The sequence below is a fragment of the Escherichia sp. MOD1-EC6021 genome, assembly GCF_002965245.1.
GTDB classification, from domain to species: domain Bacteria; phylum Pseudomonadota; class Gammaproteobacteria; order Enterobacterales; family Enterobacteriaceae; genus Escherichia; species Escherichia coli_F.
Genome location: NZ_PTRU01000006.1, coordinates 1 through 115343, shown reverse-complemented (window position 1 = coordinate 115343; position 115343 = coordinate 1). Strand labels below are relative to the sequence as shown.

The 115343-nt window shown below is 51.1% G+C and carries 106 protein-coding genes, 1 other RNA gene, 2 pseudogenes and 1 other annotated feature; of the genes and pseudogenes, 42 read left to right on the top strand and 67 right to left on the bottom strand.

The window, feature by feature from the left end; all coding sequences use genetic code 11:
* Positions 1–133 precede the first annotated feature (133 nt).
* Positions 134–1810: a YbaL family putative K(+) efflux transporter gene (gene ybaL / locus BEB54_RS09270; protein ID WP_000546224.1), complete on the top strand. Its 1677-nt coding sequence runs from the start codon at positions 134–136 to the stop codon at positions 1808–1810.
* 208 nt (positions 1811–2018) lie between these two features.
* Here ybaL and gsk read toward each other — a convergent pair whose 3' ends face one another.
* Positions 2019–3323, bottom strand: coding sequence for an inosine/guanosine kinase (gsk, locus tag BEB54_RS09265; RefSeq protein WP_000671574.1), 1305 nt, complete (start codon positions 3321–3323; stop codon positions 2019–2021).
* 151 nt (positions 3324–3474) lie between these two features.
* Here gsk and aes point away from each other — a divergent pair, with 151 nt between their 5' ends.
* Entirely contained in the window at positions 3475–4434 is a 960-nt protein-coding gene (gene aes, locus BEB54_RS09260) for an acetyl esterase (protein ID WP_105277208.1), read from the top strand.
* Here aes and hemH read toward each other — a convergent pair.
* The 8 genes from hemH to BEB54_RS09210 form a co-directional block, all read right to left on the bottom strand.
* The gene (gene hemH, locus BEB54_RS09255; protein ID WP_001250117.1) at positions 4431–5393 is read right to left on the bottom strand and encodes a ferrochelatase; all 963 of its coding nucleotides are present in this window, start codon (positions 5391–5393) and stop codon (positions 4431–4433) included. The genes aes and hemH overlap by 4 nt on opposite strands.
* A gap of 131 nt (positions 5394–5524) precedes the next feature.
* Positions 5525–6169, bottom strand: coding sequence for an adenylate kinase (gene adk, locus BEB54_RS09250; RefSeq protein WP_001220233.1), 645 nt, complete (start codon positions 6167–6169; stop codon positions 5525–5527).
* A gap of 180 nt (positions 6170–6349) precedes the next feature.
* The gene (gene htpG / locus BEB54_RS09240; RefSeq protein ID WP_000678208.1) at positions 6350–8224 is read right to left on the bottom strand and encodes a molecular chaperone HtpG; all 1875 of its coding nucleotides are present in this window, start codon (positions 8222–8224) and stop codon (positions 6350–6352) included.
* 109 nt (positions 8225–8333) lie between these two features.
* Positions 8334–8939: a recombination mediator RecR gene (recR, locus tag BEB54_RS09235; RefSeq protein WP_001195025.1), complete on the bottom strand. Its 606-nt coding sequence runs from the start codon at positions 8937–8939 to the stop codon at positions 8334–8336.
* The gene (locus tag BEB54_RS09230; protein WP_000467098.1) at positions 8939–9268 is read right to left on the bottom strand and encodes a YbaB/EbfC family nucleoid-associated protein; all 330 of its coding nucleotides are present in this window, start codon (positions 9266–9268) and stop codon (positions 8939–8941) included. The genes recR and BEB54_RS09230 overlap by 1 nt, the downstream gene beginning before the upstream one ends.
* Before the next feature lie 52 nt (positions 9269–9320).
* The gene (dnaX, locus tag BEB54_RS09225) at positions 9321–11252 is read right to left on the bottom strand and encodes a DNA polymerase III subunit gamma/tau (RefSeq protein ID WP_032183490.1); all 1932 of its coding nucleotides are present in this window, start codon (positions 11250–11252) and stop codon (positions 9321–9323) included.
* Positions 9924–9988 (bottom strand) — a sequence feature (DnaX frameshifting element). It overlaps the preceding gene by 65 nt.
* Before the next feature lie 128 nt (positions 11253–11380).
* Positions 11381–11932, bottom strand: a complete 552-nt coding sequence (apt, locus tag BEB54_RS09220; RefSeq protein WP_000127356.1) for an adenine phosphoribosyltransferase — start codon at positions 11930–11932, stop codon at positions 11381–11383.
* A 152-nt stretch (positions 11933–12084) separates the two neighbouring features.
* A complete protein-coding gene (locus BEB54_RS09210; RefSeq protein ID WP_001188905.1) occupies positions 12085–12462 on the bottom strand; it encodes a DUF454 family protein in 378 nt (125 codons plus the stop codon).
* A 69-nt stretch (positions 12463–12531) separates the two neighbouring features.
* Here BEB54_RS09210 and priC point away from each other — a divergent pair, with 69 nt between their 5' ends.
* Positions 12532–13059 (top strand): primosomal replication protein N'', encoded by a 528-nt coding sequence (gene priC / locus BEB54_RS09205; RefSeq protein ID WP_088541926.1) that lies wholly within the window; start codon positions 12532–12534, stop codon positions 13057–13059.
* Between the two features lie 13 nt (positions 13060–13072).
* Positions 13073–13234, top strand: coding sequence for a pleiotropic regulatory protein RsmS (gene rsmS / locus BEB54_RS09200; RefSeq protein WP_000051146.1), 162 nt, complete (start codon positions 13073–13075; stop codon positions 13232–13234).
* Positions 13235–13445: 211 nt separating this feature from the next.
* Here rsmS and mscK read toward each other — a convergent pair whose 3' ends face one another.
* Complete coding sequence (mscK, locus tag BEB54_RS09195; RefSeq protein WP_105277207.1) at positions 13446–16808, bottom strand: mechanosensitive channel MscK; 3363 nt, start codon at positions 16806–16808, stop codon at positions 13446–13448.
* Positions 16809–16935: 127 nt separating this feature from the next.
* Entirely contained in the window at positions 16936–17583 is a 648-nt protein-coding gene (acrR, locus tag BEB54_RS09190) for a multidrug efflux transporter transcriptional repressor AcrR (RefSeq protein WP_000101739.1), read from the bottom strand.
* A gap of 141 nt (positions 17584–17724) precedes the next feature.
* Here acrR and acrA point away from each other — a divergent pair, with 141 nt between their 5' ends.
* The 7 genes from acrA (at position 17725) to pdeB (ending at position 26278) form a co-directional block, all read left to right on the top strand.
* Complete coding sequence (gene acrA / locus BEB54_RS09185) at positions 17725–18918, top strand: multidrug efflux RND transporter periplasmic adaptor subunit AcrA (RefSeq protein ID WP_001353399.1); 1194 nt, start codon at positions 17725–17727, stop codon at positions 18916–18918.
* 22 nt (positions 18919–18940) lie between these two features.
* Entirely contained in the window at positions 18941–22090 is a 3150-nt protein-coding gene (acrB, locus tag BEB54_RS09180; RefSeq protein WP_001132480.1) for an efflux RND transporter permease AcrB, read from the top strand.
* Positions 22091–22636: 546 nt separating this feature from the next.
* The gene (gene tomB, locus BEB54_RS09175; protein WP_000344800.1) at positions 22637–23011 is read left to right on the top strand and encodes an Hha toxicity modulator TomB; all 375 of its coding nucleotides are present in this window, start codon (positions 22637–22639) and stop codon (positions 23009–23011) included.
* A gap of 25 nt (positions 23012–23036) precedes the next feature.
* On the top strand, positions 23037–23255 hold the full coding sequence (locus tag BEB54_RS09170; RefSeq protein WP_001291435.1) for an HHA domain-containing protein: 219 nt from the start codon (positions 23037–23039) through the stop codon (positions 23253–23255).
* Positions 23256–23426: 171 nt separating this feature from the next.
* The gene (maa, locus tag BEB54_RS09165; RefSeq protein WP_105277205.1) at positions 23427–23978 is read left to right on the top strand and encodes a maltose O-acetyltransferase; all 552 of its coding nucleotides are present in this window, start codon (positions 23427–23429) and stop codon (positions 23976–23978) included.
* 115 nt (positions 23979–24093) lie between these two features.
* A complete protein-coding gene (locus tag BEB54_RS09160) occupies positions 24094–24564 on the top strand; it encodes a YlaC family protein (protein WP_000136192.1) in 471 nt (156 codons plus the stop codon).
* Between the two features lie 163 nt (positions 24565–24727).
* Positions 24728–26278, top strand: a complete 1551-nt coding sequence (gene pdeB, locus BEB54_RS09155; RefSeq protein ID WP_001353400.1) for a cyclic-guanylate-specific phosphodiesterase PdeB — start codon at positions 24728–24730, stop codon at positions 26276–26278.
* Between the two features lie 41 nt (positions 26279–26319).
* On the opposite strand, the gene BEB54_RS09150 is transcribed toward pdeB, so the two are convergent.
* Complete coding sequence (locus BEB54_RS09150) at positions 26320–26673, bottom strand: DUF1428 domain-containing protein (protein ID WP_000878140.1); 354 nt, start codon at positions 26671–26673, stop codon at positions 26320–26322.
* Between the two features lie 119 nt (positions 26674–26792).
* Positions 26793–26889: signal recognition particle sRNA small type (ffs, locus tag BEB54_RS09145), an RNA gene on the bottom strand.
* Positions 26890–27051: 162 nt separating this feature from the next.
* Here ffs and BEB54_RS09140 point away from each other — a divergent pair.
* Positions 27052–27363: an MGMT family protein gene (locus BEB54_RS09140; RefSeq protein WP_000409907.1), complete on the top strand. Its 312-nt coding sequence runs from the start codon at positions 27052–27054 to the stop codon at positions 27361–27363.
* A 30-nt stretch (positions 27364–27393) separates the two neighbouring features.
* Here the strand turns inward: BEB54_RS09140 and BEB54_RS09135 are convergent, their stop codons facing one another.
* Entirely contained in the window at positions 27394–27966 is a 573-nt protein-coding gene (locus tag BEB54_RS09135; RefSeq protein ID WP_021566079.1) for a YbaY family lipoprotein, read from the bottom strand.
* A 217-nt stretch (positions 27967–28183) separates the two neighbouring features.
* On the opposite strand from BEB54_RS09135, the gene tesB reads away from it, so the two are divergent.
* Entirely contained in the window at positions 28184–29044 is an 861-nt protein-coding gene (gene tesB / locus BEB54_RS09130) for an acyl-CoA thioesterase II (protein ID WP_000075876.1), read from the top strand.
* Between the two features lie 48 nt (positions 29045–29092).
* Here tesB and amtB read toward each other — a convergent pair whose 3' ends face one another.
* The 6 genes from amtB to cof form a co-directional block, all read right to left on the bottom strand.
* Positions 29093–30379: an ammonium transporter AmtB gene (gene amtB / locus BEB54_RS09125; protein ID WP_105277203.1), complete on the bottom strand. Its 1287-nt coding sequence runs from the start codon at positions 30377–30379 to the stop codon at positions 29093–29095.
* A 29-nt stretch (positions 30380–30408) separates the two neighbouring features.
* On the bottom strand, positions 30409–30747 hold the full coding sequence (gene glnK, locus BEB54_RS09120) for a P-II family nitrogen regulator (RefSeq protein WP_000780338.1): 339 nt from the start codon (positions 30745–30747) through the stop codon (positions 30409–30411).
* 180 nt (positions 30748–30927) lie between these two features.
* Positions 30928–32709, bottom strand: a complete 1782-nt coding sequence (locus BEB54_RS09115; protein ID WP_074500882.1) for a SmdB family multidrug efflux ABC transporter permease/ATP-binding protein — start codon at positions 32707–32709, stop codon at positions 30928–30930.
* Positions 32702–34474 carry a SmdA family multidrug ABC transporter permease/ATP-binding protein gene (locus BEB54_RS09110; protein WP_032183483.1) on the bottom strand — a complete coding sequence of 591 codons (1773 nt, stop codon included), beginning with the start codon at positions 34472–34474 and terminating at the stop codon, positions 32702–32704. Before BEB54_RS09110 ends, BEB54_RS09115 begins: the two co-directional genes overlap by 8 nt.
* A 29-nt stretch (positions 34475–34503) precedes the next feature.
* Positions 34504–34962: a DNA-binding transcriptional regulator DecR gene (gene decR, locus BEB54_RS09105; protein WP_000884589.1), complete on the bottom strand. Its 459-nt coding sequence runs from the start codon at positions 34960–34962 to the stop codon at positions 34504–34506.
* 152 nt (positions 34963–35114) lie between these two features.
* Entirely contained in the window at positions 35115–35933 is an 819-nt protein-coding gene (cof, locus tag BEB54_RS09100) for an HMP-PP phosphatase (protein ID WP_105277202.1), read from the bottom strand.
* A 99-nt stretch (positions 35934–36032) separates the two neighbouring features.
* Between cof and BEB54_RS09095 the strand changes: the two genes are divergently transcribed.
* Together BEB54_RS09095 and queC are read left to right on the top strand one after the other, a co-directional pair.
* Complete coding sequence (locus BEB54_RS09095; protein ID WP_105277201.1) at positions 36033–37733, top strand: SgrR family transcriptional regulator; 1701 nt, start codon at positions 36033–36035, stop codon at positions 37731–37733.
* Positions 37734–37797: 64 nt separating this feature from the next.
* Entirely contained in the window at positions 37798–38493 is a 696-nt protein-coding gene (queC, locus tag BEB54_RS09090; RefSeq protein WP_000817234.1) for a 7-cyano-7-deazaguanine synthase QueC, read from the top strand.
* A gap of 51 nt (positions 38494–38544) precedes the next feature.
* On the opposite strand, the gene fadM is transcribed toward queC, so the two are convergent.
* The 9 genes from fadM to bolA all read right to left on the bottom strand — a co-directional run bounded on the left by fadM (position 38545) and on the right by bolA (position 48886).
* A complete protein-coding gene (gene fadM, locus BEB54_RS09085; protein WP_001194534.1) occupies positions 38545–38943 on the bottom strand; it encodes a long-chain acyl-CoA thioesterase FadM in 399 nt (132 codons plus the stop codon).
* 105 nt (positions 38944–39048) lie between these two features.
* The gene (locus tag BEB54_RS09080) at positions 39049–39420 is read right to left on the bottom strand and encodes a helix-hairpin-helix domain-containing protein (protein ID WP_000680297.1); all 372 of its coding nucleotides are present in this window, start codon (positions 39418–39420) and stop codon (positions 39049–39051) included.
* Positions 39421–39570: 150 nt separating this feature from the next.
* Positions 39571–41442 carry a peptidylprolyl isomerase gene (gene ppiD, locus BEB54_RS09075; protein WP_000969382.1) on the bottom strand — a complete coding sequence of 624 codons (1872 nt, stop codon included), beginning with the start codon at positions 41440–41442 and terminating at the stop codon, positions 39571–39573.
* Positions 41443–41633: 191 nt separating this feature from the next.
* The gene (gene hupB / locus BEB54_RS09070) at positions 41634–41924 is read right to left on the bottom strand and encodes a nucleoid-associated protein HU-beta (protein ID WP_254892905.1); all 291 of its coding nucleotides are present in this window, start codon (positions 41922–41924) and stop codon (positions 41634–41636) included.
* Positions 41925–42114: 190 nt separating this feature from the next.
* Positions 42115–44469 carry an endopeptidase La gene (gene lon, locus BEB54_RS09065; protein WP_001295325.1) on the bottom strand — a complete coding sequence of 785 codons (2355 nt, stop codon included), beginning with the start codon at positions 44467–44469 and terminating at the stop codon, positions 42115–42117.
* 187 nt (positions 44470–44656) lie between these two features.
* A complete protein-coding gene (gene clpX / locus BEB54_RS09060; RefSeq protein ID WP_000130305.1) occupies positions 44657–45931 on the bottom strand; it encodes an ATP-dependent protease ATP-binding subunit ClpX in 1275 nt (424 codons plus the stop codon).
* Positions 45932–46057: 126 nt separating this feature from the next.
* Complete coding sequence (gene clpP, locus BEB54_RS09050; protein WP_000122253.1) at positions 46058–46681, bottom strand: ATP-dependent Clp endopeptidase proteolytic subunit ClpP; 624 nt, start codon at positions 46679–46681, stop codon at positions 46058–46060.
* A 245-nt stretch (positions 46682–46926) separates the two neighbouring features.
* Entirely contained in the window at positions 46927–48225 is a 1299-nt protein-coding gene (tig, locus tag BEB54_RS09045) for a trigger factor (protein WP_001198386.1), read from the bottom strand.
* A 343-nt stretch (positions 48226–48568) separates the two neighbouring features.
* Positions 48569–48886 carry a transcriptional regulator BolA gene (bolA, locus tag BEB54_RS09035; RefSeq protein WP_000973448.1) on the bottom strand — a complete coding sequence of 106 codons (318 nt, stop codon included), beginning with the start codon at positions 48884–48886 and terminating at the stop codon, positions 48569–48571.
* 304 nt (positions 48887–49190) lie between these two features.
* On the opposite strand from bolA, the gene BEB54_RS09025 reads away from it, so the two are divergent.
* The 9 genes from BEB54_RS09025 to BEB54_RS08985 all read left to right on the top strand — a co-directional run bounded on the left by BEB54_RS09025 (position 49191) and on the right by BEB54_RS08985 (position 57565).
* The gene (locus BEB54_RS09025) at positions 49191–49769 is read left to right on the top strand and encodes a lipoprotein (protein WP_001295326.1); all 579 of its coding nucleotides are present in this window, start codon (positions 49191–49193) and stop codon (positions 49767–49769) included.
* Between the two features lie 43 nt (positions 49770–49812).
* The gene (ampG, locus tag BEB54_RS09020; protein WP_032302574.1) at positions 49813–51288 is read left to right on the top strand and encodes a muropeptide MFS transporter AmpG; all 1476 of its coding nucleotides are present in this window, start codon (positions 49813–49815) and stop codon (positions 51286–51288) included.
* A 459-nt stretch (positions 51289–51747) separates the two neighbouring features.
* A complete protein-coding gene (gene cyoA / locus BEB54_RS09015; protein WP_001239441.1) occupies positions 51748–52695 on the top strand; it encodes a cytochrome o ubiquinol oxidase subunit II in 948 nt (315 codons plus the stop codon).
* A gap of 21 nt (positions 52696–52716) precedes the next feature.
* The gene (cyoB, locus tag BEB54_RS09010) at positions 52717–54708 is read left to right on the top strand and encodes a cytochrome o ubiquinol oxidase subunit I (protein WP_000467180.1); all 1992 of its coding nucleotides are present in this window, start codon (positions 52717–52719) and stop codon (positions 54706–54708) included.
* Complete coding sequence (locus BEB54_RS09005) at positions 54698–55312, top strand: cytochrome o ubiquinol oxidase subunit III (protein WP_105282175.1); 615 nt, start codon at positions 54698–54700, stop codon at positions 55310–55312. Before cyoB ends, BEB54_RS09005 begins: the two co-directional genes overlap by 11 nt.
* Positions 55312–55641: a cytochrome o ubiquinol oxidase subunit IV gene (locus BEB54_RS09000; protein WP_000019869.1), complete on the top strand. Its 330-nt coding sequence runs from the start codon at positions 55312–55314 to the stop codon at positions 55639–55641. The genes BEB54_RS09005 and BEB54_RS09000 overlap by 1 nt, the downstream gene beginning before the upstream one ends.
* A gap of 11 nt (positions 55642–55652) precedes the next feature.
* Positions 55653–56543 (top strand): heme o synthase, encoded by an 891-nt coding sequence (gene cyoE, locus BEB54_RS08995; protein ID WP_000971336.1) that lies wholly within the window; start codon positions 55653–55655, stop codon positions 56541–56543.
* A 184-nt stretch (positions 56544–56727) separates the two neighbouring features.
* Positions 56728–57039, top strand: a complete 312-nt coding sequence (locus BEB54_RS08990) for a type II toxin-antitoxin system TacA family antitoxin (protein WP_001353405.1) — start codon at positions 56728–56730, stop codon at positions 57037–57039.
* Positions 57023–57565: a GNAT family N-acetyltransferase gene (locus BEB54_RS08985; RefSeq protein WP_000227787.1), complete on the top strand. Its 543-nt coding sequence runs from the start codon at positions 57023–57025 to the stop codon at positions 57563–57565. Before BEB54_RS08990 ends, BEB54_RS08985 begins: the two co-directional genes overlap by 17 nt.
* Positions 57566–57620: 55 nt before the next feature.
* Here BEB54_RS08985 and BEB54_RS08980 read toward each other — a convergent pair whose 3' ends face one another.
* On the bottom strand, positions 57621–58556 hold the full coding sequence (locus tag BEB54_RS08980; protein ID WP_105270966.1) for a tetratricopeptide repeat protein: 936 nt from the start codon (positions 58554–58556) through the stop codon (positions 57621–57623).
* A gap of 416 nt (positions 58557–58972) precedes the next feature.
* Here BEB54_RS08980 and BEB54_RS08975 point away from each other — a divergent pair, with 416 nt between their 5' ends.
* On the top strand, positions 58973–60337 hold the full coding sequence (locus BEB54_RS08975) for an MFS transporter (RefSeq protein ID WP_105277200.1): 1365 nt from the start codon (positions 58973–58975) through the stop codon (positions 60335–60337).
* Between the two features lie 126 nt (positions 60338–60463).
* On the opposite strand, the gene yajQ is transcribed toward BEB54_RS08975, so the two are convergent.
* Positions 60464–60955, bottom strand: a complete 492-nt coding sequence (gene yajQ / locus BEB54_RS08970) for a nucleotide binding protein YajQ (protein WP_001138904.1) — start codon at positions 60953–60955, stop codon at positions 60464–60466.
* A gap of 167 nt (positions 60956–61122) precedes the next feature.
* On the opposite strand from yajQ, the gene panE reads away from it, so the two are divergent.
* Both panE and yajL read left to right on the top strand, forming a co-directional pair.
* Entirely contained in the window at positions 61123–62034 is a 912-nt protein-coding gene (gene panE, locus BEB54_RS08965) for a 2-dehydropantoate 2-reductase (protein ID WP_000705835.1), read from the top strand.
* Positions 61997–62587 carry a protein deglycase YajL gene (gene yajL, locus BEB54_RS08960; RefSeq protein ID WP_001276329.1) on the top strand — a complete coding sequence of 197 codons (591 nt, stop codon included), beginning with the start codon at positions 61997–61999 and terminating at the stop codon, positions 62585–62587. The genes panE and yajL overlap by 38 nt, the downstream gene beginning before the upstream one ends.
* 53 nt (positions 62588–62640) lie before the next feature.
* On the opposite strand, the gene thiI is transcribed toward yajL, so the two are convergent.
* Positions 62641–64089 (bottom strand): tRNA uracil 4-sulfurtransferase ThiI, encoded by a 1449-nt coding sequence (thiI, locus tag BEB54_RS08955; protein ID WP_105277199.1) that lies wholly within the window; start codon positions 64087–64089, stop codon positions 62641–62643.
* Positions 64090–64294: 205 nt separating this feature from the next.
* Between thiI and xseB the strand changes: the two genes are divergently transcribed.
* The 4 genes from xseB to yajO all read left to right on the top strand — a co-directional run bounded on the left by xseB (position 64295) and on the right by yajO (position 68477).
* Positions 64295–64537, top strand: coding sequence for an exodeoxyribonuclease VII small subunit (gene xseB, locus BEB54_RS08950; RefSeq protein ID WP_001124935.1), 243 nt, complete (start codon positions 64295–64297; stop codon positions 64535–64537).
* The gene (gene ispA, locus BEB54_RS08945) at positions 64537–65436 is read left to right on the top strand and encodes a (2E,6E)-farnesyl diphosphate synthase (RefSeq protein ID WP_000347229.1); all 900 of its coding nucleotides are present in this window, start codon (positions 64537–64539) and stop codon (positions 65434–65436) included. The genes xseB and ispA overlap by 1 nt, the downstream gene beginning before the upstream one ends.
* A gap of 24 nt (positions 65437–65460) precedes the next feature.
* Positions 65461–67323: a 1-deoxy-D-xylulose-5-phosphate synthase gene (gene dxs, locus BEB54_RS08940; protein ID WP_105277198.1), complete on the top strand. Its 1863-nt coding sequence runs from the start codon at positions 65461–65463 to the stop codon at positions 67321–67323.
* Between the two features lie 179 nt (positions 67324–67502).
* Positions 67503–68477, top strand: a complete 975-nt coding sequence (yajO, locus tag BEB54_RS08935; RefSeq protein ID WP_105277197.1) for a 1-deoxyxylulose-5-phosphate synthase YajO — start codon at positions 67503–67505, stop codon at positions 68475–68477.
* 53 nt (positions 68478–68530) lie between these two features.
* On the opposite strand, the gene pgpA is transcribed toward yajO, so the two are convergent.
* The 6 genes from pgpA to nrdR all read right to left on the bottom strand — a co-directional run bounded on the left by pgpA (position 68531) and on the right by nrdR (position 72636).
* Entirely contained in the window at positions 68531–69049 is a 519-nt protein-coding gene (gene pgpA, locus BEB54_RS08930; protein WP_032183470.1) for a phosphatidylglycerophosphatase A, read from the bottom strand.
* Positions 69027–70004: a thiamine-phosphate kinase gene (thiL, locus tag BEB54_RS08925; protein ID WP_000742107.1), complete on the bottom strand. Its 978-nt coding sequence runs from the start codon at positions 70002–70004 to the stop codon at positions 69027–69029. Before thiL ends, pgpA begins: the two co-directional genes overlap by 23 nt.
* A gap of 77 nt (positions 70005–70081) precedes the next feature.
* Positions 70082–70501 carry a transcription antitermination factor NusB gene (gene nusB, locus BEB54_RS08920; protein ID WP_000801125.1) on the bottom strand — a complete coding sequence of 140 codons (420 nt, stop codon included), beginning with the start codon at positions 70499–70501 and terminating at the stop codon, positions 70082–70084.
* A gap of 19 nt (positions 70502–70520) precedes the next feature.
* Complete coding sequence (ribH, locus tag BEB54_RS08915; protein WP_001021161.1) at positions 70521–70991, bottom strand: 6,7-dimethyl-8-ribityllumazine synthase; 471 nt, start codon at positions 70989–70991, stop codon at positions 70521–70523.
* Between the two features lie 88 nt (positions 70992–71079).
* Entirely contained in the window at positions 71080–72183 is a 1104-nt protein-coding gene (gene ribD / locus BEB54_RS08910; RefSeq protein ID WP_001150481.1) for a bifunctional diaminohydroxyphosphoribosylaminopyrimidine deaminase/5-amino-6-(5-phosphoribosylamino)uracil reductase RibD, read from the bottom strand.
* Between the two features lie 3 nt (positions 72184–72186).
* Positions 72187–72636 (bottom strand): transcriptional regulator NrdR, encoded by a 450-nt coding sequence (gene nrdR, locus BEB54_RS08905; protein ID WP_000543535.1) that lies wholly within the window; start codon positions 72634–72636, stop codon positions 72187–72189.
* A 150-nt stretch (positions 72637–72786) separates the two neighbouring features.
* On the opposite strand from nrdR, the gene BEB54_RS08900 reads away from it, so the two are divergent.
* Both BEB54_RS08900 and tsx read left to right on the top strand, forming a co-directional pair.
* Complete coding sequence (locus BEB54_RS08900; RefSeq protein ID WP_105277196.1) at positions 72787–73326, top strand: DUF3251 domain-containing protein; 540 nt, start codon at positions 72787–72789, stop codon at positions 73324–73326.
* A 297-nt stretch (positions 73327–73623) separates the two neighbouring features.
* Positions 73624–74508 (top strand): nucleoside-specific channel-forming protein Tsx, encoded by an 885-nt coding sequence (gene tsx, locus BEB54_RS08895; RefSeq protein WP_001295328.1) that lies wholly within the window; start codon positions 73624–73626, stop codon positions 74506–74508.
* Between the two features lie 217 nt (positions 74509–74725).
* Here tsx and yajD read toward each other — a convergent pair whose 3' ends face one another.
* The 6 genes from yajD to queA all read right to left on the bottom strand — a co-directional run bounded on the left by yajD (position 74726) and on the right by queA (position 80666).
* The gene (gene yajD, locus BEB54_RS08890; protein WP_000974823.1) at positions 74726–75073 is read right to left on the bottom strand and encodes an HNH nuclease YajD; all 348 of its coding nucleotides are present in this window, start codon (positions 75071–75073) and stop codon (positions 74726–74728) included.
* 128 nt (positions 75074–75201) lie between these two features.
* Entirely contained in the window at positions 75202–76173 is a 972-nt protein-coding gene (secF, locus tag BEB54_RS08885; RefSeq protein WP_000046637.1) for a protein translocase subunit SecF, read from the bottom strand.
* A gap of 10 nt (positions 76174–76183) precedes the next feature.
* Positions 76184–78031, bottom strand: coding sequence for a protein translocase subunit SecD (secD, locus tag BEB54_RS08880; protein WP_089643012.1), 1848 nt, complete (start codon positions 78029–78031; stop codon positions 76184–76186).
* A 27-nt stretch (positions 78032–78058) separates the two neighbouring features.
* Positions 78059–78391 (bottom strand): preprotein translocase subunit YajC, encoded by a 333-nt coding sequence (yajC, locus tag BEB54_RS08875; RefSeq protein WP_000007629.1) that lies wholly within the window; start codon positions 78389–78391, stop codon positions 78059–78061.
* Between the two features lie 22 nt (positions 78392–78413).
* Positions 78414–79541 carry a tRNA guanosine(34) transglycosylase Tgt gene (tgt, locus tag BEB54_RS08870; protein ID WP_000667319.1) on the bottom strand — a complete coding sequence of 376 codons (1128 nt, stop codon included), beginning with the start codon at positions 79539–79541 and terminating at the stop codon, positions 78414–78416.
* Positions 79542–79595: 54 nt separating this feature from the next.
* Positions 79596–80666 (bottom strand): tRNA preQ1(34) S-adenosylmethionine ribosyltransferase-isomerase QueA, encoded by a 1071-nt coding sequence (queA, locus tag BEB54_RS08865; protein ID WP_001266503.1) that lies wholly within the window; start codon positions 80664–80666, stop codon positions 79596–79598.
* A 92-nt stretch (positions 80667–80758) separates the two neighbouring features.
* Here queA and acpH point away from each other — a divergent pair, with 92 nt between their 5' ends.
* Positions 80759–81340 carry an ACP phosphodiesterase gene (gene acpH / locus BEB54_RS08860; RefSeq protein WP_046080607.1) on the top strand — a complete coding sequence of 194 codons (582 nt, stop codon included), beginning with the start codon at positions 80759–80761 and terminating at the stop codon, positions 81338–81340.
* Between the two features lie 4 nt (positions 81341–81344).
* Here the strand turns inward: acpH and malZ are convergent, their stop codons facing one another.
* The 5 genes from malZ to phoB form a co-directional block, all read right to left on the bottom strand.
* Entirely contained in the window at positions 81345–83162 is a 1818-nt protein-coding gene (gene malZ / locus BEB54_RS08855; protein ID WP_123059733.1) for a maltodextrin glucosidase, read from the bottom strand.
* A 155-nt stretch (positions 83163–83317) separates the two neighbouring features.
* Complete coding sequence (proY, locus tag BEB54_RS08850; protein ID WP_032183455.1) at positions 83318–84691, bottom strand: proline-specific permease ProY; 1374 nt, start codon at positions 84689–84691, stop codon at positions 83318–83320.
* A gap of 75 nt (positions 84692–84766) precedes the next feature.
* Entirely contained in the window at positions 84767–86086 is a 1320-nt protein-coding gene (gene brnQ / locus BEB54_RS08845) for a branched-chain amino acid transporter carrier protein BrnQ (RefSeq protein WP_000149639.1), read from the bottom strand.
* A 406-nt stretch (positions 86087–86492) separates the two neighbouring features.
* Entirely contained in the window at positions 86493–87788 is a 1296-nt protein-coding gene (gene phoR / locus BEB54_RS08840; RefSeq protein ID WP_105270956.1) for a phosphate regulon sensor histidine kinase PhoR, read from the bottom strand.
* A 57-nt stretch (positions 87789–87845) separates the two neighbouring features.
* The gene (phoB, locus tag BEB54_RS08835; protein ID WP_000113933.1) at positions 87846–88535 is read right to left on the bottom strand and encodes a phosphate response regulator transcription factor PhoB; all 690 of its coding nucleotides are present in this window, start codon (positions 88533–88535) and stop codon (positions 87846–87848) included.
* 189 nt (positions 88536–88724) lie between these two features.
* Between phoB and sbcD the strand changes: the two genes are divergently transcribed.
* The 3 genes from sbcD to araJ all read left to right on the top strand — a co-directional run bounded on the left by sbcD (position 88725) and on the right by araJ (position 94377).
* Positions 88725–89927 carry an exonuclease subunit SbcD gene (gene sbcD, locus BEB54_RS08830; RefSeq protein WP_105277194.1) on the top strand — a complete coding sequence of 401 codons (1203 nt, stop codon included), beginning with the start codon at positions 88725–88727 and terminating at the stop codon, positions 89925–89927.
* On the top strand, positions 89924–93067 hold the full coding sequence (gene sbcC, locus BEB54_RS08825) for an exonuclease subunit SbcC (protein ID WP_105277193.1): 3144 nt from the start codon (positions 89924–89926) through the stop codon (positions 93065–93067). Before sbcD ends, sbcC begins: the two co-directional genes overlap by 4 nt.
* A 125-nt stretch (positions 93068–93192) precedes the next feature.
* A complete protein-coding gene (gene araJ / locus BEB54_RS08820) occupies positions 93193–94377 on the top strand; it encodes an MFS transporter AraJ (protein ID WP_039021006.1) in 1185 nt (394 codons plus the stop codon).
* A gap of 137 nt (positions 94378–94514) precedes the next feature.
* Here the strand turns inward: araJ and mak are convergent, their stop codons facing one another.
* Positions 94515–95423 (bottom strand): fructokinase, encoded by a 909-nt coding sequence (gene mak, locus BEB54_RS08815; protein WP_001219294.1) that lies wholly within the window; start codon positions 95421–95423, stop codon positions 94515–94517.
* 124 nt (positions 95424–95547) lie between these two features.
* On the opposite strand from mak, the gene rdgC reads away from it, so the two are divergent.
* A complete protein-coding gene (gene rdgC, locus BEB54_RS08810) occupies positions 95548–96459 on the top strand; it encodes a recombination-associated protein RdgC (protein ID WP_001298537.1) in 912 nt (303 codons plus the stop codon).
* Positions 96460–96536: 77 nt separating this feature from the next.
* On the opposite strand, the gene BEB54_RS08805 is transcribed toward rdgC, so the two are convergent.
* From BEB54_RS08805 to BEB54_RS08765, 7 genes and pseudogenes are all read right to left on the bottom strand, one after another.
* Entirely contained in the window at positions 96537–96992 is a 456-nt protein-coding gene (locus BEB54_RS08805) for an SF0329 family protein (protein ID WP_105277192.1), read from the bottom strand.
* Positions 96989–99268, bottom strand: a complete 2280-nt coding sequence (locus tag BEB54_RS08795) for a DUF2773 domain-containing protein (protein WP_123059732.1) — start codon at positions 99266–99268, stop codon at positions 96989–96991. The genes BEB54_RS08805 and BEB54_RS08795 overlap by 4 nt, the downstream gene beginning before the upstream one ends.
* A 143-nt stretch (positions 99269–99411) precedes the next feature.
* On the bottom strand, positions 99412–99696 hold the full coding sequence (gene ppnP, locus BEB54_RS08790; RefSeq protein WP_000941942.1) for a pyrimidine/purine nucleoside phosphorylase: 285 nt from the start codon (positions 99694–99696) through the stop codon (positions 99412–99414).
* A 71-nt stretch (positions 99697–99767) separates the two neighbouring features.
* Positions 99768–100445: pseudogene (locus BEB54_RS08785) on the bottom strand (AroM family protein).
* Between the two features lie 257 nt (positions 100446–100702).
* Positions 100703–100894, bottom strand: a complete 192-nt coding sequence (gene yaiA, locus BEB54_RS08775; RefSeq protein ID WP_001142439.1) for a protein YaiA — start codon at positions 100892–100894, stop codon at positions 100703–100705.
* Positions 100895–100943: 49 nt separating this feature from the next.
* Complete coding sequence (gene aroL, locus BEB54_RS08770) at positions 100944–101468, bottom strand: shikimate kinase AroL (RefSeq protein ID WP_000193393.1); 525 nt, start codon at positions 101466–101468, stop codon at positions 100944–100946.
* A 182-nt stretch (positions 101469–101650) separates the two neighbouring features.
* Positions 101651–102109, bottom strand: a complete 459-nt coding sequence (locus BEB54_RS08765; RefSeq protein ID WP_000158159.1) for a YaiI/YqxD family protein — start codon at positions 102107–102109, stop codon at positions 101651–101653.
* A 119-nt stretch (positions 102110–102228) separates the two neighbouring features.
* Between BEB54_RS08765 and proC the strand changes: the two genes are divergently transcribed.
* Positions 102229–103038 carry a pyrroline-5-carboxylate reductase gene (gene proC, locus BEB54_RS08760; RefSeq protein ID WP_001295331.1) on the top strand — a complete coding sequence of 270 codons (810 nt, stop codon included), beginning with the start codon at positions 102229–102231 and terminating at the stop codon, positions 103036–103038.
* Between the two features lie 16 nt (positions 103039–103054).
* Here the strand turns inward: proC and adrA are convergent, their stop codons facing one another.
* From adrA to BEB54_RS28980, 5 genes are all read right to left on the bottom strand, one after another.
* Positions 103055–104170, bottom strand: a complete 1116-nt coding sequence (gene adrA / locus BEB54_RS08755; protein ID WP_000484048.1) for a diguanylate cyclase AdrA — start codon at positions 104168–104170, stop codon at positions 103055–103057.
* A 101-nt stretch (positions 104171–104271) separates the two neighbouring features.
* On the bottom strand, positions 104272–104592 hold the full coding sequence (psiF, locus tag BEB54_RS08750; RefSeq protein ID WP_001295332.1) for a phosphate starvation-inducible protein PsiF: 321 nt from the start codon (positions 104590–104592) through the stop codon (positions 104272–104274).
* A 118-nt stretch (positions 104593–104710) separates the two neighbouring features.
* Complete coding sequence (gene phoA, locus BEB54_RS08745; RefSeq protein WP_105277190.1) at positions 104711–106126, bottom strand: alkaline phosphatase; 1416 nt, start codon at positions 106124–106126, stop codon at positions 104711–104713.
* A 100-nt stretch (positions 106127–106226) separates the two neighbouring features.
* Positions 106227–106487: an anti-adapter protein IraP gene (gene iraP / locus BEB54_RS08740; RefSeq protein ID WP_000792970.1), complete on the bottom strand. Its 261-nt coding sequence runs from the start codon at positions 106485–106487 to the stop codon at positions 106227–106229.
* 181 nt (positions 106488–106668) lie between these two features.
* Positions 106669–106872: a hypothetical protein gene (locus tag BEB54_RS28980; protein ID WP_001353412.1), complete on the bottom strand. Its 204-nt coding sequence runs from the start codon at positions 106870–106872 to the stop codon at positions 106669–106671.
* 77 nt (positions 106873–106949) lie between these two features.
* Between BEB54_RS28980 and ddlA the strand changes: the two genes are divergently transcribed.
* Positions 106950–108044, top strand: a complete 1095-nt coding sequence (gene ddlA, locus BEB54_RS08730) for a D-alanine--D-alanine ligase (RefSeq protein WP_000413662.1) — start codon at positions 106950–106952, stop codon at positions 108042–108044.
* Between the two features lie 182 nt (positions 108045–108226).
* Here the strand turns inward: ddlA and BEB54_RS08725 are convergent, their stop codons facing one another.
* Positions 108227–108439 (bottom strand): DUF2754 domain-containing protein, encoded by a 213-nt coding sequence (locus BEB54_RS08725; protein ID WP_000056900.1) that lies wholly within the window; start codon positions 108437–108439, stop codon positions 108227–108229.
* A 259-nt stretch (positions 108440–108698) separates the two neighbouring features.
* Here BEB54_RS08725 and BEB54_RS08715 point away from each other — a divergent pair, with 259 nt between their 5' ends.
* Positions 108699–109007, top strand: a complete 309-nt coding sequence (locus tag BEB54_RS08715; protein ID WP_105277189.1) for a YaiY family protein — start codon at positions 108699–108701, stop codon at positions 109005–109007.
* Between the two features lie 57 nt (positions 109008–109064).
* Here the strand turns inward: BEB54_RS08715 and yaiW are convergent, their stop codons facing one another.
* Together yaiW and sbmA are read right to left on the bottom strand one after the other, a co-directional pair.
* Positions 109065–110159 (bottom strand): surface-exposed outer membrane lipoprotein YaiW, encoded by a 1095-nt coding sequence (yaiW, locus tag BEB54_RS08710; RefSeq protein ID WP_105270947.1) that lies wholly within the window; start codon positions 110157–110159, stop codon positions 109065–109067.
* A gap of 12 nt (positions 110160–110171) precedes the next feature.
* Entirely contained in the window at positions 110172–111392 is a 1221-nt protein-coding gene (gene sbmA, locus BEB54_RS08705; protein WP_001353414.1) for a peptide antibiotic transporter SbmA, read from the bottom strand.
* Between the two features lie 351 nt (positions 111393–111743).
* On the opposite strand from sbmA, the gene ampH reads away from it, so the two are divergent.
* Positions 111744–112901, top strand: a complete 1158-nt coding sequence (ampH, locus tag BEB54_RS08695) for a D-alanyl-D-alanine-carboxypeptidase/endopeptidase AmpH (protein WP_000830728.1) — start codon at positions 111744–111746, stop codon at positions 112899–112901.
* Here ampH and iprA read toward each other — a convergent pair whose 3' ends face one another.
* Together iprA and BEB54_RS08685 are read right to left on the bottom strand one after the other, a co-directional pair.
* Entirely contained in the window at positions 112902–113525 is a 624-nt protein-coding gene (gene iprA / locus BEB54_RS08690; protein ID WP_105282174.1) for a hydrogen peroxide resistance inhibitor IprA, read from the bottom strand.
* Positions 113526–113610: 85 nt separating this feature from the next.
* Positions 113611–115266 (bottom strand): annotated as a pseudogene (locus BEB54_RS08685) (autotransporter outer membrane beta-barrel domain-containing protein); the annotation flags it as partial.
* Positions 115267–115343 lie beyond the last annotated feature (77 nt).

Here is a 115343-nt window from a genome sequence, read left to right as displayed (position 1 = left end):
AGCTAATTCCATTTTTCTGCAAAATTCAACAATTATTCATAAACATCATCAATGAAATTGTCATAAACTATTACCTGTAATTTTGGTTTTCCCGGCCAAAAATGGACAATAACCACCAGGAAAAGGAGACGGAATGCATCACGCCACCCCGCTTATCACCACCATTGTTGGCGGCCTTGTGCTCGCCTTTATCCTCGGCATGCTGGCCAATAAACTACGTATTTCTCCTCTGGTGGGATATCTGTTAGCGGGTGTGCTGGCAGGACCATTCACTCCGGGCTTTGTTGCCGATACCAAGCTTGCGCCGGAACTGGCGGAGCTGGGCGTTATTCTGCTGATGTTCGGCGTCGGTTTGCACTTTTCGCTGAAGGATTTGATGGCGGTAAAGGCCATCGCCATTCCCGGCGCGATCGCCCAGATAGCCGTGGCGACGCTGCTGGGTATGGCGCTCTCCGCCGTGCTGGGCTGGTCGTTAATGACCGGTATCGTGTTCGGTTTATGTCTTTCCACCGCCAGTACCGTGGTGTTACTGCGCGCACTTGAAGAACGGCAATTAATAGACAGCCAGCGTGGGCAAATCGCCATCGGTTGGTTGATTGTGGAAGACCTGGTCATGGTTCTGACGCTGGTATTGCTGCCCGCAGTAGCAGGAATGATGGAACAGGGTGATGTGGGCTTTGCCACTCTTGCAGTCGATATGGGGATCACCATCGGCAAGGTGATCGCATTTATCGCCATTATGATGCTGGTAGGTCGCCGTCTGGTGCCGTGGATTATGGCACGCAGCGCAGCAACCGGTTCCCGCGAGCTGTTTACCCTGTCGGTGCTGGCGCTGGCGTTAGGGATTGCCTTTGGTGCGGTAGAGCTGTTTGATGTCTCCTTCGCACTCGGTGCGTTCTTTGCCGGGATGGTACTGAACGAGTCTGAACTGAGTCACCGTGCTGCCCACGATACGCTGCCATTGCGCGACGCGTTTGCGGTGCTGTTTTTTGTCTCCGTCGGAATGCTGTTTGATCCGTTAATTCTGATTCAGCAACCACTGGCGGTGCTAGCGACGCTGGCGATTATTCTGTTTGGTAAGTCATTAGCCGCGTTTTTCCTGGTGCGACTGTTTGGTCACTCTCAACGTACGGCATTAACTATCGCCGCCAGCCTGGCACAAATTGGTGAGTTCGCTTTTATCCTGGCGGGGCTGGGGATGGCGCTGGATCTGCTGCCGCAGGCCGGGCAGAACCTGGTGCTGGCAGGGGCAATCCTGTCGATTATGCTTAACCCGGTGCTGTTCGCGCTGCTGGAGAAATATCTGGCGAAGACCGAAACGCTGGAAGAGCAGACGCTGGAAGAGGCAATCGAAGAAGAGAAGCAGATCCCAGTGGATATTTGCAACCATGCGCTACTCGTTGGCTATGGTCGTGTAGGCAGCCTGCTGGGTGAGAAATTGCTCGCCTCTGATATTCCTTTAGTGGTGATTGAGACGTCACGTACTCGCGTCGATGAACTGCGCGAGCGCGGGGTCCGGGCGGTATTAGGCAACGCGGCGAATGAAGAAATTATGCAACTAGCGCATCTGGAATGCGCAAAATGGCTGATCCTGACGATTCCCAATGGTTACGAAGCAGGCGAGATTGTGGCGTCTGCTCGCGCGAAAAACCCGGATATTGAGATTATCGCCCGCGCCCATTATGACGACGAGGTAGCATATATTACCGAGCGCGGGGCGAATCAGGTGGTAATGGGCGAGCGTGAAATCGCCCGTACTATGCTGGAACTGCTGGAAACGCCACCGGCGGGTGAAGTGGTGACGGGGTAAGACATTGATTCCATTGCCGGATGCGATGCTGGCGCATCTTATCCGGCCTACAGGTGCCACCTTCCGAAGGTCGGATAAGGCGTTTATGTCGCATCCGACTGTCATTGCCGGATGCGATGTTGACACATCTTATCCAGCCTACAGGTGCCATCTTCCGCTGGTCGGATAAAGCGTTTACACCGCATCCGACAGTCATCAGTCCGATAACTTAACGATCCCAGTAAGACTCTTCCAGGCTGTCTTCACGCTCCGGCAAGCCGCGCGTTAAACGAGGTGAATGCTGGTTCAGTACCTGATAGCTCACACGGTTAGCATATTTACACACCTGCGCTAATGACGAATACGTTAACCAGGTGAATTTATGTTTGCTGGAGTTTGGTACGTTGCTACGGTGGTAGCTGTTGGCGGTAATGTCATGCAGCAATGCTGCCAGTGCGCCATCCCCCGCTCCGTTAGTGTTCATGATTTTTTCCGGCCCGCCCATGTACGGCGCAATGTGCGAATAGACACGCAACGGATTCTGACAATCCTTGTGGCGCATGGCGCGGCTAAACTCATACTGGTTAAATTCCGCTATAGCGCCCGGCAGCAGCGGATGCTGGGTTTTACGTTTCGCTTCGTCTTCAGTAAAGCCCGCCATATACAAGCCGATTGGCCCGGCGGTGCACAGCACCAGATCAACCCAGTCCAGCGCCTTGTCAGATGCCAACAACGGATCGCTTTCTCCGGTCAACGCTTCGGCCTCATCTTCGTTCATCGCAAGGATAGAGACGTGATCTTTGAGGAATTGCTGCCACCACTGCGGATTCTCGGCAATGACAAACTTGGTACCCAGTGTCAGTACCACCGGTACGTTATATTTCTTCGCATACTCAATGGCTTTCATGGTTGCTTCCGGCATCGGTTCACCCGGCTTGCAGCGCACCAGATAAGAGGTGAGAACCAGCGCCGAGGCTCCGGCAATCACATCTTCCGGGATGCTTTCCGCCCTCAGCTGGTTCATATGTCCAGGGCTGATAGCAAAGGTACGTTCCCCGGACTCGCCAATCAGCGTAAAGCAACGACCAATCGGGCCATCCACGCCTTGTAGATAGTTAAGATCGGTACGGCTGGAGGTGTTACACAGGTAACGATAGGCATAGCTGCCAATTTCAATATTGCTGCACATGACGCCCAGCAGCACCGAACGGTCGTCCGCTAGCACCGAGTAGTTATGCATGGTGTTACCAATAGTGCCACCCGCAAACTGATGGGTAATCAGGTTTTTCTGTTTCAGCTCCTGATAAAGTGCTTCGGCAACATCATCCTCAATCACCAGTGAATGCCCGGCGCTTAATCCATAACGCTCAATGAACTCATCATCCACTTTCGCTTCAATATCGACCAGCGTTTGATCGATACCCACTACCCAGGCAGCGCTGGTTTCGTTTTCTGGCTGGAATTGCTGAAGCAGCGGATCGCGTGCGTTTACGGGAAAATAATGTTTGGATTTACGTTTGCCGGGAAATTTCATGGTTGTTTTTACGGGTGGTTAACTGAGCGGCGAATGTTAACACAATCTGACGGGAGCGCGCGAGACGCAGCCAGTTTCAATATCAGCAGGCGGGATCGCATTTTCATGGCAGTGGTTCCTTACAATGGCGTCATTTGAAAGGAGTTTTTGCATGAAGCCGGAAAACAAATTACCCGTTCTGGACCTTATTTCTGCTGAAATGAAGACCGTTGTGAATACTCTTCAGCCGGATTTACCGCCCTGGCCCGCAACGGGAACGATTGCAGAGCAACGTCAGTATTACACGCTTGAGCGCCGATTCTGGAATGCTGGCGCTCCAGAAATGGCAACCAGCGCTTACATGGTTCCCACACCTTATGGTCAGGTCGAGACTCGCCTCTACTCACCCAAAAGTCACAGCCCGGCGACACTATTTTATCTGCATGGTGGTGGTTTTATTCTCGGCAATCTTGATACCCACGATCGGATTATGCGACTGCTGGCAAATTACACCCAATGTACAGTGATTGGTATTGCTTACACTCTTTCGCCGGAAGCACGTTTTCCGCAGGCAATAGAGGAAATTGTGGCTGCCTGTTGCCACTTCCACCAGCAGGCAGAGGATTATCAAATCAATATGTCACGCATTGGTTTTGCCGGTGATTCTGCAGGCGCAATGCTGGCGCTCGCCAGTGCGTTGTGGTTACGTGATAAACAGATAGATTGCGGTGAAGTTGCGGGCGTTTTGCTGTGGTATGGGCTTTACGGATTACGGGATTCCGTGACTCGTCGTCTGTTGGGCGGTGTCTGGGATGGCTTAACGCAACAGGATTTACAGATGTATGAAGAGGCGTATTTAAGCAACGACGCGGACCGCGAGTCGCCGTATTACTGCCTGTTTAATAATGATCTCACTCGCGAAGTTCCGCCCTGTTTTATTGCCGGGGCGGAGTTCGATCCGCTGCTGGATGACAGCCGTCTGCTTTACCAGACGTTAGCGGCGCATCAGCAGCCCTGTGAGTTCAAACTCTACCCAGGCACGTTACACGCCTTTTTGCATTATTCACGGATGATGAAAGCCGCCGACGAGGCTCTTCGCGACGGCGCTCAGTTCTTTACCGCTCAGCTTTAGCGATACGCGGCAACAAGATTAGCCATCATTTCGATATGTTCCGGTGTGGCATTAAGCGCCGGAATATATTCGTATTTTTTCCCGCCCGCACCGAGGAAGACCTCACGGTTTTGCTCGGCAATCTCTTCCAGCGTCTCCAGACAATCTGCAGCAAAGCCCGGGCACATCACCTGAATATGACCTACGCCTTTTTCTCCGAGCATTTTCAGCGTTTCGTCGGTATAAGGCATCAGCCAGGGTTCCCGCCCAAAGCGCGACTGAAAGGTCATCATCACTTTTTCCGGTGCCATCCCCAGTGCGGAAGCCAGTTCGCGAGTCGTTGTGCGGCAACGTTGCGGATAATCATCGCCTTCATCTGCATAACGCTGGGGAATGCCATGATAAGAGAGCAGCAGCAGATCCGGTTCGCCATGTTTGGCAAAAGAAGCACGTACGCTGTTCGCCAGTGCATTAATGTAATCGTGGTTATCGGCGTAATCACGAATAAACGATATCCCCGGAATGCTACGTTTGCGCGCCAGAATGCGTGCCAGTTCATCCCATACCGCACCGACCGTTGAACAGGAGTATTGCGGATAAAGCGGCAGCACCACAATATGATCTACATGCTCTGCCAGGAGTTCATCTACGGCGCTTTCCAGTGATGGCGAGCCGTAGCTCATTCCCAGCGCTACGGGCGTCTCCGGTAAACGTTGTGCCAGCGCCTGCTGTTGCTGGCGGCTGTAAACCATCAGCGGCGAGCCACCTTCCATCCAGACAGAGGCATACAACTTCGCCACACGCGGCGAGCGCAGCGGCAAAATCACGCCGCGCAGCAACGGCCACCACAACAGCCGTGAGGTATCAACCACGCGTCTGTCGCTTAAAAATTGTTTCAGGTAGCGTTTTACCGCTTCAGGAGTGGGGGCATCGGGTGTACCCAGGTTTGCCAGCAGAATACCGGTTTTAGTTTGACGCATTACCGCCTCTTATCGATTCAACTTGTTGATAATTGTAGCGGAAAAGTGAAGAAGAAGAACTAATTGCTGTGAGAGGTTTTGCCTGAGGAGGATGAGCAGACCTGCCCGAAAGCAGATCTGCTGCGGCTTAATTAGCCGAGGATCTTTTCCAGATCAGCGCGAACTTCAGCAACCGGTTTGGTGCCGTCAACTTTCGCGTATTTGGTGTTACCCGCTTCCGCTTCTTTGGAGTAGTAGCCGATCAGCGGTGCAGTCATCTGATGGTATTCAACCAGACGTTTACGCACGGTTTCTTCCTGATCGTCTTTACGGGTAGTCAGTTCTTCACCGGTAACGTCGTCTTTGCCTTCTACTTTCGGCGGATTGAATTTAACGTGATATACACGACCAGACGGCGCGTGAACGCGGCGGCCTACGATACGGTCAACAATCAGTTCGTCCGGTACGTCGAATTCCAGAACGTAATCAACGTTGATGCCCGCTTCTTTCATCGCGTCTGCCTGCGGAATGGTACGCGGGAAGCCATCCAACAGGAAACCATTACGGCAGTCTTCCTGAGCAATACGCTCTTTAACCAGCGCGATCACCAGCTCGTCGGTAACCAATTTGCCAGCATCCATAATGTCTTTTGCTTGTTTACCCAGCTCGGAGCCAGATTTGACCGCAGCACGCAGCATATCGCCAGTGGAGATTTGCGGAATACCATATTTCTCCATGATGAACTGAGCCTGAGTCCCTTTCCCCGCGCCCGGAGCGCCAAGCAGAATGATACGCATTGCGAAAATCCCCTTAAAATGTGTCGAATTTTTTGAAAAAGCGATAAACGATACCACCAACAAGCGATTGCCTCAAGAAAGGCACCTGGGGCTGAAACGGTTAATGGCGAGATAATTTGCGGAAAGGACAGATGATGAAAAGAAAAATGCCGGATGACACGAGGGTCATCCGGCATTATATCAGGAAACCAGCAGCTGGTTCATACGGCGAATAAACAGGTTCGGATCTTCCAGCGTACCGCGCTCTGCCAGCAGCGCCTGATCCAGCAGCAGTTCTACCCACTCGCTGAACTTGGCTTCATCTTCGGTATCTGCCGCACGTTTCACCAGTACGTGATCCGGATTCAGTTCGAAGATGTATTTCACTTCCGGCACTTTTTGGCCCGCTGCGGCAAACAGTTTCGCCATCTGAGTGCTCATTTCGTCCGCGTCGGTCGAAACGATCGCTGGCGTATCGGTCAGACGGTGAGTCAGACGGACATCTTTCACGCGCTCGCCGAGCAGGGCTTTCACACGGTCGATGAACGGAGTCAGTGCTTTCTCCGCTTCTTTCGCGCTCTCATCAACTTCGTCAGCCAGTTTTTCCAGCGACTCGTCAACTTTAGACACAGACTGGAACGGTTTACCGTCGAACTCAGTCAGATAGTTCATCATCCACTCATCGATGCGGTCGGAAAGCAGCAGAACTTCGATGCCTTTCTTACGCAGCAGTTCCAGGTGCGGGCTGCTCTTCGCTGCCGCATAGCTGTCTGCGGTGATGTAGTAGATTTTCTCCTGCCCTTCTTTCATGCGGGAAACGTAGTCTTCCAGAGACACGGTCTGCGCAGAAGAGTCGGTATAGGTAGAAGCAAAACGCAGCAGTTTGGCGATCGCTTCCTGGTTAGCGAAATCTTCCGCCGGACCTTCTTTCAGTACCAGGCCAAACTGTTGCCAGAAGGTCTGGTATTTTTCCGCGTCGTCTTTCGCCAGTTTTTCCAGCATTTGCAGCACACGCTTGGTCAGCGCATTGCGCAGGTTACGCGTTACCGTGCTGTCCTGGAGGATTTCACGGGAAACATTCAGCGGCAGATCGCTGGAGTCAATCAGACCACGCACGAAGCGCAGATAGTTCGGCATGAACTGTTCTGCGTCGTCCATGATGAACACACGCTGAACATACAGTTTCAGGCCGTGTTTATGATCGCGGTTCCACATATCCCACGGTGCCTGCGACGGAATATACAGCAGGCTGGTGTACTCCTGCTTACCTTCAACGCGGTTGTGGCTCCAGGTCAGCGGATCGTTAAAGTCGTGGGCGATGTGTTTGTAGAACTCTTTGTACTCTTCGTCGGTGATTTCCGACTTGTTACGGGTCCACAGCGCCTGCGCTTTGTTGATTTTCTCCCAGGAGATAACGGTTTCGCCGTCTTTCTCTTCGCGTTTTTCGATCTCTACCGGCAGCGCGATATGGTCGGAGTATTTGCTGATGATGGAACGCACGCGCCAGTCATCGAGGAACTCGTCTTCGCCTTCACGCAGATGCAGGGTGATTTCAGTACCACGATCTTCTTTGGTGATGTCGGCAACGGTATATTCACCTTCGCCAGCCGATTCCCAGAAGACGCCGTTTTCTGGTTTTTCGCCTGCCGCGCGAGTACGCACGGTCACTTTGTCGGCCACGATAAACGCAGAGTAGAAACCAACACCAAACTGACCGATCAGTTGGCTGTCTTTCGCCTGGTCAGAACCCAGGGATTCGAGGAATGATTTGGTGCCGGATTTAGCGATAGTCCCCAGATGGTCAATCACTTCGTCGCGGGTCATCCCCACGCCGTTATCGGAGATGGTAAGCGTGCGCTTGTCTTTATCGAAAGAGACACGAACGCGCAGTTCGCCATCACCTTCGTACAGGTCCGGGTTAGAGAGCGCGCGGAAACGCAGCTTGTCCGCCGCATCGGAGGCGTTAGAGATAAGCTCACGCAGGAAGATTTCTTTATTGGAATAGAGAGAATGGATCATCAGGTGCAGAAGCTGTTTCACTTCTGACTGAAAACCACGAGTTTCTTGTCCTTTCATGTAGGTCTACCTCAATAATGCCATTTTAAGGTTAAAAACAGGATGAGGGAGAGATGGGGACAAGGGAGAATAATTTCAAGCGAGAGCAGGTGATCCTACTCTCGTTTGCTTAAAAACGAATCTTATGACGCCCGGCAAGGGAGTGTGACAGCGTGGTGCCATCGACCATTTCCAGCTCGCCGCCAACCGGTACGCCATGAGCGATTCGGCTGGCTTCCACGTCATATTGTGCGCAAAGCTCGGCAATGTAGTTAGCGGTAGCTTCACCTTCAACCGTGGGGTTGGTGGCGAGGATCACTTCAGTGATTTTTTCCTCTGCCAGACGCTGTTCCAGACGATCAAGGCCGATATCATCCGGACCGATGCCGTCCAGCGGTGACAGATGTCCCATCAACACAAAATAACGACCTGAAAACTGCCCCGTCTGCTCAATGGCATAAATGTCCGCCGGACTCTCCACCACGCAGATTTGACCGTTTTCCTGACGACGCGGATTCGAACAGATGTTACAGACTTCCTGTTCGGTGAAAGTGCGGCAATCGGCGCAGTGGCCGATTTCCGACATCGCCCGGGTGAGCGCCTGCGCCAGACGCATCCCGCCGCTACGATCGCGCTGAAGCAGCGTGAACGCCATACGCTGCGCCGACTTCGGGCCAACGCCCGGCAGACAGCGCAGTGCTTCCATAAGCTGTGTTAACAGCGGGCTGGTTTGCATCAGAACGGCATCTTAAAGCCAGGCGGCAGCTGCATTCCGGAGGAAACAGAGGCCATTTTTTCTTTCTGCGTTTCTTCGATACGACGTGCTGCGTCGTTGAATGCTGCAGCCACCAGATCTTCCAGCATCTCTTTGTCGTCTTCCAGCAGGCTCGGGTCGATCTCTACGCGACGGCAGTTGTGTGCACCGTTGATGGTCACTTTTACCAGACCTGCGCCAGATTCGCCGGTCACTTCCAGCTGCGCGATCTCTTCCTGCATTTTCTGCATTTTTTCTTGCATCTGCTGGGCTTGCTTCATCAGGTTACCCAGACCGCCTTTACCAAACATAGGTTTCTCTCTCAATCACGTTAAGGATGACGAACGTAAGCTGTGCTTACGATCAAATGGGGCGGATACTTTCTTCATCCAGCTCCGCATCGAAGAACCGACGCAGGGTCTGAATATTATTATCCGCAATAATGGACTCGCGCGCCTGCGCAAGTTTTTCTTCGTATATCGCCTGACGCCATTCCAGCGGCGTGCGCACCGCGGGATTATCATCTTCAACGATAGTCAGTTCAACCGTTGAACCTTTTAACGTGCTCAACGCTTCAGCCAGTTTTTGCTGTGCACCGCGGTTGTTTAAATGCCGCTGAGAGGAGCGCAAATGCAGGCATATTGCGTTGTCGCTCTCCTCTTTCCAGGCATTTAACGCCACCTGTTCGACCAGTTTTGGTAGCGAAAGTTGGCTCACCTGTGCCGCCCAAGGATCGCGCTCAATGGCTTCTGCCGCCAGCTTTGCCGCCAGTTCCGGCGTTTTTTCATGTTCCAGCGCTTTTTTCAGCGCCTTCGGCGTGGCGACCACTTCTTTTTGCTGCATCACTGGAGTGGTCGCCTTCCAGCGATACGCTTCTTTTTTGGCTGGTGCTTTTTCCAGCGCCGATGGCACCGGACGCGCCTGAACGCGATCGGTGACCGAAGCCAGTCTTTCCAGCGCAGCGTTATTCACCGGCCGCGCGCGGGTAGCGGCTGCCGGTTCACTCTTTTTTGCTTTGGTTGCTCCCTGTGCGCGCTGCAGTTGTTGGCGCGCCGCCAGCACCTGGCTGGTGGTTTCTGAGAGCGGTACAGTCGGTGCCTGCTGCGGAGCTGATTGCGGTTGCGGCGGCACCTGGGTTGGCGTCATTACTGCCGTTGGCGCGACGGGCGCAAAAGACTGGCGTGGCACTTCTGGCTCAGGCAGCGGCATACGCGGATGAAACGCCAGTGCGCGCAACAGCGTCATCTCAACGCCCATGCGGCGGTCCGGCGCATACGGTAATTCTTTGCGACCAATCAACAGCGTTTGATAGTAAAGCTGAATATCCGTCGGCGGTATGGTGCGCGCCAGTTCACGCATCCGCAGCTCGATGGCGGCCATGTCGTTGCCCAGCGCAGCAGGGGAAAGTTGCACCATTGCAATGCGGTGCAACAGGCCGAGCATTTCTACCAGCAACGCTTCCCACTCAATACCACGAGCGGCGGCTTCATTAATCAGCGACATTACACGCTCGCCGTTGGCTTCAACCATCGCTTCAACCAGCGACAGCGCCTGATCGTCGTCAAGCGTACCCAGCATCGCACTGACCGCCTGGGTTGAAACCTGGCCGTCACCGCTGGCAATTGCCTGGTCGGTTAAACTTAGGGCATCTCGCAAGCTGCCTTCAGCGGCGCGCGCCAGCAGTTGCAGCGCCCGCGGCTCGTGAGCGATATGTTCTTCGTTGAGGATGTGCTCAAGCTGATGGCGAATTTGCTCGACATCCAGCGCCTTGAGATGAAATTGCAGGCAGCGTGACAAAATCGTCACCGGCAATTTCTGCGGATCGGTCGTCGCCAGCAGAAACTTGACGTGCTCCGGCGGTTCTTCAAGGGTTTTTAACAGTGCGTTAAAGCTGTGGCGCGACAGCATATGCACTTCGTCGATCAGATAAACTTTAAAACGACCACGCGCTGGCGCGTACTGGACGTTATCCAGCAGGTCGCGGGTATCTTCGACTTTGGTGCGCGAGGCGGCGTCGATTTCAATCAGATCGACAAAGCGCCCCTGCTCAATTTCACGACAGTTATCGCACACGCCGCACGGCGTCGCGGTAATGCCGGTTTCGCAGTTTAGCCCCTTCGCCAGCAGTCGGGCGATAGAGGTTTTTCCGACGCCACGGGTGCCGGAAAAAAGATAAGCATGATGAATACGCCCTAACGACAAGCCGTTCGCCAGTGCGGTCAGCACATGTTCCTGGCCGACGACGTCAGCAAAGGTTTGTGGGCGCCATTTTCGGGCTAAGACCTGATAACTCATTGGCAGGCTCTGAAACGCTGGAAGGTGGATTCACGAAGGGGTAATGCTAACACAGCCCCGTCAGAACGGCGAGGCTGAATGCACATCTTGTGCTGCCCGTAGCGTGAGCAGCGCAAGACTGACGATAATTAATGGCCCGGGAACGGAACAAGGCTGTAGCTGGTAATGCCCTGTTTTTCGAGACGCTGTTCGCCGCCGAGATCGAACAGGTTGATAATGAACGCAGCATCAGCCACTTCACCACCCAGACGACGGATCAGTTTAACGGTCGCTTCGATAGTGCCGCCGGTTGCCAGCAGGTCGTCCACCACCAGAACTTTGTCGCCCGGTTTGATGGCATCAACGTGGATTTCCAGCTGATCGGTGCCGTATTCCAGATCGTAAGTTTCACTGATGGTCTCACGCGGCAGTTTGCCCGGTTTACGGACCGGTACAAAGCCAACGCCCAGACCCAGAGCTACCGGAGCGCCAAACAAGAAGCCACGCGCTTCGGTGCCGACAACTTTGGTAATGCCCGCATTTTTGTAACGCTCAACCAGCAAGTCGATGCTGAGAGCGTAAGCTTTCGGGTCTTCCAGTAAGCTGGTGACATCACGGAAAAGAATGCCGGGTTTTGGGTAGTCCTGAATGCTTTTGATGCTATTTTTGAGATACTCAAGCTGCTGTGCAGTCGCGGTCATAAGTGTATGCCTGCTTGTTACGGTGGTACTCACGGCGCGTTTTAAACGTATCAAAAGTAACAGTTGTTTAACCTTTGACCGCCTGCGCCTGTGCTCGAAAACGCCAGAATGTACTGGCTGTACGCAATAATTGCAACTGCGATTGTTGTGCTTCAGTGCTTTTCTTGCTTTTCATCAATCACCGGAATTCGCCACATATAAAAAAGCAAACAGGCGAGAATTACCAGCAACATGATGCGCACCCATGGCATCTGGACGAACCACAAAGAAATGGCAAACGTGAGCAAAATAAGCAAAATCGCCCGCGGTTTGACGCCGCGCGGCATCGCATGATGTTTCTGCCAGAAACGTAGATAGCTGCCAAACCATGAGCGGTACAGCAACCAGGCGTGAAAGCGCGGGGAAGAACGGGCAAAGCACCAGGCCGCCAGCAGGATAAACGGCGTCGTCGGTAATACCGGTAATACCACGCCTAGCGTACCCAGCACTACCGCCAGCCAGCCAATGATGATTAAAATGATTCGTTGCATATTGAGTGTTGTCAGCTTACAGAGTGGCTACTTTAGCATAACAATTATCATTTTCATTGAGGTCTTATCGTGAAAACCGCCCTGCTGCTGGAAAAACTGGAAGGACAGCTCGCCACGCTGCGTCAGCGTTGTGCCCCGGTAGCGCAATTTGCCACGCTAAGTGCCCGTTTTGACAGGCACCTTTTTCAGACCCGTGCGACAACACTACAGGCTTGTCTCGATGAGGCGGGCGATAATCTGGCTGCGCTTCGTCATGCGGTTGAGCAGCAACAGCTGCCGCAAGTGGCCTGGCTGGCGGAACATCTGGCTGCACAACTGGAAGCCATCGCGCGTGAAGCCTCCGCCTGGTCATTGCGCGAGTGGGACAGTGCGCCACCGAAAATTGCCCGCTGGCAGCGTAAACGTATTCAGCATCAGGATTTTGAGCGGCGACTTCGTGAGATGGTTGCCGAACGTAAAGCCCGCCTGGCGCGGGTGACCGATCTCGTGGAACAGCAAACGCTGCATCGTGAAGTAGAAGCTTATGAAGCGCGCCTGGCACGCTGCCGCCATGCGCTGGAAAAAATCGAAAACAGGTTAGCGCGTTTAACCCGCTAGCAATGGAGAGAGTATGTCACTGGAAAATGCCCCTGACGATGTCAAACTGGCTGTCGATTTGATTGTGCTGCTGGAAGAAAATCAGATCCCAGCGCGCACCGTGCTGCGTGCGCTGGATATTGTAAAACGCGATTATGAAAAGAAATTAACGCGCGATGATGAGGCGGAAAAGTGAGAAATAAATGGGGCCGCTAAATGTCCCCTAAGATTGCGGGCAAACGCAAAACTGCCTGATGCGCTACGCTTATCAGGCCTACACCGCTCCTGCAATATATTGAATTCTTGCGGTTTCGTAGGCCGGATAAGGCGGTCACGCCGCATCCGGCATGAACAACGCGCACTTTGTCAGTAATCTCGGGGCAACTAAATGTCGCCCCCTTTGGTTATTACCCAACCGCTGGTGTCGGATCGTCGCCTTTGTAGTCGCGTTTTACTTCCGTCACCTCATCGCCCTTCTCGTTGTGCAGATGCACTTCAAGCTGGTTAAAGGCAATGTTGATGTCGTTTTCACGGCACAGCTGATCAATAGTACGGTTCAGCTCATCGACAGTACGACTGCGGTCACGCAGTTCACGCACGTACAGGCGCAGCTCGTGATCCAACGTGCTGGCACCAAACGCCGTAAAGAAGACTTCCGGCATGGGTTCGTGCATCACCCTTGGGTGCTCAGTCGCCGCCTTCAGCAACACTTTACGCACTTTTTCCAGATCGGAGCCATAGGCCACGCCCAGGCGGATCACCAGACGCGTGGTGGTGTCGGTTAACGACCAGTTGATCAGACGCTCGGTAACAAACGCTTTGTTCGGGATGATCACTTCTTTGCGATCGAAATCGGTAATCGTTGTCGCACGAATACGAATCTTACTTACCGTCCCCGAGAAGCTACCAATGGTTACCGTATCGCCAATGCGCACCGGACGTTCGAACAGGATAATCAAACCGGAGACGAAGTTACCGAAGATCTCTTGTAAACCAAAACCAAGACCTACGGATAATGCCGCCGCCAGCCACTGGAGTTTATCCCACGAGACACCCAGCGATCCGAACACCGTCATCGCACCAACGGCAATGATGATGTAGTTAAGGATGGTAGTAATGGCATACGACGCGCCCTGGCGCATATTCAGTCGCGAGAGCACCAATACTTCCAGCAAACCAGGCAGGTTGCGAATCAACGCCCAGGCTACCATTGAGGCGATAATCGCAAACAACAGACTGCCCATGGTGACGTTTTTCACCACCGCAGCGCCAGCTTCAGTGCCGTTGTAATGCCAGAGCGTAATGCTGTCGAGATAGCTGAACACGGTAATCAAATCTGACCAAATCGCCCAGAACATGACACCGAACAGCGCAAACATCAGCAACATGGTAATACGCAGCGTCTGCTGGTTAACCTGCTCCAGTGCAATGGTGGGTTCTTCCGGCGGTTCAGCCCCTTCTGCGCCCTCTTTCACCAGATTCTGCCGACGCGCCAGCGCACGACGCCAGGCGATACGCCGCGCCGCTACGCTTAAGCCGCGCAATACCGTCTGGTACAGCAGGTTCCAGATGATCACCAAATAAACGGTTTCAATCCAACGCCCGGAGAGGCGCAGCGTGGTGTAGAAATAACCCGTGGCGGTCAGCACCATCAACGCAATCGGGATAATCGACAGTACGGTAATGGTGACCAGTCGCATGGTGTGCGACTCTTTATCACGCCAGCTTTCGCGGCACATCGGCCACACCAGGAAGGCAATCAGCAGCAAGTTGAAGAAAATCATCGCCTGCCCCAGCACATCATCCATCAGATGCAGCGGGGAAAGTTCTGCCACCACAGACCAGAAATGGATAGGCAGCAACGCGAGACTGATGCGGACAATTTGCCGACGCCAGTGGCTGGTCTGCTGTTCCGGCATGCCGAAGTGACGCACGGCAACGCCATTTTTCTCCAGTACCTTCCAGCACAGGCCAAACACCAGCCAGAAAATCGCCAGTTTTTTACTGAACGACCACAGCAGTTCGCTGATGTTGAGCTGCATGGTTAGCAGAATCAGACCAACCGCGAGAATAATCAGGCACACCGGCAGCGCACGGATCAGGTCGATAAGGATCGCTTTTGGTGTGTTGAGCTGGCTGTCGTTACGCAGGGAACCCACAGCGGAAGCCAGTTTTTGTTGATACGCTTTCAGCCATCCCAGACGCCAGTGGATCAGCCCGGCAATTAATAGCAGTGGTAAACCAGCGAGGAAAGCGATAAAGACGGCAGGCCAGGCTTTTTCCCAGTTTACCGTGATCTTCATCGACTTAAATTCATCTTTCAGCGTTTGTGGGAACGCTTTGATCCAGTCCCAGTCCATTGGACGGTTACTGTTCACCCAAAAGATTTGCTGAGTCAGGATCGATTTCAGGTTTTTCGACACGCTCATTAACTGCTGCTGGTTGATTTGCAGGTTAATGGCCATCATCAACTGGTTACCCAACTGTTTATTAAGCTGATCCAGCAGTTCGCGACGCATATCCACAACCTGGAGTAATGCGTCATGAACTTCACTGTTAACTTCGTTGGCGTGGCCTTCTTCCAGCTTGTTAACGAACGCATCACTCTGGAAGAGCGCATCACGCTGCTGGTTGACTTCAAACTGTTCGAGACGCAAATCCGCGATGCGGTTGGTCATGTTTTCCAGTTCATCCGCCGAGGGCAGCGTTTGTTGTTGCTGGTAAAGGATACGAGACAACAGCAGGCTGCCCTTCAGGACGGCAATCTGCTCTTTAATATTGCGTTCCGATTGCAGCGCCCGCTCCAGCCAGTTTTTGACTTTAATGTTTTGCTGCATCAACTGATTACCGTTTTCAGTCGCGGTAATCAGACGCTGACTTAACTGCTGGTTAATTTCCAGTTCCTGCTTCACCAGCGGATTAGCCTGAATACGTGCAGCTTCATCCGGAGAGACGGCTTCCTGCGCCGTTTTTTCGGTTAAGGTCAGGCGCTTACTGTTTACCGCTTCTTGCAACAGTTGCAACTGGTGTTCCAGACGAGCACTGTTCGCCGTCACGTAATCACGCTGCTTTTGCAAGGTATCCTGTAAGACGGTGTTCCCTTCCAGGCTTTTACGCTGCTGGTCAATCTCGGCATTCAGCAAAGCCTGCTGAGCCTGCATTAACACTTTCTGGCTGGGACGTAAGGCAGTCTCGCCGACATCAGTGCCATCCAGGCGGCTGCGAATTTGTTGCAGCTGCTGCGAAGCGTTATACATCGCATTTTGCACGCGTTCGGGCTGCGTCTGTAACGAAACCAGCTGGCTGTTATAAGACGCCAGATCGTTTTGTGCGTTTTGCAAATCGTCCAGCGCCTGGGCAACGCGAGTTTCCAGCTGGCGCAACGAAAGCGTGCTCAGAATTTTGCGCGTTTCTTCGTCGTTATCGACATCGCTAAGTGCTGTTAACGCCGCGGTCGCCTGACGCATTTTTTCCGGCGCTTCAGCGACTTTTTGCCGTAGCTGAACTGTCTCTTCTTTTATGCGATCGATTTTATCGAGGGTGGCTAATGTATCTGTCAGATCCTGCTGCACCAGTTTGTCCTGAGCAGAAAGATCTTTTTGTTTATTCAGTGAGTCAAGTTGTGCCTGCAGGTCCGCTTTTGTCGGCAGATCACCATTCGATGGCGCCCGCGCAAACGCCGCATTCTGGCATAACAAGACCAAAACAAAAGCAATGAATGCTGAAAAAACAAAATGCCGTGATCGTTTGTAATACTGGAACATAGTCATGATGAATGAAGGTTTCTGAACCTGAAGAACGACCTGAAAAAGTCAAACCGCAAGAATATCACGACGCAATGAACCAGAATAGCAACGGCGAAAATGTCCAGGAAAAATCCTGGAGTCAGATTCAGGGTTATTCGTTAGTGGCAGGGTAACGAAGCGTGGGGCACAGGAGATACATCTCCAGTAAGATGGCGACGTAATCGCGGGCTTCTTTTTTAAGATCAAAAGATTGCGGGGCAAAGAGCCAGTTTTCCATCAGGCCGGAAATATAGCCGCGCATAATAATTGCTGCGCGACGCGTCATTAAATCCGCAGGCAACATTTTCGCTTCAATACAATGTTTTAACGTTTGTTCTATACGGTCATAACTCTCCAGACAGAGATTACGTTGTGCCTGTTGCACAACAGCCATTTCTCCGACAAATTCGCATTTGTGGAATATAATCTCCATCAATAATCGACGCCGTTCTTCTGTCACCGTGGATTCAAGAACATGAATTAATATCTCTCTTAATACTGAGAGTGGATCGCCAGGGAATTTTGCCTGATACTCAAGCTCTAGTTCACCAATATTGGATTCTGACAGTTCCCAGATCTCACTGAACAAATCCGACTTGTCTTTAAAATGCCAGTAGATTGCACCGCGCGTAACGCCAGCTGCTTTTGCAATCTCGCCCAGCGAGGTGGATGATACCCCCTGCTGTGAGAAAAGACGTAAAGCCACATCGAGGATGTGTTGGCGCGTTTCCTGCGCTTCTTGTTTGGTTTTTCGTGCCATATGTTCGTGAATTTACAGGCGTTAGATTTACATACATTTGTGAATGTATGTACCATAGCACGACGATAATATAAACGCAGCAATGGGTTTATTAACTTTTGACCATTGACCAATTTGAAATCGGACACTCGAGGTTTACATATGAACAAAAACAGAGGGTTTACGCCTCTGGCGGTCGTTCTGATGCTCTCAGGCAGCTTAGCCCTAACAGGATGTGACGACAAACAGGCCCAACAAGGTGGCCAGCAGATGCCCGCCGTTGGCGTAGTTACAGTCAAAACTGAACCTCTGCAGATCACAACCGAGCTTCCGGGTCGCACCAGTGCCTACCGGATCGCAGAAGTTCGTCCTCAAGTTAGCGGGATTATCCTGAAGCGTAATTTCAAAGAAGGTAGCGACATCGAAGCAGGTGTCTCTCTCTATCAGATTGATCCTGCGACCTATCAGGCGACATACGACAGTGCGAAAGGCGATTTAGCGAAAGCCCAGGCTGCAGCCAATATCGCGCAATTGACGGTGAATCGTTATCAGAAACTGCTGGGTACGCAGTACATCAGTAAGCAAGAGTACGATCAGGCTCTGGCTGATGCGCAACAGGCGAATGCCGCGGTAACTGCGGCGAAAGCTGCCGTTGAAACTGCGCGTATCAATCTGGCTTACACCAAAGTCACCTCTCCAATTAGCGGCCGCATTGGTAAGTCAAACGTGACGGAAGGTGCCCTGGTGCAAAACGGTCAGGCGACTGCGCTGGCAACCGTGCAGCAACTTGATCCGATCTACGTTGATGTGACTCAGTCCAGCAACGACTTCCTGCGCCTGAAACAGGAACTGGCAAATGGCACGCTGAAACAAGAGAACGGCAAAGCCAAAGTGTCGCTGATCACCAGTGACGGCATTAAGTTCCCACAGGACGGTACGCTGGAGTTCTCTGACGTTACTGTCGATCAGACCACCGGGTCTATCACCCTACGCGCTATCTTCCCGAACCCGGATCACACTCTGCTGCCGGGTATGTTCGTGCGCGCACGTCTGGAAGAAGGGCTTAATCCAAACGCCATTTTAGTCCCGCAACAAGGTGTAACCCGTACGCCGCGTGGCGATGCTACCGTACTGGTGGTAGGCGCGGATGACAAAGTGGAAACCCGTCCGATCGTTGCAAGCCAGGCTATTGGCGATAAGTGGCTGGTGACAGAAGGTCTGAAAGCAGGCGATCGCGTAGTAATAAGTGGGCTGCAGAAAGTGCGTCCTGGTGTCCAGGTAAAAGCACAAGAAGTTACCGCTGATAATAACCAGCAAGCCGCAAGCGGTACTCAGCCTGAACAGTCCAAGTCTTAACTTAAACAGGAGCCGTTAAGACATGCCTAATTTCTTTATCGATCGCCCGATTTTTGCGTGGGTGATCGCCATTATCATCATGTTGGCAGGGGGGCTGGCGATCCTCAAACTGCCGGTGGCGCAATATCCTACGATTGCTCCGCCGGCAGTAACGATCTCCGCCTCCTACCCTGGCGCTGATGCGAAAACAGTGCAGGACACGGTGACACAGGTTATCGAACAGAATATGAATGGTATCGATAACCTGATGTACATGTCCTCTAACAGTGACTCCACGGGTACCGTGCAGATCACCCTGACCTTTGAGTCTGGTACTGATGCGGATATCGCGCAGGTTCAGGTGCAGAACAAACTGCAGCTGGCAATGCCGTTGCTGCCGCAAGAAGTACAGCAGCAAGGGGTGAGCGTTGAGAAATCGTCCAGTAGCTTCCTGATGGTTGTCGGCGTTATCAACACCGATGGCACCATGACGCAGGAGGATATCTCCGACTACGTGGCGGCGAATATGAAAGACGCCATCAGCCGTACGTCGGGCGTGGGTGACGTTCAGCTGTTCGGTTCACAGTATGCGATGCGTATCTGGATGAACCCGAATGAACTGAACAAATTCCAGCTAACGCCGGTTGATGTCATTACCGCCATCAAAGCGCAGAACGCCCAGGTTGCGGCGGGTCAGCTCGGTGGTACGCCGCCGGTGAAAGGCCAACAGCTTAACGCCTCTATTATTGCTCAGACGCGTCTGACCTCTACTGAAGAGTTCGGCAAAATCCTGCTGAAAGTGAATCAGGATGGTTCCCGCGTGCTGCTGCGTGACGTCGCGAAAATTGAGCTGGGTGGTGAGAACTACGACATCATCGCAGAGTTTAACGGCCAACCGGCTTCTGGTCTGGGGATCAAGCTGGCGACGGGCGCGAACGCGCTGGATACCGCTGCGGCAATCCGTGCTGAACTGGCGAAGATGGAACCGTTCTTCCCGTCGGGTCTGAAAATTGTTTACCCGTACGACACCACACCGTTCGTGAAAATCTCTATTCACGAAGTGGTAAAAACGCTGGTCGAAGCGATCATCCTCGTGTTCCTGGTTATGTATCTGTTCTTGCAGAACTTCCGCGCGACGTTGATTCCGACCATTGCCGTACCGGTGGTATTGCTTGGGACCTTTGCCGTCCTTGCCGCCTTTGGCTTCTCGATAAACACGCTAACAATGTTCGGGATGGTGCTCGCCATCGGCCTGTTGGTGGATGACGCCATCGTTGTGGTAGAAAACGTTGAGCGTGTGATGGCGGAAGAAGGTTTGCCGCCAAAAGAAGCCACCCGTAAGTCGATGGGGCAGATTCAGGGCGCTCTGGTCGGTATCGCGATGGTACTGTCGGCGGTATTCGTACCGATGGCCTTCTTTGGCGGTTCTACTGGTGCTATCTATCGTCAGTTCTCTATTACCATTGTTTCAGCAATGGCGCTGTCGGTACTGGTGGCGTTGATTCTGACTCCGGCTCTTTGTGCCACCATGCTGAAACCGATTGCCAAAGGCGATCACGGAGAAGGTAAAAAAGGCTTCTTCGGCTGGTTTAACCGCATGTTCGAGAAGAGCACGCACCACTACACCGACAGCGTAGGCGGTATTCTGCGCAGTACGGGGCGTTACCTGGTGCTGTATCTAATCATCGTGGTCGGCATGGCCTATCTGTTTGTGCGTCTGCCAAGCTCCTTCTTGCCAGATGAGGACCAGGGCGTATTTATGACCATGGTTCAGCTGCCAGCAGGTGCAACGCAGGAACGTACGCAGAAAGTGCTCAATGAGGTAACGAATTACTATCTGACCAAAGAAAAGAACAACGTTGAGTCGGTGTTCGCCGTTAACGGCTTCGGCTTTGCGGGACGAGGTCAGAATACCGGTATTGCGTTCGTTTCCTTGAAGGACTGGGCCGATCGTCCGGGCGAAGAAAACAAAGTTGAAGCGATTACCATGCGTGCAACACGCGCTTTCTCGCAAATCAAAGATGCGATGGTTTTCGCCTTTAACCTGCCCGCAATCGTGGAACTGGGTACTGCAACCGGCTTTGACTTTGAGCTGATTGACCAGGCTGGCCTTGGTCACGAAAAACTGACTCAGGCGCGTAACCAGCTGCTTGCAGAAGCAGCGAAGCACCCTGATATGTTGACCAGCGTACGTCCAAACGGTCTGGAAGATACCCCGCAGTTTAAGATTGATATCGACCAGGAAAAAGCGCAGGCGCTGGGTGTTTCTATCAACGACATTAACACCACTCTGGGCGCTGCATGGGGCGGTAGCTATGTGAACGACTTTATCGACCGCGGTCGTGTGAAGAAAGTTTACGTCATGTCAGAAGCGAAATACCGTATGCTGCCGGATGATATCGGCGACTGGTATGTTCGTGCTGCTGATGGTCAGATGGTGCCGTTCTCGGCGTTCTCCTCTTCTCGTTGGGAGTACGGTTCGCCGCGTCTGGAACGTTACAACGGCCTGCCATCCATGGAAATCTTAGGCCAGGCAGCACCGGGTAAAAGTACCGGTGAAGCAATGGAGCTGATGGAACAACTGGCGAGTAAACTGCCTACCGGTGTTGGCTATGACTGGACGGGGATGTCCTATCAGGAACGTCTCTCCGGCAACCAGGCACCTTCACTATACGCGATTTCGTTGATTGTCGTGTTCCTGTGTCTGGCGGCGCTGTACGAGAGCTGGTCGATTCCGTTCTCCGTTATGCTGGTCGTTCCGCTGGGGGTTATCGGTGCCTTGCTGGCAGCCACCTTCCGTGGCCTGACCAATGACGTGTACTTCCAGGTAGGCCTGCTCACAACCATTGGGTTGTCGGCGAAGAACGCGATACTTATCGTCGAATTCGCCAAAGACTTGATGGATAAAGAAGGTAAAGGTCTGATTGAAGCGACGCTTGATGCGGTGCGGATGCGTTTACGTCCGATCCTGATGACCTCGCTGGCGTTTATCCTCGGCGTTATGCCGCTGGTTATCAGTACTGGTGCTGGTTCCGGCGCGCAGAACGCAGTAGGTACCGGTGTAATGGGCGGGATGGTGACCGCAACGGTACTGGCAATCTTCTTCGTCCCGGTATTCTTTGTGGTGGTTCGCCGCCGCTTTAGCCGCAAGAATGAAGATATCGAGCACAGCCATACTGTCGATCATCATTGATACAACGTGTAATCACTAAGGCCGCGCAAGCGGCCTTTTTTAGATGCATAACCTACGAGTTGAATGGGGAACTGAACAATCAACTCAGAATCTCATATGAAAACCAGTATTAACTTCGCATAAAATTCATAAAAAATACTGATTGTTAGTTAATTTATATTAAGCAGGGCTAATAGATTTAATAATCCATAATCATTTAGAGGCTTTTCTTAATTATTTGCGGTAATTCTTTATTCATTCCTCGGTTATTACGACATATTCAGAGCATTCCTGGTATTAGTGTGACCAATTTCATCAGGCGATAATCTTGAAATGTTATGAACAGTTCGAGCAAACTGCTTTTACCTGCAGCGGGTTGGTGCTAGTATGAAAAAATGAGTCCTATCCCGCTTCCTTCCTATTTGTAATTTTTCGTAATAATGCGATGAAAACCTGCAAAGAGTGGCTTATAGTTAAGCTAACAAACGAGAGGGCAAGTCCAGGTCAGTAAGTTTTTTCCATCCCGAAAGGTGTCCGTTAGTTCAACCGCTAAGAAGGGGACGCGTTATGGATGAATACTCACCCAAAAGACATGATATCGCACAGCTTAAGTTTCTCTGTGAAACCCTGTATCATGATTGCCTTGCAAACCTTGAAGAAAGCAACCATGGCTGGGTTAACGACCCAACCTCGGCGATCAACCTCCAGTTGAATGAACTGATTGAGCATATTGCGACCTTCGCACTTAATTACAAAATTAAGTATAATGAAGACAATAAGCTCATTGAGCAGATCGACGAATATCTGGATGACACCTTTATGTTGTTCAGTAGTTATGGTATTAATATGCAGGATCTTCAAAAATGGCGGAAGTCAGGTAATCGACTATTCCGTTGTTTTGTCAATGCGACGAAAGAGAATCCTGCGAGTTTATCTTGTTAGAATTATTACAACCATGGGTAGAAGTATGTCCGAAAAACCTTTAACGAAAACCGATTATTTAATGCGTTTGCGTCGTTGCCAGACAATTGACACGCTGGAGCGTGTTATCGAGAAAAATAAATACGAATTATCAGATAATGAACTGGCGGTATTTTACTCAGCCGCAGATCACCGCCTCGCCGAATTGACTATGAATAAACTGTACGACAAGATCCCTTCCTCAGTATGGAAATTTATTCGCTAATAAATAATTGGCTTTCGGAGCTATAACCAGCTGTTTATTAAGAATTTTATACTTTATCGCCATGAAGGCGCACCCTATGTGATCTTCATCACACAGACGTAATGGGAACGTTCTCTTCACTGACTTTTCGTCTTACTGTGTTGCCGCATTTTCAGCAACCGGAGGTCAGTAATGAGCACAGAAAAAGAAAAGATGATTGCTGGTGAGTTGTATCGCTCGGCAGATGAGACGTTATCTCGCGATCGCCTGCGCGCTCGTCAGCTTATTCACCGATACAATCATTCCCTGGCGGAAGAGGAAACATTACGCCAGCAAATTCTCGCTGAATTATTCGGTCAGGTGACAGAGGCTTATATTGAGCCAACGTTTCGCTGTGACTATGGCTATAACATTTTTCTCGGCAATAATTTTTTCGCCAACTTCGATTGCGTGATGCTTGATGTCTGCCCTATTCGCATCGGTGATAACTGTATGTTAGCGCCAGGTGTTCATATCTACACGGCAACACATCCCATCGACCCTGTAGCACGTAATAGCGGTGTTGAACTGGGGAAACCCGTCACCATCGGTAATAACGTCTGGATTGGCGGACGCGCAGTCATTAACCCTGGTGTGACCATTGGTGATAACGTCGTGGTAGCCTCAGGTGCAGTTGTCACAAAAGATGTCCCGGACAATGTTGTCGTGGGCGGTAATCCAGCCAGAATCATTAAAAAATTGTAACCTGTTTTTCGCAACTGTTATGCAAAATCGTGGCAAATCTGTTACTTTCCCTCTACTATTCCCACGTTAAAATAGGGTGTTCCCTGGAAAGTTGCAGATACCACGAAGGCAAACGATGACCGAAATACAACGCCTGCTGACCGAAACGATTGAGTCTCTGAATACCCGCGAAAAACGCGACAACAAACCCCGCTTTAGTATCAGTTTTATCCGTAAACATCCGGGGCTGTTTATCGGTATGTACGTTGCTTTTTTTGCCACCCTGGCGGTGATGTTGCAGTCCGAAACGCTGTCAGGCTCTGTCTGGCTACTGGTTGTATTATTTATCCTGCTTAATGGTTTCTTCTTTTTCGATGTCTACCCACGCTACCGCTATGAAGATATCGACGTGCTTGATTTCCGCGTTTGCTATAACGGCGAATGGTACAACACGCGCTTTGTACCTGCCGCGCTGGTTGAAGCCATCTTGAACTCTCCGCGTGTCGCGGATGTTCATAAAGAACAACTGCAAAAAATGATCGTCCGTAAAGGTGAACTGTCTTTTTACGATATTTTTACCCTCGCTCGCGCCGAATCAACATCTTAAGTTAGGATTACATACCAGGCGTAAAGCTCTACGCCTGGTCAAATGACAACGATCGTTTCCACCCATCGCTTCATGAAATACCAGCTCTACCTCCTTATCTCCTGCCAGCCTTTTTCCACAATCAGATATACTTTCCCTACACTGTGTTAATAAGGATATGCTGGTGAGAACACGACATCTGGTCAGCCTGATTTCGGGAGTACTGATTCTTTCAGTATTACTGCCTGTCGGCTTAAGCATCTGGCTGGCCCATCAGCAAGTACAAACATCGTTTATTGAAGAGCTGAATACTTATTCCTCCCGCGTCGCTATTCGGGCCAATAAGGTGGCGATACAAGGGAAAGATGCTCTGCAGGAGCTGGAAAGGTGGCAAGGTGCGGCCTGTAGCGCAGCCCATCTCATGAAAATGCGTCGGGTATCTTACAGCTATCGCTATATTCAGGAAGTGGTCTATATCGATAACAACGTTCCCCAGTGTTCGTCTCTGGAGCATGAAAGCCCACCCGATGCCTTCCCCGAGCCAGGTAAAATTTCGAAAGATGGTTATCGGGTCTGGTTAACATCGCATAACGATTTAGGCATTATCCGTTACATGGTCGCTATAGGAACGGCACATTATGTCGTCATGATCGACCCCGCTTCCTTTATTGATGTCATTCCCTATAGCTCATGGCAAATTGATGCCGCCATTATTGGCAATGCCCATAATGTTGTCATAACCAGCAGCGATGAAATTGCTCAGGGAATTATTACCAGGCTACAAAAAACACCCGGTGAGCATATCGAAAATAATGGAATTATTTACGATATCCAGCCCTTCCCGGAGATGAATATTTCGATCATCACCTGGGCTTCAACGAAAATGTTGCAGAAAGGCTGGCATCGGCAAGTCTTTATTTGGTTACCGCTCGGGTTGGTGATTGGCCTGCTGGCAGCGATGTTTGTGCTGCGTATTTTGCGCCGTATCCAGTCACCGCATCATCGGCTGCAGGATGCTATCGAAAATCGTGATATTTGCGTGCACTATCAGCCGATTGTCTCCTTAGCCAATGGAAAAATTGTCGGTGCTGAGGCACTGGCGCGCTGGCCGCAGACAGACGGTAGTTGGTTGTCACCAGATAGTTTTATTCCGCTGGCACAGCAAACGGGGCTTTCTGAGCCGTTGACGCTACTGATTATAAAAAGTGTCTTTGAAGATATGGGCGACTGGCTGCGTCAGCATCCGCAGCAGCATATTTCGATCAATCTTGAATCCACCGTGCTCACCTCGGAAAAAATCCCGCAATTGCTGCGTGAAATGATCAATCACTATCAGGTTAATCCCAGACAGATCGCGCTTGAACTCACTGAACGCGAGTTTGCCGATCCGAAAACCAGCGCCCCGATAATTTCTCGCTACCGGGAGGCGGGCCATGAAATTTATCTCGATGATTTTGGTACGGGGTATTCAAGTTTAAGCTATTTACAGGATCTGGATGTCGACATTCTGAAGATCGATAAATCTTTCGTTGATGCGCTGGAATATAAAAATGTCACGCCACATATCATCGAAATGGCAAAAACACTGAAACTGAAAATGGTAGCGGAGGGAATCGAAACCAGTAAACAAGAAGAGTGGCTACGCCAGCATGGCGTGCACTACGGCCAGGGCTGGCTCTATAGCAAGGCATTACCGAAAGAGGATTTCTTACGCTGGGCCGAGCAACATTTGTGAATTTTTGGGCTGACGGCACGCCGCACAGCCCGTCACGCTACCTATTCGTCGATGATTGACTCGAATCCGCCATAGATCATTCGCTTGCCATCAAACGGCATGGACTCGCCGAACTCCTTCATCCGTGGGTCCGACATCATCTTTTGATTAGCAGCGTCGCGGACCTCTTTTGAAGGGTATTCAATCCAGCTAAAGACAACCTCTTCATTCTCTTCCGCTTTCACCGCCATACGAAAATCGGTCACTTTGCCATCCGGTACATCGCTGGCCCAGCATTCGACAATACGAAGCGCGCCAAACTCTTTAAACAATGGCGCGGCCTTAGCGGCCATTTCCCGATAGGCATCCTTTTTATCGGCAGGAACGGCAACCACAAAACCATCAACATACTTCATCAGACATACCTCCGAAGCGTACTGCGCAGCCAGACAATTCTTGCGACGTCAGTTGTGGTTAAAGTTTAGCCATGTTGGGATTTTTTGACGAAACGGGGGGAGGCAGAAATGGGTGGGGGCCCTGCCAGCTACATCCCGGCACACACGTCATCTGCCTTGGCTGCTTCCTTCCGGACCTGACCTGGTAAACAGAGTAGCGTTGCGGGAGAACCAACAGAGCCCCCATTGAGAGCGTTGAGAACCAACGCGCAGGCGCATTATCACTGCTGCCCCGGCTAATTGCAACCCATTGCGTGCCAGATGCTGGTTTCTTGCGCAATGCGGCTTCACTCGGGCGTTTTTCCAGATTATGCTGAAAAATTACCTCAGGAAGAAAAGATGGAAAAAGAAGATTCATTTCCCCAACGCGTCTGGCAAATCGTAGCCGCTATTCCCGAAGGCTATGTCACCACTTACGGTGATGTGGCGAAACTGGCGGGCTCGCCCCGCGCCGCGCGCCAGGTGGGTGGTGTGTTAAAGCGTCTCCCGGAAGGCAGCACCTTGCCCTGGCATCGGGTGGTTAATCGCCACGGCACCATTTCGCTAACCGGACCGGATTTACAGCGTCAGCGACAGGCATTACTGGCAGAAGGTGTGATGGTGTCAGGAAGAGGGCAAATCGACTTGCAGCGTTATCGCTGGAACTACTAACCCTCTCCGGGCGGAGAGGGTTAACTTCGCTTAATATTGCGTAGGAGCTGGAACTGCCGAAGACGGATTCACCTGGGTTGGTGAAGTTGATGGTACGGTAGTCGTTGCGCCCCCGCTGGCCTGAACCGGCACGGCGGTTTGCTGCACCGGCACCAATGTCAGGTCAGCTTTAGTTCCGCCCTGGTTGATCACCGGCTGAACGGTATCGGTAATAAATACCAGTTTGTCATTCACGGTAATCGCCGCACTCAACAGAATACGCGCGTTCGGCTGAACATCTGCCGGGTTAAATGGCAGAACAAAGCTGAATGGTGACTGTTTGCCTTCGGTACGCACCGCTTTCTGCGCCAGTACTTTTGACGGTGCATCGGCTAACGACGCGTCAGAAAGTGTCACGGTCAGCACGGCATCAGGCGGCAGTGCGACTTTCTGACGGATCCAGACGGTACCGGAAACATTCGGTTGCTGGATAGCAGGTTGCTGTGTTGCTGAAATAGAGGTATTTGCAGCCGGTGCTGGCGTCTGAATATCCGCGCTTTTATCTGCGCAAGCCGCCAACGCAATCGCAACCGCTAAACCACTGACCATGTGCACGAGTTTCATTCACTTCTCCTTATTATCAATGCACCAGCGGGCTAACTTTCCTCGCCGGAAGAGTGGTTAACAAAATAGTAACGTCAACAAGTGTGGCACACATCACGCATTTCTGCCTGTAATTGGCTAGTAATTCAGACTATTGCACCCATCGGACCAGTGGCAAATTTGCGTTATACTCAACTCACTTTGGCTTGCTGCGGCAGCTTTGTTACTGGAGAGTTATATGAGTCAGGCGCTAAAAAATTTACTGACATTGTTAAATCTGGAAAAAATTGAGGAAGGACTCTTTCGCGGCCAGAGTGAAGATTTAGGTTTACGCCAGGTGTTTGGCGGCCAGGTCGTGGGTCAGGCCTTGTATGCTGCAAAAGAGACCGTCCCTGAAGAGCGGCTGGTACATTCGTTTCACAGCTACTTTCTTCGCCCAGGCGACAGTAAGAAGCCGATTATTTATGATGTCGAAACGCTGCGTGACGGTAACAGCTTCAGCGCCCGCCGGGTTGCTGCTATTCAAAACGGTAAACCGATTTTCTATATGACAGCCTCTTTCCAGGCTCCGGAAGCGGGTTTCGAACATCAAAAAACAATGCCGTCCGCGCCAGCGCCTGATGGCCTGCCTTCGGAAACGCAAATCGCCCAATCGCTGGCGCACCTGCTGCCGCCAGTGCTGAAAGATAAATTCATCTGCGATCGTCCGCTGGAAGTCCGTCCGGTGGAGTTTCATAACCCACTGAAAGGACATGTCGCAGAACCACATCGTCAGGTGTGGATCCGCGCAAATGGTAGCGTACCGGATGATCTGCGCGTTCATCAGTATCTGCTCGGTTACGCTTCTGACCTTAATTTCCTGCCGGTAGCTTTACAGCCGCACGGCATCGGTTTTCTCGAACCAGGGATTCAGATAGCAACCATCGACCATTCCATGTGGTTCCATCGCCCGTTTAATTTGAATGAATGGCTGCTGTATAGCGTGGAGAGCACCTCGGCGTCCAGCGCACGCGGCTTTGTGCGCGGTGAGTTTTATACCCAGGACGGCGTGCTGGTTGCCTCGACCGTTCAGGAAGGGGTAATGCGTAATCACAATTAAAAAAACAGCCGGAGGTGAAAACCGTCCGGCTGTTTTTTGCAGTGCTTATTACGCGTTATAGGCATTTTCACCGTGGCTGTTGACGTCCAGCCCTTCTCGTTCCTGCTCTTCCGGTACACGCAGACCAACCGTCAGATCCGCCAGTTTGTAGCCGATAAAAGCCACCACACCAGACCAGACAATCGTAATGGCAATACTTTCCAGCTGTACCAGCAGCTGATGCCCCATCGTCACACCTTCGGCAAAACCCACTCCGCCCAGCGAACTGGCGGCAAAAATCCCAGTCATGATACAGCCGACAATGCCACAAACGCCGTGCACACCGAAGACATCGCAGGGATCATCCACCCGCAGCAAGCGTTTGAGCATGGTAACGCCCCACAAGCCCGCCAGACCAGCGACTACGCCGATAATCAACGCGCCGCCAACACCAATGTAGCCACAGGCTGGCGTCACGCCGACCAGACCGGCAATCGCGCCAGAACACGCCCCCAGCAGTGAAGGCTTACCGCGCAGCGCCCATTCACCGAAGATCCAGCCAAGAATTGCCGCCGCCGTTGCGACCACAGTATTCACAAATGCCAGTGCTGCGATTTCATTCGCCATGCCCGCTGACCCGGCATTAAAGCCAAACCAACCGATATAGAGAATGGCAGTCCCGGTGAAGACCATCGGCAGGTTGTGCGGTTTAAACGCCTCTTTGCCGAAGCCCACGCGTTTGCCAATTAGATATGCGCCCACCAGACCTGCAATAGCGGCGTTAATGTGCACCACCGTGCCACCCGCAAAATCCAGCGCACCGTGAGAAGCCAGCAAACCGCCGCCCCAGACCATATGCGCAATCGGAATGTAAGAAAGCGTCAGCCACACCACCACGAAAATCAGCACAGCTGAGAAGCGGATCCGTTCCGCCAGTGCCCCGACGATCAAGCCGACGGTAATGCAGGCAAACGATCCCTGAAACGCCACGTGGATATACTGATAAATGCTGCCCATCACCGCCGTCAGTTCGATGTTTTTCAGCATCAACCAGTTAATGTTACCGAAGAAGTTGTTGCCCTCACCAAACGCCAGCGAGTAGCCGTAAACCACCCAGAGAATGCAGACCAGAGCAAACGTCACCGTCACCTGCGTCAGCATCGACAGCACGTTTTTGCCGCGAATTAACCCACCGTAAAACAGGGCAATCCCCGGAATAGTCATAAACAGCACCAGCGCAGTACAAATCATCATAAACGCATTGTCGGCTTTATCGGCCACCGCAGGTGCAGCCATTACCAGTCCCGGCAGCATCGCCAGTGAAGCAAGCCCAGTTTTTATCGTCGCTATCTTCATTTTTCGTTCCTGTTGCTGTGTGCCAGAGATTACAGCGCCGCTTCGTCGGCTTCGCCGGTACGAATACGAATGACGCGTTGCAATTCAGCGACGAAGATTTTGCCGTCGCCAATTTTTCCGGTGTAAGCCGCCTTGCTGACGATATCGATCACTTCATCGAGTTGGTCATCAGCAATCGCCACATCAATTTTTACTTTTGGCAGAAAGTTGACGCTGTATTCCGCCCCCCGGTACAGCTCGGCATGCCCTTTCTGACGCCCGAAACCTTTCACTTCGGTGACGGTCAGGCCCTGAATACCAATGGAAGATAACGCTTCACGAACGTCTTCCAGCTTGAATGGTTTGATTATCACGGTCACCAGCTTCATAGATCCCCTCCGGTCAGAATTCGGTAATGGTTCTGCTACACAAATAAGGTATTGCAAGCGGTGTGCCAGAAATGAAAAACGAGAAAGAGAGCAGGAAGTTAAGAAGATTGAAAACAAAAACGCACTATGACAGTGCACAGTGCGTTACATTTTTGCACCAACGATGAAATATTGCGCTATTCAGGCGCTCAATGATTCATCTTCACGCACGCTGGCTGCCAGCTCTTCGCCCGCAAGTTGCAGTTGATACATCTGCCAGTAGCGCCCCTGGGCGGCCAGCAGTTGCTGGTGAGTCCCCTGTTCCACGGCTTGCCCACGATGAAGCACCAGAATGGTGTCGGCATCGACAATGGTCGATAAGCGGTGAGCAATCACCACAAGCGTAGTGTGTTCACGCACCGCCGCCAGTGCGTGTTGAATCGCCTGTTCAGTACCGGAGTCAATGCTGGCGGTTGCCTCATCAAGGATCAGGATTTGCGGCGTCTCCACCAGCACGCGCGCCAGTGCCAGCAGTTGCTTTTGCCCAACCGAGAGATTATTCCCCTGCTCGCCCAGCGGCGTATAAATACCATCACTCATGCTGCGCGCCAGCTCCGCCAGTTGCACGGTTTCCAGCGCCTGCCAGACACGTTCTTCGGAGATATCACGTCCCAGCGTCACGTTGGCGAGGAAGGTATCCGCCAGTACCACCGGATCTTGTTGCACCATCGCCACGCCCTGGCGCAGCACGCTGTGACTTAGCGAACTTAATGGACGACCATCAAGGCGAATCTCACCTTCCGTTAGCGGGTAATAGCCCATCAATAAACTGGCGAGGGTACTTTTTCCACTGCCGGTATGCCCCACTAGCGCCACAAAGTTACGCGAAGGCACAGAGAGATTAATATTCTTCAGCACCAGATTGTTATCGCGATAAGCAAATGACACGTTATCGACTTCAATGGTGCCGCTCTGCAACGGGCGATCATCATTGCCATATTGCTGGCGCGGCCCGTCCATCAACTCAAACACGCGCTCACCAGCAACAACAGCCTGTTGCAGCATCGCTTGTTGCGTGGTCAGTTCGATTAAGGGTTCGTTAAGCCGCCCAAGATAGCTGATAAACGCATACAGTACGCCCACTTCAATGGTACCGCTGGCGGAGAAGCCAAACAGCATCAACAAGCCACAAAGAATGAGCGATGAAAACAGACTCAGCAGCGGACGCAGCAGAAAACCGTCGAGGCGCAGGGTTTGCATCCTCGCCATATAGTGTGAACGACTGGCCTCACCCATACGTTCGCCAAATCGCGCCTGCTGACGGAACTGCTGGATGACGCTCATGCCATTGATGATTTCGTTAAAGCCGTCGTTGATATCTGCCAGATAGGCGCGCACACGACGGACAATCGGCGTGCTGTAACGCTGGTATATCACCATTACCACCAGCACCACCGGGAAAATCATTATCGCTACCAGCGCCATTCGCCAGTCGAGACTAAACATCGCCACCAGCATCGCACCCACCAGGGCGGCGCTACGCAGGACCGTTGCCACTACGGTAACGTAGAGGTCGCGGATCACTTCAGTATCATTGGTAACGCGGGAAATCACCTGCCCGACCGGCTGAGTATCAAACTCACTCAACGGTTGGCGTAACGCAGCATCCATCACGTCGGTACGCAACTGTTGCACTACACCTACTGCCGCCCGATTAAACAGCAGCGACTGCGCGTAATGTAGCCCGGCGGCAAACAGTTGTAGCCCAACATACGCAGCAGCCAGCCCGGCAACCACTTTCAACGGCAGGTTATTTTTCGCCACCATATTGTCGATAAAATAGCTGATAAGCAGCGGCCCGCTGACTTCTGCCGCCGCCGCAACCCACATCATCAGGACCGCGATCCCCAACGGTTTACGCCACGGCGAACCGTACGCTAACAGGCGCTTGAGAGTCGGCCACAGTTGGCTAAAACTACGCATCGATGGCCTCCTCGCGAATTTCCGGAGCGTCGTCGAGCGCCGCCTCCAGTTGTTGATAGCGATACATATCGCGATACCAGCCGCTTTGTTGTGCCAGCACATCATGATTGCCACGCTGGGCGATATGTCCGTGCTGCATCACAATAATTTCACTGGCTTCCGTCAGTGCCGAAAGGCGATGGGCACTGATGATTACCGTTCTTCCCTGCCCCCACTGACGCAGGTTATGCAGGATCTGGTGCTCTGTGCGTCCGTCCACCGCCGAAAGCGCATCATCAAGGATGAGGATTTCCGCGTTGACTAATAACGCACGAGCAATGGAGATACGCTGTTTTTGCCCACCAGAAAGCATCACGCCGCGCTCGCCCACCTCTGTATCGTAACCTTGCGGTAGACGCAAAATATCGTCATGTACGCTGGCTAACCGCGCGACATGCTCAATCTCTTGCTGTGTGGCATTCGGGCAACCCAGCGCGATGTTGTTCGCCACGGTGTCGGAAAAAAGGAATGGCGTCTGGCTGACCACCGCCAGGCGGCTACGCCAGCTATCGAGTTGTAACTTCGTCAGAGGAATATCATGAAAGCGAATATCCCCCTCGCTGACGTCGAAATGACGCTGAATGAGCGACAACAGGGTACTTTTGCCGGAACCAGTCGGCCCGCAGATACCCAGCATCTGACCGGGTTTCAGGGCGAAATTGACGTTTTCCAGCGCAGGATGGTCAGTCTGCGGATACATAAACTGGCGAATATTTACATCCAGTTCACCACGACCTTCTGGCACGGGTTCGCTACCATCGTTCACCACCGGCGCTTCCGCCAGCATCGCGCGAATACGGCTGTACGCAGCACTACCACGCTCCACTATGTTAAACATCCATGCCAGCGCCAGCATCGGCCAAATCATCAGACCTAAATACATCATAAAACTGGTGAGCTGGCCCAGCGTTAAACTGCCCTGCACCACCATCCAACTACCGCCGCCAATCGCCAGCAAGTTCGCCATACCAATCGCGATATAGATGGTCGGATCGAAACGAGCATCAATACGCGCCACCCGCATGTTTTTTTTGCCGGTATCTTCGGCATCCGCGGCAAATAACGCCGACTGGCGATCTTCCAGACCAAAGGCTTTGATCATGCGGATACTGGTGAGGCTTTCCTGGGTGCGGTCATTAAGACTGGAAAACGCCGCCTGTGCCAGCTTAAAGCGTTCATGCAAGGCATCGCCGTTGCGCTTAATCATGATCGCCATCACTGGCATCGGCAACAGGGCAAATAAGGTCAACTGCCAGCTAATTTGCGTTGACATCATAATCAGCACTGCGCAGCCCATCACCAGTGAATCCACCAGCGTCAGCACCCCTTCTCCGGCGGCAAACACGACCCGATCGACGTCATTGGTCGCACGAGCCATGAGGTCACCCGTGCGATGACGCAGGTAAAACTCAGGATGCTGCCGGCTTAGCTGACGGTAATAATCTTCACGCAGTTCAACAGCCAGTTGATAAGACGCGCCAAACAGCAATACGCGCCAGACGTAACGCAGGAGATAAACCACGACTGCAATCAGCACCATGGTGGCGATCCACATCAGGATCTGCCCGGTAGTAAAGTGTTGTTCTGTCACGCCATCGACAACAATACCAACCACTTTCGGCGGAACCAGTTGCAGCATCGCGATAATGACAAGCAAGGCAACAGCCCCGAGATAGCGACGCCATTCCCGACGGAAATACCAGCTTAATTGAGCAAATAATCGCACGCGTAGTGTCCTGACCTGATTCTGGATATTTATTCGATGGGTAAAGAAGTGGTGTATTTAATCTGTTCCATCGCGAAGCTGGAAGTGACGTCCGACAGCCCCGGCACGCTGTTTACCAGACGCTTATAAAACTCGTCGTAGCGTTTCATGTCGGCAACCTGGACGCGCATCAGATAATCGTATTCCCCGGCCATGCGCCAGAACCCCAGCACTTCTGGCATTTCAGTAACCACCGTCACAAAGCGGCAATACCATTCGCTGCTGTGATGTTGCGTTTTTATCAGCACAAAGGCGGTCAGACCGAGGCCAATTTTTTCCGGGTCCAACAGGGCGACTTTGCCGATAAGGATACCGTCATCCTCCAACCGTTTCAGTCGCTTCCAGCAAGGCGTGGTTGTCAGATTAACGGCTTCAGCCAGTGCCTGCAAAGAGAGGGTGCAATCCTGCTGTAGTAAGGCCAGCAGCTTACGGTCAATTTTATCTAACATAACCCTTCCACAGAGAAATTTTTTCTCTTTTAATTCTATTTTAAAGGTGAAATCGCGACAATTTATTCTGTGCGGTTTAAACACCACGGCACAAAATGACAAATTCAACGCAAAAAAAACCGGGCAATTGCCCGGTGCTGGAAGGGATCTCGTTATTCGGGGGAATAAGGTAGATGTGGATAGTCCAGCCAGTGCGTCAAATAGTGAGAGACCGCCTGATTTCGGCAATGTCCAATCACCGGTAAATGAGGGAGCTCCGCGCGCAGTTGCGGCATCGCATTGCCCATAATAAAGCCGCTACCGACGCTGCCTAACATTTCGCGATCGTTCATCGCATCACCAAAGGCCATGCAATCGCGCAACGATAAACCTAAATGTTGGGTCAGCACCGTCAATGCAGCGCCTTTATTGCAGCCCACCGGGAGCACTTCGAGGCAATCCGTCGCGGAAAAACACAAATGTGCACGCTCGCCTAATGCTTCGTGTAGTTGGATCTGCAAGCGTGTAAGATCGTCGTGATCGCCACAGAAGCAGATCTTGGTGACGCGATTGAGTGGCATTTTTTTAACATCGATTATCTGATAACGAAAACCGCTATAGACAAATGCCTGCAACAACGCAGGGATCTCTTTTCCGGTAAACCAACCATCGTCATTGAAAATATGCATGCTAGCTCGGGTATCCCATTGCTGATACAGCACCAGCTCTGCCACATCCGCAGGTAAATCATCACGATGTAAAAGTTCACCTTCCAGAGAATGCACGCGCGTTCCGTTGCCGGTAATCAAATACGCATCCAGCGATAGCGCCCCGAGAATATGCTGCATCTCCAGCGCATGACGACCTGTGGCGAAAGTGAGGGTAATGTCGCGTTCACGCAGTCGTGCCAAAGTAGAGAGTGTTTTCTCACCTAAATGATGGTCAGGCATCAATAAAGTGCCGTCCATATCAAATGCTGCCAGACGAGCCATTTCTTTCTCCACTCTGTGACACGGTTAATAGTGATTGAGTATCACCTGATATATACGGAAGTAATAGTGAATAGTTAAATAATATTGTTCCGGGTTTATATGCGACTGCTCAACCGTCTTAACCAGTATCAACGTCTGTGGCAACCTTCCGCCGGAAAGCCGCAAACCGTCACCGTCAGCGAACTGGCCGAACGCTGTTTTTGCAGCGAACGCCATGTTCGTACGCTGTTACGCCAGGCACAGGAGGCGGGATGGCTGGAGTGGCAGGCGCAGTCAGGACGCGGAAAGCGCGGTCAACTACGCTTTCTGGTCACGCCAGAATCGCTACGCAATGCGATGATGGAACAAGCACTGGAAACCGGTAAGCAGCAAGATGTGCTGGAGCTGGCGCAACTGGCCCCGGGTGAGCTGCGCACTCTGTTACAGCCGTTTATGGGCGGGCAATGGCAAAACGACACGCCAACGTTGCGTATTCCTTACTATCGCCCGCTCGAACCGTTACAACCGGGCTTTTTGCCCGGCCGTGCCGAGCAGCATCTCGCCGGGCAAATATTTTCCGGCCTGACCCGCTTCGATAATCATACCCAGCGCCCGATTGGCGATTTAGCGCATCACTGGGAAACCTCTGCTGACGGGTTACGCTGGGACTTTTATCTTCGCTCAACCCTACACTGGCATAATGGCGATGCAGTAAAAGCCTCACACTTACACCAGCGGTTATTGATGCTGTTACAGCTGCCAGCACTGCATCAATTATTTATTAGCGTGAAGCGTATTGAAGTCACCCATCCGCAGTGTCTGACCTTCTTTTTACATCGCCCCGATTACTGGCTTGCGCACCGGCTGGCGAGCTACTGCTGCCATCTGGCGCATCCGCAATTCCCCCTGATCGGCACTGGTCCTTTTCGCTTAACACAATTCACAGCGGAACTGGTGCGCCTGGAGAGTCATGATTATTACCATTTACGTCATCCGCTGCTTAAAGCGGTTGAGTACTGGATAACTCCGCCGCTTTTCGAAAAAGATTTGGGAACCAGTTGTCGGCATCCCGTGCAAATCACTATCGGCAAACCTGAAGAGCTGCAACGGGTCAGCCAGGTCAGTAGTGGCATCAGTTTAGGTTTTTGCTATTTAACGTTGCGCAAAAGTCCCCGACTGTCCCTCTGGCAGGCGCGAAAAGTGATCTCCATTATTCATCAATCCGGTTTATTACAAACGTTAGAAGTCGGAGAAAACCTGATCACCGCCAGTCATGCATTACTGCCAGGCTGGACGATTCCGCAATGGCAAGTACCGGATGACGTCAAACTACCAGAAACCTTGACGCTGGTGTACCACCTGCCGATAGAACTTCATACCATGGCAGAACGCTTACAGGCGACGCTGGCAGCGGAAGGCTGTGAACTTAACATTATTTTTCATAACGCAAAAAACTGGGACGACACGACCCTGCTGACACAAGCAGACCTCATGATGGGCGACAGGTTAATTGGCGAAGCGCCGGAATATACCCTGGAGCAATGGCTGCGATGCGATCCGCTGTGGCCACATGTTTTCGACGCTCCAGCATATGCACATTTGCAATCGACACTGGACGCGGTGCAAGTAATGCCTGATGAGGAAAACCGATTTAATGCCCTGAAAGCGGTTTTTAGCCAGTTAATGGCAGATGCGACGCTGACGCCGCTGTTCAACTATCACTATCGCATTAGCGCCCCTCCCGGCGTGAACGGTGTGCGACTGACACCGCGAGGCTGGTTTGAATTTACCGAAGCCTGGCTTCCCGCGCCGTCGCAATGAATAGCTGGTCCGGGTTAATCGCAGGCGTTACCATAACGCTTTTATTGTTCAAGCAGGATTATCTATGAAACGTGCTGTCGTTGTGTTCAGTGGAGGCCAGGATTCCACCACCTGTCTGGTGCAGGCATTACAACAATATGATGAAGTCCATTGCGTGACGTTCGATTACGGTCAGCGACATCGCGCAGAAATCGACGTGGCACGCGAACTGGCGCTGAAACTGGGGGCACGCGCGCATAAGGTTCTTGATGTAACGCTGCTCAACGAACTGGCGGTCAGCAGCCTGACGCGTGACAGCATTCCGGTGCCTGATTATGAACCTGAAGCTGATGGCATCCCGAATACGTTTGTCCCTGGGCGTAATATTTTGTTCCTGACACTGGCGGCAATATATGCGTATCAGGTAAAAGCAGAAGCCGTAATCACCGGCGTCTGCGAAACGGATTTCTCCGGTTACCCGGATTGCCGCGATGAGTTTGTGAAAGCACTAAACCATGCCGTCAGTTTAGGCATGGCGAAAGATATTCGTTTTGAAACGCCGCTGATGTGGATTGATAAAGCGGAAACCTGGGCGCTGGCTGATTATTACGGCAAACTAGATTTAGTCCGTAACGAAACGTTGACCTGCTATAACGGCATTAAAGGCGACGGTTGCGGTCATTGTGCGGCGTGTAATTTACGCTCCAACGGTTTGCATCATTATCTGGCCGATAAACCGACGGTGATGGCAGCGATGAAGCAGAAAACCGGGTTGAAGTAATTATTCCGGGTGTCGCCGGATGCGGCTTGAGCATCCGGCACCACAAAACGTTTACTTAACCATCTGCTCCAGCTTTTCGCGCAATTCCCCTTCCAGAGCTAATGCTTTCTGCGTTTTAAGATCAATACAAACAAACGTAATAAGCGCATCCGCGACCACCTGCCCTTCCGGCTCCAGTGTAATGACCTGGCTTAAGATGCCGCTTTTACCGTTTAATTGCTGCAACTGACTGGTAATGGTTAACAGGTCGCTTAATACCGCCGGGCGACGATAGTTAATATTGATATTGACCACGACGAAGGCGATGTTATGGGCCGTCATCCACTGAAAACTGTCGCTATTTTCCAACCCATCCCAGCGGGCTTCTTCGAGAAACTCAAGGTAGCGGGCGTTGTTTACGTGCTGGTAAACGTCGAGATGATATCCACGAACTTTGATTTGTGTTTGCATAGCGCAATAACCTTACGTTGTTGTTATAAGAACTGTTATAAGTGCAGAGGTCATAACTGGTATGACCTCTTCAGTCTGGCAAAAATTTGCCACTATGCAAATTAATTACAGGGTTAATACCGCCAGATTACGTTCCACCAGCGAATTGCCCATCCCCGGCACCTGCTTGAGATCCTCCACCGTTTTAAACGGACCGTACTCTTCGCGATAACTGACAATCGCCTGCGCCTTCTTCAGGCCAACGCCATTCATCGCGCGGGCTAACTCTTCCGCGCTGGCATTATTAATGCTGACCCGGGTACCTTCTTCGTCACTGGCTTTAGTCGGTACTGCTGCTTTACTTTGTGCTGCAGGAGCTTCCGCTTTGGTTTCTACCGTTGTCGGTTTCGCCGCAGGAGCTGCCGCCAGCGCGCTATGAGACATTCCGGCACAGGCCAGGGACAGGGTAATGAGCAGTGCTTTAATTCCGTGTTTCATACTGTTTTCTCCTTGTTTGTTAACAGTGGAATCACCTTAACGGCAGTGAAAACAGGAAACAAATGGCAATGTTCAGAAATGGAAAAGGCCGCGAAAGCGACCTTTTCTTGTTACAGCTGCAAAGCATTTTTTTGCGAGGCGGCTTCAGGATTATTGCTGTTCCAGCGCATCGCCAATTTTGATTTTCGCCTCTTTACGCAGGTTACTCATCAGAGCTTCAAAGACGATTTGTGCGTTGTTCTGGGTGATACCCTGCACCATCGCTTTTTTCTGATCTTCCGGCATTGAACCTTGTTTCACTTCATCCAGCGCCAGCAGAACCACATTACCTTGCATATCGGTCGCCATACCGTAGCTCGGTTTGTCTTTCGCTGGCAGTGGCAGTGCAAACGCCGCCTGGCTAATCGGGTCACGACCGGAACGGCTTAAGGTTTTCGGCTCGCCAAATTTCAGACCGGCGGCCTGCATAGCTTCTGCACCTTTGCCGGCTTTCAAATCAACCAGCAGTTTTTCAGCATCCACTTTCGCCTGTTGTTCAGCTTTGTTGTGCTGAACCAGTGCCTTAACTTGTTCCTGAACATCTGCCAACGGTTTCACCGCTTCCGGTTTGTGCTCGCTGATGCGCAGCACGAATGCGCGGTCGCCGTCTACGGTGATGATGTCAGAGTTGATGCCCGGTGCGCCGTTTTCACCTACCAGACCGCCATTAAAGATAGCGTCTGCAACCGGCTTAAAGTTCAACTCTTCCGGCAGGTTATCTTTGCTGAACCAACCCGTCTGAGTGGCTTTTACGCCCGCAGCTTGCTCTGCACCGGCCAGAGACTCGGTATCATTGCTTGCTGCATCGCTCACTTTCTGCTGCAGTGCGTAGTACGCATCGAGGGCTTTTTCGTGTTTCACTTTCGCCGCGACATCGTCACGCACTTCGTCTAACGACTTCACTTTCGCTGGCTGAATGTCGTCCAGACGTACAATCAGGAAACCGACCGAAGATTTGATGACACCAGAGAGTTGGCCTTTTTCTTTCAGACCAGCATTTTTCAGTTCGTCCGGGATAGTGGCATCTTCTAACCAACCCATATCGCCGCCGTTACGGGCAGAGATAATATCGGCAGATTTTTCTTTGGCTAACGCAGCAAAATCACCGCCTTTATTCAGCTCATCAAGTACCGCTTTCGCTTCATCTTCAGTTTTGGTCTGGATGATGCTGTAGCGGGTACGCTGCGGCTGGGTGAATTGATCCTGATGCTGATCGTAGTAGCTCTGGATATCCGCATCGCTAACCGGTTGCTGCATCGTTGCGGCATCCAGCTTGATGTAACTCACGCGGAATTGTTCCGGCGTCATGAAATTGTTTTTGTTTTGTTCGTAGTAGCTGGCAATTTCCTGTTCGGTCACAGGCTGCTTCGCCGCCAGCGCGTTAACATCGATAGTCGCTTCACGTACCACGCGTTGTTGAGCTACCAGTGCCGCCAGCTCGTCGGTTTCACCTTTCAGCATAAAATCGGTACCGGCAACGCCGTTAATCAGCTGTTGGGTAGTGAGCTGGTTACGTAGCGCCTGGGCGTACTGATCGGCGGTCATCCCCATCTGGTTGAGGATACCGTTATAGCGGCTGTTATCAAATTTGCCGTCAACCTGGAAGGCTGGGGTCGCGAAAATCGCCTGTTTAACCTGCTCATCACTGATACCCAGTTTCAGCTCACGAGCGTACTGATCCAGCAGCGCCTCGTCGATCAGACGATTCAGCACCTGTTGACGCAGGGTTTTCATATAGCCTTCGTTCGCTGCAAGCTCAGAGTATTGATCGCCCAGCTGTTGCTGCATGCGATTACGCTCGCTGTTGAAGGCGTTCTCGAACTGCCCACGGCTGATTTCCTGGTCATTCACTTTTGCGGCGTAGTTATTGCCTCCGCCAATCAGGTAACCACTCACGCCGGTCAATATGAACGACACGATAATGATACCGAAAATAATCTTGAGCACGAGACTGTTTGCAGCCGTGCGTAAGCTGTCCATCATGGTGTAACAACACTCCGCTGTAGATGACTGTGTACCTCACGCAACGTATCGATGCGCGCAAAGGCCTATTGTGACAAGAAACGGGGGCAATTGTCAGCCCACAAGACGCAGAAAGTCACCGAATACAAATAAAAAAGGCACATCAGTAGATGCGCCCTTGAACTTCGTCACATCCCCACTGGGGACAACGCTTAGTTTACCGCGTCTTTCAGTGCTTTACCTGCACGGAAGCTCGGTACTTTAGCGGCAGCGATGGTGATCTCTTTACCGGTCTGCGGGTTGCGGCCAGTACGGGCAGCACGCTCTTTAACGGCAAAAGTACCAAAACCTACCAGTGCTACATCATCCCCTTCTTTCAGAGATTCAGTTACGGAAGCAATAATAGCATCTAACGCACGGCCAGCCGCAGCTTTAGAGATATCAGCCCCTGCAGCAATCTTGTCGATCAATTGAGATTTATTCACTCTTCTCTTCCTCTTTATAATTTATATCGCACTTGAATCCTTCAAGGTACGAACGCGCAGCAGTTATATCAGGCCAGCCATCCCCTTACAACACCCCTTAATAAGGGCAAGCCCAATCCGCCATCTAACTTAGCGAGACAAAAAAAGGCTGGCAAGTCCGAATTAGCCTGCCAGCCCTGTTTTTATTAGTGCATTTTGCGCGAGGTCACTATTTTGCAGTCACAACCTGCATGCCAGACGGTTCATTTTGCAGCGCCAGAGTCAGAACTTCCTCAATGCGTTTCACAGGATGAATGTCCAGATCAGCAATTACGTTGTCAGGAATCTCTTCCAGATCGCGTTTATTTTCGAACGGAATTAACACTGTTTTAATCCCGCCGCGATGCGCTGCCAGTAGTTTTTCTTTCAAACCACCGATCGGCAGTACCTGACCACGCAGAGTGATCTCACCGGTCATTGCCACATCGGCACGAACCGGGTTACCGGTCAGGCAAGAAACCAGCGCGGTGCACATAGCAATACCGGCACTCGGACCATCTTTCGGCGTCGCACCTTCCGGTACGTGGACGTGGATGTCGCGTTTTTCGTAAAAATCAGGGTTGATCCCCAGTTTTTCCGCACGCGCACGAACCACCGTTAACGCCGCCTGAATGGACTCCTGCATCACTTCGCCGAGCGAACCGGTATAGGTCAGTTTGCCTTTACCCGGAACGCACGCGGTTTCAATGGTAAGTAAGTCACCGCCCACTTCCGTCCACGCCAGACCGGTTACCTGACCGACACGGTTTTCGTTATCCGCGCGTCCATAGTCGAAACGCTGAACACCGAGATAGTCGTGCAGGTTATCGCCGTTAATTTCGATATGTTTTAAAGACTTATCGAGCAACAACTGCTTAACCGCTTTACGGCACAGTTTGGAGATTTCACGCTCCAGACCACGCACGCCCGCCTCACGGGTGTAGTAACGAATAATGCCGATAATGGCGCTATCGTCGACGGTCAGCTCACCTTTTTTCAGTGCATTACGTTCAATCTGCTTTGGCAGCAGGTGACGTTTGGCGATGTTCAGTTTTTCATCTTCGGTATAACCGGAGAGGCGAATCACTTCCATACGATCCAGCAGCGGTGCCGGAATGTTCATGGAATTCGACGTCGCGACAAACATCACGTCGCTGAGATCGTAATCCACTTCCAGGTAGTGGTCGCTGAACGCTACGTTCTGCTCTGGATCCAGCACTTCAAGTAGTGCGGAAGCCGGATCGCCACGCATGTCAGAAGACATTTTGTCGATCTCATCGAGCAGGAACAGCGGGTTTTTCACGCCCACTTTCGCCATTTTCTGGATCAATTTACCCGGCATAGAACCGATGTAAGTACGGCGGTGACCACGGATTTCCGCTTCGTCACGCACGCCGCCCAGCGCCATACGAACATATTTACGTCCGGTAGCTTTGGCGATGGACTGACCAAGGGAAGTTTTACCTACCCCCGGCGGCCCTACCAGGCAGAGGATCGGCCCCTTGATTTTGTTGACACGGCTTTGAACCGCAAGATACTCAAGGATGCGATCTTTAACGCGCTCCAGACCATAATGGTCGGTATCAAGGATTTCCTGCGCCTGACGCAGGTCTTTTTTGACCTTGCTACGCGCATTCCACGGTACCTGTACCATCCAGTCGATATAACCACGCACTACGGTCGCTTCTGCCGACATCGGAGACATCATTTTCAGCTTCTGCAACTCTGCTTCCGCTTTCTCTTTTGCCTCTTTCGGCATTTTCGCCGCGTCGATTTTGCGCTTCAGGGCTTCGTTTTCGTCCGGCGCGTCGTCCATTTCACCGAGTTCTTTCTGAATAGCTTTCATTTGCTCGTTCAGATAGTACTCACGCTGGGATTTCTCCATCTGCTTTTTAACGCGGTTGCGAATGCGTTTCTCAACCTGCAGCAGATCGATTTCCGATTCCATCATCGCCATCAGATATTCCAGACGTTCGTTGACGTCGGACATCTCAAGCACGGACTGTTTGTCAGCCAGTTTCAGCGGCATATGCGCAGCAATGGTATCCGCCAGACGCGCCGGATCGTCGATGCTATTCAGCGACGTCAGCACTTCTGGTGGAATTTTTTTGTTCAGCTTGATGTAGCCTTCGAACTGGCTGATTGCAGTACGCACCAGCACTTCCTGTTCCCGCTCATCAATGGTCGGCGACTCCAGATACTCCGCCTTCGCAGAAAAGTGTTCGCCATTGTCAGAGAGCGCAGAAATACGCGCGCGCTGTAACCCCTCGACCAGCACTTTGACGGTGCCGTCAGGCAGTTTCAGCATCTGCAATATAGAGGCCACGGTCCCGACGGTGAAAAGATCGTTTACACCCGGCTCATCCGTTGAAGCTTCTTTCTGCGCGACCAGCATAATTTTTTTATCATGGTCCATCGCCGCTTCCAGACAACGGATAGATTTTTCCCGCCCGACAAATAAGGGGATGACCATGTGCGGATAAACCACCACATCGCGCAGCGGCAATACGGGGATTTCAATGCGTTCAGAACGCTCAGGATTCATAGAGCTCTCTCTTAGTTTAATTTCCGCCAGGTAATCAGATGACACGACTGTGCTTCACGCCATCTATTAACATGTACGTCAGTATATGGGGATGTTTCCCCCACATTCAACGCCGAGAATAGAGGAAAAATTAAAGGGGAGATAAAATCCCCCCTTTTTGGTTAACTAATTGTGTGGAAATGGTTAATTATTCACCAGATGCCTGCTGAGCTTCCGGCTTGCCATAAATCAGCAACGGTTTGCTTTGGCCATCAATTACCGACTCGTCGATAACCACTTTTTCGACATCTTCCATGGACGGCAGATCATACATGGTATCGAGCAGTGCGGCTTCTACGATGGAACGCAGGCCACGGGCACCGGTTTTACGCGCCATCGCTTTCTTAGCGATAGCATCCAGCGCCTCGTCACGGAATTCCAGATCCACGCCTTCCAGATTAAACAGCGCCTGATACTGCTTGGTCAGGGCGTTTTTCGGCTCTTTGAGGATCTGAATCAGAGCTTCTTCGCTCAGTTCATTCAACGTTGCGACAACCGGCAGACGACCAATGAACTCAGGGATCAGACCAAACTTGATCAGATCTTCCGGTTCAACCTGCGCCAGCAGCTCGCCTTCACTTGCTTTGTCAGATTTCGCTTTTACCGTCGCGCCAAAACCAATGCCGGAGCCTGTTTCTACACGATGGGAAATCACTTTATCCAGACCGGCAAACGCACCGCCACAGATAAACAGGATCTTAGAGGTATCAACCTGCAAGAATTCCTGCTGCGGATGTTTACGCCCACCTTGCGGTGGAACAGCAGCTACCGTACCTTCGATCAGTTTCAACAGTGCCTGCTGTACGCCTTCACCGGAAACGTCTCGGGTAATGGACGGGTTGTCTGACTTACGAGAAATCTTGTCGATTTCATCGATGTAGACAATCCCGCGCTGCGCTTTCTGTACGTCGTAATCGCACTTTTGCAACAGCTTCTGAATGATGTTTTCAACGTCTTCGCCCACATAACCGGCTTCGGTCAGCGTGGTTGCATCGGCCATGGTGAACGGGACGTCCAGCAGGCGCGCCAGCGTTTCGGCCAGCAGCGTTTTACCGGAACCGGTCGGACCGATCAGCAGAATGTTACTTTTGCCCAACTCGACACCATTGCTGGTATCGCCGTTGCGCAGACGTTTGTAGTGGTTGTATACCGCGACCGCCAGCACTTTTTTCGCCTGTTCCTGACCGATAACGTAATCGTCCAGGTGGTTGCGAATTTCATGCGGCGTCGGTAGCGCACTGCGTTCACGATGCGGTGCAACTTCTTTAATCTCTTCGCGAATGATGTCGTTACATAAATCAACACATTCGTCGCAGATATACACGGATGGACCGGCAATCAGCTTGCGCACTTCATGCTGGCTTTTGCCGCAAAAAGAGCAATACAGCAATTTGCCTGAGCCATCTTTGCGTTTATCTGTCATGGGTCAAAACCTCTTCTTTGTTCTTTGTGCCGCACACGACGACGCAAATGCCATTCTCAGGCGCAAGCCGCTTTATAGCGTTGTGCCGCCCTGGATAAGTATAGCGGCACAGTTGCGCCTCTGGCATCAATTACGATGGGTCAGAATCGAATCGACCAGACCGTATTCCACCGCTTCAGGGGCGGAAAGGAAGCGATCGCGTTCGGTGTCACGTTCAATCTGTTCTAATGATTGACCCGTATGAAGCGCCATAAGTTCATTCATACGCCCTTTAACTTTCAGAATTTCACGGGCATGAATTTCGATATCGGTCGCCTGGCCCTGGTAGCCGCCCAACGGCTGGTGAATCATCACGCGCGAATTCGGCAGGCAGAAACGTTTACCTTTTGCCCCGGCGGTCAGCAAGAAAGCGCCCATCGAGGCCGCCTGGCCCATGCAGATGGTGCTGACATCAGGCTTGATAAACTGCATGGTGTCATAGATAGACATCCCGGCAGTGATCACCCCGCCTGGGGAGTTAATGTACAGATAGATATCTTTTTCTGGGTTTTCTGCTTCCAGGAACAGCATCTGCGCCACAATCAGGTTAGCCATGTGGTCTTCAACCTGGCCAGTCAGAAAAATGACGCGTTCCTTAAGTAGACGAGAATAGATATCAAAAGAGCGCTCACCACGTGAGGTCTGTTCAATGACCATCGGCACCAGCGCCATATGGGGTGCAAAGTTATCTCGTTCGCCGCTGTATGACATTTCCGTCTCCTGGATAAAATTGAAAAAACCTGCTGTACCGATTGTAACCTTATGGACGGATTATCAGCTAGTCCCTGTGTTATGGGTACGGCATCACCATATTTCAAGCATAACAATCTTTTGTTGTTACGCTAACACCGAAAGAGGCTTTTCGCACGGTTCCATGCAAAATTCATGACAAAAAAAAGCCCACCACCTGGCGGTGACGGGCCTTTGTGCGAATTTAGCGCGTTATGCTGCGTAAATTACGCCTGCTGGTTCATCAGCTCGTTGAAAGTGGTTTCTTTTTCAGTCACTTTCGCTTTCGCCAGTACAGCTTCAACAGCCTGTTCTTCCAGAGCAACATTGCGCATGTTGTCCATCAGTTCTTTGTTTTTGCTGTAGAACTCGATAACTTCTTTCGGATCTTCGTACGCGGAAGCCATCTCTTCGATCAGGCCTTTCACGCGCTCTTCGTCAGCTTTCAGCTCGTTGGTGCGGATAACTTCGCCCAGCAGCAGGCCAACAACTACGCGACGTTTAGCCTGTTCTTCGAACAGTTCGCGCGGCAGTTCCAGAGCCTGTTTTTCGTTGCCACCGAAACGCTGTGCAGCCTGGCGACGCAGAACGTCGATTTCGCTGTCGATCAGCGCAGCCGGTACGTCGATGTCGTTAGCTTTTACCAGACCTTCGATCGCCTGAGACTTAACGCGGTTACGGATGGCGCTCTTCAGCTCGCGCTCCATGTTTTTACGCACTTCAGCGCGCAGACCTTCTACGGAACCATCTTCAACGCCGAAACGTTTGATGAATTCTGCAGTCAGTTCCGGCAGTTCACGCTCTTCAACTTTCTTCAGGTTGATAGCGAATTTCGCTGCTTTACCTTTCAGGTTTTCTGCGTGGTACTCTTCCGGGAAGGTCACGTCGATGGTGAACTCTTCGCCAGCTTTGTGGCCTTTGATACCGTCTTCAAAGCCCGGGATCATACGACCCTGGCCCATCGCCAGTACGAAATCAGACGCTTTACCGCCTTCGAACTCTTCGCCGTCTACAGAACCGGTGAAGTCGATGGTTACGCGGTCTTCTGCTTCAACAGCGCCGTCTTTTTCTTTCCAGGTCGCCTGCTGTTTACGCAGAGTATCCAGCATGCCGTCAACGTCAGCGTCGGTCACTTCAACGATCGGTTTTTCAACTTCGATCGCTTCCAGACCCTGCAGTTCAACTTCCGGATAAACTTCAAACTCTACAGAGTAGGTGAAGTCTTCACCCAGCTTGTATTCGCCCGGAACATAAGTCGGTGCGCCAGCCGGATTGATTTTTTCTTTAATGATGGCGTCAATGAAGTTACGGCTCATCAGGTCACCCAGAACGTCCTGGCGTACAGAGGCGCCATAACGCTGAGCAACGATATTCATTGGCACTTTGCCTTTGCGGAAGCCGTCAATACGTACTTTTTTCGCAACGTTGACCAGCTCGCTTTTAACAGCGGTCTCGATGCTGTCAGCAGCGATAGTAATCGTTACACGGCGGCCAAGGCCTTGAGTGGTTTCAACTGAAACTTGCATCTTGTTACCTCAAAAAATCACAGTGCTCGGTCAACTCTTACCCCGCAAGCACAGGTTGTTGGCTTCGCGGAACCGGGATGTTCTTATAATCAATCACATTCCCTGTTACCAGAATCATCCCGAAAGCATTCAAATAGGACGCGGCATTATAGCGGCATCACTTTTATGAGTCGAGAACGGTTATTGCGCGCTGTCGCGTATTTTTTCACAATTCCCGGGCAATTTTCGTCTGAATGCTGGGCAAAAAGCGCAAAATCCAGACAAAACAAAACGGCCCGCAGGCCGTTTTTCATAAAATCTTTAGCAACATACTGGAAAAGCGCCGACAGTTGCAAATGCGTTTTTACGCGATGCTTCCTGCTCCACGACAGGGAGGAGAGGCAAAGACGGTGTCCTGCAACCCTTCCCACTCCTTAATAGTGTAAGTATGCAGAGCCAGCGCATGAACGGTAGTAGAGAGTTCCTCCGCTAAAGTACTGTAAATCATTCGATGACGATTCAGAAAACGTTCACCCGTAAAACGATCGCTGACCAGCACAACTTTAAAATGGCTTTCAGAGCCGGCTGGGACATTGTGACGATAGCTTTCATCCACTACTTCGAGGAATACGGGTTGGAACGCCGCCCTTAATTTTTCTTCTATCCGCTCACGTATCATCATGAAATATCTCCTCCGACAACGCTGAGATGTCATCCATCCCTTTAAATACTAGCCGCTTTTACCGTTTCCATTGCAGCTTAACAACAAATATTTAGGTTTCGTCCTGGTTTTTCCGTCAAGCGTATGAAGTTTACTGATTTAAAGATTGAAACACAGGCCTCGCATCAGCGTTTCTTTTACCAGGGGCGATTATTTCGTCAACATGATGAATTTACATGCCTTACCCACTTCCCCTCGCCGTTGGCAATGTTATGATGGCGGGAATTTTTACCAAACACGCTTAAGAGTCTCTGAGAGCCCGAACATGTTCAAAAAAATCCTCTTCCCGTTAGTTGCTCTGTTTATGCTTGCAGGATGCGCAAAACCGCCAACAACTATTGAAGTTTCACCGACGATAACACTGCCACAGCAGGATCCAAGCCTGATGGGCGTCACCGTAAGCATTAATGGTGCCGATCAGCGTACCGATCAGGCGCTGGCAAAAGTCACCCGCGATAATCAAATCGTTACCCTGACTGCCTCCCGCGATCTGCGTTTCCTGCTGCAAGAAGTGCTGGAAAAACAGATGACCGCGCGTGGTTACATGGTTGGTCCGAATGGCCCGGTTAATCTGCAAATCATCGTTAGCCAACTGTATGCTGACGTGTCCCAGGGCAACGTGCGCTATAACATCGCCACCAAAGCGGATATCGCTATCATCGCTACCGCGCAGAATGGCAACAAAATGACCAAAAACTATCGTGCCAGCTACAACGTTGAAGGTGCGTTCCAGGCCTCCAACAAAAATATCGCCGATGCGGTTAACAGTGTGCTGACCGATACCATCGCTGATATGTCTCAGGACACCAGCATCCACGAATTCATCAAGCAGAACGCGCGTTAATTTCTGCCCTCTGGCCCGGTGCAAACCGGGCCTGTAGACGCCCATGTCCAGTCAATATTTACGTATTTTCCAACAGCCGCGCTCAGCCATACTGCTGATTCTGGGTTTTGCTTCCGGGCTGCCGCTCGCCCTGACATCTGGCACCTTACAGGCCTGGATGACGGTCGAGAATATCGATCTTAAAACCATTGGTTTCTTCTCTCTGGTAGGCCAGGCTTACGTATTTAAATTCCTCTGGTCACCGCTGATGGACCGCTACACGCCCCCATTTTTCGGGCGGCGGCGCGGTTGGCTGCTCGCCACGCAAATCCTGTTATTAGTCGCCATTGCGGCGATGGGTTTTCTCGAACCAGGCACCCAGCTCCGCTGGATGGCGGCACTGGCGGTGGTGATCGCTTTTTGCTCTGCCTCCCAGGATATTGTCTTCGATGCGTGGAAAACCGATGTGCTCCCGGCAGAAGAGCGTGGTGCGGGCGCGGCAATCAGCGTGCTGGGTTACCGTTTAGGGATGCTGGTTTCCGGCGGCTTAGCCCTGTGGCTGGCAGATAAATGGCTGGGCTGGCAGGGCATGTACTGGTTGATGGCGGCGCTGTTGATCCCCTGTATTATCGCGACGTTACTTGCACCAGAACCAACCGACACCGTTCCTGTGCCCAAAACGCTGGAACAAGCGGTTGTTGCACCTCTGCGTGATTTCTTTGGTCGCAATAATGCCTGGCTTATTTTGCTTCTTATCGTGCTGTATAAGCTGGGCGACGCATTCGCCATGAGCCTGACAACCACGTTTTTGATTCGCGGCGTCGGGTTTGATGCAGGTGAAGTAGGCGTGGTTAACAAAACGCTTGGCTTACTGGCGACCATTGTTGGCGCATTGTACGGTGGGATTTTGATGCAGCGCCTGTCACTGTTCCGGGCGCTGCTGATTTTCGGTATTTTACAAGGTGCGTCTAACGCCGGTTACTGGCTGCTGTCGATTACTGATAAGCATCTCTACAGCATGGGCGCAGCCGTCTTTTTCGAAAACCTCTGTGGCGGGATGGGTACATCAGCCTTTGTCGCGCTGTTAATGACGCTGTGTAATAAGTCATTTTCCGCTACTCAATTTGCCCTGCTCTCAGCGCTTTCTGCTGTAGGGCGAGTTTATGTCGGCCCCGTGGCGGGTTGGTTTGTTGAAGCACACGGCTGGTCGACATTCTATCTGTTCTCCGTCGCCGCTGCCGTACCAGGGCTTTTTTTGCTGCTGGTTTGTCGCCAGACGCTTGAATATACACGAGTAAATGACAACTTTATCTCCCGTACTGAATATCCGGCAGGTTATGCCTTTGCCATGTGGACATTGGCGGCGGGCGTCAGCCTGTTGGCCGTGTGGTTACTGCTGTTGACGATGGACGCGCTGGATTTGACGCACTTCTCTTTCCTGCCTGCGCTGCTGGAAGTCGGGGTTTTAGTCGCCCTTTCTGGCGTCGTGCTTGGTGGTTTACTGGATTATCTGGCGCTACGAAAAACGCATCTGACGTAATCTGTAAATATTATTTAGCCGTAGTAATCACTCGCCGTAATTATTACGGCTAAATAAACATCAATATCGCTTATTAATATTTGTTCTTTTGTGCGGCTTAGCGTCTGGAAATTATTGACGCCATTTATGAATTCTATTTTTCTTACACGATTCAGCTAATGAGTCTTTATTTTCTCACTACCCAGTTGTCACCTTAATGATAATTGTTTGTTAAATAATTGTTTTATTTTGTATTGGTTATACCAATTGCCCGCCCAAACTCCTTCTGCACTCCCCTTTCGTTATAACGCCCTTTCGCAACAGCTTCTTAAAATCAACTTGATATGTTTTGCAACATATGTGACCTGACAGCCAAATCCAAGTAACAGGAATTTAATCATGTTTACAGTAATGTAACCTTCCCGTAAAATGCCCACACACTTTAAACGCCACCAGATCCCGTGGAATTGAGGTCGTTAAATGAGACTCAGGAAATACAATAAAAGTTTGGGATGGTTGTCATTATTTGCAGGCACTGTATTGCTCAGTGGCTGTAATTCTGCGCTGTTAGATCCCAAAGGACAGATTGGTCTGGAGCAACGTTCACTGATACTGACGGCATTTGGCCTGATGTTGATTGTCGTTATTCCCGCAATCTTGATGGCTGTTGGTTTCGCCTGGAAGTACCGTGCGAGCAATAAAGATGCTAAGTACAGCCCGAACTGGTCACACTCCAATAAAGTGGAAGCTGTGGTCTGGACGGTACCTATCTTAATCATCATCTTCCTTGCGGTACTGACCTGGAAAACCACTCACGCTCTTGAGCCTAGCAAGCCGCTGGCACACGACGAGAAGCCCATTACCATCGAAGTGGTTTCCATGGACTGGAAATGGTTCTTCATCTACCCGGAACAGGGCATTGCTACCGTGAATGAAATCGCTTTCCCGGCGAACACTCCGGTGTACTTCAAAGTGACCTCCAACTCCGTGATGAACTCCTTCTTCATTCCGCGTCTGGGTAGCCAGATTTATGCCATGGCCGGTATGCAGACTCGCCTGCATCTGATCGCCAACGAACCCGGCACTTATGACGGTATCTCCGCCAGCTACAGCGGCCCGGGCTTCTCAGGCATGAAGTTCAAAGCTATTGCAACACCGGATCGCGCCGAATTCGACCAGTGGGTCGCAAAAGCGAAACAGTCGCCGAACACCATGTCTGACATGGCAGCGTTCGAAAAACTGGCCGCGCCTAGCGAATACAACCAGGTGGAATATTTCTCCAACGTGAAACCAGATTTGTTTGCCGACGTGATTAACAAGTTTATGGCTCACGGTAAGAGCATGGACATGACCCAGCCAGAAGGTGAGCACAGTGCACACGAAGGTATGGAAGGCATGGACATGAGCCACGCGGAATCCGCCCATTAAAGGGGTTGAGGAAGAATAAAGATGTTCGGAAAATTATCACTTGATGCAGTCCCGTTCCATGAACCTATCGTCATGGTTACGATCGCTGGCATTATTTTGGGAGGTCTGGCGCTCGTTGGCCTGATCACTTACTTCGGTAAGTGGACCTACCTGTGGAAAGAGTGGCTGACCTCCGTTGACCATAAACGCCTCGGTATCATGTATATCATCGTGGCGATTGTGATGTTGCTGCGTGGTTTTGCTGACGCCATTATGATGCGTAGCCAGCAGGCCCTTGCCTCTGCGGGCGAAGCGGGCTTCCTGCCACCTCACCACTACGATCAGATCTTCACCGCGCACGGCGTGATTATGATCTTCTTCGTGGCGATGCCTTTCGTTATCGGTCTGATGAACCTGGTGGTTCCGCTGCAGATCGGCGCGCGTGACGTTGCGTTCCCGTTCCTCAACAACTTAAGCTTCTGGTTTACCGTTGTTGGTGTGATTCTGGTTAACGTTTCTCTCGGCGTGGGCGAATTTGCGCAGACCGGCTGGCTGGCCTATCCACCGCTATCGGGAATAGAGTACAGTCCGGGAGTCGGTGTCGATTACTGGATATGGAGTCTCCAGTTATCCGGTATAGGTACGACGCTTACCGGGATCAACTTCTTCGTTACCATTCTGAAGATGCGCGCACCAGGCATGACCATGTTCAAGATGCCAGTATTTACCTGGGCATCATTGTGCGCGAACGTACTGATTATCGCCTCCTTCCCAATTCTGACGGTTACCGTCGCGTTGCTGACCCTGGATCGCTATCTGGGCACCCATTTCTTTACCAACGATATGGGTGGCAACATGATGATGTACATCAACCTGATTTGGGCTTGGGGCCACCCGGAAGTTTACATCCTGATCCTGCCTGTTTTCGGTGTGTTCTCCGAAATTGCAGCAACCTTCTCGCGTAAACGTCTGTTTGGTTATACCTCGCTGGTATGGGCAACCGTCTGTATCACCGTGCTGTCGTTCATCGTTTGGCTGCACCACTTCTTTACGATGGGTGCGGGCGCGAACGTAAACGCCTTCTTTGGTATCACCACCATGATTATCGCCATCCCGACCGGGGTGAAGATCTTCAACTGGCTGTTCACCATGTATCAGGGCCGCATCGTGTTCCATTCTGCGATGCTGTGGACCATCGGTTTTATCGTCACCTTCTCGGTGGGCGGTATGACAGGCGTGCTGCTGGCAGTACCTGGCGCAGACTTCGTTCTGCATAACAGCCTGTTCCTGATTGCACACTTCCATAACGTAATCATCGGCGGCGTGGTGTTCGGCTGCTTCGCAGGGATGACCTACTGGTGGCCTAAAGCGTTCGGTTTCAAACTGAACGAAACCTGGGGTAAACGCGCGTTCTGGTTCTGGATCATCGGCTTCTTCGTTGCCTTTATGCCGCTGTATGCGCTGGGCTTCATGGGTATGACCCGTCGCTTGAGCCAGCAGATTGACCCGCAGTTCCACACCATGCTGATGATTGCCGCCAGCGGTGCAGTACTGATTGCGCTGGGTATTCTCTGCCTCGTTATTCAGATGTACGTTTCTATTCGCGACCGCGACCAGAACCGTGACCTGACCGGCGACCCGTGGGGTGGCCGTACGCTGGAGTGGGCAACCTCTTCCCCGCCTCCGTTCTATAACTTTGCCGTTGTGCCGCACGTTCACGAGCGTGATGCATTCTGGGAAATGAAAGAGAAAGGCGAAGCGTACAAAAAGCCAGACCACTATGAAGAAATTCATATGCCGAAAAACAGCGGCGCCGGTATCGTCATTGCGGCTTTCTCCACCATCTTCGGTTTCGCCATGATTTGGCATATCTGGTGGCTGGCGATTGTTGGCTTCGCAGGCATGATCATCACCTGGATCGTGAAAAGCTTCGACGAGGACGTGGATTACTACGTGCCGGTGGCAGAAATCGAAAAACTGGAAAACCAGCATTTCGATGAGATTACTAAGGCAGGGCTGAAAAATGGCAACTGATACTTTGACGCACGCGACTGCCCACGCGCACGAACACGGGCACCACGATGCAGGCGGAAACAAAATCTTCGGATTTTGGATCTACCTGATGAGCGACTGCATTCTGTTCTCTATCTTGTTTGCTACCTATGCCGTTCTGGTGAACGGCACCGCAGGTGGCCCGACAGGTAAGGACATTTTCGAACTGCCGTTCGTTCTGGTTGAAACTTTCTTGCTGTTGTTCAGCTCCATCACCTACGGCATGGCGGCTATCGCCATGTACAAAAACAACAACAGCCAGGTTATCTCCTGGCTGGCGTTGACCTGGTTATTTGGTGCCGGATTTATCGGGATGGAAATCTATGAATTCCATCACCTGATTGTTAACGGCATGGGCCCGGATCGCAGCGGCTTCCTGTCAGCGTTCTTTGCGCTGGTCGGCACGCACGGTCTTCACGTCACTTCCGGTCTTATCTGGATGGCGGTGCTGATGGTGCAAATCGCCCGTCGCGGCCTGACCAGCACTAACCGTACCCGCATCATGTGTCTGAGCCTGTTCTGGCACTTCCTGGATGTGGTTTGGATCTGTGTGTTCACTGTTGTTTATCTGATGGGGGCGATGTAATGAGTCATTCTACCGATCACAGCGGCGCGTCCCATGGCAGCGTAAAAACCTACATGACAGGTTTTATCCTGTCGATCATTCTGACGGTGATTCCGTTCTGGATGGTGATGACAGGGGCTGCCTCTCCGGCCGTAATTCTGGGAACAATCCTGGCAATGGCAGTGGTACAGGTTCTGGTGCATCTGGTGTGCTTCCTGCACATGAATACCAAATCAGATGAAGGCTGGAACATGACGGCGTTTGTCTTCACCGTGCTAATCATCGCTATCCTGGTTGTAGGCTCCATCTGGATTATGTGGAACCTCAACTACAACATGATGATGCACTAAGAGCGGCGGTTATGATGTTTAAGCAATACCTGCAAGTAACGAAACCAGGCATCATCTTTGGCAACCTGATCTCGGTGATTGGGGGATTCCTGCTGGCCTCAAAGGGCAGCATTGATTATCCCCTGTTTATCTACACGCTGGTTGGGGTGTCACTGGTTGTGGCGTCGGGTTGTGTGTTTAACAACTACATCGACAGGGATATCGACAGAAAGATGGAAAGGACGAAGAATCGGGTGCTGGTTAAGGGCCTGATCTCTCCTGCTGTCTCGCTGGTGTACGCCACCTTGCTGGGTATTGCTGGCTTTATGCTGCTGTGGTTTGGCGCGAATCCGCTGGCCTGCTGGCTGGGGGTGATGGGCTTTGTGGTTTATGTCGGCGTCTACAGCCTGTACATGAAACGCCACTCGGTCTACGGCACGTTGATTGGTTCGCTCTCCGGTGCAGCGCCGCCGGTGATTGGCTACTGTGCAGTGACAGGCGAGTTCGATAGCGGCGCAGCAATCCTGTTGGCTATCTTCAGCCTGTGGCAGATGCCTCACTCTTATGCCATCGCCATTTTCCGCTTTAAGGATTATCAGGCGGCAAACATTCCGGTACTGCCGGTGGTGAAAGGCATTTCGGTAGCGAAAAACCACATCACGCTGTATATCATCGCCTTTGCTGTTGCCACGCTGATGCTCTCTCTTGGCGGTTACGCTGGGTATAAATATCTGGTGGTCGCCGCGGCGGTTAGCGTCTGGTGGTTAGGTATGGCGCTGCGTGGTTATAAAGTTGCTGATGATCGAATCTGGGCACGCAAGCTGTTCGGCTTCTCGATCATCGCCATCACTGCCCTCTCGGTAATGATGTCCGTTGATTTTATGGTGCCGGACTCGCATACGCTGCTGGCTGCTGTGTGGTAACACAACCTCTCTATAAAAAAGGTGCTACGGCACCTTTTTTATTGTCTGAGAACAGAGATACGGCTAATAACCGTATCTCTTGACAGAGTGAGTATATGCACATAAATTAATCATACGGTTGATAGCCGTATTATGCATGAGATCGACTCCCTACGATTTCATTCAGTTAATCAAAGAGGTCATAATGCCTGGAAAAACAGTCGCTCTACCCGATATCGATAAAACGCTGAAAAATGCGCGGGTTGAACTCAAAACCAGTCCCGACGCCAAAAACAAACTTCGTGAAGCTGCGCAAGCCGTTGGGGTAGATTTAAGCGCTTTTATTTTGAGCGCAGCTATGGAACGCGCCGAAAGTGTGCTTGATAACCAACGTCGCCGTGAGCTTTCGAATCAAAGCTGGGAACTGATGAACCAACTCATCGCTGAACCTGCTCAACCGACGCTCGCCCTCAAGGCGTTAATGAAAAGGAAAAACAGCGATGGTCGACAAGCATGAAGAGATTACTCTGCCCATAGTCCTCTCCTGTAATTATCAGTCTGATATTACTTATCCTGGGCAAAAACAGTTTGATTGCGGTAACCCTGTTATCGATAAATTTGTACGCGCATCGCTAAAGAAAAGTGTGCGTAATAGCGACTGTGCTGCTAAAGCACTTATTGACAGACAAAGTGGTGAACTGATTGGCATCTGTACTTTTACGGCATATTCGCTGGAAAAACAACGCGTTTCTGGCGTCCTTCAGGGTTCACAACCTTCAGAGATTGGTGTTGTCAGATTAGTCATGTTAGGGGTAGCGCGGAAATATCAAAAGCGGGGCTTTGGTCAGGACCTACTATGTGATTTTTTTGAACATGTAAAAATAATTCACCGGGCATTACCAATTAAAGGGGTTTATCTTGATGCTGACCCTGCCGCCATTAACTTTTATACTCGTCTCGGCTTTGTTCAGCTTTCAGCGAGGCCCAATGTTTTCGGTGCTGTACCGATGTTTTTAGCGATTCAGCATATTCTCGCGGCTTAGATTATTATCGCCTCCGGCCATGGCAAGTTTTGCCTCAGCCGGAGACTGAGCAGCGTTACCACTTTTGTTCAATTGCCCCCGCTTTCATCAGGTCCACATCCTTGCCTTTAATGGTTGCCGTTGCGGCAACGATCGTGGTCCTTATAGCTGCACAAGATTTTCGTTCAAATTCCGGTTTATAAAGAATAAGCAACGAATTACTGGTAAATGAATCAAGCCGGTAATCTGTAAAGTTAATATCCAGTCGGTTTAAGCCGAAAGGTGCAAAGCCGACCGTTTGAATAGTTTCCTTACCCGACGGACTCTTGATGTTGTACGTAACACGAAGATTGGCCACTTCGCCTAATTTATTGGTTTTGGCAAAGAGGCTATCCTTGCAGGAAAAACCTTTATCTAAAAAATTATCCCGCATTCCAGAACGGGTAATCGTGATCACCGGTAACGTATCGTCAACCGTTTTTCTGTCAATCATATCTTTTCGACAGGCGGCCATAAAGTCTTCCGGACCAGCATAAATGTGAACACCCTTATCAAGATATTCTTTCGCTTTACTACAATCCACCTCGACATACTGACCATTGGCGTACATCATGCCCAACCTGGACCATGCTAAATTCACACCGCGTTGCGTAGCCTGATTAAATAACGCATACGCTTTGGCATAATCCACCCGCACCTGTTCACCTTCGTAGTAGATATCCCCCAGCGCTAACGGAGCTTCTTCATCACCTTGTTTAGCGGCTAACTCGAACCATTTAATGGCTTCCTGAACGTTGGGTGTGGTATCGTAGCGGGGCTGATAATATTCCCAGCCTAACAGGCTTTGCGCGTCGACATCCCCCGACTCAGCCATTTTATGCAGTGTCCTTATCACATCGGGGGCAGGCTTTTCACTGTATATGCTGTCATACAATTCATGCGCTTTCTCGCTTGCCAGTGAACCTTGTGAGGCAATTAATAAAATAGCCAATAAACTCTTTTTGTTTAACATAAATAACCTTTATGCATCCACCACTATATTTTTCAATATACCTAACCACCAAACATCCACTTCATGAATAAATACACAGCCATAACAACCTCAGGTAATAAGTAAACATTTAAGCTAAAGCAGAATAACCAGCACCTCCAACACCTCTATTTATTGTGATAAAATAACACCATCCTTTAATAAAAAATCACACGCTCATCAACAAATCCGAAAATAATATCATTCGTGGCAGGATAAAATCAGGCGAGCTTTTCATTTGTTATATTTAACGCACAAAGTATTAATGGCAAGAATACGAGAGAAGCGCATGCCTGACGTAAAAATCACGCTCTTATGTAATATTTACTCATTAACACTCTGTTTACCCAACATGCGCTCCGCACTACACTATGTGGGCAATTTTTTAAGAGGTGGTAATGAACGATTATAAAATGACGCCAGGTGAGCGGCGCGCGACCTGGGGTTTAGGGACCGTATTTTCATTGCGCATGCTGGGCATGTTTATGGTACTGCCGGTTCTAACTACGTACGGTATGGCACTGCAAGGTGCCAGTGAAGCATTAATCGGTATTGCCATTGGTATTTATGGCCTGACTCAGGCCGTTTTTCAGATTCCGTTTGGCCTGCTCTCAGACCGTATTGGTCGCAAACCATTAATTGTCGGCGGGCTGGCGGTGTTTGCCGCCGGTAGCGTTATCGCTGCGCTTTCCGACTCTATCTGGGGAATTATTCTGGGCCGGGCGTTACAAGGTTCTGGAGCGATTGCCGCTGCCGTTATGGCGCTACTTTCTGATCTCACGCGCGAACAAAACCGCACCAAAGCGATGGCGTTTATCGGCGTGAGTTTTGGCATTACCTTCGCCATTGCGATGGTACTTGGCCCTATCATCACTCACAAACTTGGACTGCACACGCTGTTCTGGATGATCGCTATTCTGGCAACGACCGGTATAGCGTTGACCATTTGGGTTGTGCCCAACAGCAGCACGCACGTACTTAATCGTGAGTCCGGAATGGTGAAAGGCAGTTTCAGCAAAGTGCTGGCAGAACCGCGACTGCTGAAACTCAACTTCGGCATTATGTGTCTGCACATGCTGCTGATGTCGACGTTTGTTGCCCTGCCCGGACAGTTGGCTGATGCGGGGTTCCCGGCGGCTGAACACTGGAAGGTCTATCTGGCGACGATGTTAATCGCCTTTGGCTCGGTTGTGCCTTTCATTATCTACGCGGAAGTTAAGCGCAAAATGAAGCAAGTCTTTGTTTTCTGCGTCGGGCTGATCGTGGTTGCGGAAATTGTGTTGTGGAACGCACAAACGCAGTTCTGGCAACTGGTGGTCGGCGTGCAGCTTTTCTTTGTGGCGTTTAATTTGATGGAAGCCCTCCTCCCCTCGCTTATCAGTAAAGAGTCGCCAGCCGGTTACAAAGGTACGGCGATGGGCGTTTACTCCACCAGCCAGTTTCTTGGCGTGGCCATTGGCGGTTCGCTGGGTGGCTGGATTGACGGCATGTTTGACGGTCAGGGCGTATTTCTCGCTGGCGCAATGCTGGCCGCAGTGTGGCTGGCAGTCGCCAGTACCATGAAAGAACCGCCGTATGTCAGCAGTTTGCGCATTGAAATCCCGGCGGACATTGCCGCAAACGAGGCGTTAAAAGTGCGTTTGCTGGAAACCGCGGGTGTCAAAGAAGTGTTGATTGCAGAAGAAGAACATTCAGCTTATGTGAAAATCGACAGCAAAGTGACGAATCGCTTTGAGGTTGAACAGGCAATTCGTCAGGCATAAAAAAGAGGCGAATTGCCTGTTGCGCTACGCTTTTCAGGCCTACAAAGTTCCTGAGTGACAAATCTTTGTAGGCCGAATCAGGCGTTCATGCCGCATCTGACATGAACAAAGCGCAGGTTGTCGCGATTAATCGCGGAAGTTTTTGAACTGGAACGGCTGACCCAGATCGCCACCACGTACCATCGCCATGACAGCCTGCAAATCATCACGAGATTTGCCCGTCACACGGATCTCATCGCCCTGAATTTGCGCCTGCACTTTCAGTTTGCTGTCTTTGATCATCTTGACGATTTTCTTCTGGGTCGCGCTTTCAATGCCCTGTTTCAGTTTCGCTTCCACAAACCAGGTTTTACCGCTATGAACGATATTTTCCGGTACATCCAGCGAACTGCCTTCAATGCCGCGCTTCAGCAGCTTGGCACGCAGAATATCCAGCAACTGATTGACCTGGAAGTCGGACTCGCTCAACACTTTGATGGTTTTGCTGGCGTCATTCAGCTCAAATGAGGCTTCAACGTTACGGAAGTCAAAACGGGACTCCACTTCGCGGCTCGCGTTATCGACCGCGTTTCGTGCTTCCTGAAGATCAACTTCAGAGACAATATCGAAAGATGGCATCTTTTCCTCTCCCTTCATTTTTGATGCGAAGCATAATACCTGCAAAGTTAAATAACCGACAGTCCTGCACCAGGACGTATCCCTTAATTGTGCATAGTCGCAACAGCATGCACAATTAAGGGATAGCCTTATTGAACACCCGGAGTGGTTGCGGGTGAGGAGGAACAATGAAAATTACCGTATTGGGATGCGGTGCCTTAGGGCAATTATGGCTTACAGCACTTTGCAAACAGGGTCACGACGTTCAGGGCTGGCTGCGCGTACCGCAACCTTATTGTAGCGTGAATCTGGTTGAAACCGACGGTTCGATATTTAATGAGTCTCTGACCGCCAACGATCCCGATTTTCTCGCCACCAGCGATCTGCTCCTGGTGACGCTGAAAGCATGGCAGGTTTCCGATGCCGTCAAAAGCCTCGCGTCTACACTGCCTGTAACCACGCCAATACTGTTAATTCACAACGGCATGGGCACCATCGAAGAGTTGCAAAACATTCAGCAGCCGTTACTGATGGGCACCACCACTCATGCCGCCCGCCGCGACGGCAATGTCATTATTCATGTGGCAAATGGTATTACGCATATTGGCCCGGCACGGCAACAGGACGGCGATTACAGTTATCTGGCGGATATTTTGCAAACCGTGTTACCTGACGTCGCGTGGCATAACAATATTCGCGCCGAGCTGTGGCGTAAGCTGGCGGTCAACTGTGTGATTAATCCACTGACCGCTATCTGGAATTGCCCGAATGGTGAATTACGACATCATCCGCAAGACATTATGCAGATATGCGAAGAAGTCGCGGCAGTGATCGAACGCGAAGGGCATCATACTTCAGCGGAAGATTTGCGTGATTATGTTATGCAGGTGATTGATGCAACAGCGGAAAATATCTCGTCGATGTTGCAGGATATCCGCGCGCTGCGCCACACCGAAATCGACTATATCACTGGTTTTCTCTTACGCCGCGCTCGCGCGCATGGGATTGCCGTACCGGAAAACACCCGCCTGTTTGAAATGGTAAAAAGAAAGGAGAGTGAATATGAGCGCATCGGCACTGGTTTGCCTCGCCCCTGGTAGTGAAGAGACTGAAGCCGTCACCACTATCGATCTGCTGGTTCGCGGCGGTATCAACGTCACCACTGCCAGCGTCGCCAGCGATGGTAACCTGGCAATTACCTGCTCACGCGGCGTGAAGCTGCTGGCGGATGCGCCGCTGGTCGAAGTAGCTGATGGCGAATATGACGTGATCGTGCTGCCTGGTGGCATTAAAGGCGCGGAGTGTTTTCGTGATAGCACCCTGCTGGTTGAAACCGTGAAACAGTTCCACCGTTCCGGGCGTATCGTCGCGGCTATTTGCGCCGCACCAGCCACCGTGCTGGTGCCTCATGATATCTTCCCGATTGGCAATATGACCGGCTTCCCGACGTTGAAAGACAAAATTCCCGCTGAACAATGGCAGGACAAGCGCGTCGTCTGGGATGCTCGGGTAAAATTGCTGACCAGTCAGGGGCCAGGTACGGCTATTGATTTTGGTCTGAAAATTATCGACCTGTTGGTTGGGCGTGAAAAAGCCCATGAGGTGGCATCACAACTGGTGATGGCGGCAGGGATTTATAATTATTACGAGTAGTGTCGGATGCGGCAAACGTCGCATCTGACCAGATGCGACGTAAAAACCACAAATTACGGGCGATACACCTTCACATTGTTAAAGCCCTGCTCGCGCAGATAGAGCGCCTGCAGACGGCTCATCACCCCGCGCTCACACCACAACAGCCAGGTTTTGTTCTGGTCGAGATCGCCAAATTTGGTGCTCAGTTTATAGAACGGCAGAGAAACCACGTCGATACCTTCAACTTTCAGCGGCTTATCTTCTTGTTCATCAACAGAACGGATATCGAGGATCACGTCGTTCGGGCCGAAGCCGTTGACGGTTTCCACTTCCACCACTTCCTGCTCGGTCTGCTGAGCGATTTCGCGGATATCAACGTTATTCGCTTCCTCAACCACTTTATCGAGAATGCTGAAGTCGAACTTCTCTTCTTCCGCTTCAATCTTCGATTTAACCGCTTTCACCGTCGGGCTTTTGGAGATAACACCGCAGTATTCCGGCATGGTGCGGGCAAAATCTTCGGTGCCAATCTGGCGAGCCAGGTTGATGATGTGCTCTTTGTCGTAAGAGATCAGCGGACGCAGGATCAGCGTATCGGAGACGTTATCAATCAGGCGCAGGTTGGTTAGCGTCTGGCTGGACACCTGTCCCAGCGCTTCGCCGGTGACGAGCGCCTGTACGCCGTAACGTTCAGCCACTTTAGACGCGGCACGCACCATCATACGTTTGAGGATTACGCCCATCTGACCGTCGTCGATTTTCTCGAGAATTTCACCGACGACCGGCTCAAAGTTAATGGCGACAAAACGCACGCGGTGGGAGCTACCAAAACGGTTCCACAGATAATGCGCCACCTGACGAACACCAATTTCATGCGCCGCGCCGCCGAGATTAAAGAAGCAGTAATGCACGCGGCAGCCGCGACGCATCAACATATAACTGGAAACACCGGAGTCGAAACCACCGGAAATAAGCGACAGCACATCTTCCTGGGTGCCGATTGGGAATCCGCCAATACCTTCGTAACGACCTTTAATCAGCAGGAGACGATCGTCTTCAACTTCCAGATGGACAGTCACATCCGGATTGGTCAGCTTCACGCGCGCGGATTCAATATGCTGATTTAAACCGCCGCCGACGTAACGTTCCACATCAATCGAGCTAAACTCATGTTTACCACGGCGCTTCACGCGTACGCAGAAGGTTTTACCTTCCAGCTGATCGCGATACTGAACCAACGCTTTCTCAAAAATATCGTGCATGTCGGTAAACGGCACGTCTTCGACTTCGAGAATATGGTGGATACCCGGAATACGGGTCAGGGCGTCGCGAATAGCCAGACGCTGGCTTTCATCTTTTGCGCGAACTTCGATGTTATCCCAGTGGCGGACGACAGCGAGTGTCTCATCATAGTGCTTTAAAACGTTACGAATGTTCCCGGTAAGGATTTTTATAAAGCGCAAGCGCACAGATTGGCTTTTGATGGTGATTTCCGGGAACAATTTAATGATAAACTTCATGGCGGCAATGGTTCGTTGGCAAGTCTTAAGCGACTTGTATAGGGAAAAATACAGCAGCCCACACCTGCGGCTGCATCCAGGCGCGGAAGTATACCACTAACATCGCTTTGCTGCGCACATCACCTTACCATTGCGCGTTATTTGCTATTTGCCCTGAGTCCGTTACCATGACGGGGCGAAAAATATTGAGAGTCAGACATTCATTATGCCGAAGAAAAATGAGGCGCCCGCCAGCTTTGAAAAGGCGCTGAGCGAGCTGGAACAGATTGTAACCCGTCTGGAAAGTGGCGACCTGCCGCTGGAAGAGGCGCTGAACGAGTTCGAACGTGGCGTGCAGCTGGCACGTCAGGGGCAGGCCAAATTACAACAAGCCGAACAGCGCGTACAAATTCTGCTGTCTGACAATGAAGACGCCTCTTTAACTCCTTTTACACCGGACAATGAGTAATGGACTTTCCGCAGCAACTCGAAGCCTGCGTTAAGCAGGCCAACCAGGCGCTGAGCCGTTTTATTGCCCCACTGCCCTTTCAGAACACTCCCGTGGTCGAAACCATGCAGTATGGCGCATTATTAGGTGGTAAGCGCCTGCGACCGTTCCTGGTTTATGCCACCGGCCATATGTTCGGCGTTAGCACAAACACGCTGGACGCACCCGCTGCCGCCGTGGAGTGTATCCACGCGTATTCATTAATTCATGATGATTTACCGGCAATGGATGATGACGATCTGCGTCGCGGTTTGCCGACCTGCCATGTGAAGTTTGGCGAAGCAAACGCGATTCTCGCTGGCGACGCTTTACAAACGCTGGCGTTCTCGATTTTAAGTGATGCCGATATGCCGGAAGTGTCGGATCGCGACAGAATTTCGATGATTTCTGAACTGGCGAGCGCCAGCGGTATTGGCGGAATGTGCGGTGGTCAGGCATTAGATTTAGATGCGGAAGGCAAACACGTACCTCTGGACGCACTCGAGCGTATTCATCGCCATAAAACCGGCGCATTAATTCGCGCCGCCGTTCGTCTTGGTGCATTAAGCGCCGGAGATAAAGGACGTCGTGCTCTGCCAATTCTCGACAAGTACGCAGAGAGCATCGGCCTTGCCTTCCAGGTTCAGGATGACATCCTGGATGTGGTGGGAGATACTGCAACGTTGGGTAAACGCCAGGGTGCCGACCAGCAACTTGGTAAAAGTACCTACCCTGCACTTCTGGGTCTTGAGCAAGCCCGGAAGAAAGCCCAGGATCTGATCGACGATGCCCGCCAGTCGCTAAAACAACTGGCTGAACAGTCACTCGATACCTCGGCACTGGAAGCGCTAGCGGACTACATCATCCAGCGTAATAAATAAACAATAAGTATTAATAGGCCCCTGATGAGTTTTGATATTGCCAAATACCCGACCCTGGCACTGGTCGACTCCACCCAGGAGTTACGACTGTTGCCAAAAGAGAGTTTACCGAAACTCTGCGACGAACTGCGCCGCTATTTACTCGACAGCGTGAGCCGTTCCAGCGGGCACTTCGCCTCCGGGCTGGGCACGGTCGAGCTGACCGTAGCGCTGCACTACGTCTATAACACCCCGTTTGACCAATTGATTTGGGATGTGGGGCATCAGGCTTATCCGCATAAAATTTTGACCGGACGCCGCGACAAAATAGGCACCATCCGTCAAAAAGGCGGCCTGCACCCGTTCCCGTGGCGCGGCGAAAGTGAATATGACGTGTTAAGCGTCGGGCATTCATCAACCTCTATCAGTGCCGGAATTGGTATTGCGGTTGCTGCCGAGAAAGAAGGCAAAAATCGCCGCACCGTCTGTGTTATAGGCGATGGCGCGATTACTGCTGGCATGGCGTTTGAAGCGATGAATCACGCGGGCGACATCCGCCCGGACATGCTGGTTATTCTCAACGACAACGAAATGTCGATTTCCGAAAATGTTGGCGCGCTCAACAACCATCTGGCGCAGCTGCTTTCCGGCAAGCTTTACTCTTCACTGCGCGAGGGCGGGAAAAAAGTATTCTCCGGCGTTCCGCCCATTAAAGAGCTGCTCAAACGTACCGAAGAACATATTAAAGGCATGGTAGTACCAGGCACGCTGTTTGAAGAGCTGGGCTTTAACTACATCGGCCCGGTTGACGGTCACGATGTGCTGGGGCTTATCACCACGCTTAAGAACATGCGCGACCTGAAAGGCCCGCAGTTCCTGCATATCATGACCAAAAAAGGTCGTGGTTACGAACCGGCAGAAAAAGATCCAATCACCTTCCACGCCGTGCCTAAATTTGACCCCTCCAGCGGTTGCCTGCCGAAAAGCAGCGGCGGCCTGCCAAGCTATTCAAAAATTTTTGGCGACTGGTTGTGCGAAACCGCAGCAAAAGACAACAAGCTGATGGCGATTACCCCGGCGATGCGCGAAGGTTCAGGCATGGTCGAGTTTTCACGTAAATTCCCGGATCGCTACTTCGACGTGGCAATCGCCGAGCAACACGCAGTGACCTTTGCTGCGGGTCTGGCGATTGGTGGCTACAAACCGATCGTGGCAATTTATTCCACTTTCCTGCAACGTGCCTATGATCAGGTGCTGCATGACGTGGCGATTCAAAAGCTCCCGGTCCTGTTCGCCATCGACCGCGCGGGCATTGTTGGTGCTGACGGTCAAACCCACCAGGGCGCTTTTGATCTCTCATACCTGCGCTGCATTCCGGAAATGGTCATTATGACCCCGAGCGATGAAAACGAATGTCGCCAGATGCTCTATACCGGCTATCACTATAACGATGGCCCGTCAGCGGTGCGCTATCCGCGCGGCAACGCCGTTGGCGTTGAACTGACGCCACTGGAAAAACTGCCAATTGGCAAAGGCATTGTGAAGCGTCGTGGCGAGAAACTGGCGATCCTCAACTTTGGTACGCTGATGCCGGAAGCAGCGAAAGTCGCAGAATCGCTGAACGCTACGCTGGTCGATATGCGTTTTGTGAAGCCGCTTGATGAAGCGTTAATTCTGGAAATGGCCGCCAGCCACGAGGCGCTGATCACCATTGAAGAAAACGCCATTATGGGCGGCGCAGGCAGCGGCGTGAACGAAGTGCTGATGGCCCATCGTAAACCAGTACCCGTGCTGAATATTGGCCTGCCGGACTTCTTTATTCCACAAGGAACGCAGGAAGAAATGCGCGCTGAACTCGGCCTCGATGCCGCCGGTATGGAAGCCAAAATCAAAACCTGGCTGGCATAATCCCTACTCCACTCCTGCTATGCTTAAGAAATTATTCATAGACTCTAAATAATTCGAGTTGCAGGAAGGCGGCAAACGAGTGAAGCCCCAGGAGCTTACATAAGTAAGTGACTGGGGTGAACGAATGCAGCCGCAGCACATGCAACTTGAAGTATGACGAGTATGGCAGGAGTGGCAGCATGCAATACAACCCCTTAGGAAAAACCGACCTTCGCATTTCCCGACTTTGCCTCGGCTGTATGACCTTTGGTGAGCCGGATCGCGGTAATCACGCATGGACACTGCCCGAAGAGAGCAGCCGTCCCATCATTAAACGCGCGCTGGAAGGCGGCATAAATTTCTTTGATACCGCCAATAGTTATTCTGACGGCAGCAGCGAAGAGATCGTCGGTCGTGCACTGCGGGACTTTGCCCGTCGTGAAGACGTGGTCGTTGCAACTAAAGTGTTCCATCGCGTTGGTGATTTGCCGGAAGGATTATCCCGTGCGCAAATTTTGCGCTCTATTGACGACAGCTTGCGACGTCTCGGCATGGATTATGTCGATATCCTGCAAATTCATCGCTGGGATTACAACACGCCGATCGAAGAGACGCTGGAAGCCCTGAACGATGTGGTAAAATCCGGGAAAGCGCGTTATATCGGCGCGTCATCCATGCACGCCTCGCAGTTTGCTCAGGCGCTGGAACTGCAAAAACAGCACGGCTGGGCGCAGTTTGTCAGTATGCAGGATCACTACAATCTGATTTATCGCGAAGAAGAACGAGAGATGCTGCCGCTGTGTTATCAGGAAGGCGTGGCGGTGATTCCGTGGAGTCCGCTGGCGCGGGGACGTCTGACGCGTCCGTGGGGAGAAACCACCGCGCGGCTGGTGTCGGATGAAGTGGGGAAAAATCTCTACCAAGAAAGCGATGAAAATGACGCGCAGATCGCAGAACGGTTAACAGGCGTCAGTGAAGAACTGGGGGCAACGCGAGCACAAGTCGCGCTGGCATGGTTGTTGAGCAAACCTGGCATTGCCGCACCAATTATCGGTACATCGCGGGAAGAACAACTTGATGAATTGCTGAACGCGGTGGATATCACCTTGAAGCCGGAACAGATTGCTGAACTGGAAACGCCGTATAAACCGCATCCGGTCGTAGGATTTAAATAGGAATCCAGGCCTGATGAGACGTGACAAGCGTCACATCAGGCATCGGTGCACAGCTACGACAGAATACCCAGCGGCCAGTGATGACCAATAAAGTACAGGATGCCTGCGGAAATCACCCCGGCGACGATATCATCTATCATGATCCCCATGCCGCCATGCACATTGCGATCAAACCAGCGGATCGGCCACGGTTTCCACATATCCAGAATACGGAAAATCACAAACCCGGCGGCGACCCACTGCCAGTCATTGGTCGGCAATGCCATGAGCGTGATCCACATGCCGATAAATTCGTCCCAGACAATGCTGCCGTGATCATGCACGCCCATATCTTTTGCGGTCTGATGACAAAGATAGACGCCAATACAGATCCCCAGCATGACTACCAGTGAATAGAGCTGCCAGGGCAAAAAGGTCATCAGATACCAGAACGGAATCGCCGCCAGCGACCCCATCGTGCCTGGAACAATTGGGCTTAATCCACTACCAAATCCAACAGCAAGCAGATGCCACGGATTACTCAGCTTAAGGCGACTTTTCGCGACATCTTTATGGCGTGGCAAAATGGTCATATCCTTTCCAGTCAAATGTGACAGGTTCGCCGTCACGAATAAAACAAAGCCCTTCGATATCGGCAGTCATTTGCCCGATACAGGTAAACGGTACGCCCAGATGTCCGAGAGCCACATCCAGCGCGCCACGGTTAAGCTCTGGCACAGTGAAACACAACTCGTAATCTTCACCGCCAGAGAGCGCCCAGCGCAGCGCCTGTTCCGGCTCAACATGGCGAGAAAGCGCATCAGAAAACGGCAGCAATGCCAGGTCAATACGTGCGCCGCAGTCGCTGGCTTTCACGATATGCCCGAGATCAGAAATCAGACCGTCAGAGAGATCGATAGCTGAATTTGCCAGATCACGCAAAGCCTGTCCCTGTAAAATACGCGGCGACGGACGGAGATGACGTTTGATCAAGTAGTCCGCATCTTTAGCATCGGCAACCTGCAAACGGTTTTGCAATATCGCCAGCCCGGCGGCGCTATCGCCCGGTGTACCGGTCACATAGATCCAGTCACCCGGTTTCGCCCCAGAGCGCGTTAAGGCTCGTCCCATCGGAACAAAGCCGTGGATACCCAACGTCATTGATAATGGCCCACGCGTGGTATCGCCGCCAATAAGTTGCATATCGTAATAATTGAGAAGATCAAACAAACTGTCGCTGAAGGACTCAAGCCACGCTTCATCGACGTCCGGTAAGGTTAATGCCAGCGTTAGCCAGGCCGGATCGGCCCCCATCGCTGCCAGATCGCTTAGGTTCACCGCCAGTGCTTTATACGCCAGATCCGCAGGATCGATATCAGGGAGGAAATGGTTGCCCGCCACCAGCGTATCAGTGCTGATCGCCAGGGTCTGTTTCTCGGGGATATTGAGAAGTGCGCAATCGTCGCCAATGCCCAGTTCGACATCAAGACGAGAACTTCTTACACGGTCAAAATAACGGGCAATCAGGGAGAACTCGCCACATGCCATACGTTATGCCTCAGCAGGTAAAAAAGAAAAGGCCGGCGATCGCGGAACGGTCTTCCGTGAATCTACCGGCCTGGATATCACTTTTTGTTAGGGCGAATCACAGGTGCTGCTTTATCGAGTACGCCGTTGACGAACTTATGGCTGTCTTCTGCGCCGAACGATTTTGCCAGTTCGATCGCTTCGTTAATGGCCACTTTGTATGGCACATCGCTACGTTTAGACAGCTCGTACAGCGCAATGCGCAGTACAGCTTTTTCTACCTGGCCCAGTTCTTCCAGCAGGCGGGACAGGTATGGCTTCATCAGTCCGTCGAGGTATGCGGTGTTAGTCGCCACCCCGGCCAGCAGCTCACGGAAGTACAGGACGTCAACATCTTTTACATCCTGTTCAGCTAGGAACTGGTATTCAACATCAGCGATGTCGTTCTGGGACAACTGCCAGGAGTAGAGCGCCTGGACGGCACACTCACGAGCGCGGCGACGAGCAGCAGGTTTCACGGATTTCCCCTTACTAATTTCAGGCCTTGATGGCTTTCAATACATTAATCATTTCAAGCGCGGTCAGTGCAGCTTCTGCACCTTTGTTGCCAGCTTTGGTGCCAGCACGTTCGATCGCTTGTTCAATGCTTTCAGTGGTCAGAACACCAAAAGCAACCGGAATTTCGCTGTCCTGGGCAACATGCGCCAGGCCGTTGCTTGCACCACCAGCGACATATTCAAAGTGGGCAGTGCCACCACGAATAACCGTACCCAGCGCAATCACCGCGTCATATTTACCGGTTTTAGCCAGTGCACCCGCCGCCAGCGGCAGCTCATAGGCACCAGGCACCCAAACAACGGTAATGTTTTCATCTTTTACCTGACCGATACGTTTCAGTGCGTCAATTGCACCTTCCAGCAGGCTGTCATTGATAAAGTTGTTGAAACGCGCGATGGTGATGGCGACGCGAGCGTCCGGGGTAGCAACGTTAGCTTCAATAATGTTCATTTTCTTCCTTCGGGTTCGAGTATGGCCCCGCAGGGGGGCGGATTTTAGCATAATATTTCGTGCGCTGCTTCCCTTTCGAGCCGGGAGATCATGCACCCACTAAATGCAGGCAAACATCCGGGCCTACATGACGTATCTCTTTGAATTTAAATTGGGGGGCGTCGGCTAATTTCTCAAGTCCTGGCAGCGTGCATAATCCACGGGCGTCGTTGCCTAATAGTTTAGGTGCGATATAGACAATCAGCTCATCAACTAAACCAGCCTGTAGCAATGCGCCAGCGAGCGTTGGCCCAGCTTCCACCCAGATGCTATTAATCTGCTGTTTACCCAGTTGCATCATCAATACAACCAGATCCAGATGACCTTTATGCTCTGGAATCAGCAAGGTTCGCACCGTTTCCGGCCACTCGCGAGAATCTTCCTGCGTACGCGCGAACCAGGTTTCGCCAGACTGCTGCACAATACGGTGTTCCGGCGTCACGCGATTTTGGCTATCAATCACAATACGTACTGGCTGGCGGAGATTTTGTTGCGGATAGAGCGCCTGAGTTTGTTCATCCAGTTCAGACCAACGCACCGTTAAGGCTGGATCGTCCGCCATGACTGTTGCGCTGCTGGTTAAAATGGCATGACTTTGCGCACGCAGACGTTGTACATCGCGTCGCGCCTGAGGAGACGTGATCCACTGGCTCTCACCGCTCGCCATCGCCGTGCGACCATCAAGCGACGCGCCAAGTTTTAACTGGATATAAGGAAAGCCGGTGCGCATGCGCTTGAGAAAGCCTTTATTCAATTGCTCGGCTTCACTCATCATCAGGCCGTGGCTGACGTCAATGCCAGCCTGTTGCAAACGATAAAGTCCACGCCCAGCGACCTGCGGGTTAGGATCCTGCATCGCGGCAACCACGCGCGTGACACCCGCAGCAATCAACGCATCGCAACATGGCGGCGTACGACCATGATGGCTACAGGGTTCGAGTGTGACATACGCCGTTGCGCCTTTGGCTTTTTCGCCGGCCATGCGCAACGCGTGTACCTCGGCATGCGGTTCACCCGCTCGTTGATGGTAACCTTCACCGACAATTTCGCCATCTTTGACAATGACGCACCCGACATTCGGGTTGGGATGCGTGGTAAAACGTCCTCGTTGCGCCAGCTTTAGCGCCCGCGCCATGTAATACTCGTCCTGCACGGCTTAGTCCTCCAGGCGCGCGATCTCTTCGCCAAATTCTTTGATATCTTCGAAACTGCGGTAGACAGAGGCAAAACGGATATAGGCGACTTTATCGAGCTTTTTCAATTGCTCCATCACCAGATTGCCAATCATCTTGCTCGGCACTTCGCGCTCACCGGTGGCGCGCAGCTGCGATTTTATATGATTGATTGCCATTTCGACGTCATCGGAACTCACCGGACGTTTTTCCAGCGCCCGCAGCATTCCGCTACGTAATTTCTCTTCATTAAACGGTTCACGCACGTCATTGCTTTTTACAACACGTGGCATAACCAGCTCCGCCACTTCAAAGGTGGTGAAACGTTCATTACACACCAGACACTGCCGACGGCGGCGTACGGATGAGCCCTCGCCTACGAGACGAGAGTCAATTACCTTAGTGTCCACGGCGAAACAGAATGGGCAATGCATACGGCGTCCTGACCAGGTGGTTAACAGAAATCTATTTTACCCTGAACTGACGATACAACAAAGGCGCAACGCTTTTGAGATAAAGGATCGATGCTTTCGCTGCTTTTACCCTCTACCATTAGGCTAATTGCGACGAGAAAGGGACGACCTATGAATACTAACGTTTTTCGACTGCTCCTGCTGGGAAGCCTGTTCAGCCTTAGCGCCTGTGTGCAGCAAAGCGAAGTGCGACAGATGAAACACAGCGTCAGCACGCTGAACCAGGAGATGACGCAACTCAATAAAGAAACGGTCAAAATCACTCAGCAAAACAGGCTGAATGCAAAATCCAGCAGTGGGGTTTACCTTCTGCCTGGAGCGAAAACACCAGCAAGACTGGAAAGCCAGATCGGTACTTTACGTATGTCGCTGGTGAATATTACGCCTGGTACAGATGGCACCACCCTGACGCTACGTATTCAGGGCGAGTCGAATGATCCTTTGCCCGCATTCAGCGGAACTGTTGAATATGGGCAAATTCAGGGAACAATAGACAACTTTCAGGAAATCAATGTGCAGAATCAATTGATTAACGCCCCTGCCAGCGTCCTCGCCCCCAGCGATGTTGATATTCCGTTACAGTTAAAGGGTATTTCTGTGGATCAGTTAGGCTTTGTACGTATCCACGACATTCAACCTGTTATGCAGTAAACGTATCGCGGGGCGTTTTGTGCGTCCCGCAACATCTTTCCCCGTCATTTTGTTACTCTGCTTACATCACCCAGATTGATAGTAAAAGTTTGCAACAAGGGTGAAAGTCAGTACAATCCCCGCCCGAATGTGTGTAAACGTGAACGCAATCGATTACGTAAATGATAGAACTGTGAAACGAAACATATTTTTGTGAGCAATGATTTTTATAATAGGCTCCTCTGTATACGAAATATTTAGAAACGCAATTTGCGCCTTTTTCACTCCCGCAAGGGATTTTCAAACAGTGGCATACATATGAAAAAAACATTACTGGCAGCCGGTGCGGTACTGGCGCTCTCTTCGTCTTTTACTGTCAACGCAGCTGAAAACGACAAACCGCAGTATCTCTCCGACTGGTGGCACCAGAGCGTTAACGTTGTCGGAAGCTATCACACCCGTTTCGGACCGCAGATCCGCAACGATACCTACCTTGAGTACGAAGCATTCGCTAAAAAAGACTGGTTCGACTTCTATGGGTATGCGGATGCGCCGGTATTCTTCGGCGGTAACTCCGATGCAAAAGGTATCTGGAACCACGGTTCCCCGCTGTTTATGGAAATCGAACCACGTTTCTCCATCGACAAGCTGACCAATACTGACCTTAGCTTTGGTCCGTTCAAAGAGTGGTACTTCGCGAACAACTACATTTACGACATGGGTCGTAATAAAGATGGTCGCCAGAGCACCTGGTACATGGGTCTGGGTACCGATATCGATACTGGCCTGCCGATGAGCCTGTCCATGAACGTGTATGCAAAATACCAGTGGCAGAACTATGGCGCAGCGAATGAAAACGAGTGGGACGGTTACCGTTTCAAAATTAAATACTTTGTGCCGATTACCGATCTGTGGGGTGGTCAGCTGAGCTACATCGGCTTCACCAACTTCGACTGGGGTTCCGATTTAGGGGATGACAGCGGTAACGCAATCAACGGTATTAAGACCCGTACCAATAACTCCATCGCTTCCAGCCATATTCTGGCTCTGAACTACGATCACTGGCACTACTCTGTCGTAGCTCGTTACTGGCACGACGGTGGTCAGTGGAACGACGATGCAGAACTGAACTTCGGCAACGGCAACTTCAACGTTCGCTCTACCGGCTGGGGTGGTTACCTGGTAGTAGGTTACAACTTCTGATGAATGAAATGCCGGATCTTGTATCCGGCATTTCAGATTGTTAACAACGTGCGCTTTGTTCATGCCGGATGCGGCGTAAACGCCTTATCCGGCCTACAAAAACACGTAAATTCAATACATTGCTGAGATTACGTAGGCCTGATAAGCGTAGCGCATCAGGCAATTTTGCGTTTGTCATAAAGCTCAAATAACGGATTTTGTATCCGTCATTTTTTTATCACTTCTTCTTATTCATCATCGCTTTTAAATCAGCGAATGGGTTGTACTTCGCTTCACCGACATCTTTCTGCGCATCTTCCCCTGCGATAACCGTCGTACCATACTGATCCGCTTCGGTATATTTCGAATGCTCATGATCGTGGCAATAGAGACACAACAATTCCCAGTTACTGCCATCTTCCGGGTTATTAGTATGGTCGTGATCGATATGGTGAACAGTAAGTTCACGCAGGTTGGAATAGACAAACTCGCGGGAACAGCGACCGCAGACCCACGGATAGAGTTTTAACGCTTTTTCGCGATAGCCGCTTTCTAACCGCGCATAGTTTTTTGGGATTATAGCCATGAGAAGTTACCTGGATGAAATGTAGGGTTAGCCGCAGTTTCCCAAGATGCGAGGGTTTTCGCAATCACCTTACATCAAAAAAAATCCCGATCTTCTGACCGGGATTTTCAACATCAGCTGGAACTTGATTAAGGCAGAATTGACGGCTGATCCGCCCCTTCTTTTTCCACTTTCTGCTGCAGCATGTGTTCGCGCTTCATACCCAGTTTCAGAGCCAGCGCCGATGCTACGTAGATGGAAGATGCAGTACCGATGGAAACACCGATAAGCATGGTCAGCGAGAAGCCTTCCAGTACCGGACCACCGAAGAGGTACAGCATCAGGATAACCATCAAGGTAGTACCGGATGTGATCAAGGTACGGTGCAGCGTCTGGGTCAAGGACACGTTAAAGATTTCGTAAGGCGTACCGCGACGGATCTTGCGGAAGTTTTCACGAATACGGTCCGATACCACGATACTGTCGTTAAGCGAGTAACCGATAACCGACATCAACGATGCCACAATGGTCAGGTCAATCTCGATATGGAATAACGACAAAATACCCAGCGTAATGATAACGTCGTGCGCCAGCGCAATAACAACCCCTGCCGCCAGTCGCCACTCAAAGCGGAAACCTACGTACACGAGGATAGACAGCAGCGCCGCCATCAACGCCATCGCACCGGTTTGCGCAAGGTCTGCCCCCACGCTCGGACCGACGAACTCAATACGCTTCACTGCCGCATTCTGATTGGTGGATTCGTTAATCACCTTCAGAACCTGGCTGCCCAGCACCTGACCGCCGGTTTCGCCTTCAGCAGGCGGCATACGGACCATGATGTCGTGGCTGCTACCAAAGTTTTGCAGCATCGGCTCTTCAAAGCCCGCTTTCTGCAATGCATCACGCATCACATCGATTTCAGCCGGTTTTTCGAGCGTAATTTCGATAACCGTACCACCGGTGAAATCCAGCCCCCAGTTAAAGCCGCGCACGCCCATAATAACGATAGCGGCGATTAACAGCAGACCAGAGATGCCGAAAGCCCAGTAGTCCCAGCGCATAAAGTCATAGACTTTACGGCCGTGGTTTAGTTGTTCAACAGTATATTCCTGTGCCACATCGCACTCCTCAGATTGACAGCTTCTTGACGCGCTTGCCGCCATATAGCAGGTTTACGATGGCACGCGTACCGACAATCGCGGTAAACATCGACGTCGCCACACCGATACCGGTAGTAATCGCGAACCCTTTAATTGCCCCGGTACCCACTGCGTACAGGATGATGACTTTAATCAGCGTGGTGATGTTCGCATCGAAGATGGAACTGAACGCGCCACGATAACCTTCATCAATTGCCTGCTGAACAGTACGCCCGTTGCTTAACTCTTCTTTAATACGTTCGTTGATCAGTACGTTCGCATCGACCGCCACCGCAAGGGTTAAGACGATACCCGCGATACCCGGCATACTCAGCGTTGCGCCTGGCAACAACGACATAATGCCGACGATCAAGATCAAGTTGGCAATCAGAGCACTGGTCGCAATCAGACCAAACTTCTTATAGAAGATGATCATAAACAGAATAGAAACCAGCAGACCGGCAAGGCAAGCCTCCAGCCCCTGTTCAATGTTCTGCATACCCAGAGTCGGGCCAATGGTACGTTCTTCAACAATCTGAATTGGCGCGATCAACGCACCGGCACGCAGCAAAAGTGAAAGCTGACGGGCTTCGTTCGGGTTGTTAATACCGGTGATACGGAAGCTGTTACCCAGACGAGACTGGATGTTAGCGATGTTAATCACCTCTTCCTGTTTCACCAGAACCGCACGACCGTTAGCATCTTTCTTGCCGCTGTCTTTGTACTCCACAAACAGGGTCGCCATCGGTTTGCCGATGTTGTCCTTGGTGAAGTTAGACATGATGTTGCCACCAGCGCTATCGAGCGAGATGTTAACCTGCGGCTGGTTGTATTCGTCCTGGCTGGAAGTGGAGTCGGTGATATGGTCACCGGTCAGAATTACGCGTTTGTACAGCACAACAGGCTGACCTTCGCGGGTCTGTTTCACTTCAGAGTCGCCCGGTACGCGTCCAGACGCAGCAGCGGCCTGGTCAACGTTGGTGTTTACCAGACGGAATTCCAACGTTGCCGTTGCACCCAGAATCTCTTTCGCTCGTGCGGTGTCCTGGATACCAGGCAGCTCAACAACGATACGGTCAGCACCCTGACGCTGAACCACCGGCTCCGCCACGCCAAGCTGGTTTACACGGTTACGCAGGATGTTGATGTTCTGTTGCACCGCATATTCACGCGCTTCACTCAGGCGAGCATCGCTCATTACCGCACGCAGCTGGTTGCTGCCCTGGCTACTAATCACCAGGTCCGGATGACGCTTGCTCAGATACGCAATGGCTTCATCACGAGCTTTAGCATCGCGGAAAGTGATGCTCAGGCCGTAGTTGTTTTCTTTACGAACGATGGTATACGGGATGCCCTTTTCGCGCAGGTCGCTGCGCAGGCTATCGATGTTTTGTTCCTGGAGTTTGCCAAGCGCGGTGTCCATATCCACTTCCATCAGGAAGTGAACGCCGCCACGCAGGTCAAGGCCGAGCTTCATCGGCTCAGCGTGAATAGCTGCCAGCCAGCGCGGCGTTGCCGGGGCAAGGTTAAGCGCCACGACGTATTTGTCACCCATAACGCCCATTAATGCTTCACGAGCGCGCAGTTGGGTGTCAGTGGAGTCGAAGCGCGCAAGAATAGCGCCCTCTTCCAGTGCCACAGACTTAGCAGTTATTTTTTCTTCTTGTAACGTTTTCTGGACCTGGATCAGCGTTTGCTCACTGGCGGCGACTCCGCGCGCGCCAGTGATCTGAACAGCCGGATCCTCACCAAACAGGTTGGGAAGTGCATACAGCAGACCGATGACAATCACCACGATCAGCATGACATACTTCCACAAAGGATAACGGTTTAACACGGCAATTCCCTTAGGGAAAAATTTTAATTACAGCGCCTTCATGGTGCCTTTCGGCAGAACGGCAGCTACGAAGTCACGTTTAATAACTACTTCAGTGGTGTCATTCAGCGCGATAGCAATGTAGCCGTTTTCCGCTACTTTGGTTACGCGACCGACCAGGCCACCGTTCGTCAGAACTTCATCACCTTTGGCAATGGAGTCCATCAGCTTTTTGTGTTCTTTGGTGCGCTTCTGCTGTGGACGCAGGATCATGAAATAGAAAATCAGACCGAATACCACCAGCATCAAAATCAAAGACATCGGGCTACCTTGCGCCGGTGCACCCGTTGCCGCTACCGCATCAGAAATAAAAAAGCTCATTAAATTTCCCTCATTATTAATATTAATCAACGTTCAAAGGTGGTACTTCTCGCCCCTGACGCTGGTAAAAATCAGTTACGAAGCTCTCTAATTTACCCTCTTCAATAGCCTTGCGTAAACCCGCCATCAAACGCTGGTAGTAACGAAGGTTATGAATGGTGTTGAGTCGCGCGCCTAATATTTCGTTGCAACGGTCGAGATGATGCAAGTAAGCGCGTGAATAATTGCGACAGGTGTAGCAATCACACTCAGGATCGAGCGGGCCAGTATCGCTCTTATACTTCGCATTGCGGATTTTCACCACGCCATCGGTCACGAACAAATGACCATTTCGGGCGTTGCGGGTTGGCATTACGCAGTCAAACATATCGATACCGCGACGTACGCCTTCAACCAGATCTTCCGGTTTACCAACGCCCATCAGGTAACGCGGTTTGTCTGCCGGAATTTGCGGACACACATGCTCCAGAATGCGGTGCATATCTGCTTTCGGCTCACCCACAGCCAGACCGCCGACAGCGTAGCCATCAAAACCGATATCTACCAGACCTTTAACAGAAATATCACGTAAATCTTCGTAAACGCTGCCCTGAATGATACCAAACAGCGCATTTTTGTTTCCGAGACTATCAAAACGCTCACGGCTACGCTTCGCCCAACGCAGAGACATCTCCATCGAGCGTTTTGCGTAATCCCAGTCAGCAGGATACGGCGTACACTCATCAAAGATCATGACGATATCTGAACCAAGATCGTACTGAATCTCCATCGACTTTTCCGGATCGAGGAAAATCGGGTCGCCGTTGATCGGGTTACGGAAGTGAACGCCCTGTTCGGTGATTTTACGAATATCGCCAAGGCTGAAGACCTGGAAGCCGCCGGAGTCAGTAAGGATAGGGCCTTTCCACTGCATAAAATCGTGCAGATCGCCATGCAGTTTCATGATTTCCTGACCCGGGCGCAGCCACAGGTGGAAAGTGTTACCGAGAATAATTTGTGCGCCAGTGGCTTCAACTTCTTCCGGCGTCATCCCTTTTACGGTGCCGTAGGTGCCAACAGGCATAAAACAAGGCGTTTCCACTACGCCACGATCAAAGACCAGGCGGCCACGGCGTGCGCGACCGTCGGTGGTGTCCAGTTCAAATTTCATTTTTTCTCCACTACGTCAGAAAAACAGTCCAACGTTTAAACCAGCGCCGCGGAATTACTCCCCGACGCGCTCATTAATTGCCTGCGGATTGTACGTGATAAACATCGCATCACCGTAACTAAAAAAGCGATATTTCTCTTCTACCGCCGCTTTATAGGCGTTCATAGTGTGTTGATAGCCGGCAAAGGCCGAAACCAGCATAATCAGCGTCGATTCAGGAAGGTGGAAGTTCGTCACCAGCGCATCGACCACTTTGTACTGGAAGCCCGGATAGATAAAGATTTGGGTATCGTCAAAGAACGGTTCAATGAGATCGTTTTTCGCCGCCTGGGCCGCGCTTTCCAGCGAACGTACCGAGGTGGTGCCAACCGCAATCACCCGATTGCCGCGCGCTTTTGCTGCCAGTACCGCGTCTACCACATCCTGCGGCACTTCAGCGTATTCTGAGTGCATGATGTGATCTTCAATGGTGTCGACGCGCACCGGCTGGAAAGTACCCGCACCAACGTGCAGAGTTACGAACGCCATCTCCACGCCTTTGGCGCGCAATTTTTCCAGCAAAGGTTCGTCAAAATGCAGCCCGGCAGTCGGGGCCGCTACCGCGCCCGGTTTTTCACTATAAACTGTTTGATAAAGTTCGCGGTCTGCATCTTCGTCCGGACGGTCGATGTACGGCGGCAGCGGCATGTGGCCGATGCTGTTGAGGATATCCAATACTGAACGCTCATCATTAAATTCGACTTCAAACAGTGCGCCGTGGCGAGCGGTCATTGTTGCGTTGATACTTTCGTCATCGCCCAGCAGCAGCTCTGCGCCCGGTTTTGGCGCTTTCGAGGCGCGAATATGCGCAAGAATGCGTTTGTCGTCGAGCATACGCTCAACCAGCACTTCAATCTTGCCGCCGCTGGCTTTACGCCCAAACAGGCGCGCCGGGATCACGCGGGTATTATTAAAAACCAGAAGATCGCCGGGGTTGAGCTTATCGAGTAAATCGGTGAAAGTACCGTGCGTCAGCGCGCCCGTCGGCCCGTCCAGCGACAGTAAACGACAGCTACTGCGTTCAGGCATTGGATAGTGGGCAATCAGGGATTCGGGTAATTCAAAGGAGAAATCGGTAACGCGCATGACACTGACTCAGACTAAAATAAGAGGCGGGTAGTCTAGTGCCGGGGCGCTCTCCCTGCAACCTTTACCCCCCTTTGGATAGAATATAATCGATGAATTTTTTAGCTCACCTGCATCTAGCCCATCTCGCGGAAAGTTCGCTTTCCGGTAATTTACTGGCTGATTTCGTACGCGGAAATCCTGAAGAAAATTTTCCGCCCGACGTCGTGGCTGGCATTCATATGCATCGCCGTATCGACGTACTGACCGATAATCTGCCGGAAGTCCGCGAAGCAAGGGAGTGGTTTCGTCGTGAAACCCGCCGCGTTGCGCCTATTACGCTGGATGTCATGTGGGATCACTTTCTTTCACGCCACTGGTCGCAGCTATCACCGGACTTTCCGCTACAGGAATTTACCTGTTATGCCCGTGAGCAAGTGATGACTATTCTTCCAGACTCACCGCCACGCTTTATCAATCTGAACAACTACTTATGGTCTGAGCAATGGCTGGTTCGCTATCGCGATATGGATTTCATCCAGAACGTGTTAAACGGCATGGCAAGCCGTCGCCCACGTCTGGATGCCCTGCGTGACTCCTGGTACGATTTAGACACCCATTACGACGCCCTGGAAACCCGCTTCTGGCAGTTTTATCCGCGGATGATGGCGCAGGCGTCACGCAAGGCGTTATAAGAGGTTAATTCATCCACACCGTAGCCGAAATGGCAGACAAAGCCAGAATCCCGTCCGTCAGTTGCCCATGCCCCTCCTTGCGTTGCCATTGCGCGACATTGAGTAACGGCGACGCGGGTAGCACCACTTCACAGGCTTCGCCACGGTTGATAGCCACCAGCACACGCTGCTGATTCAGCACGCGGACAAATACCACTACGTGATCTTCCGCATATACCACCTGGCAGCCACCACGACGCAGCGCATGGCTTTTCTTACGTAGCGCAATCATTCGCTGGTACAGCGCGAATAATGCCGTATCCTGTTTATCCACCTGCCAGGGGAACGGTTTACGGCAAAACGGATCGTTTTTGCCATCCATCCCCACTTCATCACCGTAATAAATACACGGTATGCCAGGCCAGGTAAGAAGCCAGACCACCGCCAGCGGCAGACGCGCGACATCCCGACCGAGAAGTGTTTTAAATCGCGCAGTATCGTGGCTATCGAGCTGATTAAACATACGTAATTGCTGTTGATGAGAAAGCCCTGCGCGGTAATTATCCATCCAGGCCATACAGGTTTGGGCGTCAATTTGCTGCGGATCATAAGAGATATCGGTGTTGGCAAGAAATCCCCACAACGGGAATGTGAAGCCGCGATAGTTCATGGCGGCATCTTCCACATCGGCCTGTAGCCATTGCCGTGCATCGCCAAAATGTTCGCCGACTATATACGCTTCCGGTTGGGTTTCTTTCGCGGCTTCGGTGATCCCAGCGACGTGCTGTAAATTATTGCGCGCCCCACCCGCTTCTCCCAGCATATGCACCACATCCAGCCGCCAGCCGTCCATATTCCATGGTGCTTTCAGCCAATGGCGGACAATGCTGTCTTCCCCGCGATAAATTTCATTTACCAGACTTTCCGATTGATAATCCAGCTTCGGCAGGCTGGCATAGCCCAGCCAGTCGAGCGCCGTGCCATCATCGCTAAATGAGTACCAGTCACGCCAGGGCGATTCGGGGTTGTGACAAGCGCCACCTGTCCCACGATTATGTCGGTCAAACCAGGCATGGGAATCGCCACTGTGGTTAAACACGCCGTCCAGCACCAGCCGCATTCCCATCTGCTGTGTATTGTGTCGTAAACGCAGCAACGCCCCATCGCCGCCAAACTGCGGATCGACATGGCGATAATCCTCGGTATCGTATTTGTGTACGCTGGGAGCTTTAAACACCGGATTAAGATACAACGCCGTCACGCCAAGTTTTTTCAGATACGGCAGTTTTTCGCTGATACCGTCAAGATCGCCGCCATAGAACGTTGATCCACCCGCCTGCGCCGTGACCGCCTCATCCCAGTCACGCAAGATGATCTCTTGTCCGGCTGAGTGATGGTAATAGATATGATCCTGTTCAGCTTCGCGAGGAAGACTACGGGCGAAACGATCAGGAAAGATCTGATAAAAAATCTGATCCGCAGCCCATTGTGGGCCGATATCCGGGACATCGACGGCAAACTGCTCCAGTCGTGCTGGCGGAATTCGGCTGAAGCCCTGCGGTGTAAACCAACGCTGGCGATCGTGCCACAATAATTTGAAGCTATAGCGCCGCCGGGGTTGCCCAATGGAAATATCGATGGCCGCCCGCCATGCCGTGACACCAGGCTGGGGCTGACTGCGCTGCTTATGCATCGGTACTGACGTTTCTTCGTTATCGTTTTCTGTACGTAGCATAATCCGCTGAGGTGGGTCTTCGCCTGTCAGCCACAGTGTAATGAGTAGTTGATCTTTGCTTTGTTTAACAAATGGGGGCACCGGCAGGTGCCATGCATTTAACATCATAATTCCCCTGTGATGAAAATCTGATCACCTTGCCATAGCCTAATGCAGGATCACTCATCATCTGAAGGATATTTGGGGGAGGAGGACGGGGGCGGATAACTTTCGGAATAGCCGGATCAGGATTTCCTCCTGAACCGGCTTACAGAACGCAAGGATTACTGGTTTTCAGCCAGCTGACGATCGTGGCGGCGTTTAAACATCCAGCCAATCAACAGCAGAACAATCCACGCGAAACCAACGTACAGCGAGATACGTGTGTCCGGATGATAACCAATCAATCCGATAATAAAGAGCAGGAAAATCAAACCGCCGATGGTCGTTGCTACCCCACCTGGTACTTTAAATTTCAGTGCCTTCACTTCTTCTGGCGGCAAACGGCGACGGAAAGCAATTTGCGACAGCAGGATCATAATCCATACCCACACCGTGGCGAAGGTTGCCAGCGAAGCGATCACCAGGAAGACATTTTCCGGCATGATGTAGTTCAGATATACCGCAAACAATAGCGCGGTAGTCATCACCAGCACCGTGACCCACGGAATACCGCGACGCGAGGTTTTGCTGAAAATTTTCGGCGCGCTACCCTGCTCTGCCATGCCGTGAAGCATACGACCTACGCCAAATACGTCACTGTTAATTGCTGACAGCGAAGCGGTCAACACAACAAAGTTAAGAATGCTGGCGGCAAAGGTAATGCCCATATGCTGGAACGTCAGCACGAACGGGCTACCGGCAGTGCCAACCTGATTCCACGGATAGATAGACATAATGACGAACAGCGTACCGACGTAGAACACCAGAATACGCATCGGCACGGAGTTAATCGCACGCGGAATCGATTTTTCCGGATCTTTCGCTTCCCCGGCGGTAATCCCGATAATTTCGATCCCACCATAAGCAAACATTACCATTTGCAACGACATCACCATGCCTAACCAGCCGTTACTGAAGAAGCCGCCGTTGCTCCAAAGATTATGGATACCGGTCGGTTGCCCGCCGTTGCCAATCCCCCAGATGATGATGCCGAAACCGGCGACAATCATGATGATGATGGTGGCGACTTTAAAGAACGAAAACCAGAACTCAAGCTCACCAAATACTTTCACGCTCATCAGGTTTACGGCGCAAATGATCAGCACCACGCTCAGTACCCAAATCCAGTGCGGCACCGTCGGGAACCAGACGCCCATATAGATACCGAAAGCGGTCACATCGGCGATGGCGACAATAAGGATTTCAAAGCAGTAGGTCCAGCCAGTGATATAACCTGCCAGTGGACCGAGGTTTTCCTGCGCATAGCGCGAGAAAGAGCTGGCTGCCGGGTTATGTACCGACATTTCCCCCAGCGCACGCATAATGATATACGCCGCGATACCACCGATAATATAGGCCAACAACACGCTCGGACCGGCCATTTTGATGGCGTCTGCCGAACCGTAAAACAACCCGGTGCCAATTGCTGAACCCAGTGCCATAAAGCGTATGTGTCGGGTACTTAGCCCACGCTTTAGCTTGTTCTTACTTTCCATCAATTCCTAACCCATCAACACAATAAAAAACCACGGGGCATCGCAGCCCCGTGGTTAAAACAAATATTCAGTGATTTAGTGAGCGCTGGAGGTCACCTGACGACCTGCCGCGCGATCCCAAATAATGGCCAGAACCACCATCACCACTGTTGGCATTAACCACGCAAGACCTTGTTCGGCCAGCGGTAAACGCTGCGCCCAGGACGGTAAGATATCGCTGAATGCAGATGCTTTGATCCCGTCGAGAATACCAAAAAGCAGGCTGATAAACATCGGCGGAGCAATCACGCGGGACGAATTATGCCACCATGAGCGTGTAAAACTTAATACAACCAGTGCGATACACGGCGGATAAATAGCGGTCAGCACCGGTACGGAGATCTGAATCAGCTGGCTCAAGCCGAGGTTAGACACCACCATCGAGAAGCCGCCGAGGATGAACACCAGCGTACGATAGGAGAGTGGTACGTACTGAGCAAAGAATTCTGCACAAGCACAGGTCAGGCCAACCGCCGTGACCAGGCAGGCGATAAAGATTAACGCCGCCAGCAGGAAGCTACCACCGCCGCCAAAGGTGTGCTGAACGTAAGCATGCAGAATAGCTGCACCGTTTGCAGACTGATCGACCAGCGACGCGCTGTCTGAACCCAGACGGAACAGCGCCAGGTACAGCAGAGTCAGACCGACACCCGCCATCAGGCCAGCCCAGACGGTATAACGGGTCAGCAGACGCGCTTCGGTAACGCCGCGAGAACGCGCTGCATTAACAATAACGATACCAAACACCATCGCGCCCAGCGTATCCATGGTCAGATAGCCATTAACGAAGCCGTTAGAAAACGCGGCGTTTTGATAAGCCTCAGTCGCCGTGCTGATAGAGCCCGCTGGCCAGACAATTGCCGCAACAGACAGGATGACCAGCGCGATAATTTTCAGCGGTGCCAGGAAGTTACCGACGGTATCCAGCAGTTTGCCCGGATAGAGCGAAACCAGAATAACGATAGCGAAATAGACCAGGCTGTAGATAAACAGCGGCAGCGCGGAGTCACCCGTCAGGGGCGCAATGCCCACTTCAAAGGAGACGGTGGCTGTACGCGGCGTGGCGAACAACGGCCCTACAGCCAGGTAGCAAACCGTTGCCAGCAGTACGCCAGCGACTTTACCAATTGGCGTGCTGAGGCTGTCAACACCACCGCCAACTTTCGCCAGCGCCACCACCGTTAATACCGGCAGGCCAACGGCAGTAATGAGGAAGCCGAATGCCGCAGTCCAGACGTGTTCGCCTGCCTGCAAGCCGACCATTGGAGGGAAAATGATGTTACCTGCGCCGACGAACAACGCAAATGTCATAAAGCCCAGAGCGATGATATCGCGCGATCTTAATTGATGGGTCATAAATCATACTGCCTGTGGATGTGGTGTTGTAACGTTAAATTTTTGTGCCAATCCCTGGGGATGATACAGCGGTATATTTAAACAATTTTAGCGGGAAATACTCCCAACCAGGCGCGGCGAAGAATAGTTTTTCGATTTACCGCGTGAATGCAGTCAGTATGACAGCACCTAAAGCGCAATTTAAACGCTTATAACGTTTTAAAGCAAGAAGGGATCTAAAAACCAGAGGTATATAGCGATAAGAAATCACCAACCAGTATAAAACACTATTTCCGTGAAAAAGACATGGCTAATCATGCGAACAAAAAATCACCAACCGTTGTAAAATCTAACGCCCGTATTTTGACTGCAAAGAAAATAAGCCAGCATCAGCTGGCTTATGGCAATAAAAGATGACAAAGGCGGATTATTCGCTGTTTTTGGCAATTAAACGTTCCGGGATAACAAAACTGAAACGCGTACCTTTTCCCACCGCACTCTCAATATGCAGGCGACTTTCGTGATGATTCACCGCATGTTTCACGATCGCTAACCCTAATCCGCTACCGCCAGTTTGTCGGGAACGTGCTTTATCAACGCGATAAAAACGCTCGGTCAGGCGCGGAATATGCTCTGGTGCGATGCCCGGTCCATTATCTTCAACGCTAAATTCGGCACCGTGCGGCACTCGCTGCCAGCGTACGGTGATATGCGTACCTTCCGGCGTATGATTCACGGCGTTATAAACCAGGTTAGAAATCGCGCTGCGAAGTTGGTCTTCGTTGCCAGACACCTTGAGGTCGTTATCTATTTCAAAGGTAAATGTCTGTTTCTGCTGGCTCAGAGTCTGGGCCTCACGCTCAACGACCCGCAGCATCATCGGCACATCAACCTTTTCATTAAGCAACTGCGTTGGCGCGGCTTCTATTTTTGACAGCGTCAGTAACTGCTTCACCAGCCCTTCCATCCGCTGGGTCTGCTCGCGCATGGTGTGCAACGCTTTTTCACGTACCGCACCTTGCAGTGGTTGCTCATCCATCATCTCCAGGTAACCCTGTAACACTGTCAATGGCGTACGCAACTCATGGCTCACGTTGGCAAAAAAGTTACGCCGCGCCCCTTCCAGTTGATGCATTTGCGTGACATCACGCGCCACCATCAGCAACTGTTTATGGGTATAAGGCATGACGCGAATTTCCAGATGCCGCCCGGTATTGAGCACCAGATTGAGCGGGCGAGAAAAATCACGCGTTTTCAGATATTGCGTAAACTCCGGATAACGAAGCAGATTAAGGATGTTCTGCCCGTTATCTTCCGGCCAGCGCAAACCAAGAATTTGTTGCGCCAGACCATTACACCAGAAAATACCGCCCTCTTCCGTGGTCAGCACCACCGCATCAGGCAGCGACTCCGCGCCGCTACGAAAGCGTTTAATCAGATTGCCCAGTTCGCGGCGACGTTTTTTATTACGCAGCTGCATCTGGTGTAAGCCGTATAGCAGCGGTTCCCAGCTACCACGCCCCGGAGGCGGGGTCATACTGCGATCCACCCACAGCCACCATGAAAGGCGCAATAAATTCCAAAAATGCCAGATAAGCAGTCCTGTTACCGATGCCAGCAAAAACCAAGGCAGGTAACCAAAAAATGCACCCAGGATGAAAGCCGGGAGGCAGCAAAGTAGCAGCTCCAGCACCAGCCTTTTCCACGACAGCCGTTCCAGCACGTAAGATACTCCAGTTAAGAAATCATAAGCCCTGCTCTGCGTCCGATGAGCAAGGCGTTAAAAGCGGGTTGAAAAACGATATCCTGTACCGCGTACGGTCTGCACCATGCGGTCATGTCCGCCAGGCTCCAGTGCCTTACGCAGGCGACGAATGTGAACATCGACCGTGCGGTCTTCCACATATACGTTGGTTCCCCAGACGTGGTTTAACAGCTGCTCGCGGCTGTACACGCGCTCGGGATGCGTCATAAAAAAGTGCAGCAGTTTAAATTCTGTCGGCCCCATCTCCAGCGGTTCTTCGCCCGCCATCACCCGGTGAGATGTCGGGTCGAGACTGAGCCCCTGCATCTCGATCACCTCTTCCACCGCCATTGGCGAAATACGGCGCATTACCGCTTTGATTCGCGCCACCAGTTCCTTCGGCGAAAACGGCTTGGTGATATAGTCATCCGCACCGGTTTCAAGGCCGCGCACGCGATCTTCTTCTTCCCCTCTGGCGGTCAGCATCACCACTGGAATATCTCGGGTCATCGATTCGCGCTTGAGGTGTTTGATGAACTGGATACCGGAGCCGCCAGGTAACATCCAGTCAAGGAGAATTAAATCCGGCCAGGGTTCATTCAGTTGATTCACAGCACTGTCATAATCTTCCGCTTCGACCGGCTGAAAGCCATTTTGTTCGAGCACGAAGCAGACCATTTCGCGAATTGGAGCTTCATCTTCTACGACCAGAATACGTCTCGCCATGATTTGCCCTGTTGTAATAAATAGGTTGCGATCATTAATGCGACGTCATTATGCGTCAGATTTATGACAGATTTATGAAAAGCACGTCGCACATATCTTCAGGTAGTTGATTTCCGTGGCGCAGAAAAAAGCAAATGGCACATCTGTTTGGGTATAATCGCGCCCATGCTTTTTCGCCAGGGAATCGTTATGCGCATCCTTCACACCTCAGACTGGCATCTCGGCCAGAACTTCTACAGTAAAAGCCGCGAAGCTGAACACCAGGCCTTTCTTGACTGGCTGCTGGAAACAGCGCAAACCCATCAGGTGGATGCGATTATTGTTGCCGGTGATGTTTTCGATACCGGATCACCACCCAGTTACGCCCGCACATTATACAACCGTTTTGTTGTCAATTTACAGCAAACGGGCTGTCATCTGGTGGTACTGGCAGGAAACCATGACTCGGTCGCCACGCTGAATGAATCGCGCGATATCATGGCGTTCCTCAATACTACCGTGGTCGCCAGCGCCGGACATGCGCCACAAATCTTGCCTCGTCGCGACGGGACGCCAGGCGCAGTGCTGTGCCCCATTCCTTTTTTACGCCCGCGTGACATTATTACCAGCCAGGCGGGGCTTAACGGTATTGAAAAACAACAACATTTGCTGGCGGCTATTACCGATTATTACCAACAACATTATGCCGATGCCTGCAAACTGCGCGGCGATCAGCCTCTGCCCATCATCGCCACGGGGCATTTAACGACCGTTGGTGCCAGCAAAAGTGACGCCGTGCGTGACATTTATATTGGCACGCTGGACGCCTTCCCGGCACAAAACTTTCCGCCAGTCGACTACATCGCGCTCGGGCATATTCACCGCGCACAGATTATTGGCGGCATGGAACATGTTCGCTATTGCGGTTCCCCCATTCCACTGAGTTTTGATGAATGCGGAAAAAGTAAATATGTCCATCTGGTGACATTTTCAAACGGCAAATTAGAGAGCGTGGAAAACCTGAGCGTGCCGATAACGCAACCAATGGCGGTACTGAAAGGCGATCTGGCGTCGATTACCGAACAGCTGGAACAGTGGCGCGATGTATCACAGGAACCACCTGTCTGGCTGGATATCGAAATCACTACTGATGAGTATCTGCATGATATTCAGCGCAAAATCCAGGCATTAACTGAATCACTGCCTGTCGAAGTATTGCTGGTACGCCGCAGCCGTGAACAGCGCGAGCGTGTGTTAGCCAGCCAACAGCGTGAAACCCTCAGCGAACTCAGCGTCGAAGAGGTGTTTAATCGTCGTCTCGCACTGGAAGAACTGGATGAATCACAGCAGCAACGTCTGCAACATCTTTTCACCACGACGCTGCAGACCCTCGCCGGAGAACACGAAGCATGAAAATTCTCAGCCTGCGCCTGAAAAACCTGAACTCGTTAAAAGGCGAATGGAAGATTGATTTCACCCGCGAGCCGTTCGCCAGCAATGGGCTGTTTGCGATTACCGGCCCAACCGGCGCGGGGAAAACCACCCTGCTGGATGCCATTTGCCTGGCGCTGTATCACGAAACTCCGCGCCTTTCTAACGTTTCACAATCGCAAAATGATCTAATGACCCGCGATACCGCCGAATGTCTGGCGGAAGTGGAGTTTGAAGTCAAAGGTGAAGCGTACCGTGCCTTCTGGAGCCAGAATCGGGCGCGTAACCAGCCAGACGGTAATTTGCAGGTGCCGCGCGTAGAGCTGGCGCGCTGTACCGATGGCAAAATTCTCGCTGACAAAGTGAAAGATAAGCTGGAACTGACGGCGACGTTAACCGGACTGGATTATGGGCGTTTCACCCGTTCGATGCTGCTTTCGCAGGGGCAATTTGCTGCCTTCCTGAATGCCAAACCAAAAGAACGCGCGGAATTGCTCGAGGAATTAACCGGCACCGAAATCTACGGGCAAATCTCTGCGATGGTCTTTGAGCAGCACAAATCGGCCCGCACTGAGCTGGAGAAACTGCAAGCGCAGGCCAGCGGCGTTGCGTTATTAGCGCCAGAACAGCTGCAATCGCTGACAGAAAGTTTGCAGGTACTCACTGTCGAAGAGAAACAGTTACTCGCCGCACAGCAGCAAGAACAACAATCGCTAAACTGGTTAACGCGTCTGGACGAATTGCAGCAAGAAGCCAGCCGACGTCAGCAGGCATTGCAACAGGCGTTAGCCGAAGAAGAAAAAGCGCAACCTCAACTGGCGGCGCTCAGCCTGGCACAACCGGCGCGAAATCTTCGTCCGCACTGGGAACGCATCGCAGAACACACTGCGGCACTGGCGCATACTCGCCAGCAGATTGAAGAAGTAAATACTCGCTTACAGCGCACAATGGCGCTTCGTGCGAGCATTCGCCACCACGCGGCGAAGCAGTCTGCAGAATTACAGCAGCAGCAACAAAGCCTGAATGCCTGGTTACAGGAACACGACCGCTTCCGTCAGTGGAACAACGAACTGGCGGGTTGGCGTGCGCAATTCTCTCAACAAACCAGCGAACGCGAGCATCTGCGGCAGTGGCAGCAACAGTTAACCCATGCAGAGCAAAAACTTAATTCACTTCCGGCGATCTCGTTGACGTTAAGCGCCGATGAAGTTGCTAGCGCCCAGGCGCAACATGCTGAGCAACGCACGCTGCGTCAGCGCCTGGTCGCGCTGCATGGACAGATTGTTCCCCAACAAAAACGCCTGGCGCAATTACAGATCGCTATCCAGAATGTCACGCAAGAACAGACGCAACGTAACGCCGCACTTAACGAAATGCGCCAGCGTTATAAAGAAAAAACGCAACAACTTGCCGATGTGAAAACCATTTGCGAGCAGGAAGCTCGTATCAAAACGCTGGAAGTTCAACGTGCGCAGTTACAGGCGGGTCAGCCTTGCCCACTTTGTGGTTCCACCAGCCACCCGGCGGTCGAGGCGTATCAGGCGCTGGAACCGGGCGTTAATCAGGCCCGGCTATTAACGCTGGAAAACGAAGTGAAAAAGCTCGGTGAAGAAGGTGCGGCGCTACGTGGGCAACTGGACGCCTTAACGAAGCAGCTTCAGCGTGATGAAAACGAAGCGCAAAGCCTCCGACAAGATGAGCAAGCACTTACTCAACAATGGCAAGCTGTCACGGCCAGCCTCAATATCACCTTGCAGCCACAGGACGATATTCAACCGTGGCTGGATGCACAAGATGAGCACGAGCGCCAGCTGCGGATACTCAGCCAACGGCATGAATTACAAGGGCAGATTGCTGCGCATAATCAACAAATTATCCAGTATCAACAGCAAATTGAACAACGCCAGCAGCAACTCTCTGCGGCATTAGCGAGTTACGCGCTGGCATTGCCACAGGAAAATGAAGAAGAGAGCTGGTTAGCGACACGTCAGCAAGAAGCGCAGAGCTGGCAACTGCGTCAGAACGAATTAACTACGCTGCAAAACCGTATTCAGCAACTGACGCCGATTCTGGATACGTTACCGCAAGGTGATGAGTTATCGCACAGCGAAGAAACAGTGGCAATGGAAAACTGGCGGCAAATTCATGAACAATGTCTCGCGTTACAAAGCCAGCAGCAGACGTTACAGCAACAGGATGTTCTGGCGGCGCAAAGTCTGCAAAAAGCCCAGGCGCAGTTTGACACCGCGCTACAGGCCAGTGTCTTTGACGATCAACAGGCGTTCCTTGCGGCGCTAATGGATGAACAAACACTAACCCAACTGGAACAGCTCAAGCAGAATCTGGAAAACCAGCGCCGTCAGGCGCAAACGCTGGTCACTCAGACAGCTGAAACGCTGGCACAGCATCAGCAACACCGACCTGACGGCCTGGATCTCAGTGTGACGGTGGAGCAGATTCAGCAAGAGTTAGCGCAAACTCACCAAAAGTTGCGTGAAAACACCACGAGTCAGGGCGAGATTCGTCAACAGCTGAAACAGGATGCGGAAAACCGTCAGCAACAACAAACCTTAATGCAGCAAATTGCTCAAATGACGCAGCAGGTTGAGGACTGGGGATATCTTAATTCGCTAATAGGTTCCAAAGAGGGCGATAAATTCCGCAAGTTTGCCCAGGGGCTGACGCTGGATAATTTAGTCCATCTCGCTAATCAGCAACTTACCCGGTTACACGGGCGCTATCTGTTACAGCGCAAAGCCAGCGAGGCGCTGGAAGTCGAGGTTGTTGATACCTGGCAGGCAGATGCGGTACGCGATACCCGTACCCTTTCCGGTGGCGAGAGTTTCCTCGTCAGTCTGGCGCTGGCGCTGGCGCTTTCGGATCTGGTCAGCCATAAAACGCGTATTGACTCGCTGTTCCTTGATGAAGGTTTTGGCACGCTGGATAGCGAAACGCTGGATACCGCCCTTGATGCCCTGGATGCCCTGAACGCCAGCGGCAAAACCATCGGTGTGATTAGCCACGTTGAAGCGATGAAAGAGCGTATTCCGGTGCAGATCAAAGTGAAAAAGATCAACGGACTGGGATACAGCAAACTGGAAAGTGCGTTTGCAGTGAAATAACTATTCAGCAGGATAATGAATACAGAGGGGCGAATTATCTCTTGGCCTCACTGGTCGTTATCCTGCAAGCTATCACTTTATTGGCTACGGTGATTGGTAGCCGTTCTGGTGGTTGTGATGGTGGTATGAAAAAAGTTATTTTATCTTTGGCTCTGGGCACGTTTGGTTTGGGAATGGCCGAATTTGGCATTATGGGCGTGCTTACGGAGCTGGCACATAACGTAGGTATTTCGATTCCTGCCGCCGGACATATGATCTCGTATTATGCGCTGGGGGTGGTGGTCGGTGCACCAATCATCGCACTCTTTTCCAGCCGCTACTCGCTCAAACATATCTTGTTGTTTCTGGTGGCGTTGTGCGTCATTGGCAACGCCATGTTCACGCTCTCTTCGTCTTACCTGATGCTCGCCATTGGTCGGCTGGTTTCCGGCTTTCCGCATGGCGCTTTTTTTGGCGTCGGGGCGATTGTGTTATCGAAAATTATCAAACCCGGCAAAGTCACCGCCGCCGTGGCGGGGATGGTTTCGGGGATGACAGTTGCCAATTTGCTGGGCATTCCGCTGGGGACGTATTTAAGTCAGGAGTTTAGCTGGCGTTACACCTTTTTATTGATCTCTGTGTTTAATATCGCGGTGATGGCATCGGTCTATTTTTGGGTGCCGGATATTCGCGACGAGGCGAAAGGAAAGCTGCGCGAACAATTTCACTTTTTGCGCAGCCCGGCCCCGTGGTTAATTTTCGCTGCCACGATGTTTGGCAACGCGGGTGTATTTGCCTGGTTCAGCTACGTAAAGCCATACATGATGTTTATTTCCGGTTTTTCGGAAACGGCGATGACCTTTATTATGATGTTAGTTGGGCTGGGGATGGTGTTGGGGAATGTGCTAAGTGGCCGGATTTCAGGACGTTATTCACCACTACGCATTGCGGCAGTGACTGATTTCATTATTGTGCTGGCATTGCTGATGCTCTTTTTCTTCGGCGGCATGAAAACAACGTCGCTTATTTTTGCTTTTATTTGTTGCGCGGGATTATTTGCCCTCTCTGCACCGCTGCAAATATTGTTACTGCAAAATGCCAAAGGTGGAGAATTATTAGGTGCCGCAGGTGGGCAAATAGCGTTTAACCTCGGTAGCGCCGTCGGCGCATATTGCGGAGGTATGATGCTGACGCTGGGGCTGACTTATAATTACGTGGCGCTGCCTGCCGCCCTGCTTTCGTTTGCTGCGATGTCGTCGTTGCTGCTGTATGGTCGCTATAAGCGCCAGCAAGCGGCGGATAGTCCGGTGCTGGCGAAACCAGTGGGGTAGATTGCAGCCACGGTGCACGTTGCTTATTGCCGGATGCGGCGTGAACACCTTATCCGGCCTACGGCTGCTCATTTTGTAGGCCTGATAAGACGCGGCAAGCGTCGCATCAGGCATGATGCACCAATTGCCTGGTTTTTTTACTCTTGTGGCCATAACCACGCAGCGCCGCGTACGCCGCTGGAATCACCATGTTTCGCCTTACGCACCGGCGTTTCACATTCGCCGCCGAAGACAAATTGTTTAATCAACTGCGGAACCGTTTGATATAAACGATCTACATTGCTCATCCCGCCCCCCAACACAATCACATCCGGATCGAGAATATTCACTACGTGTGCCAGCGATTTTGCCAGCCGCAGCTCGTAGCGACGCAATGCCAGTTCCGCTACCGGATCGCTTTCTTCTACCAAGCGGATAATTTCACTGCCTTTCAGCGCATGTCCGCTCAAACGACGATAATCCGTCGCGAATCCCGTGCCCGAAATAAAGGTTTCAATACAACCTTGTTTACCGCAATAACAAGGGACTTCCTCGCGATAACGCAGTTCATCTTCGTCCATCCACGGTAGCGGATTGTGTCCCCACTCGCCTGCCGTGCCATTGCCGCCGATATGCGCTCGACCATTGAACGCTACGCCCGCGCCGCATCCCGTGCCGATAATCACGGCAAATACCGTCTGCGCTCCCGCTGCTGCGCCATCTACCGCTTCCGAGACCGCCAGACAGTTGGCGTCATTTGCCAACCGCACTTCCCGTTGCAACCGCGCGCTTAAATCTTTATCAAATGGCTGACCGTTAAGCCAGGTTGAATTGGCATTTTTCACCACGCCAGTGTAAGGCGAAATCGAGCCTGGAATGCCCATGCCTACCGTTCCGCGCTGCCCTGTCGCCTGCTCCGCCATATCAACCAACGTGGCGATCGTTTCGATGGTCTGATGGTAATCATCACGCGGTGTGGGCAGACGATGACGATACAACTGCTCCCCTGCATCGCCCAGTGCAATCACTTCAGTTTTAGTGCCGCCTAAATCGATACCTATACGCACGGTACTCTCCTTATTTTTTTCAATATCAATAGCGTAGAGACGGACAACCGGATTGGCAATGCAAGGCCGCCGACAATTCGTTATCATGCCCGCTAAATTTAACGACAAGGCCGTGGAAATTATCATGCTGTGGTTCAAAAATTTAATGGTTTACCGTCTTAGCCGCGAGATTTCGCTGCGTGCAGAAGAGATGGAAAAACAGCTAGCCTCGATGGCATTTACCCCATGCGGCAGCCAGGACATGGCGAAGATGGGCTGGGTTCCTCCGATGGGATCGCACAGCGATGCGTTAACGCACGTTGCCAATGGTCAAATTGTTATCTGCGCGCGCAAAGAAGAAAAAATCCTCCCGTCTCCGGTGATTAAACAGGCGCTGGAAGCAAAAATCGCCAAGCTGGAAGCGGAACAGGCGCGCAAGCTGAAGAAAACCGAAAAAGATTCGCTGAAAGATGAAGTGCTGCACTCTCTTCTGCCGCGCGCTTTCAGCCGTTTCAGCCAAACCATGATGTGGATCGATACGGTAAACGGTTTGATTATGGTGGACTGCGCCAGTGCCAAAAAAGCAGAAGATACGCTGGCATTACTGCGTAAAAGCCTGGGGTCGTTACCGGTTGTACCATTGAGCATGGAAAACCCGATTGAACTGACGCTGACCGAATGGGTACGCTCTGGTAGTGCGGCACAAGGCTTCCAGCTGCTTGATGAAGCCGAACTGAAATCGTTGCTGGAAGATGGCGGCGTGATCCGCGCGAAGAAACAAGATTTGACCAGCGAAGAAATCACCAACCACATTGAAGCAGGAAAAGTGGTGACTAAACTGGCGCTCGACTGGCAGCAGCGCATTCAGTTTGTGATGTGCGACGATGGTTCACTCAAGCGTCTGAAGTTCTGCGACGAGCTGCGCGATCAAAACGAAGATATCGACCGTGAAGATTTTGCCCAACGTTTTGATGCCGATTTCATCCTGATGACCGGTGAACTGGCAGCATTAATCCAAAACCTGATCGAAGGATTAGGTGGCGAAGCACAACGTTAATTGCTGATTTGCCTTTAATGCCGGATGCGACGCCTGCGGCGTCTTATCCGGCGTACGAATCCACACCAGGCATATAATCATTCGCTACGGCGGGCAATAATTTTTAGCGCAGCAATATTATGCGTTTTACGCCGTAACTGATCCAACCGTCTCATCCCTATTCGCCTGTCAGCGGCACGCAGAATATTCACTAACCCCCATTTATCGCTGGTACATTGTTTCGTTAACAGCTCCGCTTTTGGGGTATCAATATATTCACGCAATAAATCAGAAATTGAACAAATATCCGTCAGATAAGGATACCAGCAAGTTTCACCATGAAAATTACGCACTCCACCATTGCCTGCCATAAAGTCTTTTGGGTAATCCCAGATCACGTCTTTATCCAACGTGATCCAATAACGCGGTAAATCGGAGCTTCCACCATTTTGGCTGCGCATGGGATAACGGGTACAGTGAATTTGCAGGTTGATCGTTGGCGTCAGTAAGTCATAAATCTCCCTCTGTAACTTGCTCCAGGGGCGTTGTGTCATTGTTTTTCCTCAAGCCGGTTACGCGCTTCACTGCGAATTTGCCGCGTTGCCCCGGTTTTCACTAAATGACGTAACTGCGAAAGATCGGGCTGATCAACAAATAAGATTAATGATGCATCCTCCTTTAACCACGCCGTTTTCACATCGGCAGCCAACTGTGGATTATTAATAGCCAGCGCCCGATCCTGTGACTCAGTCAATGTCGTTAACAAAGAGGCTGGGGTATGTACATTGCGCAACGCCGTCTGCCGCAAATGATCATTGTGACTTTTCAGCAATCCGCACCACCATTCATCATCTGATTTATCTTTTATCGTATCCAGCTCCGCAAAAATATCGCTTTCCTCATGATTCCAGCGGTGTAATCCCCTTTCACTTTGTCTACGGGTGCTATTTTTCATACTGACAACAGACAACGCCCAGTCGGAGTTAAAACGATACTGTTGATCGAGTTTGTTGATAATTCCGGAGGGTAAATCTTCATTATCAAATAGCTGGTTTCGCATCCGATAGCGGTATTCAGCAGGTAAATAAACCAGTAAATCGATGGCATTATTAAACATCTCTTCGTCAATAATACCATTATCAATCAGCGCCAGCTGTACTTCGTAGGCTTGCTCTTGATCTTCTTGCCGTTTACTCATCCTTAATTTTAAGGTGTGTTGCCATAATTGTTTCTTATACTCCAGAGGTAATAATTTATCGCGTGCCAGCTCATACCAGATGCTGGGAATGTCATGCTGATTCAGTAGATAACTAATCACTTCCTTCGAGGTCAGATAACGCATGCCGTCACGTAAGTTGTGCACATCTTCTTTTGCCAAAGTCAGTTGACGCGACTCCGGCAAAGCGACCAATAACGCCTTCACGATATTTTTATTTTCTTTATTATCCAGATACATTTGTTCTGCGATACGTTCAACATCCTCTGTACTCAGGGTCGCTGACAGTTGGGTGATTTTTAGTTCAGTAAGCGTCCGGGCTAATGCTTGACGAACTTTCAGCGATTTATCTTTACTCAACAACACCGCTTGTTGTGCGGTTAAATCGGCTCCGGTAATTCTTTCGCGTAACTCCGGATCTTCGCTATTTATCAATTCATCAACCACTGCAGTTGGAACCAGCCAGGCGTAATCGTAATGGCTGATTAATGTCTTGCGCACACTGAGAAAAGGGCTTTGACTTAACGACACAACAATATCAGGAGAAAGATTATCCTGTCTGGCCTGCTCCAGCTGTATGCTCTCGACGGGTACAGACATTAATTTTTTATTCACTTCGGCGGATATATTGCTGTTTTTAACCAGTCCTCTGGCAACAGCTTCATCTTTAATTAATTCATCGGTAAGCAAATGCATGTGTTGAGCAGGCCAGGACTGCGCCATTGATTCACGCGTCTGGTCATCAGGGTGCTGTAACAATTGCAGCATAACGGCGGGTGACAAACGCTCTATATGTGTCAGAAAACGTGCCACCAGTGAATCTTCATGCTTTATTTTATCCGCAGGGAAATTGTCGAGTTTACCCGCTTCAATCCACTGTAATTTCTCATTAATTTTAGAATCAGCTTTATCTCGAAAAACAGGTAACCCCTGAATTATATTATCTGCGACGCTATCATAGTCAGGATACGCATTAAAAATATTATCAGTTTCGATTTCAGTATGATCGTAAAAGTCGGGATTCACCAGTGAATAGGCTTTCTTAATATTCTCATCCCAGCTATATCCTTCACCACTTGCATCTTCATTGATATAAAATTCAGCTTTGATGGACTCAAATTGCGTTGCTTTATCGGAAACAATAATTCCTCGTGCGCTAATTCCCCTCATCACTTCAAAATTATGATCATTATAATCAGCATAAACTAAACCTTTTGCTGTCATCTGCCCTTTGACATACGCGAAATCATGATTAATAAAGTTATCGACAATAACATTACCTAGTACAATCAGATGACCATTACCTGACAGATAATCATCATAATCGCCGGAAATCGTTAAATTACCGTTCACCACCAGTTTATGCTGATTGCTGAAGTTAGTGGGTAATGATAGGTCACCATTGTGATAATACCAACGGATATTATCTTTCAGCATATAAGCAGCTTCCATACTATCGTTGGTTGCCGCTTTAACCACGTTGCGCTCATCTGCCGTCATAAGATGAAAGTCAGAGGTGATAAGGTCCTCGCTACTGATCCACTCTGTGGCACATGCATTGCCAGTCATAAAAAATACGACCATACAGATGACCAATATATTAATTCTATTCATAATCTTCACTGATATTTATATCAACCTTGATGAATTATGAATATATCGGAAATCGAAAAAATCGCAGCAAAGGAAATATTATTATGGGTTAAAGAGAGGATATTTCAGAAAAATGCCCTCCCGTTCATGGGGAAGGCGAGGAATTACAGATAGCGGCACAGATAAGAGGTGGGTTCGGCAACTTGCAGATGAAACTCGCTGTGACCGGGAACATTAAACACCGAACCGGCTTCATACACTTGCCAGTCGGTCGCGTCAGGCAGTAACACATTCAGCGCACCACTGATTACCGTCATCTCTTCAGGCTCAGCGGTGCTGAAGGTGTATTCGCCTTCAACCATAACACCCACGCTGGCGCGACCAGTGCTGCTGCTGGAAAAGCCGATCGATTTCACTTTGCCGGAAAAGTACTCATTACTTTGAAGCATAAACTGGCCCTGTCTGGTAGTTGAACATCTACTTCACTATAGGGGCCAGAGGCGCTGGCTGTCACGCAAAATTACACCAGTAATTCCGCAGCTAGCCTTGCAATCAATACGTTAGAGAGCAAGACAGGAACATCGAGCTGTTTTTGCAGTAAATCGCGATGACGCTGGTTAAATCCCAAACAATCCAGCATGATGACATCTGCGCCTTTTGCCAGTAATTCTTTCCCGGCATCAATGATTTTTTGTTCCGAATCATGAATGGGGTTACCCAATGAAAATACTGGCGGTTTCTGCAAAATTTGCCATTTTTGCGCCTGAACGGTCAGTAGCTCTTCAACCGGTACGATAACCCCCACCTGATGATCTTCAACAATAGATTAAACCAGCGGTGGCAATATTCGCGACGGCTCAAGAAAGATCGTATTACGCGCGGTCATACTACTAATGTTTGCCGTACTCATTAATATAATGACGTCGTAACCCTGATTATCGAGCACTTCAACCACACCTTGCAGGTCTCGCTCCACTTTGCGACGCGAAACATGTGCCAGCTGGCTGTCATTTAATAATGTGAGAATTGTGTCTTCGCCTGCTTCTGGCGCGTACTCCGCCATCACTTCTTCGCGGCTTAACTTCCCCAGCAGGCTATGATGGGAAATATTATCTTCGTCAATGTATTCTGTCAGGAGCGGCAAAACTTCCTGCATAGGTACAATGCCGATGGTCAGGATCGCCAACGACGCACTCATTGTTCTTCCACCTTACTTTTATTTCGTCGTTAATTACCGGGCAAGCGCTAAGCACCACTGCCGACACTTACCTGTGCTACAAATGACAAAAAGCGTAGCAGCAGACCTGCACGGCATAATGTAAAGATTCCAAATGATTCCAGTAATGGATTGTTATTGTTTAATATTCTAATTATTTGAAAAACATGAATTGTGAAAAATGTGACGCAGATCCCTTGTGGTGGCACTCAGAATCCCTTCCGAGCAGTCTGATGCGGTCACTCTTTGTCAGGGTCCTCATAGCGTTTTTTCGCATCCATCGCTTCCTGAGCGGTCGGATGTTCACTGATCAACGAGTCTGGTTTAGGATGATCGGCTCTGAGTTGGTACCAGGTTACCGTCTGTCCTGGCTTTCCTTTTTCAATCGTCACTATATATGCTTCACGAGGATAAGGCGGTTTCGTTGGCATCGTTCTTCCTTATTTCACGGGATGAACGTTAAGTATAGGCGCTCGAAAATCAACAATTGATCGTCTGTGCCAGGGCGCTGCGAATTTCAGAAATCACCTGGCTGGGTTCGTTTGTTGCGTCGATGATAATATGCGCAACTTCGCGATATAGCGCATCGCGTTCTTCCAGCACTTCCTGAACTTCTTCGCTCAGCGGTTTCCCCGTTAAGGTTGGCCGTAAATCTTCTTCCGGTGCAGCTTGCAGTCGGTTAACCAGGACTGATACTGGCGCACACAAATAAACCACGATCCCGTTATTTTGCATAAAGTGACGATTAAATTCCGTCAGGATAATGCCGCCGCCCGTGGCGATAACGGTGGATGGCGCAGTTACCGCTTCCAACGCCGCCGTTTCTCTGGCGCGGAATCCCGCCCACTCTTCCCTTTCGACGATCTCCGCGACCGTCATATTGAGCTGTGATTGCAACCACTGGTCGGTATCGACAAATCGACGGTTAAGCGAATCGGCAAGGGCCATTCCGACCGTTGTTTTACCACAGCCCCGAGGCCCGATCAGAAAAAGAGGTTGTGTCATCGTGGGTTTTCCCCAATAGGTCGCAATGCGGCGAAAGCCGGTGTCATGAGAATAGCGATCATACCATCAAACTAGTACAATTTCGATTGTAAAGAAAAAATTCCACTTAAAGTGAAAATTTTAATACATCCCTTACTATACCAATAAATTTTCAAGAATGAAGTGTAAATAATAAATTACATTCAGCCACGACTACGTTGCACTTCCAGCCACCACTTCTCCAGCTCCGCGGCAAAGGCCTGGCGGTCACGTTGTGAAAGGCTATCTGGTCCCCCGGTCTGGATCCCACTGGCGCGTAAGGTATCCATAAAATCGCGCATCGTCAGGCGCTCACGAATGGTCGCTGGTGTGTAACGTTCGCCGCGTGGATTAAGCGCCGCAGCGCCTTTCTCGATGGCTTCAGCAGCCAAAGGAATATCTGCGGTGATCACCAAATCGCCAGCTTCACACTGCCGGACAATTTCGTTATCGGCAACGTCGAAACCTGCCGCGACGCGCAGCGTTCGAATAAATCGCGAAGGCGGTACGCGTAAACTCTGGTTTGCTACCAGTACCAGCGGCATCTGCATACGTTCAGCCGCGCGATACAAAATCTCTTTAATTACATTGGGACACGCGTCGGCATCCACCCAAATTGTCATAACATCATCCTTTGTTGGGTAATTCTCTATTGTGTCGCGCTTTTGCCTTCCGGCATAGTTCTGTTTATGCTTCTGCCAGCGATTATCAAAACAATGAATTTCACGGCAGGAGTGAGGCAATGGAAAAGAAAATCGGTTTTATTGGCTGCGGCAATATGGGAAAAGCCATTCTCGGCGGTCTGATTGCCAGCGGTCAGGTGCTTCCAGGGCAAATCTGGGTATATACCCCCTCCCCGGATAAAGTCGCCGCCCTGCATGACCAGTTCGGCATCAACGCCGCAGAATCGGCGCAGGAAGTGGCGCAAATCGCCGACATCATTTTCGCCGCCGTTAAACCGGGCATCATGATTAAAGTGCTTAGCGAAATCACCTCCAGCCTGAATAAAGACTCTCTGGTCGTTTCTATTGCAGCAGGTGTCACGCTCGACCAGCTTGCCCGCGCGCTGGGCCATGACCGGAAAATTATCCGCGCCATGCCGAACACTCCCGCACTGGTTAATGCCGGGATGACCTCCGTAACGCCAAACGCGCTGGTAACCCCAGAAGATACCGCTGATGTGCTGAATATTTTCCGCTGCTTTGGCGAAGCGGAAGTAATTGCCGAGCCGATGATCCACCCGGTGGTCGGTGTGAGCGGTTCTTCGCCAGCCTACGTCTTTATGTTTATCGAAGCGATGGCCGACGCCGCCGTGCTGGGCGGGATGCCACGCGCCCAGGCGTATAAATTTGCCGCTCAGGCGGTAATGGGTTCCGCAAAAATGGTGCTGGAAACGGGAGAACATCCAGGGGCACTGAAAGATATGGTCTGCTCACCGGGAGGCACCACCATTGAGGCGGTACGCGTACTGGAAGAGAAAGGCTTCCGTGCCGCAGTGATCGAAGCGATGACGAAGTGTATGGAAAAATCAGAAAAACTCAGTAAATCCTGATGACTTTTGCCGGACGTCAGGCCGCCACTTCGGTGCGGTTACGTCCGGCTTTCTTTGCTTTGTAAAGCGCCAAATCTGCCGATTTCAACCACTCGCGATAGTGACTCATTTGTGGATTCAGCGGCGCAACCCCCACACTAATCCGTAATGTTACCTGTGGCGTATTCGGCAAACGTAACGTGTTTAGCCCTTCATGCACCCGTAACATGGCGGTAATGGCGCTCTCAGCTGGTGTACCGGACATGATTACCGCAAACTCATCGCCACCAAACCGACCAATCACATCGCTACCGCGCAGGGTAATTTGTAATTGTCGGGTAAGCGCCACAATCGCTTCATCGCCCACATCATGGCCCCAGGTATCGTTGATGCTCTTGAAATGGTCGATATCGATAATCAGTAACGTCGCATCGCGGTTATGCCGCCGACAGTTATCAAATTCATTGCGTAACATCGTTTCCCAATGACGTCGGTTATACACGCCCGTCATACCGTCGCGGGTACTCATGACCTGCAATCGGCGTTTATGTTCCGCCAGTTTAGTCGCCGTCTGGTAGCTGACCCAGCCAAACAGCAGAGGATAAATGACGATAATGGGAAGGGAGAGCCACCATTCCAGCGGCGCACTATTGAACGACACGGTGATACCCGTCAGTTCGAGGGTGACAAGGCAGGAAACCACCATCAACACCAGACCCGCGACAAACAGACGGGGGCCGCCTGCCCCCATCAAATTCAGACACATAATCATCAACATCGCGGTGGAAGGCAGCACGTTTACGCCCATTACGCCTACCCACATTCCCGCTAATACTGCATCGGTTTTTAAGTTATAAATTTCCCGGCTAAGCGGATCGACAGCCCTACTCGCAATCTGCCAGGCTAAATGCGGCCAGACGAACGCCCAGCCGACCAACACCAGCCACCACCAGCCCGGCGGCGGGTGCGAAACCAGCGTTGAAGCAATCGGTAAGAACATGCCAGCCAGGCCAACCGCGCGGGGTAGTCTGACGCGACGGGCGAAGCGCAGCCCGGACCGCTGATGTTCGTTTTGAGGAGTTAAAGGAGGTTCCTCCCCATGCGCCGCCGCTTTTTTGAAAAAGTTTTCATCATTCATTATTTTTGGGAACATTCAGAAACAATTTTCCCAAATTATAGAGACGGGGCTAAAGGCAGAAGTATGAAATTTCGGGTGAGCCATTTTCGTAGCTCACCCGTTAGCACTATCAGGTATCAGGCGGCTTTCTTGAGGCAGGCGCTCATAAACTTATTACGATCATCACCTTTCAGAGATTGTTGCGTTGCTTGATTATTACATTCGCGCATCTTTTGCTGCTGTGGCGTCAAACTTTTTTCACCAGGCGCAGACTTGCTGTTCTTCAGGCAATCACTCATGTAGGTCTTACGAGCATCCCCTTTCAACGCCTGCGCCGTCGCCTGCTGATTACAGGAGGTCATACGCTGTTGTTGCGGGGTTAAGGTTCTCTCGGCAGCGCCGACGGTGGTTAAAAAAACCAGTCCGAAAAGCAAGGTAACCAGTAATGTTATTTTCATAGCACCATCCCTCTTCATGTTTTAACCATGAGCGTTTGCGCCCGTGATCTGCCATTAAGTCTGGTTGCTAACCGCAAAAAAACCACCCGGCAGCGAAATTTCACCGCCGGGCGAGGTTTTATTTCAGCCCCAGGGCGGCTTTCATGGTGTAGAAGAGATCGGTCTGGTCGGTCAGTCCAACGACATTGGCGGCATGTGGGCCATACGCCGCAATACGCAGCTGACTACCGGTATGTTCTTGTGAATCCTCTTCGGAGTTCCCGTAACTCATCACCATCACTGCGCCATCTTTGGTATTTAGCGCCTGGGTGAGGCCCGGCGCTTTGGTGTCCGGCGCGACAATCTGGCTGGCGTGGGCGTGATCAGCGGTGACTATGACCAGCGTGTTGCCATCCTTTTTAGCGAATTCCAGCGCCCGTTGTACGGCTTCGTCGAGATCGACCGTCTCGCCAATTTGCCCACAAGGATTCGCCGCGTGATCCTGTTTATCGATTGATGCACCTTCAACTTGCAGGAAAAAGCCTTTCTCATTTTTACTCAACAATTCAATGGCTTTATCAGTCATCTGCGCCAGGGTCGGTACGCTGTCATTACGTTGCGGATTAGGCGTACAGGTAACTGCGGGCTTGTCGATATTGCCGTGGTACGTTGCTTTCGGTCCTTGCCAGCGCACTGGCATATTGCCGTCAGCAAACAGTCCTAGCAGGGGTTTTTGCTGGTTCGCTTCCGTCACCGCATTCAGTGAGGCAGCATCGCTCACCAACTGATAACCACGCGCCTGCGCCTGTTCACGCAGCGTTTTTCCCTGCCATTCACCGGCGGTTGCCGTTTCCGCAAAGGTTTTTGCGCCGCCGCCAAGCGTAACATCGGCACGGGCGTTAAGCAGCTGTTCGGTAATCGATCCTTTTCCGCCTTTTTCCAGCGCGTTACGCGGACATTTTTCACTGGTCGCGCTCGGACCGTAGCATTTGCGCGAAGTCACATGCGCCACCAACGCGGCGGGAGTGGCATCCTGCAACTCTGCGGTAGAAACGTTACCGGTCGCCAGCCCTGCGGCTTTTGCCATTTCCAGAATCGTTGGGTGATCTTTTTCATGAATATCGACACCCAATGCGCCGTTATAGGTTTTGACACCGGTTGACCAGGCAGTTGCTGATGCAGCCGAGTCGGTAACGTAGTCCGGTTTGCCGGTTTTTTTATTCAGCGCATAGTGAGTGTATTGCCCGGTAAGCGGTAAGGCATCAATACCTTTAAAAAAGCCGCCCGCACCTTCGGCATAATTACGTGCGGCAGTAATTTCCGAATCCCCCATCCCATCGCCAATCAGCAAAATAATATTTTTTGCAGGCTTATCGCTAAGAGAATCACGCAGAGCGGCGCTCTGATCACCCGTTAAGCGGCGAGCACCGCCGGGTGCAGTAATATCGCCCTGAGCAGCCCGGTTTTCCAGAATAGGCATTTCTGGTGTCCGGGCTTTTGTCACAGGGGTAAACAGTAACGGTAAGAGTGCCAGTGCAATAGTGCTTTGTTTCACTTTATTTTCTCCATGTACAAATACATTAAAAAATAAAAACAAAGCGACTATAAGTCTCAGCCGTGACAGCTTTATGACAGCTGTTGAAAAGATTACCTTTTTACTGACGAGGATGCTTCAATAACTTCTTTACATAATCGCGCAGCAGCTCCGTATCGTCGTCAGGAATGCTGGCATCGGGCTTTACCTCGTAAAGTGCCCCCTCAACCTGATCAATCAACCGCTGTTGGTCATTTTGCGCCATATTACGAAGCATTGCAGTGACGATAATCTCCAGTGCTTCTACCTGCGCGCACAGTTCTTTCGACTCTTCTTCTTTTTGGGCAAGCTTAAATAACAACTCAGCAATGAGATTTTTCATGTCTGTATTTCCTTATCCAAAGTATGGAGAAGTTAACATTATGCTTCACAACTTCATAGTGTCTGGAGGTAGTATTTTTATGACGAATGAAATACTTTGCGCAAATATTTTTTCCATATTTATCAGCGAAACGTTTCTCTTATTTAAATAAGTAACCATACAAAGTATAGGTTTTTAATTATCAACCTTTATTATAAGTAAAAGTTATGAAATATATTCTCTTTGCTAACTTATAATTAAGAGAAAAAAACTCACTGCATGGCCATTTAAACCAGGAATAAATTAGCTTCCCGTTCATCATTTTTGTGATCTTGCGCACATCTTTGAGATAACGCACTTTCTTCACCAGTACGTTGCACACTTTGTCAGTAGAAGATTGCAACATTCTGTCAGAAGGCCGCGAATCCCCCGTTTTGTCGTGGTAATGTATGCACTTTGTGTTAGACGGGATAGGTTTTCAAGATGGAAAAACTGCGGGTAGGAATCGTTTTTGGTGGTAAATCAGCGGAACATGAAGTGTCTTTGCAATCGGCAAAAAACATTGTCGATGCCATTGATAAAAGTCGCTTCGACGTTGTGCTGCTGGGCATTGATAAACAAGGGCAATGGCACGTCAGCGATGCCAACAATTATCTGCTAAATGCAGACGATCCTGCCCATATTGCGTTGCGCCCTTCGGCGACCAGTCTTGCGCAGGTGCCTGGTAAACATGAGCATCAGCTTATCGACGCACAAAACGGTCAGCCATTGCCGACGGTGGATGTCATTTTCCCGATTGTTCACGGTACGCTAGGCGAAGATGGTTCCTTGCAGGGAATGCTGCGGGTCGCCAATTTACCGTTTGTGGGTTCTGATGTTTTGGCGTCAGCGGCCTGTATGGATAAAGATGTCACCAAACGTCTGCTACGCGATGCCGGGCTGAACATTGCGCCATTTATTACCCTGACACGCACCAATCGTCAAAACATCAGTTTTGCCGAAGTGAAGTCAAAACTGGGGTTACCGCTGTTTGTAAAACCCGCTAACCAAGGCTCTTCTGTTGGTGTCAGCAAAGTAACCAGTGAAGAAGAGTACGCAATTGCCGTCGATCTGGCGTTCGAGTTCGATCATAAAGTGATCGTTGAGCAAGGGATCAAAGGTCGTGAGATCGAATGCGCGGTTCTGGGCAACGACAATCCGCAAGCCAGTACCTGTGGCGAGATCGTACTAACCAGCGATTTCTATGCCTACGACACCAAGTACATTGACGAAGATGGCGCGAAAGTGGTGGTTCCGGCAGCCATTACGCCTGAAATTAACGATAAGATCCGGGCAATTGCCGTTCAGGCTTATCAAACGTTGGGTTGCGCAGGCATGGCGCGTGTAGACGTGTTTTTAACCCCAGAGAACGAAGTGGTAATCAACGAGATCAACACACTGCCAGGCTTCACCAACATCAGTATGTATCCGAAGCTGTGGCAAGCCAGCGGTTTGGGTTACACCGACCTGATCACACGTCTGATCGAGTTGGCGCTGGAGCGTCACGCTGCGGATAACGCATTGAAAACCACAATGTAATTTTTAAATGCCCAATAACTGTTATTGGGCATTTAAGACTGTAAGATTGCCTGATGCGCTTTGCTTATCAGGCCTACAAGATAATTGCAATATACTGATTTTGTAGGCAGGATAAGGCGTTCGCGCCGCATCCGGCAAAAACAACGAGCACTTTGTCAGCCCCCAGAACGCCCAATCCTCTGTTATTGGGCGTTTTCAGTTTCTTCATCGCGACGACGAATAATCAGCCCCGCGAGCCAGAAACTAATCACCCACGTCACCAGACCAACGGCATAGGTCTGCCAACCTTTTGCTTCAAATCCCAGTAACCCCACCACGCCATTAAGAATGAATATCAGGCCAATGGCGAACGCATAGTAGTGCCAGTCACGGCGAATTTTTACAGGCAGACTCATGGCAGCTCCGTTAACGAAAAATAACATCTTCGCATAATCGATAACTTACGTCTGTGGGGTAGACAGCATTTCCCGTATCGTTAAAAAATTTAACTTAAAGTTACCTTTTTGTGACTCGTGACAAATATTCCCGCTTCGGGAATATTCCCAACATCAATTTACCATGATTCTGATATTGACAATCTTAATGACCTGTCAGACTTGCCATAAGCCGCTGGTATGACACCAGAAGAGAAGCAGATGACTTCCGGAGGTTTTTATGGCTGATTTCACCCTGTCAAAATCGCTGTTTAGCGGAAAATATCGCAATGCCTCTTCTACGCCTGGCAACATTGCCTATGCGTTGTTTGTGCTGTTTTGCTTTTGGGCTGGGGCGCAATTGCTGAACCTGTTAGTGCATGCGCCCGGCGTCTATGAGCGTTTAATGCAGGCTCAGGAAACAGGCCGCCCACGGGTGGAAATTGGTTTAGGTGTCGGTACCATTTTCGGGCTGATCCCATTTTTAATTGGCTGCTTCATTTTTGCATTAGTGGCGCTATGGCTGCACTGGCGACATCGCCGCCAGTAAGAGTAGGTTGTCAGATGCGGCCTCAAATGCCTTATCTGGCCTGGCGTTCCCTTTTGCTTACTGTTTCATACAACGCGCCCGCCGTTCGTCTACGCGCTTCGCAAACCAGGCCGTAGTCAGATTGCGGGTAATTTTCGGGCTTTCCAGTTGGATGCCGGGCAACATTTCGCGGGGTAGTGATCTACCCGTTTTCGCTTCGGCAAGTTGATAAACTTTCTTGTACAGCGCCGTCTCCTCAAAAGAGAAGCTGTCCCCTTTCTCTAACTGACGGCGAATTTCGCTGTCGCTCATCCCCAGTTTGCCTGCCAGTTTGCGCGTTGCCAGCTCTGTTTTCCCAGGTTCTTTACTGTCGTAACGAATTAAATCACCGTCCAGCGCCAGCTTCATGCCAGTGGCCTTACTGACCGCGTTCTGAAAAGCGGCATTACGGCTGGCGTACCAGCCAGCGTTAAAATCGGCAAAACGGTATATCGGCGCGCTATAACTGGCGGGATAATTCAGTAAATGGTAAGTACCGAACCACAATCCGCCGCGGCGACTGAAGACTTCCTGACGGACTGTACCGTCCATTTTCCACGGATACCCTTTGGTATGCTGTTCGGCAAACGCAATGCTGACCTGCATCGGTCCACCGGTACGTACCGGATTAAGCGAACCAAACAGCGTCTGCCCCATTGGCACCATGCTGATCAAATCGTCAAAAATCGCGCTTAATTGCTTTTCTGTACGCACAGAATCTAACCGCTCACTATAACTTTTGCCGTTTGGCGATTTGATTTTTAGCGCGGTATGAACCAGAAAAGCTGGGATGTGCATCCGTTCGGCACGACGGTCAATCTCTTGCCAGGCGATCTTGCTTAAGCCTGGAACGGCCGGATCTGCCTGATAATTTGACTCCTGCTGCGCCACCGCCAGCACCGAGCAGACGTTTTCCAGCGTCGGTGCCAGCCCCTGACTTTCAAACGTGGTGGCAAGATCTTTCGCCCAGGCATCGCGGTCTTTCACACTCGCGGGCATCTTCTGCCGCACGACGCTCGCCACATCTATCGCTTTTTCGCCCTTTTTCAACGGTTGCGGAGCCTGACTACTACACCCTGCTAAAACCAGAACCGCCAATAACGAAAGCGAAGATAGATGATTGACGCGCGACATTACTTCTCCTTTTTAACTCAAGGTATGGGTTACTTCCTGAATTTTGTCACCATCCAGCTCATGTTCAAAGCTGCGCAGACGTTTGTAGATAGACATCAACTCAACCAGCGTGGTCCATGAGTTAATCAGGTACTGAAAAGCACCGCGAACCTGACCAAAAACGTTGGTAATCTGCGTCATCAGGCCGAGCGTAATCGTACCGGCAACAATCGACGGAAACAGCAAGAACAAACCGAAAACGTTATCGACCTGCAAATAGAGAATGCGGGCGATGTTGAAATACATATAGTGAAAATAGAGGCGGAAATAGTTTTTCCGCACGGCGCTAAACAGCTCGCGTACCGTAGGCGGCGTCGCGCGCGATGCATCGTCTTCACCATAAACCAACTCTTTACGGTAGGCAGCCTCTACACGCTGATTTTTAAACTCCAGTCCCGGCAGTTTGATCCCTACCACTGCCAGCAATCCGGTCCCCATCAACGACCATACGATAGCAGCAATCACCAGACCATACGGAATATGCCCGACAATCGGCAGCTCCGGCACATGCGCAGAGAGCGTTACCAGTACCGGCAGGAAGGCGATCAACGTCATGATAGCGTTGATAAAACTGACGCCCATATTCTCAAGCGTTGAAGCAAAACGCATGGTGTCTTCCTGCACACGCTGGGCGGCACCTTCGATATGACGCAGTTGTTGCCAGTTCGCCATGTAATATTCGTTCATCGCCGTACGCCAGCGGAACACGTAGTGACTGACAAAGAAGTTGTTCAGCACACTGATCACCACCGCGATCAGCGCAATCCCCAGAAAGACGCCCACTTCGCGGTAAAATTGTTCGATAGTGACTTTATGCGGCGAACTTAGCGCAGTTTGAATCAGATCATAAAACGGCGCATACCAGGCGTTGACGGCAACTCCAACTTCTACCAAAAACCAGGTGACGAAGATAATCAACGCAGTACCGAGTATTGACCAGTATTGCCAACGATGCGGGCTATAAATAAACCAGAACAGTGCAAAAAGCCCTACGCAAACAATGTAGTAAGCGTAAAAAATCAGGAAATCTAACGACCAGAAACGCGCGGCGCTAATTGGGATCTGCCCGGAAGCTCCGGTGATGCGCGCCACCCAGTCCCCCCCACCGGCTTGCCAGAAGATAACGGCAATCAATGCCCAAACAAAGGCCGAGAGAAAAAACGTTCCCGGCTTTGGGAAAAAAGACTTAAACATATGCACTCCTGCTAACTTCTTATCGTTTTAACAACTGCTGTGTATTAACCGCATGACCGCTACAAAGAATCAGCCAAATGAAACCGCCCATTGTGACCCATAGCAAGGCGCATAGTTCGCCAGCCTGACCATAAGAATTGTTTCGACGGATTTCACAAACCAAAGATTGTTTACATTAGCGGATTAACACGCGCAGGATCACAAATGCAGGCATTGGTGAGCAGGAAAAAGATCGTGTTTACGCGCCGTTACGTTTTTAACACTATTATTGCACTAATTCGCCCTTTGCAATCCATCAATGAGTAGTATAAATACGCTCAGTTACCTTCATTCAATCTATGGACACCACCGTTGAAACGTAGTCTGCTTTTTTCTGCCGTGCTTTGTGCGGCGTTATTGACCCCCGTCCATGCGGCGCAGCCGATCACTGAACCGGAGTTCGCCTCTGATATTGTCGATCGTTATGCCGATCATATTTTTTATGGCAGTGGTGCCACGGGGATGGCGCTGGTTGTTATCGACGGTAACCAGCGCGTCTTTCGCAGTTATGGCGAAACGCGCCCGGGTAATAACGTTCGCCCGCAGCTGGATTCGGTCGTGCGTATTGCTTCGCTCACCAAGCTAATGACCAGTGAGTTGCTGGTGAAATTGCTCGACCAGGGGACCGTGAAGTTAAACGATCCGCTAAGTAAATATGCTCCACCAGGCGCACGTGTGCCGACTTACAATGGCACGCCTATTACCCTGGTGAATCTGGCAACCCATACCAGTGCCCTGCCCCGTGAACAGCCGGGAGGTGCGGCACATCGTCCAGTGTTTGTCTGGCCAACGCGCGAGCAACGCTGGAAATACCTTTCTACGGCGAAGCTGAAAGCCGCGCCAGGCAGTCAGGCGGCATACTCTAACCTTGCGTTCGACCTGCTGGCAGATGCACTGGCGAATGCTTCTGGCAAGCCTTATACCCAGTTGTTTGAAGAGCAGATTACCCGTCCGTTGGGGATGAAAGACACGACCTATACTCCATCGCCGGATCAGTGCCGACGTTTAATGGTTGCTGAGCGCGGTGCCAGTCCATGCAATAACACGCTGGCGGCAATTGGCAGTGGCGGCGTCTATTCCACGCCTGGCGATATGATGCGCTGGATGCAGCAGTATTTGTCATCTGATTTTTATCAGCGCAGTAATCAGGCGGATCGTATGCAGACGTTGATTTATCAGCGCGCGCAGTTTACGAAAGTGATTGGCATGGATGTCCCCGGCAAAGCGGATGCACTTGGTTTAGGCTGGGTATATATGGCCCCGAAAGAGGGTCGTCCGGGGATTATTCAGAAGACAGGTGGTGGTGGCGGTTTCATTACCTATATGGCGATGATCCCGCAGAAGAATATTGGCGCATTTGTGGTGGTCACTCGTTCGCCATTGACGCGCTTTAAAAATATGAGCGATGGCATCAATGACCTGGTGACAGAACTGAGCGGGAATAAACCGTTGGTCATCCCCGCGTCCTGATTAATACTCTGAAGGCAAACGGTTGATAGCAACCAGTTTGCCTTTATTCATTTCGATATAGCCGCCTTTACGTAAAGCAGCGAGAACTTCTGCGACGACAGAACGCGATATGCGTGTACGTTGATGGATATAATTCATCACACCAATACGTGAGCGTAATTCTTCATTCCAGTCAATCATTGATAATAACGTTGCGCGGATTTGTTCGTAGGAATTATGTCCAATGAGCTGCACATCGCGTAATTCCAGAATTCTATTTTGCCAGGCTAACCAGTAAAAAGCGTCTCGCCAGAGTTGATTTTGTTCAATAAGCGTAATGGTTTGTTTGGCTGGCAGATGATATCCCGTACAATTTCCTTCTGATATTAATTTGTATGGTATATCGTTTTTCATCAACCCATCAGCCAGCCCCATAATAAAAGGTGCCAGGGTAATACCGATAAGTACGTTTTCTTCTCTACGCAGAGATATAATGCCTTCTAAAATAACGAAAGTATCTTCGCTATTGACATCACTTGAAAATATAACTTGCTTTTCATTATTAAACTCGAAGCGCGTGCCGTATCTGGACAAACATTTATCGAGCTTACCAAATTCCTGAAGAGGTTTAACTACAGTTAACATTTGCGCGTCCTTTGCAGTAATGCCCGTCAAATCCTTGACGGGCATTATTTAGATTAAATTACCTATTTCTTCGGAGTGAAGAATATTACCAGGTATATTTAACACCCACATTCGCGGACCAGTCTTGATCTACGTCACCACCACCGAGGTAGTTAGCATCGGTATAGGCGCTGAAGTTCTTGGTGAAGCTGAACTGAGTACCCAGACCAACACGTACCGCAGACCCTTCAGTACCGTTATCGATGGAATCACCGTTCACATCGTTATCGTTGTTAGAGTCGTCGTAGACGTAAGCCAGTTTGAAGTACGGAGTCAGAGCCTGGTCTTCGCTGTAGGTGAAGGTATAACCTGCATCTACACCCAGTTCATAACGCATGCTGTCGTAAGACTGACCATCAACTTTCATGTCGTTGCTCAGCTGGTAATCATCACCAGACTGGAACAGACCAGAAACGCTGCCGTAAGGAGTCACGTAACCTGCATCACCCAGTTTGAAGTCGTAACCGGCTTTCAAACCAAAGCCCCAAGCGTCGGAGTTGGTGCTGCCGTCAACGTAAGTACCGTTGCTCATGGTTGCAGACAGGTCGTTGTTGAAGTGAGAGTAGCTCAAGCTACCATCAACAAAGACGTTGTTCGCGAAGTGAGCAGAAGAGTAGATGTAGGCAGTCTGGCTGTCTTGATCCACCTGACCAGAACGGTCATTCATGTCACCTTTAGCGAAGCCTGCAGCCGCACCGACGATCCACTTAGCGTTGTTACCGTCAACTTTGGTATCAACACCGACCATGATGCCGTTTACATCCTGATCATAGTTAATGGTGCCGTTGTCGCCGTTGAAGTTACCACCGAAGTAGCTTACCCATGCGCCGCCGTTATCAGCCAGACCATGACGAGAGTTGGTCAGACGAGTACCAACGGTGTCTTGTTCCAGGTTCCAGATATTGGTGTTCGCAGACGGGATGCTCAGCGCCATGTTAGCGTAGTCGGTCAGCTCCATCTGTTGCAGAACAACGGTGTTACCGCGCTGCTCAGCCTGATAGGTGTATGCACCCAGGTCAGCTTTGTTGGCAGCAGAGAAGGTCGCGTTGGTATTAACGTCGTTTACATAGATAATTTCTTTATCTTTGTAATCAGCGATAGCGCCAGCGCCTGTTGCGTTGTCGATACGAACTTTATAGTTACCGGTTGCAGCAACAACGTTGTCTACAGAGCTGTTATCCAGTTCAGTACCATTGTCTACATCGCCGTTACCGTTGATAGTCAGGTGACCATCAGAGTTCATAGCAACAATACCGTAACCGTAGTTAGACTTGGTAGTATCCCAGGTACGGTCGTTCACCAAGTCAGCGTTCAGAACATAATCGCTGCTGTGGATATCGAATACACCGGATACTACATTACCATTATTGTCAGCAATGTTGCCGCTAGTCAGTTCCAGTTTATCGGTATGGAAAGCTTCGGTATCGAACTGATCAACGTTCACATCCAGCACCCCACCGTTAGTTACGGTGATAGTATTAGCATACAGGTTGGAATAGATGCTCCAGCCAGTTGATTCAGTCAAATCAACAGTACTATAGGAATTAATAGTCAGATGATCGGTATCAACATAACCACCTTCACCAATGTTCAGAGAAGAGCCATTAGTTAAATCGATAGTGTCTGAAGTTAAACCAGAATCAGAAACATTAACTTGAGAACCATTATTAACGGTCAGGGTATCAACAAGTGAGTCACCTGTTAGACTGGCCCCCTGAATCTCCAGACAACCAATATCACTTATTTAAGTGATAGTCTTAATACTAGTTTTTAGACTAG

Coding starts and splice junctions, on each gene's coding strand:
- fadM (WP_001194534.1), bottom strand. CDS start 38,943: ATGCAAACACAAATCAAAGTTCGTGGATATCATCTCGACGTTTACCAG.
- sbcD (WP_105277194.1), top strand. CDS start 88,725: ATGCGCATCCTTCACACCTCAGACTGGCATCTCGGCCAGAACTTCTAC.
- aes (WP_105277208.1), top strand. CDS start 3,475: ATGAAGCCGGAAAACAAATTACCCGTTCTGGACCTTATTTCTGCTGAA.
- ribH (WP_001021161.1), bottom strand. CDS start 70,991: ATGAACATTATTGAAGCTAACGTTGCTACCCCGGACGCTCGCGTCGCC.
- iprA (WP_105282174.1), bottom strand. CDS start 113,525: ATGTTAACTGTAGTTAAACCTCTTCAGGAATTTGGTAAGCTCGATAAA.
- BEB54_RS08725 (WP_000056900.1), bottom strand. CDS start 108,439: ATGAGTCTGCCTGTAAAAATTCGCCGTGACTGGCACTACTATGCGTTC.
- BEB54_RS09080 (WP_000680297.1), bottom strand. CDS start 39,420: ATGAAACACGGAATTAAAGCACTGCTCATTACCCTGTCCCTGGCCTGT.
- BEB54_RS08765 (WP_000158159.1), bottom strand. CDS start 102,109: ATGACAATTTGGGTGGATGCCGACGCGTGTCCCAATGTAATTAAAGAG.
- sbmA (WP_001353414.1), bottom strand. CDS start 111,392: ATGTTTAAGTCTTTTTTCCCAAAGCCGGGAACGTTTTTTCTCTCGGCC.
- BEB54_RS08805 (WP_105277192.1), bottom strand. CDS start 96,992: ATGACACAACGCCCCTGGAGCAAGTTACAGAGGGAGATTTATGACTTA.
- adk (WP_001220233.1), bottom strand. CDS start 6,169: ATGCGTATCATTCTGCTTGGCGCTCCGGGCGCGGGGAAAGGGACTCAG.
- ppiD (WP_000969382.1), bottom strand. CDS start 41,442: ATGATGGACAGCTTACGCACGGCTGCAAACAGTCTCGTGCTCAAGATT.
- tgt (WP_000667319.1), bottom strand. CDS start 79,541: ATGAAATTTGAACTGGACACCACCGACGGTCGCGCACGCCGTGGCCGC.
- xseB (WP_001124935.1), top strand. CDS start 64,295: ATGCCGAAGAAAAATGAGGCGCCCGCCAGCTTTGAAAAGGCGCTGAGC.
- cyoE (WP_000971336.1), top strand. CDS start 55,653: ATGATGTTTAAGCAATACCTGCAAGTAACGAAACCAGGCATCATCTTT.
- acpH (WP_046080607.1), top strand. CDS start 80,759: ATGAATTTTTTAGCTCACCTGCATCTAGCCCATCTCGCGGAAAGTTCG.
- malZ (WP_123059733.1), bottom strand. CDS start 83,162: ATGATGTTAAATGCATGGCACCTGCCGGTGCCCCCATTTGTTAAACAA.
- mscK (WP_105277207.1), bottom strand. CDS start 16,808: ATGACTATGTTCCAGTATTACAAACGATCACGGCATTTTGTTTTTTCA.
- BEB54_RS08715 (WP_105277189.1), top strand. CDS start 108,699: ATGGCTGATTTCACCCTGTCAAAATCGCTGTTTAGCGGAAAATATCGC.
- iraP (WP_000792970.1), bottom strand. CDS start 106,487: ATGAAAAATCTCATTGCTGAGTTGTTATTTAAGCTTGCCCAAAAAGAA.
- aroL (WP_000193393.1), bottom strand. CDS start 101,468: ATGACACAACCTCTTTTTCTGATCGGGCCTCGGGGCTGTGGTAAAACA.
- yajO (WP_105277197.1), top strand. CDS start 67,503: ATGCAATACAACCCCTTAGGAAAAACCGACCTTCGCATTTCCCGACTT.
- BEB54_RS09095 (WP_105277201.1), top strand. CDS start 36,033: ATGCGACTGCTCAACCGTCTTAACCAGTATCAACGTCTGTGGCAACCT.
- BEB54_RS09160 (WP_000136192.1), top strand. CDS start 24,094: ATGACCGAAATACAACGCCTGCTGACCGAAACGATTGAGTCTCTGAAT.
- yajL (WP_001276329.1), top strand. CDS start 61,997: ATGAGCGCATCGGCACTGGTTTGCCTCGCCCCTGGTAGTGAAGAGACT.
- decR (WP_000884589.1), bottom strand. CDS start 34,962: ATGTTAGATAAAATTGACCGTAAGCTGCTGGCCTTACTACAGCAGGAT.
- yajD (WP_000974823.1), bottom strand. CDS start 75,073: ATGGCTATAATCCCAAAAAACTATGCGCGGTTAGAAAGCGGCTATCGC.
- tomB (WP_000344800.1), top strand. CDS start 22,637: ATGGATGAATACTCACCCAAAAGACATGATATCGCACAGCTTAAGTTT.
- dxs (WP_105277198.1), top strand. CDS start 65,461: ATGAGTTTTGATATTGCCAAATACCCGACCCTGGCACTGGTCGACTCC.
- BEB54_RS08980 (WP_105270966.1), bottom strand. CDS start 58,556: ATGTTAAACAAAAAGAGTTTATTGGCTATTTTATTAATTGCCTCACAA.
- bolA (WP_000973448.1), bottom strand. CDS start 48,886: ATGATGATACGTGAGCGGATAGAAGAAAAATTAAGGGCGGCGTTCCAA.
- acrR (WP_000101739.1), bottom strand. CDS start 17,583: ATGGCACGAAAAACCAAACAAGAAGCGCAGGAAACGCGCCAACACATC.
- yajQ (WP_001138904.1), bottom strand. CDS start 60,955: ATGCCATCTTTCGATATTGTCTCTGAAGTTGATCTTCAGGAAGCACGA.
- proC (WP_001295331.1), top strand. CDS start 102,229: ATGGAAAAGAAAATCGGTTTTATTGGCTGCGGCAATATGGGAAAAGCC.
- BEB54_RS09135 (WP_021566079.1), bottom strand. CDS start 27,966: ATGAAACTCGTGCACATGGTCAGTGGTTTAGCGGTTGCGATTGCGTTG.
- araJ (WP_039021006.1), top strand. CDS start 93,193: ATGAAAAAAGTTATTTTATCTTTGGCTCTGGGCACGTTTGGTTTGGGA.
- ampG (WP_032302574.1), top strand. CDS start 49,813: ATGTCCAGTCAATATTTACGTATTTTCCAACAGCCGCGCTCAGCCATA.
- yaiW (WP_105270947.1), bottom strand. CDS start 110,159: ATGTCGCGCGTCAATCATCTATCTTCGCTTTCGTTATTGGCGGTTCTG.
- yaiA (WP_001142439.1), bottom strand. CDS start 100,894: ATGCCAACGAAACCGCCTTATCCTCGTGAAGCATATATAGTGACGATT.
- phoB (WP_000113933.1), bottom strand. CDS start 88,535: ATGGCGAGACGTATTCTGGTCGTAGAAGATGAAGCTCCAATTCGCGAA.
- clpP (WP_000122253.1), bottom strand. CDS start 46,681: ATGTCATACAGCGGCGAACGAGATAACTTTGCACCCCATATGGCGCTG.
- apt (WP_000127356.1), bottom strand. CDS start 11,932: ATGACCGCGACTGCACAGCAGCTTGAGTATCTCAAAAATAGCATCAAA.
- brnQ (WP_000149639.1), bottom strand. CDS start 86,086: ATGACCCATCAATTAAGATCGCGCGATATCATCGCTCTGGGCTTTATG.
- pgpA (WP_032183470.1), bottom strand. CDS start 69,049: ATGACCATTTTGCCACGCCATAAAGATGTCGCGAAAAGTCGCCTTAAG.
- hemH (WP_001250117.1), bottom strand. CDS start 5,393: ATGCGTCAAACTAAAACCGGTATTCTGCTGGCAAACCTGGGTACACCC.
- BEB54_RS09000 (WP_000019869.1), top strand. CDS start 55,312: ATGAGTCATTCTACCGATCACAGCGGCGCGTCCCATGGCAGCGTAAAA.
- dnaX (WP_032183490.1), bottom strand. CDS start 11,252: ATGAGTTATCAGGTCTTAGCCCGAAAATGGCGCCCACAAACCTTTGCT.
- BEB54_RS09005 (WP_105282175.1), top strand. CDS start 54,698: ATGGCAACTGATACTTTGACGCACGCGACTGCCCACGCGCACGAACAC.
- BEB54_RS09230 (WP_000467098.1), bottom strand. CDS start 9,268: ATGTTTGGTAAAGGCGGTCTGGGTAACCTGATGAAGCAAGCCCAGCAG.
- ispA (WP_000347229.1), top strand. CDS start 64,537: ATGGACTTTCCGCAGCAACTCGAAGCCTGCGTTAAGCAGGCCAACCAG.
- panE (WP_000705835.1), top strand. CDS start 61,123: ATGAAAATTACCGTATTGGGATGCGGTGCCTTAGGGCAATTATGGCTT.
- BEB54_RS09115 (WP_074500882.1), bottom strand. CDS start 32,709: ATGCGTAGTTTTAGCCAACTGTGGCCGACTCTCAAGCGCCTGTTAGCG.
- lon (WP_001295325.1), bottom strand. CDS start 44,469: ATGAATCCTGAGCGTTCTGAACGCATTGAAATCCCCGTATTGCCGCTG.
- thiL (WP_000742107.1), bottom strand. CDS start 70,004: ATGGCATGTGGCGAGTTCTCCCTGATTGCCCGTTATTTTGACCGTGTA.
- acrA (WP_001353399.1), top strand. CDS start 17,725: ATGAACAAAAACAGAGGGTTTACGCCTCTGGCGGTCGTTCTGATGCTC.
- BEB54_RS08975 (WP_105277200.1), top strand. CDS start 58,973: ATGAACGATTATAAAATGACGCCAGGTGAGCGGCGCGCGACCTGGGGT.
- tesB (WP_000075876.1), top strand. CDS start 28,184: ATGAGTCAGGCGCTAAAAAATTTACTGACATTGTTAAATCTGGAAAAA.
- nrdR (WP_000543535.1), bottom strand. CDS start 72,636: ATGCATTGCCCATTCTGTTTCGCCGTGGACACTAAGGTAATTGACTCT.
- htpG (WP_000678208.1), bottom strand. CDS start 8,224: ATGAAAGGACAAGAAACTCGTGGTTTTCAGTCAGAAGTGAAACAGCTT.
- acrB (WP_001132480.1), top strand. CDS start 18,941: ATGCCTAATTTCTTTATCGATCGCCCGATTTTTGCGTGGGTGATCGCC.
- cof (WP_105277202.1), bottom strand. CDS start 35,933: ATGGCTCGTCTGGCAGCATTTGATATGGACGGCACTTTATTGATGCCT.
- BEB54_RS08900 (WP_105277196.1), top strand. CDS start 72,787: ATGAATACTAACGTTTTTCGACTGCTCCTGCTGGGAAGCCTGTTCAGC.
- BEB54_RS09025 (WP_001295326.1), top strand. CDS start 49,191: ATGTTCAAAAAAATCCTCTTCCCGTTAGTTGCTCTGTTTATGCTTGCA.
- BEB54_RS28980 (WP_001353412.1), bottom strand. CDS start 106,872: ATGTTGCAATCTTCTACTGACAAAGTGTGCAACGTACTGGTGAAGAAA.
- queA (WP_001266503.1), bottom strand. CDS start 80,666: ATGCGCGTTACCGATTTCTCCTTTGAATTACCCGAATCCCTGATTGCC.
- amtB (WP_105277203.1), bottom strand. CDS start 30,379: ATGAAGATAGCGACGATAAAAACTGGGCTTGCTTCACTGGCGATGCTG.
- BEB54_RS08795 (WP_123059732.1), bottom strand. CDS start 99,268: ATGAATAGAATTAATATATTGGTCATCTGTATGGTCGTATTTTTTATG.
- thiI (WP_105277199.1), bottom strand. CDS start 64,089: ATGAAGTTTATCATTAAATTGTTCCCGGAAATCACCATCAAAAGCCAA.
- tsx (WP_001295328.1), top strand. CDS start 73,624: ATGAAAAAAACATTACTGGCAGCCGGTGCGGTACTGGCGCTCTCTTCG.
- cyoA (WP_001239441.1), top strand. CDS start 51,748: ATGAGACTCAGGAAATACAATAAAAGTTTGGGATGGTTGTCATTATTT.
- tig (WP_001198386.1), bottom strand. CDS start 48,225: ATGCAAGTTTCAGTTGAAACCACTCAAGGCCTTGGCCGCCGTGTAACG.
- rsmS (WP_000051146.1), top strand. CDS start 13,073: ATGTCACTGGAAAATGCCCCTGACGATGTCAAACTGGCTGTCGATTTG.
- BEB54_RS09210 (WP_001188905.1), bottom strand. CDS start 12,462: ATGCAACGAATCATTTTAATCATCATTGGCTGGCTGGCGGTAGTGCTG.
- gsk (WP_000671574.1), bottom strand. CDS start 3,323: ATGAAATTTCCCGGCAAACGTAAATCCAAACATTATTTTCCCGTAAAC.
- ddlA (WP_000413662.1), top strand. CDS start 106,950: ATGGAAAAACTGCGGGTAGGAATCGTTTTTGGTGGTAAATCAGCGGAA.
- sbcC (WP_105277193.1), top strand. CDS start 89,924: ATGAAAATTCTCAGCCTGCGCCTGAAAAACCTGAACTCGTTAAAAGGC.
- BEB54_RS08985 (WP_000227787.1), top strand. CDS start 57,023: ATGGTCGACAAGCATGAAGAGATTACTCTGCCCATAGTCCTCTCCTGT.
- maa (WP_105277205.1), top strand. CDS start 23,427: ATGAGCACAGAAAAAGAAAAGATGATTGCTGGTGAGTTGTATCGCTCG.
- recR (WP_001195025.1), bottom strand. CDS start 8,939: ATGCAAACCAGCCCGCTGTTAACACAGCTTATGGAAGCACTGCGCTGT.
- adrA (WP_000484048.1), bottom strand. CDS start 104,170: ATGTTCCCAAAAATAATGAATGATGAAAACTTTTTCAAAAAAGCGGCG.
- BEB54_RS09170 (WP_001291435.1), top strand. CDS start 23,037: ATGTCCGAAAAACCTTTAACGAAAACCGATTATTTAATGCGTTTGCGT.
- glnK (WP_000780338.1), bottom strand. CDS start 30,747: ATGAAGCTGGTGACCGTGATAATCAAACCATTCAAGCTGGAAGACGTT.
- clpX (WP_000130305.1), bottom strand. CDS start 45,931: ATGACAGATAAACGCAAAGATGGCTCAGGCAAATTGCTGTATTGCTCT.
- BEB54_RS08990 (WP_001353405.1), top strand. CDS start 56,728: ATGCCTGGAAAAACAGTCGCTCTACCCGATATCGATAAAACGCTGAAA.
- cyoB (WP_000467180.1), top strand. CDS start 52,717: ATGTTCGGAAAATTATCACTTGATGCAGTCCCGTTCCATGAACCTATC.
- yajC (WP_000007629.1), bottom strand. CDS start 78,391: ATGAGCTTTTTTATTTCTGATGCGGTAGCGGCAACGGGTGCACCGGCG.
- psiF (WP_001295332.1), bottom strand. CDS start 104,592: ATGAAAATAACATTACTGGTTACCTTGCTTTTCGGACTGGTTTTTTTA.
- proY (WP_032183455.1), bottom strand. CDS start 84,691: ATGGAAAGTAAGAACAAGCTAAAGCGTGGGCTAAGTACCCGACACATA.
- ppnP (WP_000941942.1), bottom strand. CDS start 99,696: ATGCTTCAAAGTAATGAGTACTTTTCCGGCAAAGTGAAATCGATCGGC.
- ybaL (WP_000546224.1), top strand. CDS start 134: ATGCATCACGCCACCCCGCTTATCACCACCATTGTTGGCGGCCTTGTG.
- BEB54_RS09150 (WP_000878140.1), bottom strand. CDS start 26,673: ATGAAGTATGTTGATGGTTTTGTGGTTGCCGTTCCTGCCGATAAAAAG.
- rdgC (WP_001298537.1), top strand. CDS start 95,548: ATGCTGTGGTTCAAAAATTTAATGGTTTACCGTCTTAGCCGCGAGATT.
- queC (WP_000817234.1), top strand. CDS start 37,798: ATGAAACGTGCTGTCGTTGTGTTCAGTGGAGGCCAGGATTCCACCACC.
- BEB54_RS09140 (WP_000409907.1), top strand. CDS start 27,052: ATGGAAAAAGAAGATTCATTTCCCCAACGCGTCTGGCAAATCGTAGCC.